The sequence below is a fragment of the Duganella rivi genome (assembly GCF_009857435.1).
In the GTDB taxonomy this organism is placed as follows: domain Bacteria; phylum Pseudomonadota; class Gammaproteobacteria; order Burkholderiales; family Burkholderiaceae_D; genus Rugamonas; species Rugamonas rivi.
Genome location: NZ_WWCK01000003.1, coordinates 569,578 through 683,712 on the forward strand (window position 1 = coordinate 569,578; position 114,135 = coordinate 683,712).

The 114,135-nt window shown below is 60.5% G+C and carries 100 protein-coding genes, 6 tRNA genes and 1 pseudogene (1 of these 107 only partly in view); 51 read left to right on the forward strand and 56 right to left on the reverse strand.

Annotated features, from left to right (window positions below; genetic code table 11):
- Positions 1-377 carry the start of a hydantoinase B/oxoprolinase family protein gene (locus GTP45_RS11250; RefSeq protein WP_161013949.1) on the reverse strand. It extends 3,220 nt beyond the left edge of the window, so the window shows 377 of its 3,597 coding nt (coding positions 1-377); its start codon is at positions 375-377; the stop codon falls past the left edge of the window.
- 95 nt (positions 378-472) lie between these two features.
- On the opposite strand from GTP45_RS11250, the gene GTP45_RS11255 reads away from it, so the two are divergent.
- The gene (locus GTP45_RS11255) at positions 473-1,978 is read left to right on the forward strand and encodes an NAD(P)H-hydrate dehydratase (RefSeq protein WP_161013950.1); all 1,506 of its coding nucleotides are present in this window, start codon (positions 473-475) and stop codon (positions 1,976-1,978) included.
- An 81-nt stretch (positions 1,979-2,059) separates the two neighbouring features.
- On the opposite strand, the gene GTP45_RS11260 is transcribed toward GTP45_RS11255, so the two are convergent.
- Positions 2,060-2,776 (reverse strand): ABC transporter ATP-binding protein, encoded by a 717-nt coding sequence (locus GTP45_RS11260; protein ID WP_161014202.1) that lies wholly within the window; start codon positions 2,774-2,776, stop codon positions 2,060-2,062.
- Positions 2,777-2,807: 31 nt separating this feature from the next.
- On the opposite strand from GTP45_RS11260, the gene GTP45_RS11265 reads away from it, so the two are divergent.
- Both GTP45_RS11265 and mnmH read left to right on the forward strand, forming a co-directional pair.
- The gene (locus GTP45_RS11265) at positions 2,808-3,446 is read left to right on the forward strand and encodes an arylesterase (RefSeq protein WP_161013951.1); all 639 of its coding nucleotides are present in this window, start codon (positions 2,808-2,810) and stop codon (positions 3,444-3,446) included.
- Complete coding sequence (mnmH, locus tag GTP45_RS11270) at positions 3,443-4,513, forward strand: tRNA 2-selenouridine(34) synthase MnmH (protein WP_161013952.1); 1,071 nt, start codon at positions 3,443-3,445, stop codon at positions 4,511-4,513. Before GTP45_RS11265 ends, mnmH begins: the two co-directional genes overlap by 4 nt.
- A gap of 89 nt (positions 4,514-4,602) precedes the next feature.
- On the opposite strand, the gene GTP45_RS11275 is transcribed toward mnmH, so the two are convergent.
- From GTP45_RS11275 to GTP45_RS11335, 13 genes are all read right to left on the reverse strand, one after another.
- Positions 4,603-6,516: a SurA N-terminal domain-containing protein gene (locus tag GTP45_RS11275; protein WP_161013953.1), complete on the reverse strand. Its 1,914-nt coding sequence runs from the start codon at positions 6,514-6,516 to the stop codon at positions 4,603-4,605.
- A 137-nt stretch (positions 6,517-6,653) separates the two neighbouring features.
- Complete coding sequence (locus tag GTP45_RS11280) at positions 6,654-7,241, reverse strand: DUF642 domain-containing protein (protein ID WP_161013954.1); 588 nt, start codon at positions 7,239-7,241, stop codon at positions 6,654-6,656.
- Positions 7,242-7,434: 193 nt separating this feature from the next.
- Positions 7,435-7,511: transfer RNA gene (locus tag GTP45_RS11285), tRNA-Asp, on the reverse strand.
- Between the two features lie 32 nt (positions 7,512-7,543).
- Positions 7,544-7,620 (reverse strand) — tRNA-Asp (locus GTP45_RS11290).
- Positions 7,621-7,691: 71 nt separating this feature from the next.
- Positions 7,692-7,767 (reverse strand) — tRNA-Val (locus tag GTP45_RS11295).
- Positions 7,768-7,818: 51 nt separating this feature from the next.
- Positions 7,819-8,091, reverse strand: coding sequence for a non-specific DNA-binding protein Hbs (gene hbs / locus GTP45_RS11300; RefSeq protein ID WP_161013955.1), 273 nt, complete (start codon positions 8,089-8,091; stop codon positions 7,819-7,821).
- A gap of 184 nt (positions 8,092-8,275) precedes the next feature.
- A complete protein-coding gene (lon, locus tag GTP45_RS11305; RefSeq protein WP_161013956.1) occupies positions 8,276-10,687 on the reverse strand; it encodes an endopeptidase La in 2,412 nt (803 codons plus the stop codon).
- Between the two features lie 277 nt (positions 10,688-10,964).
- Positions 10,965-12,233 carry an ATP-dependent Clp protease ATP-binding subunit ClpX gene (clpX, locus tag GTP45_RS11310; RefSeq protein WP_092270631.1) on the reverse strand — a complete coding sequence of 423 codons (1,269 nt, stop codon included), beginning with the start codon at positions 12,231-12,233 and terminating at the stop codon, positions 10,965-10,967.
- A gap of 151 nt (positions 12,234-12,384) precedes the next feature.
- A complete protein-coding gene (clpP, locus tag GTP45_RS11315) occupies positions 12,385-13,002 on the reverse strand; it encodes an ATP-dependent Clp endopeptidase proteolytic subunit ClpP (protein WP_371866049.1) in 618 nt (205 codons plus the stop codon).
- Between the two features lie 76 nt (positions 13,003-13,078).
- The gene (gene tig, locus GTP45_RS11320; protein WP_161013957.1) at positions 13,079-14,419 is read right to left on the reverse strand and encodes a trigger factor; all 1,341 of its coding nucleotides are present in this window, start codon (positions 14,417-14,419) and stop codon (positions 13,079-13,081) included.
- A 32-nt stretch (positions 14,420-14,451) separates the two neighbouring features.
- Positions 14,452-14,538: transfer RNA gene (locus tag GTP45_RS11325), tRNA-Leu, on the reverse strand.
- A gap of 172 nt (positions 14,539-14,710) precedes the next feature.
- The gene (locus tag GTP45_RS11330) at positions 14,711-17,800 is read right to left on the reverse strand and encodes an efflux RND transporter permease subunit (RefSeq protein WP_161013958.1); all 3,090 of its coding nucleotides are present in this window, start codon (positions 17,798-17,800) and stop codon (positions 14,711-14,713) included.
- Entirely contained in the window at positions 17,797-18,885 is a 1,089-nt protein-coding gene (locus tag GTP45_RS11335; RefSeq protein ID WP_371874434.1) for an efflux RND transporter periplasmic adaptor subunit, read from the reverse strand. Before GTP45_RS11335 ends, GTP45_RS11330 begins: the two co-directional genes overlap by 4 nt.
- A gap of 171 nt (positions 18,886-19,056) precedes the next feature.
- On the opposite strand from GTP45_RS11335, the gene hpnC reads away from it, so the two are divergent.
- Complete coding sequence (gene hpnC, locus GTP45_RS11340; protein ID WP_229258413.1) at positions 19,057-19,962, forward strand: squalene synthase HpnC; 906 nt, start codon at positions 19,057-19,059, stop codon at positions 19,960-19,962.
- Here the strand turns inward: hpnC and GTP45_RS11345 are convergent.
- Positions 19,959-20,366 (reverse strand): hypothetical protein, encoded by a 408-nt coding sequence (locus GTP45_RS11345; protein WP_161013959.1) that lies wholly within the window; start codon positions 20,364-20,366, stop codon positions 19,959-19,961. The genes hpnC and GTP45_RS11345 overlap by 4 nt on opposite strands.
- A 120-nt stretch (positions 20,367-20,486) precedes the next feature.
- Between GTP45_RS11345 and hpnD the strand changes: the two genes are divergently transcribed.
- The 4 genes from hpnD to GTP45_RS11365 all read left to right on the forward strand — a co-directional run bounded on the left by hpnD (position 20,487) and on the right by GTP45_RS11365 (position 24,473).
- Positions 20,487-21,320 carry a presqualene diphosphate synthase HpnD gene (gene hpnD / locus GTP45_RS11350; RefSeq protein ID WP_161013960.1) on the forward strand — a complete coding sequence of 278 codons (834 nt, stop codon included), beginning with the start codon at positions 20,487-20,489 and terminating at the stop codon, positions 21,318-21,320.
- Positions 21,313-22,740 (forward strand): hydroxysqualene dehydroxylase HpnE, encoded by a 1,428-nt coding sequence (gene hpnE, locus GTP45_RS11355; RefSeq protein WP_371874435.1) that lies wholly within the window; start codon positions 21,313-21,315, stop codon positions 22,738-22,740. The genes hpnD and hpnE overlap by 8 nt, the downstream gene beginning before the upstream one ends.
- A 121-nt stretch (positions 22,741-22,861) precedes the next feature.
- Positions 22,862-23,656 carry a DUF1700 domain-containing protein gene (locus GTP45_RS11360; protein WP_161013961.1) on the forward strand — a complete coding sequence of 265 codons (795 nt, stop codon included), beginning with the start codon at positions 22,862-22,864 and terminating at the stop codon, positions 23,654-23,656.
- 22 nt (positions 23,657-23,678) lie between these two features.
- A complete protein-coding gene (locus GTP45_RS11365) occupies positions 23,679-24,473 on the forward strand; it encodes a head GIN domain-containing protein (protein ID WP_229258414.1) in 795 nt (264 codons plus the stop codon).
- Here GTP45_RS11365 and GTP45_RS11370 read toward each other — a convergent pair.
- Positions 24,460-25,695 (reverse strand): TIGR03862 family flavoprotein, encoded by a 1,236-nt coding sequence (locus tag GTP45_RS11370; protein WP_161013962.1) that lies wholly within the window; start codon positions 25,693-25,695, stop codon positions 24,460-24,462. The two genes, GTP45_RS11365 and GTP45_RS11370, sit on opposite strands and share 14 nt — an antisense overlap.
- 31 nt (positions 25,696-25,726) lie before the next feature.
- Between GTP45_RS11370 and GTP45_RS11375 the strand changes: the two genes are divergently transcribed.
- Positions 25,727-25,948 carry a hypothetical protein gene (locus GTP45_RS11375; protein WP_161013963.1) on the forward strand — a complete coding sequence of 74 codons (222 nt, stop codon included), beginning with the start codon at positions 25,727-25,729 and terminating at the stop codon, positions 25,946-25,948.
- Here GTP45_RS11375 and moaD read toward each other — a convergent pair whose 3' ends face one another.
- The 3 genes from moaD to thrC are packed head-to-tail and all read right to left on the reverse strand — an operon-like array spanning position 25,949 to position 28,898.
- Positions 25,949-26,203 (reverse strand): molybdopterin converting factor subunit 1, encoded by a 255-nt coding sequence (gene moaD / locus GTP45_RS11380; RefSeq protein ID WP_161013964.1) that lies wholly within the window; start codon positions 26,201-26,203, stop codon positions 25,949-25,951. It abuts the gene before it with no gap.
- On the reverse strand, positions 26,203-27,420 hold the full coding sequence (locus GTP45_RS11385) for a molybdopterin molybdotransferase MoeA (protein WP_161013965.1): 1,218 nt from the start codon (positions 27,418-27,420) through the stop codon (positions 26,203-26,205). The genes moaD and GTP45_RS11385 overlap by 1 nt, the downstream gene beginning before the upstream one ends.
- A complete protein-coding gene (gene thrC / locus GTP45_RS11390) occupies positions 27,420-28,898 on the reverse strand; it encodes a threonine synthase (RefSeq protein ID WP_161013966.1) in 1,479 nt (492 codons plus the stop codon). Before thrC ends, GTP45_RS11385 begins: the two co-directional genes overlap by 1 nt.
- Positions 28,899-29,079: 181 nt before the next feature.
- On the opposite strand from thrC, the gene GTP45_RS11395 reads away from it, so the two are divergent.
- Positions 29,080-31,662 carry a putative bifunctional diguanylate cyclase/phosphodiesterase gene (locus GTP45_RS11395; RefSeq protein WP_161013967.1) on the forward strand — a complete coding sequence of 861 codons (2,583 nt, stop codon included), beginning with the start codon at positions 29,080-29,082 and terminating at the stop codon, positions 31,660-31,662.
- Here the strand turns inward: GTP45_RS11395 and GTP45_RS11400 are convergent.
- The 3 genes from GTP45_RS11400 to kbl are packed head-to-tail and all read right to left on the reverse strand — an operon-like array spanning position 31,643 to position 35,207.
- A complete protein-coding gene (locus GTP45_RS11400; RefSeq protein ID WP_161013968.1) occupies positions 31,643-33,019 on the reverse strand; it encodes an L-serine ammonia-lyase in 1,377 nt (458 codons plus the stop codon). The two genes, GTP45_RS11395 and GTP45_RS11400, sit on opposite strands and share 20 nt — an antisense overlap.
- A complete protein-coding gene (locus GTP45_RS11405; protein ID WP_161013969.1) occupies positions 33,019-33,987 on the reverse strand; it encodes an NAD-dependent epimerase/dehydratase family protein in 969 nt (322 codons plus the stop codon). The genes GTP45_RS11400 and GTP45_RS11405 overlap by 1 nt, the downstream gene beginning before the upstream one ends.
- Before the next feature lie 20 nt (positions 33,988-34,007).
- The gene (gene kbl, locus GTP45_RS11410; protein ID WP_161013970.1) at positions 34,008-35,207 is read right to left on the reverse strand and encodes a glycine C-acetyltransferase; all 1,200 of its coding nucleotides are present in this window, start codon (positions 35,205-35,207) and stop codon (positions 34,008-34,010) included.
- 114 nt (positions 35,208-35,321) lie between these two features.
- Between kbl and GTP45_RS11415 the strand changes: the two genes are divergently transcribed.
- Positions 35,322-35,897, forward strand: a complete 576-nt coding sequence (locus tag GTP45_RS11415; RefSeq protein WP_161013971.1) for a helix-turn-helix domain-containing protein — start codon at positions 35,322-35,324, stop codon at positions 35,895-35,897.
- 3 nt (positions 35,898-35,900) lie between these two features.
- On the opposite strand, the gene GTP45_RS28655 is transcribed toward GTP45_RS11415, so the two are convergent.
- The 6 genes from GTP45_RS28655 to GTP45_RS11445 form a co-directional block, all read right to left on the reverse strand.
- On the reverse strand, positions 35,901-36,632 hold the full coding sequence (locus GTP45_RS28655) for a PEPxxWA-CTERM sorting domain-containing protein (protein WP_229258415.1): 732 nt from the start codon (positions 36,630-36,632) through the stop codon (positions 35,901-35,903).
- Between the two features lie 72 nt (positions 36,633-36,704).
- The gene (locus GTP45_RS11425; RefSeq protein WP_161013972.1) at positions 36,705-37,907 is read right to left on the reverse strand and encodes an ammonium transporter; all 1,203 of its coding nucleotides are present in this window, start codon (positions 37,905-37,907) and stop codon (positions 36,705-36,707) included.
- Positions 37,908-38,064: 157 nt separating this feature from the next.
- On the reverse strand, positions 38,065-40,557 hold the full coding sequence (locus GTP45_RS11430; RefSeq protein WP_229258416.1) for a zinc-dependent metalloprotease: 2,493 nt from the start codon (positions 40,555-40,557) through the stop codon (positions 38,065-38,067).
- Positions 40,554-42,719, reverse strand: a complete 2,166-nt coding sequence (locus GTP45_RS11435) for a prolyl oligopeptidase family serine peptidase (RefSeq protein WP_161013973.1) — start codon at positions 42,717-42,719, stop codon at positions 40,554-40,556. The genes GTP45_RS11430 and GTP45_RS11435 overlap by 4 nt, the downstream gene beginning before the upstream one ends.
- 95 nt (positions 42,720-42,814) lie before the next feature.
- Positions 42,815-45,274, reverse strand: a complete 2,460-nt coding sequence (locus tag GTP45_RS11440; RefSeq protein ID WP_229258417.1) for a putative bifunctional diguanylate cyclase/phosphodiesterase — start codon at positions 45,272-45,274, stop codon at positions 42,815-42,817.
- The gene (locus tag GTP45_RS11445) at positions 45,255-45,893 is read right to left on the reverse strand and encodes a methylamine utilization protein (protein ID WP_161013974.1); all 639 of its coding nucleotides are present in this window, start codon (positions 45,891-45,893) and stop codon (positions 45,255-45,257) included. The genes GTP45_RS11440 and GTP45_RS11445 overlap by 20 nt, the downstream gene beginning before the upstream one ends.
- Positions 45,894-46,072: 179 nt before the next feature.
- On the opposite strand from GTP45_RS11445, the gene GTP45_RS11450 reads away from it, so the two are divergent.
- Positions 46,073-47,827, forward strand: a complete 1,755-nt coding sequence (locus GTP45_RS11450) for a GGDEF domain-containing protein (RefSeq protein ID WP_161014209.1) — start codon at positions 46,073-46,075, stop codon at positions 47,825-47,827.
- Here the strand turns inward: GTP45_RS11450 and GTP45_RS11455 are convergent, their stop codons facing one another.
- The 3 genes from GTP45_RS11455 to GTP45_RS11465 form a co-directional block, all read right to left on the reverse strand.
- Positions 47,828-49,057: a tetratricopeptide repeat protein gene (locus tag GTP45_RS11455; protein ID WP_161013975.1), complete on the reverse strand. Its 1,230-nt coding sequence runs from the start codon at positions 49,055-49,057 to the stop codon at positions 47,828-47,830.
- Positions 49,058-49,161: 104 nt separating this feature from the next.
- Positions 49,162-49,782, reverse strand: coding sequence for a 3'-5' exonuclease (locus GTP45_RS11460; protein WP_161013976.1), 621 nt, complete (start codon positions 49,780-49,782; stop codon positions 49,162-49,164).
- A gap of 3 nt (positions 49,783-49,785) precedes the next feature.
- Positions 49,786-51,036, reverse strand: coding sequence for an Hsp70 family protein (locus GTP45_RS11465; RefSeq protein WP_161013977.1), 1,251 nt, complete (start codon positions 51,034-51,036; stop codon positions 49,786-49,788).
- Between the two features lie 189 nt (positions 51,037-51,225).
- On the opposite strand from GTP45_RS11465, the gene GTP45_RS11470 reads away from it, so the two are divergent.
- The 5 genes from GTP45_RS11470 (at position 51,226) to GTP45_RS11490 (ending at position 57,286) form a co-directional block, all read left to right on the forward strand.
- The gene (locus GTP45_RS11470; RefSeq protein WP_161013978.1) at positions 51,226-52,350 is read left to right on the forward strand and encodes a LacI family DNA-binding transcriptional regulator; all 1,125 of its coding nucleotides are present in this window, start codon (positions 51,226-51,228) and stop codon (positions 52,348-52,350) included.
- 3 nt (positions 52,351-52,353) lie between these two features.
- On the forward strand, positions 52,354-54,519 hold the full coding sequence (locus GTP45_RS11475; RefSeq protein WP_161013979.1) for a 3'-5' exonuclease: 2,166 nt from the start codon (positions 52,354-52,356) through the stop codon (positions 54,517-54,519).
- Between the two features lie 113 nt (positions 54,520-54,632).
- Positions 54,633-55,163: an OmpA family protein gene (locus tag GTP45_RS11480; RefSeq protein ID WP_161013980.1), complete on the forward strand. Its 531-nt coding sequence runs from the start codon at positions 54,633-54,635 to the stop codon at positions 55,161-55,163.
- Positions 55,164-55,321: 158 nt separating this feature from the next.
- Positions 55,322-56,761, forward strand: coding sequence for a catalase (locus GTP45_RS11485; protein ID WP_161013981.1), 1,440 nt, complete (start codon positions 55,322-55,324; stop codon positions 56,759-56,761).
- Positions 56,762-56,833: 72 nt separating this feature from the next.
- Positions 56,834-57,286: a DUF29 domain-containing protein gene (locus tag GTP45_RS11490; RefSeq protein WP_161013982.1), complete on the forward strand. Its 453-nt coding sequence runs from the start codon at positions 56,834-56,836 to the stop codon at positions 57,284-57,286.
- Here the strand turns inward: GTP45_RS11490 and GTP45_RS11495 are convergent.
- Positions 57,276-58,721, reverse strand: a complete 1,446-nt coding sequence (locus GTP45_RS11495) for a SulP family inorganic anion transporter (RefSeq protein ID WP_161013983.1) — start codon at positions 58,719-58,721, stop codon at positions 57,276-57,278. The genes GTP45_RS11490 and GTP45_RS11495 overlap by 11 nt on opposite strands.
- A gap of 168 nt (positions 58,722-58,889) precedes the next feature.
- On the opposite strand from GTP45_RS11495, the gene GTP45_RS11500 reads away from it, so the two are divergent.
- Entirely contained in the window at positions 58,890-59,102 is a 213-nt protein-coding gene (locus GTP45_RS11500) for a hypothetical protein (RefSeq protein WP_161013984.1), read from the forward strand.
- On the opposite strand, the gene GTP45_RS11505 is transcribed toward GTP45_RS11500, so the two are convergent.
- Entirely contained in the window at positions 59,103-59,840 is a 738-nt protein-coding gene (locus GTP45_RS11505) for a Crp/Fnr family transcriptional regulator (protein WP_161013985.1), read from the reverse strand. It abuts the gene before it with no gap.
- Between the two features lie 234 nt (positions 59,841-60,074).
- Here GTP45_RS11505 and GTP45_RS11510 point away from each other — a divergent pair, with 234 nt between their 5' ends.
- Complete coding sequence (locus GTP45_RS11510) at positions 60,075-60,908, forward strand: REP-associated tyrosine transposase (RefSeq protein WP_161013986.1); 834 nt, start codon at positions 60,075-60,077, stop codon at positions 60,906-60,908.
- Between the two features lie 43 nt (positions 60,909-60,951).
- Here GTP45_RS11510 and GTP45_RS11515 read toward each other — a convergent pair whose 3' ends face one another.
- Positions 60,952-63,003, reverse strand: coding sequence for a TonB-dependent receptor family protein (locus GTP45_RS11515; RefSeq protein WP_161013987.1), 2,052 nt, complete (start codon positions 63,001-63,003; stop codon positions 60,952-60,954).
- Positions 63,004-63,094: 91 nt separating this feature from the next.
- On the opposite strand from GTP45_RS11515, the gene GTP45_RS11520 reads away from it, so the two are divergent.
- From GTP45_RS11520 to GTP45_RS11545, 6 genes are all read left to right on the forward strand, one after another.
- Entirely contained in the window at positions 63,095-63,454 is a 360-nt protein-coding gene (locus GTP45_RS11520) for a DUF2946 domain-containing protein (protein ID WP_161013988.1), read from the forward strand.
- Positions 63,455-63,523: 69 nt separating this feature from the next.
- The gene (locus GTP45_RS11525) at positions 63,524-65,776 is read left to right on the forward strand and encodes a TonB-dependent receptor (RefSeq protein WP_161013989.1); all 2,253 of its coding nucleotides are present in this window, start codon (positions 63,524-63,526) and stop codon (positions 65,774-65,776) included.
- Between the two features lie 109 nt (positions 65,777-65,885).
- Positions 65,886-67,067 carry an NO-inducible flavohemoprotein gene (gene hmpA / locus GTP45_RS11530; protein WP_161013990.1) on the forward strand — a complete coding sequence of 394 codons (1,182 nt, stop codon included), beginning with the start codon at positions 65,886-65,888 and terminating at the stop codon, positions 67,065-67,067.
- A gap of 94 nt (positions 67,068-67,161) precedes the next feature.
- On the forward strand, positions 67,162-68,148 hold the full coding sequence (locus GTP45_RS11535) for an aliphatic sulfonate ABC transporter substrate-binding protein (RefSeq protein ID WP_161013991.1): 987 nt from the start codon (positions 67,162-67,164) through the stop codon (positions 68,146-68,148).
- 11 nt (positions 68,149-68,159) lie between these two features.
- Positions 68,160-69,092 carry an ABC transporter permease gene (locus tag GTP45_RS11540; RefSeq protein WP_161013992.1) on the forward strand — a complete coding sequence of 311 codons (933 nt, stop codon included), beginning with the start codon at positions 68,160-68,162 and terminating at the stop codon, positions 69,090-69,092.
- Complete coding sequence (locus GTP45_RS11545; RefSeq protein ID WP_161013993.1) at positions 69,089-69,796, forward strand: ABC transporter ATP-binding protein; 708 nt, start codon at positions 69,089-69,091, stop codon at positions 69,794-69,796. The genes GTP45_RS11540 and GTP45_RS11545 overlap by 4 nt, the downstream gene beginning before the upstream one ends.
- Here the strand turns inward: GTP45_RS11545 and GTP45_RS11550 are convergent.
- Together GTP45_RS11550 and GTP45_RS11555 are read right to left on the reverse strand one after the other, a co-directional pair.
- Positions 69,793-71,739, reverse strand: a complete 1,947-nt coding sequence (locus GTP45_RS11550) for a TonB-dependent receptor (protein ID WP_161013994.1) — start codon at positions 71,737-71,739, stop codon at positions 69,793-69,795. The genes GTP45_RS11545 and GTP45_RS11550 overlap by 4 nt on opposite strands.
- 91 nt (positions 71,740-71,830) lie before the next feature.
- Positions 71,831-72,184: a hypothetical protein gene (locus GTP45_RS11555; RefSeq protein WP_161013995.1), complete on the reverse strand. Its 354-nt coding sequence runs from the start codon at positions 72,182-72,184 to the stop codon at positions 71,831-71,833.
- A 31-nt stretch (positions 72,185-72,215) separates the two neighbouring features.
- Here GTP45_RS11555 and GTP45_RS11560 point away from each other — a divergent pair, with 31 nt between their 5' ends.
- From GTP45_RS11560 to GTP45_RS11570, 3 genes are read left to right on the forward strand one after another with little or no spacing between them, the layout of a single operon-like run.
- Complete coding sequence (locus GTP45_RS11560; RefSeq protein WP_161013996.1) at positions 72,216-72,635, forward strand: Fur family transcriptional regulator; 420 nt, start codon at positions 72,216-72,218, stop codon at positions 72,633-72,635.
- 5 nt (positions 72,636-72,640) lie between these two features.
- On the forward strand, positions 72,641-73,783 hold the full coding sequence (locus GTP45_RS11565) for an esterase-like activity of phytase family protein (RefSeq protein ID WP_161013997.1): 1,143 nt from the start codon (positions 72,641-72,643) through the stop codon (positions 73,781-73,783).
- A gap of 41 nt (positions 73,784-73,824) precedes the next feature.
- Positions 73,825-74,157 carry a PilZ domain-containing protein gene (locus GTP45_RS11570; protein WP_161013998.1) on the forward strand — a complete coding sequence of 111 codons (333 nt, stop codon included), beginning with the start codon at positions 73,825-73,827 and terminating at the stop codon, positions 74,155-74,157.
- 9 nt (positions 74,158-74,166) lie between these two features.
- Here the strand turns inward: GTP45_RS11570 and GTP45_RS11575 are convergent, their stop codons facing one another.
- The 3 genes from GTP45_RS11575 to GTP45_RS11585 form a co-directional block, all read right to left on the reverse strand.
- A complete protein-coding gene (locus GTP45_RS11575) occupies positions 74,167-75,579 on the reverse strand; it encodes a PA domain-containing protein (RefSeq protein WP_161013999.1) in 1,413 nt (470 codons plus the stop codon).
- On the reverse strand, positions 75,576-76,607 hold the full coding sequence (locus GTP45_RS11580; RefSeq protein ID WP_161014000.1) for a choice-of-anchor J domain-containing protein: 1,032 nt from the start codon (positions 76,605-76,607) through the stop codon (positions 75,576-75,578). The genes GTP45_RS11575 and GTP45_RS11580 overlap by 4 nt, the downstream gene beginning before the upstream one ends.
- A gap of 90 nt (positions 76,608-76,697) precedes the next feature.
- Complete coding sequence (locus GTP45_RS11585) at positions 76,698-77,087, reverse strand: OsmC family protein (RefSeq protein WP_161014001.1); 390 nt, start codon at positions 77,085-77,087, stop codon at positions 76,698-76,700.
- A 116-nt stretch (positions 77,088-77,203) separates the two neighbouring features.
- On the opposite strand from GTP45_RS11585, the gene GTP45_RS11590 reads away from it, so the two are divergent.
- Together GTP45_RS11590 and GTP45_RS11595 are read left to right on the forward strand one after the other, a co-directional pair.
- A complete protein-coding gene (locus GTP45_RS11590) occupies positions 77,204-79,462 on the forward strand; it encodes an outer membrane beta-barrel family protein (RefSeq protein ID WP_161014002.1) in 2,259 nt (752 codons plus the stop codon).
- Between the two features lie 18 nt (positions 79,463-79,480).
- The gene (locus GTP45_RS11595; RefSeq protein ID WP_161014003.1) at positions 79,481-80,161 is read left to right on the forward strand and encodes a Fe2+-dependent dioxygenase; all 681 of its coding nucleotides are present in this window, start codon (positions 79,481-79,483) and stop codon (positions 80,159-80,161) included.
- Between the two features lies 1 nt (position 80,162).
- Here GTP45_RS11595 and GTP45_RS11600 read toward each other — a convergent pair whose 3' ends face one another.
- Complete coding sequence (locus GTP45_RS11600; RefSeq protein WP_161014004.1) at positions 80,163-81,326, reverse strand: branched-chain amino acid ABC transporter substrate-binding protein; 1,164 nt, start codon at positions 81,324-81,326, stop codon at positions 80,163-80,165.
- A 109-nt stretch (positions 81,327-81,435) separates the two neighbouring features.
- Here GTP45_RS11600 and GTP45_RS11605 point away from each other — a divergent pair, with 109 nt between their 5' ends.
- From GTP45_RS11605 to GTP45_RS11620, 4 genes are all read left to right on the forward strand, one after another.
- Positions 81,436-83,658 (forward strand): hybrid sensor histidine kinase/response regulator, encoded by a 2,223-nt coding sequence (locus tag GTP45_RS11605; RefSeq protein WP_161014005.1) that lies wholly within the window; start codon positions 81,436-81,438, stop codon positions 83,656-83,658.
- The gene (locus GTP45_RS11610; RefSeq protein WP_161014006.1) at positions 83,655-84,932 is read left to right on the forward strand and encodes a M20/M25/M40 family metallo-hydrolase; all 1,278 of its coding nucleotides are present in this window, start codon (positions 83,655-83,657) and stop codon (positions 84,930-84,932) included. Before GTP45_RS11605 ends, GTP45_RS11610 begins: the two co-directional genes overlap by 4 nt.
- Positions 84,933-85,097: 165 nt before the next feature.
- A complete protein-coding gene (locus tag GTP45_RS11615) occupies positions 85,098-87,143 on the forward strand; it encodes a TonB-dependent receptor (protein WP_371874437.1) in 2,046 nt (681 codons plus the stop codon).
- An 82-nt stretch (positions 87,144-87,225) separates the two neighbouring features.
- The gene (locus tag GTP45_RS11620) at positions 87,226-89,229 is read left to right on the forward strand and encodes a glycoside hydrolase family 43 protein (RefSeq protein WP_161014008.1); all 2,004 of its coding nucleotides are present in this window, start codon (positions 87,226-87,228) and stop codon (positions 89,227-89,229) included.
- Here GTP45_RS11620 and nhaR read toward each other — a convergent pair.
- Entirely contained in the window at positions 89,226-90,134 is a 909-nt protein-coding gene (gene nhaR, locus GTP45_RS11625; RefSeq protein ID WP_161014009.1) for a transcriptional activator NhaR, read from the reverse strand. The genes GTP45_RS11620 and nhaR overlap by 4 nt on opposite strands.
- 112 nt (positions 90,135-90,246) lie before the next feature.
- Between nhaR and GTP45_RS11630 the strand changes: the two genes are divergently transcribed.
- Positions 90,247-91,206: a TerC family protein gene (locus GTP45_RS11630; RefSeq protein WP_161014010.1), complete on the forward strand. Its 960-nt coding sequence runs from the start codon at positions 90,247-90,249 to the stop codon at positions 91,204-91,206.
- Between the two features lie 28 nt (positions 91,207-91,234).
- Complete coding sequence (locus GTP45_RS11635; RefSeq protein WP_161014011.1) at positions 91,235-91,891, forward strand: DUF2459 domain-containing protein; 657 nt, start codon at positions 91,235-91,237, stop codon at positions 91,889-91,891.
- A gap of 8 nt (positions 91,892-91,899) precedes the next feature.
- On the opposite strand, the gene GTP45_RS11640 is transcribed toward GTP45_RS11635, so the two are convergent.
- Entirely contained in the window at positions 91,900-92,412 is a 513-nt protein-coding gene (locus tag GTP45_RS11640) for a DUF4142 domain-containing protein (RefSeq protein WP_161014012.1), read from the reverse strand.
- Positions 92,413-92,596: 184 nt separating this feature from the next.
- On the opposite strand from GTP45_RS11640, the gene GTP45_RS11645 reads away from it, so the two are divergent.
- The 8 genes from GTP45_RS11645 to mqo all read left to right on the forward strand — a co-directional run bounded on the left by GTP45_RS11645 (position 92,597) and on the right by mqo (position 98,699).
- Positions 92,597-93,181 carry a flavodoxin family protein gene (locus GTP45_RS11645; RefSeq protein ID WP_161014013.1) on the forward strand — a complete coding sequence of 195 codons (585 nt, stop codon included), beginning with the start codon at positions 92,597-92,599 and terminating at the stop codon, positions 93,179-93,181.
- 92 nt (positions 93,182-93,273) lie between these two features.
- Entirely contained in the window at positions 93,274-94,287 is a 1,014-nt protein-coding gene (locus GTP45_RS11650) for a catalase family peroxidase (RefSeq protein WP_161014014.1), read from the forward strand.
- Positions 94,288-94,308: 21 nt separating this feature from the next.
- Positions 94,309-95,229 carry a catalase gene (locus GTP45_RS11655; protein ID WP_161014015.1) on the forward strand — a complete coding sequence of 307 codons (921 nt, stop codon included), beginning with the start codon at positions 94,309-94,311 and terminating at the stop codon, positions 95,227-95,229.
- 18 nt (positions 95,230-95,247) lie between these two features.
- The gene (locus GTP45_RS11660; protein ID WP_161014016.1) at positions 95,248-95,670 is read left to right on the forward strand and encodes a hemerythrin domain-containing protein; all 423 of its coding nucleotides are present in this window, start codon (positions 95,248-95,250) and stop codon (positions 95,668-95,670) included.
- A 2-nt stretch (positions 95,671-95,672) separates the two neighbouring features.
- Positions 95,673-96,251 (forward strand): sigma-70 family RNA polymerase sigma factor, encoded by a 579-nt coding sequence (locus GTP45_RS11665; RefSeq protein WP_161014017.1) that lies wholly within the window; start codon positions 95,673-95,675, stop codon positions 96,249-96,251.
- A complete protein-coding gene (locus GTP45_RS11670) occupies positions 96,244-96,447 on the forward strand; it encodes a zf-HC2 domain-containing protein (RefSeq protein WP_161014018.1) in 204 nt (67 codons plus the stop codon). The genes GTP45_RS11665 and GTP45_RS11670 overlap by 8 nt, the downstream gene beginning before the upstream one ends.
- Positions 96,448-96,551: 104 nt before the next feature.
- Entirely contained in the window at positions 96,552-96,887 is a 336-nt protein-coding gene (locus tag GTP45_RS11675) for a putative quinol monooxygenase (RefSeq protein ID WP_161014019.1), read from the forward strand.
- Positions 96,888-96,980: 93 nt separating this feature from the next.
- On the forward strand, positions 96,981-98,699 hold the full coding sequence (mqo, locus tag GTP45_RS11680) for a malate dehydrogenase (quinone) (protein ID WP_161014020.1): 1,719 nt from the start codon (positions 96,981-96,983) through the stop codon (positions 98,697-98,699).
- A 268-nt stretch (positions 98,700-98,967) separates the two neighbouring features.
- Here the strand turns inward: mqo and GTP45_RS11685 are convergent, their stop codons facing one another.
- The gene (locus tag GTP45_RS11685; protein WP_161014021.1) at positions 98,968-99,252 is read right to left on the reverse strand and encodes a hypothetical protein; all 285 of its coding nucleotides are present in this window, start codon (positions 99,250-99,252) and stop codon (positions 98,968-98,970) included.
- Positions 99,253-99,666: 414 nt separating this feature from the next.
- Between GTP45_RS11685 and GTP45_RS28660 the strand changes: the two genes are divergently transcribed.
- Entirely contained in the window at positions 99,667-100,044 is a 378-nt protein-coding gene (locus GTP45_RS28660; RefSeq protein ID WP_229258418.1) for an SOS response-associated peptidase family protein, read from the forward strand.
- A gap of 328 nt (positions 100,045-100,372) precedes the next feature.
- Here GTP45_RS28660 and GTP45_RS11695 read toward each other — a convergent pair whose 3' ends face one another.
- The 3 genes from GTP45_RS11695 to GTP45_RS11705 form a co-directional block, all read right to left on the reverse strand.
- Positions 100,373-101,020 (reverse strand): hypothetical protein, encoded by a 648-nt coding sequence (locus tag GTP45_RS11695; protein ID WP_161014022.1) that lies wholly within the window; start codon positions 101,018-101,020, stop codon positions 100,373-100,375.
- A gap of 636 nt (positions 101,021-101,656) precedes the next feature.
- A complete protein-coding gene (locus GTP45_RS11700; RefSeq protein ID WP_161014023.1) occupies positions 101,657-102,331 on the reverse strand; it encodes a hypothetical protein in 675 nt (224 codons plus the stop codon).
- Positions 102,299-102,372 (reverse strand) — tRNA-Gly (locus GTP45_RS11705). Before GTP45_RS11705 ends, GTP45_RS11700 begins: the two co-directional genes overlap by 33 nt.
- 164 nt (positions 102,373-102,536) lie before the next feature.
- Between GTP45_RS11705 and GTP45_RS11710 the strand changes: the two genes are divergently transcribed.
- Positions 102,537-103,490 carry a hypothetical protein gene (locus tag GTP45_RS11710; protein WP_161014024.1) on the forward strand — a complete coding sequence of 318 codons (954 nt, stop codon included), beginning with the start codon at positions 102,537-102,539 and terminating at the stop codon, positions 103,488-103,490.
- Between the two features lie 302 nt (positions 103,491-103,792).
- Here GTP45_RS11710 and GTP45_RS11715 read toward each other — a convergent pair whose 3' ends face one another.
- Positions 103,793-104,512: a hypothetical protein gene (locus GTP45_RS11715; RefSeq protein ID WP_161014025.1), complete on the reverse strand. Its 720-nt coding sequence runs from the start codon at positions 104,510-104,512 to the stop codon at positions 103,793-103,795.
- A 478-nt stretch (positions 104,513-104,990) separates the two neighbouring features.
- On the opposite strand from GTP45_RS11715, the pseudogene GTP45_RS11720 reads away from it, so the two are divergent.
- Positions 104,991-105,131 (forward strand): annotated as a pseudogene (locus GTP45_RS11720) (DNA translocase FtsK); the annotation flags it as partial.
- Positions 105,132-105,226: 95 nt separating this feature from the next.
- Here the strand turns inward: GTP45_RS11720 and GTP45_RS11725 are convergent.
- A complete protein-coding gene (locus tag GTP45_RS11725) occupies positions 105,227-105,877 on the reverse strand; it encodes a hypothetical protein (protein ID WP_161014026.1) in 651 nt (216 codons plus the stop codon).
- A gap of 14 nt (positions 105,878-105,891) precedes the next feature.
- Between GTP45_RS11725 and GTP45_RS11730 the strand changes: the two genes are divergently transcribed.
- Positions 105,892-106,131, forward strand: a complete 240-nt coding sequence (locus GTP45_RS11730; RefSeq protein WP_161014027.1) for a hypothetical protein — start codon at positions 105,892-105,894, stop codon at positions 106,129-106,131.
- Positions 106,132-106,518: 387 nt separating this feature from the next.
- On the opposite strand, the gene GTP45_RS11735 is transcribed toward GTP45_RS11730, so the two are convergent.
- A complete protein-coding gene (locus tag GTP45_RS11735) occupies positions 106,519-107,205 on the reverse strand; it encodes a hypothetical protein (RefSeq protein WP_161014028.1) in 687 nt (228 codons plus the stop codon).
- A gap of 14 nt (positions 107,206-107,219) precedes the next feature.
- On the opposite strand from GTP45_RS11735, the gene GTP45_RS11740 reads away from it, so the two are divergent.
- A complete protein-coding gene (locus GTP45_RS11740) occupies positions 107,220-107,660 on the forward strand; it encodes a hypothetical protein (protein WP_161014029.1) in 441 nt (146 codons plus the stop codon).
- 359 nt (positions 107,661-108,019) lie between these two features.
- On the opposite strand, the gene GTP45_RS11745 is transcribed toward GTP45_RS11740, so the two are convergent.
- From GTP45_RS11745 to GTP45_RS11760, 4 genes are all read right to left on the reverse strand, one after another.
- Positions 108,020-108,094 (reverse strand) — tRNA-Val (locus tag GTP45_RS11745).
- Positions 108,095-108,143: 49 nt separating this feature from the next.
- A complete protein-coding gene (gene dnaQ, locus GTP45_RS11750; protein ID WP_161014030.1) occupies positions 108,144-108,860 on the reverse strand; it encodes a DNA polymerase III subunit epsilon in 717 nt (238 codons plus the stop codon).
- Positions 108,861-108,893: 33 nt separating this feature from the next.
- Positions 108,894-109,334, reverse strand: coding sequence for a ribonuclease HI (gene rnhA / locus GTP45_RS11755; protein ID WP_161014031.1), 441 nt, complete (start codon positions 109,332-109,334; stop codon positions 108,894-108,896).
- On the reverse strand, positions 109,327-110,103 hold the full coding sequence (locus GTP45_RS11760) for a class I SAM-dependent methyltransferase (protein WP_161014032.1): 777 nt from the start codon (positions 110,101-110,103) through the stop codon (positions 109,327-109,329). Before GTP45_RS11760 ends, rnhA begins: the two co-directional genes overlap by 8 nt.
- 20 nt (positions 110,104-110,123) lie before the next feature.
- Here GTP45_RS11760 and gloB point away from each other — a divergent pair, with 20 nt between their 5' ends.
- Positions 110,124-110,930, forward strand: coding sequence for a hydroxyacylglutathione hydrolase (gloB, locus tag GTP45_RS11765; protein WP_161014033.1), 807 nt, complete (start codon positions 110,124-110,126; stop codon positions 110,928-110,930).
- 12 nt (positions 110,931-110,942) lie between these two features.
- Here the strand turns inward: gloB and aceB are convergent, their stop codons facing one another.
- Entirely contained in the window at positions 110,943-112,541 is a 1,599-nt protein-coding gene (aceB, locus tag GTP45_RS11770; protein WP_161014034.1) for a malate synthase A, read from the reverse strand.
- A 189-nt stretch (positions 112,542-112,730) separates the two neighbouring features.
- On the opposite strand from aceB, the gene GTP45_RS11775 reads away from it, so the two are divergent.
- Complete coding sequence (locus GTP45_RS11775; RefSeq protein WP_161014035.1) at positions 112,731-113,642, forward strand: LysR family transcriptional regulator; 912 nt, start codon at positions 112,731-112,733, stop codon at positions 113,640-113,642.
- A 57-nt stretch (positions 113,643-113,699) separates the two neighbouring features.
- Here GTP45_RS11775 and GTP45_RS11780 read toward each other — a convergent pair whose 3' ends face one another.
- The gene (locus tag GTP45_RS11780) at positions 113,700-113,903 is read right to left on the reverse strand and encodes a cold-shock protein (RefSeq protein ID WP_092270403.1); all 204 of its coding nucleotides are present in this window, start codon (positions 113,901-113,903) and stop codon (positions 113,700-113,702) included.
- Positions 113,904-114,135 lie beyond the last annotated feature (232 nt).

Genomic DNA, 114,135 nt, shown 5'->3' on the forward strand with positions numbered 1-114,135 from the left:
TCGATTTCGATCACATGGCTGTACAGTAGCTCCGGCAGCAGAATGCGGCGGTCAAACAAGCGTGGACGATTCTGGTAAGCGATGCGCAGCGCATCGCGGAAACCGCGCGTGATGGCCAGTGCAGTCGGCTCGCCCTTGCGCTCCAACAGCGCGTTGGTGGCGACCGTGGTGCCCATCTTCACCGCGCCGATTTGCGCGACGGGAATCGGCTTGCCCTTGGCCACGCCCATCAACTGGCGGATGCCGGCGATAGCGGCGTCGGCATAGTGCTCGGGATTCTCGGACAGCAGTTTGAGCGTGCGTAGCCGGCCGTCGGGCGCGCGCGCCACAATGTCGGTAAACGTGCCGCCGCGATCAATCCAGAATTGCCAATCCATGCCTGCCTCGCCAAATTGTGAAGCGTCTATTGTAGTGCGCCGCGCGCGTCGTACACTAGACGCCTTTACCAAAATTTAGATGCTAAAATGGCACCATGAATCCCCTCTACTCCGTTGCCGAGATCCGCGCCATTGAGCGCGCCGCAGCCGCCGCCCTGCCGCCGGGCGCATTGATGCAGCGCGCCGGCCAGGCCAGCGCCAATGCCGCACTCGACCTGCTACCCTTCTCGACCACGCAGGCGCGGGTGCTGGTGCTGGCCGGCCCCGGCGACAACGGCGGCGACGCGCTGGAAGCGGCGGCGCATTTATCGTACACCGGCGCACAAGTCACGCTGATCCATTTTGCGCCAACTGGTACGCCGTCGCCGGAACGCGAGGCGGCGCTGGAGCGCGCCAAGGTCAGCGACGCGCGCTTCCGCGAGTGGGGTGATGCCGATCTGGCCGGCACCGACTGGAGCCTGGTGCTGGACGGCTTGTTCGGCATCGGCCTGAAACGTCCGCTGGACGGGGAGTTCCGCGCGCTGGCGACGGCCATCAATCAACTGCGCTGCACGGTGCTGGCGCTGGACGTCCCGAGCGGTCTGGATGCCGACACCGGCGCGGTGGTTGGGCCGGACGGCATCGCCATACACGCGAGCCACACGATCACCTTCATCGGCAACAAGCCCGGCCTGCACACTTGCGACGGCCGCGATTACGCCGGGCTGGTGGACGTGGCGCGCCTGGAAATCGATCCGGCACACTATGTCCCGGCAACGCTGCATCTGAATGACGTTAAATTCTTCTCGCGCCACCTGCGGGCGCGGCGGCATAACTCGCACAAGGGAAGTTATGGCAATGTGGCCGTGATCGGCGGTGCGCGCGGCATGAGCGGCGCACCTATCCTCGCGGCGCGGGCTGCGTTGAACAGCGGCGCGGGCCGCGTCTACGCCTTGTTTGCGGAGGATGCGCTCAGTAGCGATCCCGGTCAGCCGGAATTGATGTGCCGCCTTGCAGCCGACTTTGACTTCAGCCTCGCTACGCTGGTGATTGGCCCCGGCTTGGGCAACTCGCGCGCAGCGCAGGATTTGCTGGCGCGCGCCATCGGCTGCGGCAGTGCGTTGCTGGCCGACGCCGACGCGCTCAATTTGCTGGCCGCCGATCCGGCGCTGCAAACCGCGCTCGCGCATCGTCCAGCTGCGGTGGTGCTGACGCCACATCCACTAGAGGCGGCTCGTTTGCTGGGCACGAACATCGCGGCGGTGCAGGCCGACCGGTTGGGCGCAGCGCGCACGCTGGCGGCACGCCTGCACGCAGTGGTGGTGTTGAAAGGATCAGGCACCGTAATTGCCGCGCCAACTGGCGATGCTGTCATCAACACGACGGGCAATCCGGCGCTGGCCACGGCCGGCACTGGCGACGTGCTGGCGGGCCTGTGCGGCGCGCTGCTGGCGCAAGGCTGGCCGCAGTGGGAAGCAGCGCTAGCCGCAGTCTGGCTGCACGGCATGGCAGCCGACGTGCTGGTGACTGAAGGCGCAGGCCCGATCGGCCTCACAGCGGGAGAACTAATCCCCGCCATTCGCGTGGCGCTGAACCGCATGGTCCAACACCACGGCCGCTGAAACCGGGGTCACTAAAACCGGGGTCAGTTCTGCCATTGGTACATGAGCCCGTGTGCGATTGGCAGAACTGACCCCGAATTTCTAAACGAGGCGGCCGGCGGCGATGGTGATGGTGCGGGCGCAGCGCGCGGCCATCGCTTGGTCGTGGGTGACCAGTACCAAGGTTGAGCCGTGCTGGCGGTTCAATTCAAACATCAGCTGGATCACGGCTTCGCCGGTGGCGGCATCGAGGCTGCCGGTTGGCTCGTCGGCAAACAGCAAAGGTGGCTCGGTCACGAAAGCGCGCGCCAAGGCCACGCGTTGCTGCTCGCCGCCCGACAGATATTTTGGATAATGCTTCAAGCGACTGCCCAAGCCCACGCGCGACAGCATTTCCTCGGCACGCTCGCGCGCACGCGATGCGCCAGCCAGCTCCATCGGCAGCATGACGTTTTCCAGCGCCGTCAAATGCGCCAGCAGCTGGAACGACTGGAACACAAATCCCAGCTTCTCCTTGCGCAGCGCGGCGCGGCCGTCTTCATCCAATGCGTAAATGTCTACACCGTCCAGCACCACCTTGCCGGCGCTTGGCGTATCCAAACCGGCCAGCAGGCCAAGCAAAGTGGACTTGCCGGAACCCGAAGCGCCAACGATTGCCAGCGTCTCGGCCTTTTGCACGGTAAAATCCACCTCGTGCAAAATGGTCAGTTCGCCGCTGGCGTCGGCCACGCGCTTGGCCAAGCCGCTTACCGCGATGGCCGGTTGCACAGAAACCGCCGCCGTCACTGGCGACGCCGCCAAGGCCGGGCCATCCGGCATGAATTGTGTAGACGCTTGAGGAAAGTCGGGCATGCTGAATATGTTTAATCGTTTATCTAAAAAATGTCTGGCCGCCCTGCTCTTGTTATCGGCAGCGGCGAGCGCCTATTCTGCACCAAAAACCGTGCTTGTGCTCGGAGATAGTTTGTCAGCCGAGTACGGACTCGCGCGCGGCACCGGCTGGGTGGCGCTGGCGGAGCAGAAACTCAAGCAGAATAACATCGATGCGGTGGTCGTCAACGCCAGCGTCAGCGGCGAGACCACCAGCGGCGGCCGTTCGCGCCTGCCGGCCCTGCTGGCGAAGTACAAGCCTGACCTGGTGGTGATTGAACTCGGCGCCAACGACGGCCTGCGCGGCCTGCCGGTGGCCGCCGCACAAACCAATCTGCGCGCCATGAGCGATGCTGCCGCCAAGGCCGACGCCAAGGTGATGCTGATCGGCATGCGCATGCCGCCTAACTATGGCCGCGACTATGCCGATAAATTCTTCGCCATGTACGGCACGCTGAGCAAGGAGATCAAGGCGCCACTGGTACCGTTCATGCTCGATGGCGTGGCTGAGAAGCCGCAGCTATTCCAGCCGGATCGTTTGCATCCGCTGGCGGAAGCGCATCCGATCATCCTCGCCAATATCTGGCCCACATTACAAAAAACCATCAAGGCAAAATGAAGTATCCAGAAGTACTGAGCATCGAGCAGGTGCTGTCCCAACTCGACAGCTTTGACGCCATCATCGACGCCCGCAGCCCCTGCGAGTTTGCGCTCGACCACCTGCCCGGCGCCATCAATGCACCGGTGCTGGATGACGAGCAGCGCATCCGCGTCGGCACCATGTACAAGCAAGTTGGCTCGTTTGAAGCCAAGAAGCTGGGCGCGGCGCTGGTCGCCAGGAATATCGCCAAGCATATTGAGGAACTGTGGATCGATCAGCCGCGCGAATGGCGGCCGCTGATTTACTGCTGGCGCGGCGGCAACCGCAGCGGCTCGATGGCGCACATTCTCGCCAAGATCGGCTGGCCGGTGGTGCAGCTGGACGGCGGCTACAAGGCGTTTCGGCAGGAAGTGAACGCGGCGCTGGAACACGCGCCTGAGTTGAATTTCAAGGTGGTGTGCGGCACCACCGGCAGCGGCAAGAGCCGCTTGCTGGAAGTGCTGGCCGCGCAAGGCGCGCAAGTGCTGGATCTGGAACAGCTGGCCGCGCATCGCGGCTCAGTGCTTGGTCATTTGCCGAGCCAGCAGCAGCCTAGCCAGAAGGCGTTTGAAACGCGTATTTGGGACGTGCTGCGTCGCTACGATCCGGCGCGCCCGGTGTTTGTGGAGGCCGAGAGCAAAAAGGTCGGCAACCTGCGGGTGCCGGCCGCGTTGATGGAGACTATGCGCGCCTCAGACTGCATCGCGCTGACGCTGTCGCGCGAGGATCGCGTGCGCTTGCTGATGGAAGATTACCAACACTTCCTCGATAGCCCGCAAACGCTGAACGCGCAGCTGGAGCATCTAACGCAATTGCACGGCAAGGAAATGATCGCGCATTGGCAAGCGATGTCGCAAGCGGGTGAAATGCCGGCGCTGGTGGATGAATTGCTGGCCCAGCACTACGACCCCGCCTATCTGCGCTCCATTGACCGCAACTTCATTAAGTACGCCCAAGCACGGCCGCTGGAACTTCGGGGTATAGACGACGAAGCCTTTGCCGCCGCCGCGCAATGCTTGCTTTCACCCCAAAACGAAAGGGTCTGACCCCGTACGGGGTCAGACCCTGGCCGCAGCGGTGTGCGGGTTGGGTTGGTGCCGCACGCTACTAGAGCACGTGCAGCGTCAACCCCGCTTTATTTCACTTCGGTGACAGTCGTTGCGGAGGCAATTGGCTTCAGGATTTTCACCTTGGCTTTTTGCTTCAGCAGTTCAACGTACTGAGCCATCTCTTGCTGGGCAATGATGTTGCCGATTTGCTCGGCTTCCGATTTGCGCTGCTCTTCGTTCAGCTGCGCAGGTTGTTGCACTTTGCCGATGCGGTACACGCCATAGCCCATGCCCGGCACGTCCACGCCCACGTAAGCTGGCAGCTTGCTGGTGTCGGCCTTCATGATCGATTGCATGGCCAGGCCGTTGATGCCTTCAGCCTTGGCGCGCGATACCACTTTGGCAGCGCCAAAGCCGGTCGCTTCGCCCGATTTCTTGAACGCAGCCAGTTTCTCTTCGCCCGATTTGGCCGCCAGTTTGGCCGCTTCTTCCATGGTCACGCGTTGACGGATCGCGGCGTCGACTTCGGCCAGCGGACGCTTGCTCGCAGGCTTGAATTCAACGATGCGGCCAGCCACCAGCGTGCTTGGCGCGGTTTCAACAGCTTCGGTGTTGCGCTTGCTGCTGATCGAATCGTTCGAGAACAGCGCAGCCAGGAACTTGGCGTTGTTGTACGGCGCAGGGCCGGCCATCGGCGACAGCGTGCGCGAGACATTGGCAGCGCTTTCGATCTTCAGACCCAACTTGTCAGCCACTGGCTTCAGGCTGTCCGATTGCTCGTAGACGGTGTTGGTGAAGGCTTCAGCCATTTCCGAGTATTTCTTGGCGGCTTTCTGCTTTTTCAGCAGATCGGCGACATCGGTCTTGACTGCGTCCAGCGGCTTGACCACGGCAGCTTTCAGCTCGGTCACGGTCAGCACGTGGAAGCCGAATTCCGACTGCACCACGTCGCTGATCTCACCTTGCTTCAGCTTGTTGATCGCGTTCTCTACCGGGGCCACCAACAGGCCTTTTTCGATCACGCCCAGGTCGCCGCCCTGCTCGGCCGAGCCCGGATCTTCCGACTTGGCTTTAGCAATCTTGGCGAAATCGGCTGGCGTCTTGCGCAGTTCGGCCAGGATGGCGTCGGCTTTAGCCTTGGCAGCTGCGGTATCAGCAGCGCTGGCGCCTTTTTTCACGGCGATCAGGATGTGGCTGGCGCGGCGGGTTTCCGGCGTGGTGAACTGGGCCGAGTTCTTGGTGTAGTAGTCCGACACTTCGGTATCGGTCACGCTAACTTGGCTCTGAGCCGCGTCAGCATTGAACACCACGTATTCGATCTTAGCCTGCTCAGGCACTTCGAACTGCTTGGCGTTCTTCTCGTAGAAAGCCTTGACCATCTCGTCGGTCACTTTCACCTGCGGCACGAAATCGGCCACTGGCAGCAGCAGCTCCTGCACTTCGCGTTCTTGCGCGGCGATGTCGGACAGCGACTTGGCCACGGTGCGCGGCGCGAAGCCGGTGCCTTCGACGGCGCTGGCCAGCTGTTGCAGCTGCATATCACGGCGCAAGCGGGCGTCGTAGTCGGTCGGCTTCATGCCTTGCGCGGCCAACATCTGGATGTAAGTTTCCTTGTTGAAGTTGGCGGCGCCACCGAACTGCTCGATGATGGTTTTTTGCAGCTGGGCGTCTGGCACGCTCAGGTTGCTATGGATGACTTCGGCAGCAACGGCGCGTTGCGCAATCAGTTCATCCAGCACGGTCTGTTTGAACTCTGGGGTATCAAACATCTTCTGGTCAAACTGTGCGCCCAGGCGCTGGCGATAGGTGTCCAGCTTGTTGCGCACGGCGTTGTCGAACTCTTGCTGAGTCAGCGGTTTGCCATCGATCTTAGCGATGGTGCCGGCGTCATCGCCAAAGCTCTTGTAGCTGCCGATACCGACAAATGCAAACGATGGCACGATGACAATCGCCAGCAGGATTTGCATCAAGCGTTGATGGGTACGAATAAATTCAAACATGGTCTGCCAATTCGGATTGATGGGGCTTGCACATACAAAAAAGGCGAACTCGCGTTCGCCAATTCCGGTTGCCGGATTTTACAGTGCACACCCCTTCATAGCAAGGGCAATCCTTGGCAAAACAGCCATGTTGCGGATCAGCCTTGACGACGGCGGCGCGCAGCCACGCCCAGCAGGCCCAGACCGCCCAGCAGCATGGCGTAAGTGCCCGGTTCCGGCACCGCGGTGACGGTCACGTTGTCAAGCAAGGCACCGATGTTGTTATTGCCGTCGTTTTTGAAGCTCAGGCTGTAAGGGCCGCTGCTGCCGGCCGTGAAAGTCAGGCTGTAGGGCGTGAAGGCGTCGCCGCCAGCCATGACGTAGCTGCCGTTGGCGCTGCCGAAGTTGACCGTTACCGTGTCGTTCTCGCTGGTGCGGTGATTGCCGGCCAACTCGAAGGTCGCGGTGTACGTCATGCCGGCGGTTAGGCTCAGTGTTTTGCTGAACAGGCCCGGAGCGTTGGTCGAGCCGTCGAGGTCGATGTAGTGGCCGTTGCCGGGAAATACGTCGTAATTGCCGGGGCCGATGGTGTCGACCGTGCCGCCGGACACAGTCCAGCCGCCGAGAAACACCGTGGTATTCAGATCCAGCGTGTCGGTGTCGAAGTTATCCGAGAAGATGGCGACCGCTTGTGCCTGCGATGCGCACAGCAAGGCTGCCGCGATGGCGATTTTTTTTGCAAACATGATTTCCCCTTTTGTTTTTATTTCTACGACGACAACTGAATTGACATCTTAGCAGCAATCATTATCCGTGGTGATTGATTTTTCCTTGGGGAGTACTGAAGTCAATAAATGTTGCCGGAGACGATATTCTTTTAAATATCGAGCGGAAAAGAAAAAACCCGCAGCTTTATTCAAGCTGCGGGTTTTTATATTCTGGCGGAGCGGACGGGGCTCGAACCCGCGACCCCCGGCGTGACAGGCCGGTATTCTAACCAACTGAACTACCGCTCCTTGTTGGGGTACTACTAAACTCAATATCTCGTTGGCGGAGCGGACGGGGCTCGAACCCGCGACCCCCGGCGTGACAGGCCGGTATTCTAACCAACTGAACTACCGCTCCAGCTGGATACTGAGGTGCAACATTTTACTACATGATTTACTGCTTTGCAAACGTGATTGATAAACAATCTTTGGTGGGCGGTGAGAGGCTCGAACTCCCGACCTAAGCCTTGTAAGGGCTCCGCTCTACCAACTGAGCTAACCGCCCGTTTGCTGGCCAGTGAACAGCGTTATTACCTGTGCTGCTCACCGAAGTCCGTTAGTTTACAGCATCTTTCAAAGCTTTACCAGCTTTAAATTTAGGAACTTTCGCTGCGTCGATAACGATCTCTTCTTTGGTGCGCGGATTGCGGCCGGTGCGGGCAGCGCGTTCGCTCACCGAGAAGGTACCAAAGCCAACCAGGGTCACGCTGTCGTTTTTCTGCAGGGTGGTGGTTACGCCGTCGATCACAGCGTCCAGTGCGCGAGCAGCAGCCGCTTTAGAAATATCAGCGGTGGTGGCGATATGGTCGATCAATTCAGTCTTATTCAAAGCAATTCCCCGTCACAAAGGTTATATCGTTGTTTCCGCTTAAAACACGGAAACAGAAAAATTTCAGGCCGTATTAAACAAGCCAGCCTGCCTTGGTGTCAAGGCTGCACAATAGAAAAATAAGTAAAAATAACAAAACAGGCGCTATATAAGCGCCTGTTTTATTCAAACCACCGATAAATACTTAGTGTTTTACTACGTCGCCTTGTCCGTCGGCCTTGGTGGCGGCTGCCGCCACGGCTTCCACCGGAGCGGTTTCCGTCAGCGGTTCAGGCTGGCGTTCGAGGGCGATTTCCAGCACTTTGTCGATCCAACGCACTGGCACGATCTCCAGTTTGTTTTTGACATTGTCGGGAATGTCGGCCAGATCCTTGACGTTCTGCTCAGGGATCAGCACGGTCTTGATGCCACCGCGCTGGGCCGCCAGCAGTTTTTCCTTCAAGCCGCCGATCGGCAGCACTTCGCCGCGCAGCGTGATCTCGCCGGTCATCGCCACATCGGCGCGCACCGGGATGCCGGTGAACACCGACACCATCGCCACGGTCATTGCAGCGCCGGCGGACGGGCCGTCTTTCGGCGTCGCGCCTTCCGGCACGTGGATGTGGATGTCGCTCTTTTCAAACACTTCGTTCTTGATGCCGAGACGATTGGCGCGGCTGCGCACCACCGTGCGGGCTGCTTCGATCGACTCTTTCATCACATCGCCCAGAGTACCGGTGCGGATCACGCCGCCCTTGCCCGGCATCGACACGGCCTCGATGGTCAGCAGGTCGCCGCCCACCTCGGTCCACGCCAGGCCGACCACCTGGCCGATCTGGTTTTCTTTCTCGGCCACACCGAAGTCGTAGCGGCGCACGCCCAGGAACTTGTCCAGGTTTTTCGGCGTGACAGTCACTTTCTTGTCCGACTTCTTCAGCAGCAGCATCTTCACGACCTTGCGGCAGATCTTCGACACTTCGCGTTCCAGCGAACGAACGCCGGCTTCACGGGTGTAATAGCGCACGATGTCGCGCACGGTCGCTTCGCTGACCGAGATCTCGTCTTCCTTCAGGCCGTTGTTCTTGATCTGCTTAGGCAGCAAGTAACGCTGGGCGATGCTGGTTTTCTCGTCCTCGGTGTAACCCGACAGGCGGATCACTTCCATACGATCCAGCAGCGCCGGCGGAATGTTGTACGAGTTCGAGGTCGCCACGAACATCACATCCGACAAGTCGAAATCGACTTCGATGTAGTGATCCGAGAAGGTGTGGTTCTGTTCAGGATCCAGCACCTCCAGCAGCGCCGACGACGGATCGCCGCGGAAGTCCGCACCCATCTTGTCGATCTCGTCCAGCAGGAACAGCGGGTTGCGCACGCCAACTTTCGCCAGCGATTGCAGCACCTTGCCCGGCATCGAGCCAATGTAGGTACGGCGGTGGCCGCGAATCTCGGCCTCGTCGCGCACGCCGCCCAGCGCCATGCGCACGAACTTGCGGTTGGTGGCCCGGGCGATCGACTGGCCCAGCGAGGTTTTACCGACGCCTGGAGGGCCAACGAAGCACAGGATCGGTGCTTTCAGCTTGTCGACGCGCTGTTGTACCGCGAGGTATTCCAGGATGCGTTCTTTAACCTTCTCCAGGCCGTAGTGATCGCCTTCCAGCACTTTTTCAGCGTTGGACAGGTCGTTGTTGACCTTGGATTTTTTCTTCCATGGCAGGCTGACCAGCGTGTCGATGTAGTTGCGCACCACGGTGGCCTCGGCCGACATCGGCGACATCAGCTTGAGTTTTTTCAGCTCGGCGGTAGCCTTGTCCAGTGCCTCTTTCGGCATCTTGGCCATGGCGACCTTTTTCTCCAGCTCGTCCAGATCGGCGCCGTCTTCGCCCTCGCCCAGCTCTTTCTGGATGGCTTTGACTTGCTCGTTCAGGTAGTACTCGCGCTGCGACTTCTCCATCTGGCGCTTGACGCGGCCACGGATGCGCTTCTCGACCTGCAGGATGTCCAGCTCGCCTTCGAGCTGACCCAGCAGGTGTTCCAGGCGCTTGGCGACGCTGAAGATCTCCAGGATGACCTGCTTCTGCTCGAGCTTGAGCGGCAGGTGCGCGGCCACGGTGTCAGCCAGGCGGCCGGCATCGTCGATGCCCGACAGCGACGCCAGGATCTCAGGAGGAATTTTCTTGTTCAGCTTAACGTACTGGTCAAACTGCTGAACGATGGCGCGGCGCATGGCTTCGATTTCCGAATCGTCGCCCAGCTCGGAATCGAGCGGCGTCAGATCGGCGACGAAGTGCGTCGGCGTATCGGTAATTTTGTTGATGCGTGCACGCTGGGCGCCTTCAACCAGCACCTTCACGGTGCCGTCCGGCAGCTTCAGCATTTGCAGAATATTGGCCACGCAGCCGATTTCGTAGATATCGGAAGCAGAAGGTTCGTCCTTGGCAGCGGCTTTTTGCGCGGCAAGCATGATGCTCTTGCCCTGCTCCATAGCGGCTTCCAGCGCCTTGATCGATTTTGGGCGCCCTACGAACAGCGGTATCACCATATGCGGAAATACGACGACGTCCCGCAGCGGCAATAACGGCAGTTGAGTTTGCTCAGTTAATTTGGAAGTTGTCATGGCGTACCTTATGTGAAAGCGTGATTATGATGTGGGCGCTGTTTTGCCAAATCACAAGACCGACCTACAAGAAATAATTCCTCATATAAAAGAATGTTTTCCAAAGAAGCAGTCCACTCTAAAAGAAAAGGCTAAATAAAAAAGCCACGCGCAACCGGGGTCACGAGTGGCTTTCCGAATGAAGCCTGCATTCTTTTATTGGTTTTGATTGTACCGCCTTGCCCCACGGATGCGAAATGAATTTTGCTGCTGAGCGGGGCAAGTGTGCACAAGTTATTTAATTCTCACCAGAGGCTTTGGCCTGCTCCTGATAAATCAGCAAAGGTTTAGCGCCACTGGTGATGGTATTCTCATCAATAACCACTTTAGTAACGTTGGTTTCATTCGGCAGCTCATACATGGTATCGAGCAGCGCATGTTCCAGAATCGACCGCAAACCACGGGCGCCGGTCTTGCGCGCCAGCGCTTTTTTAGCGATGGCATGCAGTGCCGCAGGACGGATTTCCAGTTCCGCGCCTTCCATTTCCAGCAGCTTGGAATACTGCTTGATGAGGGCGTTTTTCGGCTCGACCAGGATCTGGATCAGCGCTTCCTCGGTCAGCTCGGCCAAGGTGGCCACCACCGGCAGACGGCCCACCAATTCAGGGATCAGGCCGAACTTGATCAGGTCTTCCGGTTCCGCTTCCATCAGCACTTCGCTGACGTTGCGCTCGGACTTGCTCTTCACCGAAGCGCCGAAACCAATGCCGGATTTCTCCGAACGGTTCTCGATCACCTTGGCCAGGCCGTCAAACGCGCCGCCGCAAATGAACATGATGTTGGTGGTGTCGATCTGCACGAAGTCCTGGTTCGGGTGCTTGCGGCCGCCTTGTGGCGGCACCGAGGCCATGGTGCCTTCGATCAGTTTCAACAGCGCTTGCTGCACGCCCTCGCCCGATACGTCGCGGGTAATCGATGGGTTGTCCGACTTGCGCGAGATCTTGTCGATCTCGTCGATGTAGACGATGCCGCGCTGTGCCTTGTCGACATCGTAGTTGCAACTTTGCAACAGCTTCTGGATGATGTTCTCAACGTCCTCGCCCACGTAGCCGGCTTCGGTCAGCGTGGTGGCGTCGGCGATCACGAACGGCACGTTCAGCATGCGCGCCAGGGTCTGCGCCAGCAGGGTTTTACCCGAGCCGGTTGGGCCGACCAGCAAGATGTTGGACTTGGCCAGTTCGACGTCGTCTTTCTTGCCCAGGTGCTTGAGGCGCTTGTAGTGGTTGTACACCGCCACCGACAGGATGCGCTTGGCAGTTTGCTGGCCGATCACGTACTGATCCAGCAAGTCCTTGATTTCATGCGGCGTCGGCAGATCCGACTTGGCGCCCGTCACCGACTCGATGGCCGAGGTTTCGTCGCGGATGATGTCATTGCACAGGTCGATGCACTCATCGCAGATGAAGACCGATGGGCCGGCGATGAGTTTCTTCACCTCGTGCTGGCTTTTGCCACAGAACGAGCAGTACAGAAGTTTTTCGCCGCTGGAGGATTTTTTGTCTGACATGGGCAGTTTTCTTTGGTTACAGGAAGCAAGTGATTCAAAGCAATGCGAGCCGGAAACTCCGCCTACATGCACATGCTACCCGAAATAAAAACGAAACGCCCGAACGATTAATCGCCCGAGCGTTTTTTCTAGCAAGGCTGCAAAGGTTGCATCAAGCCCGGTTGGTCAACATTTTGTCGATCAAGCCGTACTCTACCGCTTCTTCAGCCGACATGAAGCGATCACGATCGGTGTCTTTGGCGATCTGCTCAACGGTTTGACCGCTGCGTTCCGCCATGATCGAGTTCAGGCGATGGCGCAAATACAGGATTTCCTTGGCCTGGATTTCGATATCCGACGCCATACCCTGCGAGCCGCCCGAAGGCTGGTGAATCATGATGCGCGAGTTCGGCAGCGAGAAGCGCTTGCCCTTGGCGCCAGCAGCCAGCAGGAACGCGCCCATCGAGGCGGCGATGCCGGTGCACAGCGTCGAGACATCTGGCTTGATAAACTGCATGGTGTCGTAAATCGCCAAACCAGCCGATACCGAGCCACCTGGGGAATTGATGTACAGCGAGATGTCCTTGTCTGGGTTTTCGCTCTCCAGGAACAGCAGCTGAGCGACCACCAGATTGGCCATTTGGTCGTTGACCGGGCCGACCATGAAGATAATACGTTCCTTCAGCAGACGCGAGTAGATGTCGTAAGAGCGCTCGCCGCGACCGCTTTGTTCCACCACCATCGGCACCAGGCCGAGCATTTCGGTGTCCAGCGCCGGATTTCGGTTCATACCAGTCATTCTATTTCCTTGTGAAGCAGCTTTAGAGGCCGGAGTGTAAATAATACATCATCCGGCCCAAACTGAATTACGCCTGAGCGTTGCTTCCCATCAGTTCGTCAAAGGCGATAACCTTGGACGAAGTTTTCGACAGGCCCAGGACGTAGTTGACGACGTTTTCTTCCAATACAAGGGCTTCAACTTCGGCCAGGCGACGACGGTCGCTGTAGTAGTACTTCAGCACTTCGCGTGGATCTTCGTAGCTTTGCGCGAAGTCTTCGATTTGTGCTTTCACTTGCTCTGGCTGCGCTTGCAGGTTGTTTTCGCCGACCAGTTGCGACAGGATCAGGCCCAGGCGTACGCGACGCTCGGCTTTTTCTGCGAACAGCTCTGGTGGGAATGGCACGTCCTTGACGTTCATGCCGCGCTGAGCCATGTCTTGACGGGTCATTTCAGCCAGGCGCTCGGTGTCTTGGGCGATCAGCGATTTTGGCACGTCCAGGGTCGCGGTTTTGACCAGGGTTTCCATCACGGCTTCTTTGTTGCGTGCTTTCACGCGGCCGGCGACTTCACGCTCCAGGTTGACTTTGATGTCTTCGCGCATTTTTGCGACGTCGCCATCAGCCACGCCCAGCGACTTGGCGAATTCTGCGTCCACTTCCGGCAGGTGGGCCCACTCCAGCTTTTGCAGGGTGATGGTGAACGATGCGGTTTTACCGGCAACGTCTTTACCGTGGTAGTCCTCTGGGAACGACAGCGGGAAGGTCTTCGACTCGCCGACTTTCAGGCCGACGGTAGCGGCTTCGAATTCTGGCAGCATGCGGCCTTCGCCCAGTACGAATGGGTAGCCTTCAGCTTTACCGCCTGGGAATTCCACGCCGTCGATCGAGCCGACGAAGTCTACGGTCACGCGGTCGCCGTTGGCAGCAACAGCTTCGCCGCCGTCGCCGTGTTCGCCCGCTTCGCCCTTGGTGTGGAAGTGCACGCGCTGTTTGCGCAGGATGTCGATGGTCTTGTCGATTTCAGCGTCGCTGACTTCGGCTTTGACGGTTTCGATTTCTACGGTGGTCAGGTCGCCGATCACGACTTCTGGGTAGATTTCGAAGGTCGCATCGAAGGTCAGCACGCCAGCTGGCGATTCTTGCTTAGGTTCGATGTTTGGGTAGCCGGCAACGCGCAGTTGCGCTTCGTTTGCGGCATCGTTGAAAGCGCGGCCAACTTTATCATTCAGCACTTCGGTTTCGATCTGATAACCGTATTGTGCCGCGACCATTTTCAGTGGAACTTTGCCCGGACGGAAGCCTGGTGCCTTAGCCGTTTTGGCTTGCACTTTCAGGCGCTTCTCAACTTCAGCGCGGACTTCGGTCAGCGGGAAGGAGATCGTGATACGACGTTCGAGTTTGCCCAAGGTTTCGACTGCAGTTGCCATGTAAAAATCGTCCAAAAAATAAAAAGTACAGTTGGTGCGAGGAGGGGGACTCGAACCCCCACACCATTGCTGGCGTCAGGACCTAAACCTGGTGCGTCTACCAATTTCGCCATCCTCGCGGCTTGTTTGCACAAAAGCAAAGGGCGACCTGTAAGTGAAAAAGGGTCGCCCTCTTCCTGCTTTCGTAGCAGGAGCTTTCAACTTCAACGCGATATTCTAACGGGTTTTTCGCAGAATGGTGGCGATTTTTAGTATGTCGCCAACATTCCGCAGAAAAATTACTATATTTGCCTATTTAATAGGCTTTTTCACTCTAAACCAAGCCGCATACAGCGCTGGCAGGAACAGTAAAGTCAGTGCTGTCGCCAAAATCAGGCCGCCCATGATGGCCACCGCCATCGGGCCCCAGAATACTGAGCGCGACAACGGGATCATGGCCAGGGCTGCCGCAGCGGCCGTCAGGATAATCGGACGGCAGCGGCGCACGGCCGATTCGACAATCGCAGTCCATGGATCATGACCGGCCTTGATGTCCTGCTCGATCTGATCCACCAGGATCACCGAATTACGGATGATCATGCCGAACAGCGCGATGATGCCGAGGTTGGCCACGAAGCCCAGCGGACGCCCCAGCACCAGCAGCGCCATCGCCGCCCCCGCCACGCCCAGCGGGCCGGTCAGGAACACCAGCAGCGAACGCGAGAAGCTATGCAATTGCAGCATCAGCAGCGTGAAGATCAGGAAGATCGCCAGCGGCAGGTTGGCCGCAATCGAGGCTTCCGCCGCGCCGCTATCCGACGCCGCACCTTTGACAGTGATGGCGTAGCCGGCCGGCAGCGCCTCGCGCAGCGCTTTCAGTTGCGGCTCGATCTGGCCGGAGACGGTTGGCCCCTGGATGTTGTCGACCACGTCCGACTGCACGGTAATCGCCCAATCGCGCCCTTCCCGCCACACCACGCCCGGCTCCCAGACGAAATGCGCGCGCGCTAGCTGGCTGATCGGCACCGACTTGCCGCTGGCCGTGGGAATGTTCGTGTCGTTCAGCACCGAGATGGTGTTGCGCTCCTCAATCGGCTGGCGAATCTGAATATCGATCAGCTTGATGCCTTCGCGGAATTGGCCGATGGCAGTGCCGGACAAAATCGTGTTCGCCGCGCGCATCACGGTTTGCGAAGTCACGCCAAGCGCGCGCATCTTGTCCTGGTCGAGATCGAGACGCAGCACCTTGATCGACTCGTTCCAGTTATCGTTGACGCCCAGCGTATTCGGGTTGGCGCGCATGATGTCTTTGACCTGATCGGCAATCGCGCGCACCTTGTCCACTTCCGTGCCGGTGACGCGGAACTGCACCGGGTACGGCACCGGCGGCCCGTTCGGCAGCAGCTTGACGCGGCCGCGCACTTCCGGGAAGTCGTGTTTGAACACATCGACGATCTTGTCGCGCAGCGCGGCGCGGGCCTTCAAATCCTTCGGCAGCACCACAATTTGCGACACGTTCGTCTGCGGGAAAATTTGATCCAGCGGCAGGTAGAAGCGCGGCGAGCCGGTGCCGACGTAGCTGGTCACACTGACCACGCCTTCTTGCTTGCGGATGAAGGCCTCAAACTTCTTCACCTGCGCTTCGTTGGCGGCGAAGGTGGTGCCTTCCGGCGTCCACATCTCGACCATCAGTTCAGGGCGGCTGGAGTCCGGGAAGAACTGCTTCTCGATGAACTTGAAGCCGTACACGCCCAGCGCAAACACCGCCAGCGTGGCACCGATGGTAATCCAGCGATACTCGACGCACCAGTTGACCAGCGCGCGGAACTTGCGGAAGCCCGGCGTATCGAACAAATCATGTTCGCTGCCACCGTCGGCGTGCGGCTTCACCTTAAGCAGCACGTAGCCGAGATAAGGCGTGAAGGTCACCGCCACCACCCACGAAATCACCAGCGCCAAGGCGTTCACCGAGAACAGCGAGAAGGTGTACTCGCCCGCCGCCGATTTCGCCAAGCCGATCGGCAGGAAGCCTGCGACGGTAATCAGCGTGCCGGTCAGCATTGGAATCGCGGTCGATTTGTAGGCGAAGGTGGCGGCGTCAAAGCGCGACATGCCCTCTTCCATTTTGCGCACCATCATTTCGACGGCAATGATGGCGTCGTCCACCAGCAGGCCCAGCGCGATAATCAGCGCGCCCAGCGAAATCTTGTGCAGGTCGATGTCCAGCATGCGCATGAACAGGAAGGTCACCGACAGTACCAGCGGAATACTCAGCGCCACCACCAGGCCCGGACGCACGTCCAGTCGCAGCGTGGGCTTGCTATGCAGACCCAGCGCCACGAAGCTAACCGCCAGCACAATCAGCACCGCCTCGATCAGCGTGTGCACGAACTCGCCCACAGAAGCTTTCACCGCCTCCGGCTGATCCGACACGCGCTCCAGCTCGATACCCACCGGCAGCTTGGCCTTCATCTCGCGCACAGTTTTTTCCATGTGCTTGCCTAACTGGATGATGTTGCCGCCCTTCTCCATCGACACGCCGAGACCGATCACTTCCTTGCCGTTGAAGCGCATCTTGTTGCCCGGCGGGTCTTGGTACTCGCGCTTGATGGTGGCGAAGTCGCCCAAGCGGAAGGTGGTGCCGTTGGCGCGCAGTTCGAGGTCTTCCAGATCCTTGACCGTCTTCAGCGCGCCGGTAACGCGCACTTGCAGGTTATCGGTCGGCGTCACCAGCACGCCGGTCGATTCCACCGAGTTCTGGGTCGCAATCTGGTTGACGATGGCCTCAAATGGAATGCCCAGTTGCGCGAATTTCTTGTGCGAGAACTCGATATTGATCTTCTCGTCCTGCACGCCAAACAGTTCAACCTTGGACACCAGCGGCACGCCCAACAATTGCTGGCGCACGAAATCGGCGTAGTCCTTCATCTCGGCATAGGTAAAGCCGTCGCCGGACAGCGCGAAGATGGAGCCGTAGGTATCGCCAAACTCGTCATTGAAGAACGGCCCCTGCACGCCGGACGGCAGCGTGCCGCGGATATCGCCGATCTTCTTGCGTACTTGATACCAGGATTGCGCCACTTCCTTGGGCGGCGCCGATTCGCGCAGCTTCAGGATGATGGTGGTCTCGCCCGGCTTGGAATAGCTGGAAATCTCGTCGATATCCGGCGTTTCCTGCAGCTTTTTCTCCAGCTTGTCGGTGACCTGCTCCGCCATTTGCAGCGAGGTTGCGCCCGGCCAGTTGGCCCGCACCACCATCGCGCGGAAGGTGAACGGCGGATCTTCATCCTGCCCGAGATTGGAATAGCTGAGCGCGCCGCCGATGAGCAGCACCGCGATCAGGTAGCGGGTCAGCGGGATATGCTCCAGCGCCCAGCGTGAGAGATTGAATCCTTCCTTCATTTGGCTGCCTTCGGCAAGTCGTTACCGAGGATCTTGACCTTCTGGCCCGGCTTCAGCAGATTGACGCCGGCCGTCACCACGGTCTGGCCCGGCTTCACGCCGGTGGCAATCACGATATCGTTACCGGCCACGCCGCCGATGGTGACCGGCACCAGCTTGACGGCGCCGCTTTCCACCACCCACACCGAGGTCGCCGATTTTTCATAGAACAGCGCGGTCAGCGGCACCTTGATTTGCGGCGCCGGCGTCTTGGACGCGAATTGCACCACGGCCGTCATGCCCAGTTTGGCCTCGGCCAGCGAATCAGGGATCGAGACCTTGACGGTGTAAGTGCGGGTCGACGGATCGGCCACCGGCGAAATTTCGCGGATCTTGCCCACCACGGCGTTTTTCGGATCAGCCCACAGACGCACATGCACGTCCGGGATGCGGCGCAGATTATCGACCTTGTCTTCCGGGATGCCGATGACGATTTCTTTCTCGCCCGACTTGGCCACGCGCACCACCGGCGTTCCCGGCGACACCACCTGGCCAACTTCGGCATCGACCGCCGTCACCACGCCATCCACATCGGCCAGCAGCGAAGCGTAGCCGGCTTGATTGGACTGGCCGCGATAACCGGCCTGCGCCGCATCCACATTGGCTTGCGCCGATTTATAAGTCGAATCCTTCGCGTCCAGCACGGCTTGGCTGACGAAGCTCTTGCTGCGCAGTTCCTGATAGCGTTGCAGCTCGGCCTTGGCCAGGTCGCGGTTGGTTTCGGCGGCGCGCAGATTGGCCAGCGCTTGCGCTTGCGACAGCTGCAAGTCTTGCGGGTCGAGCTGCATCAGCACCTGCCCTTTCTTCACCAGCGTGCCGACATCGACCTTGCGGCTGACGATCTTACCGCCGACACGGAAACCAAGGCGCGACTCAACGCGCGCCCTCACCTCGCCGGAAAACTCGGCATTCACATCGATGTCGCTGCTGACCAGCGAAATGGCGCGCACCGGGCGGATATCTTCAGTTTTTTCGGCCGGCTTGGAGCAAGCCCCCAGCAAAGCCAGCGCCGAGGCGGCAACCAGCGTATTCTTGAAAGTAGACACGAGGACTTCCTTTTTAATGACTGACAAGTTATTTATTGATTATAAGCTGAACAACGCCCTTTGCAAATGACTTGAGCGTCATTAATTTATACTTGCTCTTGTTTCAAGATCCCACTACTATTACGCGTTGGAAACTCAACGCAATCCGGCCTCGGCCGCCATGCCCGTTCTATGCCGGTCGATCACTACGAAAACTTCCCTGTTGCCTCCATTTTGTTGCCGAAGCGCCTGCGCCCGGCGGTGGAAGCGATTTACGCCTTCGCCCGCAGCGCCGACGACCTGGCCGACGAAGGCGATGCCACGCCCGAAGAACGCCTCGCCGCGCTGAACGCCTACGAGGCGGCGCTGGCACGCATCGAGCAAGGCGCGACCGATCATCAGCCGATGTTCGAGCGGCTGGCGCAGGTGGTGCGGGAGTATGAGATGCCGCTGAAGCCGCTGTACGAGCTGCTGTCGGCCTTCAAGCAAGATGTGCTGGTGTCGCGCTACGCGACTTACGACTCATTGCTGGACTACTGCGCGCGCTCGGCCAACCCGGTCGGTTTCATGATGCTGCACCTGTACGGCGCGGCGGATGAAGAGAATGTGCGCGATTCGGATGCAATCTGCACCGCGCTGCAACTGATCAATTTCCTGCAAGACGTGGCGATTGATCTGCACAAGGAACGCATCTATATCCCGCTGGAAGATTTGAACCGCTACGCGATTTCGCCGGCGGCGCTGGATCATGCGAGCGCGCGTCCGCGCTGGAGGTCATTGATGCGGTTTGAAGTGGATCGCGCCCGCCAGCTGCTGCTGAGCGGCGCGCCGCTGGCCCTGCGCCTGCCGGGCCGCATCGGCTTTGAACTGCGCATGGTGGTGCAAGGCGGCCTGCGCATTCTGGATGCGATCGAGGCGGTGGAATATGACGTGTTCCTGCACCGTCCGAAACTGAACAGGCGCGACTGGATGGCTATTTTCTGGTCATCCGTCCGCATGAAAAAACGCCTGTCCGGAACAGCAAGCGCAAATGCAGGGGCAACTAGCGCAAGTGCAGCGGCAACAGGCGCAAATGAGCGCCGATCTGGACAAGGTTAAACAGGGGCAAGCGTCTGGGCGGAAATGATTTTTTGCTCGGTGCGCTCTTGCTGCACTGGCACTGAAGAGGATGGCGGCGTGGCCTTGGGCGCGGCAGTTGGCGCCTGCGGCTTCGATTGTTTCAGCACGAATTCCCGCAGCGAGGCCGCCTCCGACACCGACAGCGCCGTCTGGCAATTCACGCCCTCATTGGAAATCTGCCACTCCTGGTAATCGCCCACGCTCAGGGTGCGCTGTTTATGCTCGTCCAACAGCTTGCAGCGGCCCGCCACTTCCTGCGCTTCGGCAAGATGCTGCGTGTAATACGTGGCCGTTTTCATGGGCGCCGTATCTTCCGCAGACGAGCCCTCGCATCCAGCAAGCACTGGAACGATCATCAAGGCTGCGATCATCTGCGACTTCATACGTATGCACTCTCCTGAAAAGGTAACATATTGTATCCCTAAAACGCCTCAAGTTGCAGACCACGCCGTTCTCCCTTCCTATAGAATAGCGGCTTCGAACAGTCCATTGCTTTTTTATCCATGTCTCCCGACGACTACTGCCAGCAAAAGACCGCCCAAAGCGGCTCCAGTTTTTACTACAGCTTCCTGTTCCTGCCGCCGGAGCGTCGCCGCGCCATCACCGCCCTGTACGCGTTTTGCCGCGAAGTGGACGACACCGTCGATGAATGCACCGACGAATCGATCGCCCGCATCAAGCTGGCATGGTGGCGCAAAGAAATCAGCAATATGTACGCCGGCCAGCAGACCCACCCGGTCACGCAAGCGCTGCAACCGCACATCGCGCCGTACCAGCTGAAAGAAGAACACCTGCAAGCCATCATCGACGGCATGGAGATGGATCTCAACCAGACCCGCTACCTCGACTACGCGGCGCTTAGCAAGTATTGCTGGCACGTGGCCAGCGTGGTGGGCATCCTGTCGGCCAGCATTTTCGGCGTGACCAATCCGCAGACCCTGCAATTCGCCGAAAAGCTGGGCCTCGCCTTCCAGCTGACCAATATCATCCGCGACGTGGGCGAAGATGCGCGCAAGGGCCGCATCTATCTGCCGATCAACGAGCTGCAACAGTTCAACGTCACCGCTGCTGACATCATCAACAGCAAGCACAGCGAGAAGTTTGAAAAGCTGATGGCTTTCCAAACCGCCCGCGCCCAGCAGGCCTACGACGAAGCGTTCGCCCTGCTGCCGAAAGAAGACCGCCGCGCCCAGCGCCCGGGCCTGATGATGGCTGCCATCTACCGCACCGTACTGAACGAAATCGAAGCCGACGGCTACCACGTGCTGAACCAGCGCATCTCGCTGACGCCGATTCGTAAGCTGTGGCTGGCGTGGAAGACCTACATCCGTGGCTGACCCTGGCATTGCCGGCACCGCGGCCGACAAGCGCGGCCACGCCGAGCCGACGCTGACGTCGCGCTCGATTGCCGTGATCGGCGCCGGCTGGGCCGGCTGCGCCGCCGCCGTCGAATTGGCGCGCGCCGGCTACAAGGTCACGCTGCTGGAAGCGGCGCGCAGCCTCGGCGGCCGCGCCCGCCGCGTCGAGACCGACCGCAAGCAGCTCGACAACGGCCAGCACATCCTGCTCGGCGCCTACAGCGAAACCCTGCGCCTGATGAAGCTGACCGGTGTCGACAGCAGCCAGGCCGTGCTGACGCTGCCGCTGCAAATGCGCTACCCGCCCGGCACCGGCGGCATGGATTTCGTGGCGCCGTCGCTGCCGCTGCCCGCGCCGCTGCACCTGGCGGCCGCCCTGCTGCGCGCCAAGGGACTCAAGCGCGAAGACAAACTCAGCCTCGCCCGCTTCTCGACCACCGCGCGCTGGATGGGCTGGCGGCTCAACACCGATTGCAGCGTCAGCGAACTGCTGCAGCGCTTCGATCAAACCGAGCGCCTGATCCAGCTGATGTGGCGGCCGCTGTGCCTGGCCGCGCTGAATACACCGCCGGAACGCGCCTCGGCCCAAGTCTTCCTCAACGTGCTGCGCGATAGCCTGGGCGCCAAGCGCCGCGCCTCCGACATGCTGCTGCCGCGCGCCGACCTGAGCGCCTTGTTCCCGGAAGCGGCCGCCCGCTACGTCGAAGCCCATGGCGGCAACGTCCGCAGCGGCGCCAAGGTGCAGGCGCTGCGCTCGATCGAAGGCCGCCTGTGGCAGCTGGACATCAGCGGCGCCGCCGTCGGCGGCACGTGGAGCACCTATTTCAGCGGCGTGGTGCTGGCCACCGGCGCGGCCCAAGCCGCCGCCCTGCTGCATGATATCCCGGAAGCCGACACCACGGCCATCTGCTCGCAGCTGACGGCGTTTGCCCCGGAAGCCATCACCACCGTCTACCTGCAATACGACGCCGCCACCAAGCTTGAGCTGCCGTTCTACGCCCTGCTGGACGACCCGGACAGCCATCAGTATGGCCAGTTCGTGTTTGATCGCGGCCAGCTGGATTCAGCGCAATCGGGCCTGCTGGCCGTCATCATCAGCGCCTCCGGGCCAGCCGCCGCCCAGCCGCAAGAATTGCTGGCCGAGGCCGTAGCGGTGCAACTGGCGGTAGTCTTCCAGCGTCCCGAGCTGGGCCGGCCGGAATGGTTCAAGGTCATCACCGAGAAGCGCGCCACCTACGCCAGCTCGCCGGGGCTGGTTCGCCCAGGCAACGCCACCGGCCTGCCCGGCTTGGCGCTGGCCGGCGATTACACCGCCGGCGACTACCCGGCCACGCTGGAATCGGCCGTCCGCAGCGGGGTTGCCGCCGCCCAGTTACTCAAGGGGAGCGCCGCCCAGTAGCCCTTTTTTGTCGCCTGTTCCGCGTTTTGTGCAGCCTGTCACATGCCCATGGCATCTGGACGGCAGCTTGCGTACAGTTGCACCATCGGCAAAAAGCACGCAACATTGTGGATTTGATATCATGACCAAGCAGCAATACCTCGATGCGCTCAAGCAAGCTATGCAGGGTCTGCCACCGGAAACCGTGGCCAAGACCCTCGCTTACTACGAGCAGCGCTTTATCGACGGTCTCGTGGCCGGCCGGAGCGAGGCCGAGGTCTACAAGGAACTGGACGAACCGCGCAAAATCGCCATGACGCTGCGCGCCAACGCCCACCTGGGCGCTTTCCAGCAGCAGAAAACGCCGTTCAATCTGGCGCGCGTGCTGGTATCTTTCATCGGCCTGGCGATTTTCAACCTGTTCATGGTGATCCCAGCCCTGGTCTACGCCAGCCTGCTCGGCGCGATCTACATCTCGGCGTTCGGCTTCTACATCGGCGGCGTGGCGCTGACCGCCAGCGGCTTGTCGGGCCAGAATGAACTGGCATTGGAAGGCCCGCTGCGCCACATCATGGAATTCACCAACTCCCACTTCGACAGCCGTGAAGAGGAGGAAGACGCCCAAGGCTGGCGCGTCTCCATCAACAGCATGGGCGTGCAAGTCAACAAAGACGACGCCGAGTCGCCGCCAGCCGACGACGAAGGCCTGAGCCGCAGCGGCAAACTGCTGAACCGCGCCGAAGCAGTGGCAGCGGGCGACGTCCACATCACCACTGACTTCGATAGCGGCGCCCGCACCACGCAGTCGCTGATCGGGCTGGGATTAATCTTGGGCGGCATCGGCCTGTGCCTGATCAGCATCGTGCTGACCCGCTACACCGTGATAGGCCTGAAGCGCTACGCGGCGATGAACGTATCGCTGCTGCGCGGACGTTGAGGACGAGATGATGCGCGCATTGATGAAAATTGGAGCCGGCCTGCTGCTACTGGCCTTCGTGCTGATCGGAGTCACCTACAGCATGCTGAAAGCATACGGCAGCAGCAGCCCGACCAGCGTGGCCGGCCGTTCGCTCGGCAGCGAAACCCGCAAGATCGACGCCATGGCGACCGTGGTGGAGCTGAGCGGCCCGATCGACCTGATACTGACGCAAGGCCAAACCGCCTCGCTCAAGGTGCGCGGCGAACAGCGTTCGCTGGCGAATATCGAAACCATTCAAGACGGCCGCGATCTGCACATTGGCACCAAGGGCATGCTGCTGAATCCACGCCATCGCTTGCAGGTGGAGCTGGTGCTGCCGTCGCTGGAGGAGCTGGCGGTGCACAGCAGCGGCGACACCAAGGTGTCCGGCTTTAACGGCGAGCGGCTGGAGTTGCAGCTGCACGGATCAGGCAATGTGAACTTCGTGGGCCGCTACCGCGAGCTGACCGCCGGTGCGCATGGCAGCGGCAACCTGAATCTGAATGCGGGCAGCAGCGAGAATGTGGAGTTGGAGATGGTCGGCTCAGGCCAGATCAGCGCGTCCGGCAGCTGCAAGACGCTGAACGCGGAATTGACCGGCTCCGGCGACTTGAATGCGCGCCACCTGGCTGCAGATAAGGTAACGGTGAATCTGAAAGGCTCCGGCACTACCCACGTCTTCGCCAAGCAATCGGCTGATTTGACGTTGCGCGGCAGCGGCGATATCCGCGTGCTGGGCAACCCGGATCACCGCAACATCAGCCGCACCGGCTCCGGCGAAGTTACTTGGGAGTGAGCCACGCGAGAACGTCGCGGGCCGCCGCCACGCCGCCGGCGAAGCAAGCGGTGAGCAAATAGCCGCCGGTTGGTGCTTCCCAGTCGATCATCTCGCCGGCCACGAATACGCCCGGCGCAGCCTTCAGCATTGTTCCATCCAGCGCCGACCAGCACACGCCGCCGGCGCTGCTGATCGCCTCATCGATAGGACGCGCGCGCTGCAAACGCAGCGGCAGGCGCTTGATGCCTCGGGCTAGCTGCACTTCATCGCCAAACTGCTCCTTGCTCAAGCACTCACGCAGCAAGCCTGCCTTCACGCCTTTAATGCCAAGCCGGCTTTGCAAATGCGACGACATCGAACGCGCACCGCGTGGCCGCAACACCTCGTCCAGTACGCGCTGCTCGCTCCAATCCGGCATGAGATCGAGCCAGATGGTGGTGCTGCCCTCGGCCGCAATCTGATCGCGCAACGGCGCAGACAGCGCATAAATCAAGCTGCCCTCAATACCGCCCTGCGTTACCACGAACTGGCCCTGCTTGCGCATCTCCTTACCCTGCGCGTCGCGCGCGATCAATGCCACCGTCATCAACGGCTCACCGGCATGGCGGCTGCTGAAATGCTCACTCCAATCGACATCGAAGCCGCAGTTGGCCGGAACCAGCGGCGCCACCTCGACGCCGCGCGCCGCCAGCAACGGCAACCACGCGCCATCCGAGCCGAGACGCGCCCAACTCGCGCCGCCCAGCGCGAGAATCACCGCATCGGCGCGCACCAGCCGCTCGCCATCCTCAACGGCGAATCGCAAGACATCGTCCTGCCAGCCAGTCCAGCGATGACGCATATGGAACTGCACCCCGCTCTCGCGTAAGCGATGCACCCACGCGCGCAGCAGCGGCGCAACCTTCATATCGGTCGGGAACACGCGACCGGAGGTGCCGACAAACGTCTCAAGTCCCAGCCCATGCACCCAGTCGCGCACCGCCTGCGGGCCGAACGCATCGAGTTGCGGCCGCAGCGCCTGCGCGCTATCGCCGTAGCGCGTGACGAAATCCTCGTACGCCTCGGCGTGCGTGATATTCATGCCGCTACGCCCCGCCAGCAGGAACTTGCGGCCGACCGAAGCCATGGCATCGTAGACATCCACCTGCGCTCCGCCCTGCGCCAGCGTCTGCGCAGCCATCAAACCGGCGGGGCCGCCGCCGATGACGGCGACGCGAAAAGGTGTCAAACTAGACTGCATGTGAGATCCAAATCAAAACAAGGGAGATACGATGGGTGCGATATTCTGGATTAAACGCTACCTGCTGGCAGTGGTGCCGCTATTCACTATTCTAGCCGCCGTTGAATGGTTCAAGGGCTCGACCACAAAAGAGGATTATCTCAGCGCCGGCGCATGGGCGCTGATCGCGGCCGGCATTTTCAACTACTTTGCGTGGCGCCGCTACCGCAACGCCGTTGCCTGCGCGGCGTGCGAGGACGTCACTAAAAAATAGTCAGCCGCCCGTCACTGGCGGGAAGAAGGCCACTTCAGCGCCGTCGGCCAGCGCCGTGCCGGCGTCGCACATGGCCTGATTGTAGGCCATGCGCAGCGCCGGATGACCAAGCGCCTGCTGCCAATTTTCGCCGCGCGCCGCCAGGTGGTCGCGCAACGCGCCCACGGTAGTCACGCCGTCCGGCAAGTCCAGCGATTCGGACGAGGCGCCGACTGCCTCGCGCACGCTGGCGAAAAATTTTACGGTAATCGCCATCAGTACAGTAACTCGTTAAACGGTATAAATCGAACCAGGTCGCCGACGGCGATGGTTTGGCCGGGCGGATTGTCAATCACGCCATCGCCCCACACAGTCGATGTCAACACGCCGGAACTTTGGTTGCGGAACAGCTCCACGCCGCCATTGTCGTTGACGCGCACGCGCAGGAACTCATTGCGCTTGTCCGCCTTGGGCCAAGCGAAATCGGCGCGCATGCTGTAGGCGCGCGGCACGATCGGGCCTTCCACGCCTTGCAGGCGCAAGATAAACGGTCGCACAAACAGCAGGAAGGTCACAAAGCTCGACACCGGATTGCCCGGCAGGCCGATAAAGAACGCTTGCTGTACCTCGCCAAACGCCAGCGGCTTGCCCGGCTTGACGGCGATCTGCCACATATTCAGCTTACCCTCGGCTTCGACGGCTGGCTTGATATGATCTTCCTCGCCAACCGACACGCCGCCCGAGGTGATAATCAAATCGTGGCCCTGCGCCGATTCGCGCAGTACCGAGCGCGTGGCTTCCAGCGTATCCGGCACGATGCCGAAATCGCTGATCTCGCAGCCGAGATTTTCCAGCAGCGCGCGCAGCGTGAAGCGGTTGGAATTGTAGATGGCGCCCTGCGCCAAGGGCTCGCCCGGCATGGTCAACTCGTCGCCGGTGAAGAACACGGCCACGCGCAGCTTGCGCTTGACCGGCAGCTCGGCCAAGCCAACCGATGCGGCCAAGCCCAATTCCTGACTACGCAAACGAACGCCTGCTGGCAGAATCACACTGCCATTGTTGATGTCTTCGCCGGCGCGGCGGATCCACTCGCCGGATTTAGGAGCATGCTTGACGGTGACCACGTCGCCCGCCAATTCGCACTGCTCCTGCATGACGACAGCGTCCGCGCCTTGCGGGATCATGGCGCCGGTGAAAATGCGCGCCGCCGTCCCAGGCAGCAAGGGCTGGCCAACATGGCCGGCCGGGATGCGCTGCGATACGGTCAGCGAGGCATTCCCGCTAACGCAATCGGCAGCGCGCACCGCGTAGCCATCCATCTGCGTGTTATCTGCGCCCGGCACATTCATGCCCGACACCTGCGCCGTGGCCAGCACGCGGCCGTTGGCTTCCAGCGTCGGGATGGTTTCGGTATCTGCCACCGGACGCACGGCGTCCAGCATGAACGCCAGCGCTTCGCCGACCGACAGCATGGGCTTGCGCGGCGCGTCCATTACAGGCCCGTATTCGAAGCGATGTATGCCTTCATGGCCGCCACATCCGGCTTCATGACGACAAACTTCTGCGGCAGGTCTTCGATGTTCTCGAAGCCTTCTGGACGCTCGGCGTCCTCGCCCAGCGCCTCCAGGATGGTTTCGTTGAACTTGGCCGCCAGCGCGGTTTCCAGCACGATCATGGTCACGCCAGGTTCCAGGTTCTCCTTGGCGACCTTGATGCCGTCGGCGGTGTGGGTGTCGATCACGATGCCGTAATCGTCGGCCACGTCGCGGATGGTGTTGACGCGGTCGTCGTGGGTCGACTTGCCCGACTTGAAGCCGTAGTTGGCCACCAGTTTGAACTCGTCGCCATCGCTGCCCGGCTTGCCCGACAGGTCAAAGCCGCCGTGGGTTTCCACTTTCTGGAACAGCGCGCGGGTACGGTCGCTGTCGCGGCCCACCAGGTCGTAGATAAAGCGCTCGAAGTTGGAGGCCTTGGAGATGTCCATCGACGGGCTGCTGGTGTGGTAGGTCTCGGCCGACTTGCGCACACGGTACACGCCGGTGCGGAAGAATTCATCCAGCACGTCGTTTTCGTTGGTGGCGGCTACCAGCTTGTCGATCGGGAGGCCCATCATGCGGGCGATGTGGCCGGCGCAGATATTACCGAAGTTCCCCGATGGGACGGTGAACGACACCTTCTGGTCATTGGAGGTGGTCGCCGACAGGTAGCCACGGAAGTAGTACACCACCTGCGCCACGACGCGCGCCCAGTTGATCGAATTAACGGTGCCGATCTTGTGCTTGGCCTTGAATTCCAGGTCATTCGACACGGCTTTCACCATATCCTGCGCATCATCGAACACGCCTTCGATGGCGATGTTGAAAATGTTCGGATCCTGCAGCGAGAACATTTGCGCGGTCTGGAACGCGCTCATTTTTTTGTGCGGCGACAGCATGAAGACGCGGATGCCCTTCTTGCCGCGCATGGCGTATTCGGCGGCGCTGCCGGTATCGCCGGAAGTCGCGCCGAAGATGTTCAGTTCCGCGTTCTGCTTAGCCAGCGCGTATTCAAACAGATTACCCAGCAGCTGCATCGCCATGTCCTTGAAGGCCAAGGTGGGGCCGTTGGACAGCGCCTGCAGCACAAGTTTCGTGCCGTTCTCGCCTTCTTCCAGCACGCGCAGCGGCGTGATCTGGGTGGCTTTCTCGCCCTTGCGGACGTTTTTGTACACTTCCTTGGTATAGGTCTTGGCGGTCAGCGCGCGCAGATCGGCTTCCTGGATATCGGTCGCAAACTTCTTCAAAATCTCGAACGCCAGGTCGGCGTACGACAGCTGGCGCCATGCGTCCAGCTCAGCGCCGGTCACCTGCGGGTAGGCGGTCGGCAGGAACAAGCCGCCATCAGCGGCCAGGCCGCCCAGCAGAATGTCGGAAAATTGTTGGGAAGACGAAGCGGCGGCCGGCGACGCGGCGCGGGTAGACACGTATTGCATAAATGAGAAAAAATTCCAGTTGAGCTGCAGAACGGTACAAAGGCGAGCGGCTATTATAGTGCGCCTCGCGGATTCCGGTGAAATTCACGTTGTTTTATGGTCATCGTCCGCCCCAGCGCGGTTGGCTGGCGGCAGCCGCAAGTCCTATACTGTCGGACTCTGCCTCTCGTCGTACAACATCATGAAGTCGCCCGTCCGCCCTCCTCAACCGCAATTTTTCAGCTACCTGTGGGCCAGCACCGGCGCGCTGCTGCTGGTGACGGTGGCTTTCCTGTTCTATGTGTGGACCGAGAAGCGCATCGACCAGGCCAATGAACTGCGCTACGCTTCGCACAATCTGGTTGAAGAATTACGCCAGTCCTCCGATGACCTTAGCCGCATGGCGCGCACTTATGTCGCCACCGGCGACATCCAATACCGCAAGCACCACCAGGAAATCGTCGCCATCCGCGAAGGCCGCATGCCGCGCCCGCGCAATTACGAGAACGTCTACTGGGACCTGGTGCTGGCCGACGACCGGCGCCCGCGCGCCAGCGCAGCAGCAGTGCCGCTGATGCAGCTGATGCGCGAGGCTAAACTGGCGCCGGAAGAATTGGCGCTACTGGCCGCCGCCAAGAACGAATCGGACAAGCTGGTATTGGTCGATATCGCCGCCATGGATGTACGCGATGCCCATGACGCCATGCGCGCCACCACCATGCTGCACGACGCGGCCTACCACCGCGCCAAGGCCGCCATCATGCGTCCGATCGGGGAAGTCAACGACAGCGTTGAACGCCGCACGCGTTTATTGGTCGAGGCAACCTCGCTTGACGCCAACCTCGCCCGCGTGGCCTTCATGTGCAGCGCCTTGCTGCTGGTGGTGCTGGTATGGCGCGGCAAGCGCAAGCTGGATGCGGAACGCATCGCGGCGATGAACCGCACGCAGCGCGTCAGCCGCTTGTATTCGGCGCTAAGCCAATGCAACCAGGCGATTGTTCGCAGCCATAATGAAGCCGAGCTGTTTGAACGCATCTGCCGCGACGTCGTGAGCTACGGCGGCATGCAGATGGCCTGGATAGGCCTGATCGACCGCGAACTGGATCGGATCACGGTGGCCGCTTCGTACGGCGGCGGCGTTGAATATCTCGATGAACTGGAAGTCTCGCTGGACGCCGGCGCGCCGGAGGGCCGCGGCCCTATCGGCCTGTCCTACCGCACCGGACAGCCTTACTGGTGCCAGGACTACCAGCACGCGCCGGAGACGGCCTACTGGCACGCCCGCGGCGCGCGCTATGGCTGGGCATCGTCGGCGGCGATTCCACTGCGGCGCAACGGCGACATCATCGGCTTCTTCGCCCCCTACGCCAACGCCGTCAACGCCTTCGACCAGGAGGTGCAAAATCTGCTGCTCGAGATGACGCTCGATATCGAATTCGCACTCAAGAACTTCGACCGCGAAAAAGTGCGCCAGCAGGCCGACCAGCGCGTGCACTACCTCGCGCACTACGACGTGCTAACGGGTTTGCCAAACCGCTCGCAATTGCACGAGCGTGCGCGCCAGTTGCTGGAGCAAGCCCGCGTCAATCGCACGCCGGCTGCGCTGCTGATGCTGGATCTTGACCACTTCAAGGACATCAACGATACGCTCGGCCACACGGTCGGCGACGCCCTGCTATCCGAACTGGCGCTGCGCCTGACCAGCTGCCTGCGCGACGGCGACATGGTGGCGCGCCTCGGCGGCGATGAATTCATCTTCGTCATGCCCAATATGAACAGCGGCGAAGCAAGTGACGTCGCGCGCAAGCTGCTGGATTTAATCGGCCAATCGCACACCGTCGGCGTGCACGATCTGCGGGTATCGGCCTCCATCGGCATCGCCATGTACCCGGACGATGGCCACGACGTGGAAACGCTGCTGCAACGCGCGGACGCCGCCATGTTCCAGGTCAAGCGCGCCGGCCGCCAGGACTTCCGCTTCTTCACTGCGGCCATGCAGCAGCGCGCGGCGCGCCACCTGCAATTGGTGAACGCCTTGCGCTACGCGCTGGAACGCGAGCAAATGCACGTGGTGTATCAGCCGCAGGTATCGCTGAAGACCGGCCGCATCATCGGCGCTGAGGCGCTGCTGCGTTGGAGTACGCCGGAATTGGGCGTGGTGTCGCCGGGAGAATTCATTCCGGCCGCAGAGGAAAGCGGCTTAATCATCTCCATCGGCGACTGGGTGCTGCGTCAAGCTGTGCGTCAGGCGCGGGCTTGGCTTGACGCCGGATTGCCTTCGCTGGTGATGGCGGTAAATTTGTCGGCAGTGCAGTTCCGCGCCGCAGACTTGCCTGCGCATGTGGCGCAAGTGCTGTATGAAGAAGGCCTGCCGCCCGAATACCTGGAACTGGAATTGACCGAAGGCGTGGCAGTGCAAGACCCACAAGGCGCTATCGCCACCATGAATGCGCTGCACGACCGCGGCATCCGCATGTCGATCGACGATTTCGGTACCGGCTTCTCGTCCCTGAGCCACCTGAAGAAGTTCAAGGTCTACAAGCTGAAAATCGACCAGTCATTCGTGCGCGATATCAGCACCGATGCCGAGGACAAGGCGATCGTTGCCGCCATCATCAACATGGCGCGCAGCCTGGGGCTGACCACCATTGCGGAAGGCGTGGAAACCGTAGAGCAGCTGGAGTTCCTGCGCGAGCAGCATTGCGATGAGATGCAGGGCTACCACATCAGCAAGCCGCTGCCGCCGCAGGAGTTTGAAGCGCTGCTTAGCAAGCAGCGTGATTGACGGTGATGACGTGAATGGCGAGACCGCCCAAGGAAGTCTCCTTGTACTTGGCCTGCATATCGGCGCCGGTTTGGCGCATGGTCTCGATCACTTCATCGAGGCTGACGAAGTGCGTGCCGTCGCCTTTTAAGGCCAGCGATGCGGCGGTAATCGCCTTCACCGCGCCCATGCCGTTACGCTCGATGCACGGAATCTGCACCAAGCCGCCGATAGGATCGCAAGTCATGCCAAGGTGATGCTCGATGCCGATTTCGGCCGCGTTCTCGATCTGGCCATTGCTGCCGCCCAGCGCCGCCACCAAGCCCGCTGCGGCCATGGCGCACGCCACACCCACCTCGCCTTGACAGCCGATTTCCGCGCCGGAGATCGACGCGTTACGCTTGCACAGCATGCCGATGGCCGCTGCGGTCAGCATGAAGTTGCGCACGCCGGTGACAGGATCGCTCGGCTTGCAGTCTTCCGCGTAGTAGCGCAGCACCGCCGGGATGATGCCGGCCGCGCCATTGGTCGGCGCAGTCACCACACGGCCACCAGCGGCGTTTTCTTCGTTGACCGCCATCGCATACAGGCTGACTTGGTGCATCGCGTCGTGCGGCAGGCTGTTTGCCGGCGTGCCTTTGCTGGCCTGCGCCCACAGTCCGGCGGCGCGGCGCTTGACGTTCAAGCCGCCCGGCAGCTGGCCCGGCGTGTCCAGGCCATGCGCGATACAGTCCCGCATGACGTGCCAGATTTTATCCAGGCCCGCATTCAAGGCATCATCGCTGATGCGGGCGCACTCGTTCGCGCGCAGCATTTGCGGGATGGTCAAGCCGCTGCGCACGCCGTGCGCCAGCAGTTCGTCCATGGTGCCGAACGGGTAAGGCACGGCGACGCCGGCCACCGCTGCTGCGGCTTCCTCGCCCTCTTCGCGAATAAAGCCACCACCTACCGAGTAGTAGACTTTGGAGATGCTGCTGCCATCCTTGCGGGTCAGCGTAAAGCGCATGCCATTCGGGTGCTCAGGCAGCGACTCGGCCATGTGAAAAACCAGATGCGTGCCGCGCTTGAACGGCACGGCGTGCGCGCCGAGCAGCTTCAGTTGGCCCGCCGCTTCGGCGTCGGCCAGTTGCTGATCGACGCTGGTTGGCGCCACATCCTGCGGCGTTTCGCCCATCAGGCCAAGCAGCACGGCTTTATCGGTGGCGTGACCGATGCCGGTCAAGGCCAGCGAGCCATACAGCTCAGCCTTGACTTCGGCCACATCGTCCAAGGGAGCGTTATCCAGCAAGAAGCGGCGCGCAGCGACCATCGGGCCCACGGTATGCGAGCTCGAAGGGCCAATGCCGATCTTGAACAGATCGAATACGCTCATGTCCATCAGGCGGCCTTCCCGAGGTTCACATCGATATTGGCCAGCATGTCGGCGACCATTTCTTCCACGCCGATGCGCGCTTTCCAGCCCCAGTCGGCGGTAGCGGCAGCATCGTCCAGGCTTTGCGGCCAGGTGTCGGCGATGGCTTGGCGGCTATCGGGCTTGTAGGCGATCTTAAAGTCAGGCACCTTGCGGGTGATGGCTTCTGCCAGCTGCTCCGGGTTGAACGACACGCCCGCCACGTTGTACGAAGAACGAATCTTCACCAGCTCCGCCGGTGCATCCATCAACTCGATGGTGGCGCGGATGGCGTCCGGCATGTAGATCATCGGCAGCGTGGTTTGCGGGCCGAGGAAGCATTCATAACGCTCGCCGCGCAGCGCCGAGTGGAAGATCGCAATCGCGTAATCGGTAGTGCCGCCGCCCGGTGGCGACTTGAAGCTGATGATGCCAGGGTAGCGGATCGAACGCACATCCACGCCGTACTTCAGGAAGTAGTATTCGCACAGGCGCTCGCCGGCCAGCTTGCTGATGCCGTAGATGGTGGTTGGGTCCATCACGGTCAGCTGCGGCGTGTCGACGGCAGGGGTGTTGGGGCCGAACGCCGCGATCGACGACGGCCAGAACACCTTCAACGGCTTGCCGATGGCGCCGCGTTCGCGCGCCACTTCCAGGATATTCAGCAGGCCGTCCATGTTCAGCGTCCATGCCTTCAGCGGCGCAGCTTCGCCGGTGGCCGACAGCATCGCCGCCAGCTGGTACACCTGCGTGATGCCTTCTTCAGTCACCAGCGCGGACAAGGCTTGCTTATCCAGCACGTTGAGCGTGGTGTAGCGCGCGGCGCCGTACAGGTTAGTCGGGCTGACATCGCTGGCGATGACGTTTTGCGCGCCGTGCTGCGCGGCCAGTGCTTCCACCAGTTCGCTGCCGATCTGGCCATTGGCGCCGATGACGAGGATTTTTTGCTGAGTCATTTGTTATGTCCTGACGATGATTACTTGAGCAGGCCCAGTTCGTGGCCGGCTTGCTCGAATGCTTTCAATACGGTATCCAGCTGCTCGCGGGTATGAGCGGCCGACAATTGAACGCGCACGCGGGCCTGGCCCATCGGCACCACCGGGTAGAAGAAGCCGCTGAGCAGCACGCCCAGTTCATACATGCGCGCGGCGAATTTCTGCGCCACTGGCGCGTCGAACAGCATGACAGGAACAACAGGGTGCGTGCCCGGCTTGATGGTAAAGCCGATACGCTCGATCTCTTTGCGGAAGTAGGCGGTGTTTTCGTGCAGGCGGTCGCGCAACTCGGTCGACGACGACAAGCGCTCCAGCACTGCCAGCGAAGCGCCGGCAATCGACGGCGCCAAGGTGTTCGAGAACAGGTAAGGACGCGATTTCTGGCGCAGCATCTCGATCACCTCTTTGCGGCCGGAGGTGAAGCCGCCCATGGCGCCGCCCAGCGCCTTGCCCAAGGTGCCGGTGATGATGTCGATCTTGCCGACCACGTTGTGGTGTTCGTGCGTGCCGCGGCCGGTCTTGCCCATGAAGCCGGAGGCGTGGCATTCGTCGATCATGATCAGCGCGCCGTACTTGTCGGCCAGTTCAACGATCTTGTCCAACTGGGCGATGGTGCCGTCCATCGAGAACACGCCATCGGTGACGACGATCTTGTGGCGCTTGTCCGCCGCTGCTTGCAGCTGCTTCTCCAGGTCGGCCATGTCGTTGTGGGCGTAGCGGAAGCGCGCGGCCTTGCAAAGGCGGATGCCGTCGATGATGGAGGCGTGGTTCAGCGCATCGGAGATGATGGCATCGTTCTCGTCGAACAGCGGCTCGAACACGCCGCCGTTGGCGTCGAAAGCGGCCGCGTACAGAATCGTGTCCTCGGTGCCGAGGAACTTGGAGATCGCCTGCTCCAGCTGCTTGTGCACGGTTTGGGTGCCGCAGATGAAGCGCACCGACGACAGGCCGTAGCCGAATTTTTCAGTGGCGTCGATCGACGCTTGCGCCACCCATTCCTGGCCAGACAGGCCGAGATAGTTGTTGGCGCACATATTGATCAAGGTGCGACCATCATCGCTCGTCACTTCCGAACCTTGGCGCGAAGCCAGCACGCGCTCCGGCTTGTACAGCCCTTGCTCGCGCAGTTGATCCAGATTTTGCTGGAGGCCGCTGTAGAAGCTGTCTTTTTGATTGCTCATGATGATCCTTGTATGTGTTACGATTTCACTATCTTATGCGAAATTCGTTATCCCGAATTCAAATTCGATATATTGAATTTTAAAGCGATCCAGTGAACTCCGCAACCAAAACGAATGAAAACACCTGCACCAAATAACGCGCCGCCGGAAGTGGGCGCGGCCTTGCAGCGCTTGCGCCTCGCTCGGGGCCTGACCCTGGAAGATTTGTCGCGCATTGCCGGCGTCTCCAAATCCATGTTATCCCAAATCGAAAGAGAGAAAGCCAATCCGACGATTGCCATTACCTGGCGTCTTGCCAACGCGCTGGGTGTGCAGATTGGCGAGTTGCTGGCGACGGCCGAACGGGCAACGGAGACCATCCGCGTGGTGGATGCGCACGAAACGCCTACCCTGCCCGGCCTGCACGCGGGCTACGTGCTGCGGATTCTGGGGCCGCTGGAACTGGCCAGCCGCTACGAGTGGTATGAATTAACGCTGTCGCCGGGCGGCGAACTGGCCTCGCAAGGCCACGATCCCGGCGCGCAGGAGCACCTGACCTTGTTGCACGGCTCAGTGGAAGTGGAAGTCGGGGAAGACAAGAAGAAGGTCAAACTGGGCAGCACCGCGCGCTACCCTGGCGACCAGCAGCACATCATCCGCAACGTAGGTAAAACGGAAGCGAAAGCGCTGCTGGTGGTGATACACCGCTAGTAATTAAGCGGCGTGCTTGCGGCGCCGCGCCGCGAAGCCGACCAGGCCAAGGCCGGCGATCATCATGGCATAGGTTTCCGGCTCAGGCACGGCCGTCACCGTGAAGCCGTAGGTGACGTCGGTCAGGGTGGTCTCCGCATGTCCCTTGCCGAACTGGGAAGCACCGATGTTCATTCCCGTATCCAGCGCCACCGCCGTGAAATAGCTGGCAGGGTTACCAACCGTCGTGCTGATCACCTTGGTCCCGGAGCCCGGCGTTAGGTCTGAATTAACAAGGCCTTCCTGGTAGAACACGGCGTTAAAACCCGGCGAGGTAAATCCGCCCCCGGCGTACACGCCGCTGGAGATTGAGCCAATGATCGAGCTGGAGCTAGTACCGGTGCCAGTACCGGTGAAGGCATACGACGAGGTGGCGCTGGCGCTCAACTGCAGGGCCACCGAATAGCCGCTTTTCGGAACCGCAATCACGCTCCAGTAGCCGTAATCGAAGCGGGTGTTGGTGGCGCCGCCGAAAATGGCGTCGTTCTCGGCGGACACGTGGAAGCGCTCCGACGTATCGAACGAAATCGAATTTCCCGCCACCGAGGCCGAATTGAGGCCCCAGAAATCGGCGTCGTAGTAGAACTTCAGGTTGGCGCCCTCGATTTCAACGTAGTTCACAGCTTGAGCGGAGGACATCGCTCCAGCGGCAAACAGTGCGGCAACCAACAGGCGGCGTGGCAATTGCAGATTCATGTTACCCCCTCGGAAAATTGCATTTAAGATATCGATGCAATTATGCCATCTATTTTTTGCAATTGAAAGCGTTTACCAATTGGATTCGCGCTCCGGGGTCGAGGTGATGCGGTGGATAGAGAGATCGGCGCCCTGGAACTCTTCCTCGGGATCGAGGCGCAGGCCCAGCGTGGCTTTCAGCAAGCCGTACACTGCGTAGCCGCCGGCCAGCGCGATTGCCACGCCCATGACCGTACCGGCCAGTTGCGACAACAGCGACACGCCGCCCACGCCGCCGAGCTCCTTGTGGCCAAAGATCCCAGCCGCAATTCCGCCCCAGGCGCCGCACAGGCCATGCAGCGGCCACACGCCCAGCACATCGTCGATCTTCCACTTGTTTTGCGCCAGCGTGAACATCCACACGAAGATGGCGCCGGCCAAGCCGCCCGTCACCAGCGCGCCCAGCGGGTGCATGATGTCGGAACCGGCGCACACCGCCACCAGTCCGGCCAGCGGGCCGTTATAGGCGAAGCCCGGATCGTTCTTACCCATCATCAGCGCAACCAGCGTGCCGCCGACCATGGCCATCAGCGAATTCACCGCCACCAGGCCGTTCATCTTGTCCAGCGCCTGCGCGCTCATGACGTTGAAGCCGAACCAGCCCACGGTCAAAATCCACGCACCCAGCGCGAGGAAGGGAATCGACGACGGCGGATGCGCGGCAATCGCACCGTTCTTCATGTAGCGGCCGCGGCGAGCGCCCAGCAACAGCACCGCCGGCAGCGCGATCCAGCCCCCTACCGCGTGCACCACTACCGAACCGGCGAAGTCATGGAAGCCGGCGCCAAACGCTTGCGCCAGCCATTCCTGCGCGCCGAAACGGTTGTTCCAGACAAGCCCTTCAAAAAAAGGATAAACCAGGCCGACCAGCAAAGCCGTCGCCACGGTCTGCGGATGGAAGCGCGCCCGTTCGGCAATGCCTCCCGAGATAATCGCAGGAATAGCGGCGGCGAACGTCAGCAGGAAGAAGAATTTGACCAGCTCATAACCGTTTTTGGCGGCCAGCACATCGGCCGAGGAGAAGAAGTTGATGCCGTAAGCAATGCTGTAGCCGACAAAGAAATAAGCAATGGTCGAGACGGCAAAATCGACCAGAATTTTGACCAGCGCATTGACCTGATTTTTCTTGCGTACCGTGCCCAGTTCAAGGAAAGCAAAACCCGCGTGCATCGCCAAAATCATGATGGCGCCGAGCAGGATGAACAAGGCATCTGCGCCGTCTTTGTATCCAGACATCAAAATCACTCCCCAAAATAAAGCACACAAAATAAAGAACTAACATGGAAAGCAATTTCCGTTCCAATTTGGTGCAAAATCTTAAGTAGCTGATTTTAATCTAGTTTCACGTTGGTGCATTGGCGCCTGCAAGCCGCCAATGCACCAAGTCAATGCGCTAAATTGGTGCGCCCGGCGGCACCGGTTGCGGCGTGCGCAGTTTGACGCTGCGCGGATCGGCCAGATAGGCAGTGATCAATTCGGCCGCTTGCTTGCGGCTGTCGGCGATCACGCCCTTGCCCGGGTTCTTTTGCAGCCATTGCGCCAGCTCGCGTACCGACTGCCGCACTTCGGCCGCCACCTGCGAGTGCAGGTAGCCGTTGTTGAGCAGGTTCAGCAGACTCTCAACGACGATCCAGTTGGACGCCAGCTGCACCGCTTCGCCGCCGATGACCGTGGACGGCACCGCATCACGCTTCCACGTTTTTTGCAGCACTTGCGCGATTACTTCCTGCACGCTCAGTTGCCTGGCATCGCGCGCATGCTGCCACGACACGCGATTGATGCGGCCTGCATCCAGCAGGAAGCCGACGGTTTGCGCGGCGCCCGCTTCGGCGATCGAGAAGGCGTCGAACACGGAGTCCATGCGATTGCCGAAATACTCGCGCGTGCGTTCGTAGCCTGCCGCCGGTGGCGTCAGGATGTCAAGCACATTGGCTGGCAGCGCGAGATACTCGGCGCGCAGACTGTCGGTCAGGCGGTTCAGCGCTTGCCGCTGCACCCCGCCCGGCGTGACTTTAACGCCGGCCTTGGCGATGCCTGCCTTGACGTCGCCGGCGCTGGTGTACTCAAACTCGCCGCCGCCGATCAGGCGCGCCACCGCTTCGCCTTGGTAGCGCTGCAGCAGGTAGACCGGCACCAGGCGCGCTTCCAGTTCACCGATCTGGCGCGCGTCCGGCAGCACGTCCACAGAGAACGTTTGCAAGGCGCGCTGACGCACTGCGCCCAGTTGATCCCATGTCTTCAGCGTGTCCGGGCCAAAGTCCCACAGCAGGCCGTCCGGGTGGCTGGCGCCGGGAGCACGGTCGTCCTGGTCGCTGGAGTACAGCATGCCGGCGCTACGCGCATCGGCGCGCAGCTTGGTCAATGCCGCCTGCTCTTGTGTGCCGCTGCCAAAATCGCCGTAGATGTATTTGACGATGTAGTCGTCCCACGGCCCCACGCCCACGCCGTAGGCATTGGCGATATCGACCTCGCCCTTGGCATCCAGCTTGAGGATAGGATGCGGATAATCCATCACCGAGCCATTCCCCATGCGGCTGGCGGCAAAGTTGTGCGCGAAGCCCAGCGTGTGGCCGACTTCGTGCGCCGCCAATTGACGCAAGCGGGCCAGCGCCATTTGTTCGGCCAGTTTTTGTTTTTCAGCGCTGCTGCTTTTGCCGTAAGGAGCGAGCAGCGCTTCGGCGATCAGGATGTCCTGGCGCACGCGCTGCGATCCCAGCGTGACTGCGCCGCGCAGAATTTGACCGGTGCGTGGATCGCTCAATGCATTCCCATACGACCAGCCGCGCGTGGCACGGTGCACCCAGGTGATGACGTTGTAGCGGATGTCCTGTGCGTCCACGCCCTCCGGCAGCAACTCGACGCGGTAGGCGTCTTTGAAGCCCGCCTTCTCGAACGCCGTGGCCCACCAGCGCGCACCTTCAATCAGCGCCGAGCGCACCGGCTCGGGCGCGCCGCGATCAACGTAGTAGACAATCGGTTTCTTCACCGTGCTGACGGCAGCCGATGGATCGGTCTTTTCCAGCTTGTGGCGCACTTGCCAATGCACGTCGATGCTGTTCGATAGCGGCGTGGCGTAGTCGAAGTAGCTGGTATCAAAACCGCCGGAGTACGGGTGGTAAGTGCGCGGATGCCACGCGCTGTTGGCGTCCAACGCGGGCAAGCGCACCATGCTGATACGCTGGCGCATCGAGAGGCTGGCTGCATCCGCGCCGACCTGCTTCACGTATTCTGCTTGTCCCGGGCCGGCAAAGGTCAGTAGCGCTTCCAGTTCCACGTTGTCCGGGAAGGCCTTGGCTTCGGCGGCCAGCACTGCGCTGCGCGAGGCATCGACCGAGTATGCTCCCTGCTTGGCACCGGCCAAACGCGCCGCAATGCCGTGGCGGTCGGCCAGCAGGAAGCTGGAGAAGTCCACCAGATGGCGATCCTTGTCGCTGGCGATGATCTCGCCCGACCACAGCACCGAGTTGGAGAACGACTCGCGCACAGCGGCGCGTTCGTCCTTGTCCGCCGAGTTGGCGACGTAGTTGGTGTTTTCCTGAACGAGGAATAACCTGGCTCCATGCTTTTCAAAATGAACCATGCGCATCTCGCCCGGCTGCGCGCGGTCGAGGCCCACATCATTGGAGCCCAGTGCGTAGGGCAAGGAGCTCACCAGCATGAAGGGCTGTTCCAGCGCACCGACCGACAGCAGCACCCTGCCCTTGTCGATATCGCGCCAGACGTCGATAAAGCCGGGCTGCGATTGCAGGCCGCGCGTAACGTCGGTAATCTGCTTGGCCGCCGGTGCGGCAGTGGCGGGTGCGGCGTCGGCCGCAAAGGCCGGCGACACTGCGACCGGCACCGCGCCGGACATCATCAATGCGAGCAGCAGCGGTGCGCGCATCATTGCTGGCCCGCCGCTTTTGCAGGGGCGCCGCCGTCCATTTGCAGTGCGCGGGTCAGGAAGCCCCAACGATCAGCCACTTCTTCGATCTGCTTGGTGGTCGGCTTGCCTGCGCCGTGGCCTGCCTTGCTGTCGATACGGATCAGGATCGGTGCGCCGCCCACCGCTTGGTCAGCCTGCGCGGTGGCCGCAAACTTGAAGCTGTGGGCAGGCACCACGCGGTCATCGTGATCGGCGGTGGTGATCATGGTGGCTGGATAGCAGGCGCCCTTCTTCAGATTATGCAGCGGCGAGTATTTGACCAGCGCCTTGAATTCATCGGCGTTGTCGGACGAACCGTAGTCCGACGTCCACGCCCAGCCGATGGTGAATTTATGGAAGCGCAGCATGTCCATCACGCCTACTTGCGGAATCGCCGCGGCAAACAAGTCCGGGCGCTGGGTCATGGCCGCACCAACCAGCAAGCCGCCGTTACTGCCGCCGCCAATCGACAACTTGGCTGGCGACGTCACCTTGTGCGACACCAGCCATTCGGCCGCGCCGATGAAGTCGTCGAACACGTTTTGCTTTTGCAGCTTGGTGCCGGCCAGGTGCCACGATTCGCCGTATTCGCCGCCGCCGCGCAGGTTGGCCATCACGTAGACGCCGCCCATTTCCAGCCATGCCAGGTTCGCCACCGAGAACGAAGGCGTCAGCGACACGTTGAAACCACCGTAGCCATACAAATAGGTCGGATTGCTGCCATCCAGCTTCAGGCCTTTTTTCGACACGATGAACATCGGCACCTTGGTGCCGTCGCGCGAGGTAAAGAACTCCTGGCGGGTCTCAAACGCGTTCGGATCGAAGTCCACTTTCGGCTGGCGATACACGCTGCTCTTGTTGGTCTTCAGATCGTGGCGGTAGATGGTGGTTGGGTTGGTGAAGCCGGTGAACGAGTAGAACGTCTCGCTATCCGAGCGCTTGCCGCTAAAGCCGCCTGCGGTACCGAGGCCCGGCAGTTCAATATCGTGCAGCGCCTTGCCTTTCAGATCGTAGACTTTGACCAGGCTATGCGCATCGCTCAGGTAATCGACGATCAGTTGGTTGTTGACCAGCGACGCCGACACCATGGTGTTGCTGCTCTCCGGGACGATCTGCTTCCAATTCAGCACACCCGGCTTGCGGGTATCGATGCTAACGATGCGGCCGCGCGGCGCATTGCGCTCGGTGCGGAACAGGAATACCGGGCCGTCGTTGCCGATGAAATCATAGGCAGCGTCGAAGTCCTCCAGCAAGCCGACCACTTTCGAATCCTTCTTGCTCAAGTCCTTGTAGAACACGCGGTTTTTGTTCTCCGTGCCTTGCGAGGCGTTGATCACCAGGAAGCGGCCATCTTCGGTGACTTCCGCGCTGAAGCCCCAATCCTTGTGGTCGGGACGGTCGTACACCAGCACGTCCGCGCTTTGCGGCGTGCCCAGTTTGTGGAAGTACAGCTTTTGGAAGTAGTTCACGTCGGCCAGCTTGGTGGCTTCTTGCGGCTCGTCGTAGCGGCTGTAGAAGAAACCGGAACCGTCGTGCAGCCAAGCGGTGCGCGAGAATTTCACCCACTTGATATGGTCTTCCACGTCCTTGCCGCTGTCAATGTCGCGGACTTTGATTTCGTTCCAGTCCGAGCCCGAGGCCGCGGTGCTGTAGGCGAGGTACTTGCCGTTCGGGCTAACGGCCAGGCCGGCCAGCGCCACCGTGCCGTCAGCGGCCAGCGTGTTCGGGTCGAGCAGCAGGCGCGGAACATCGGCCAGCGTCTTCATGGTGTACAGCACCGATTGATTTTGCAGGCCGTCGTTACGGCTGTAGAAATAGCGGCCGCCTTCCTTGAACGGCACGCTGAAACGCTCGAAGTTCCACAGCTTGGTCAGGCGTGCCTTGATCGCTTCGCGGCTCGGGATTTGCGACAGATAGCTTTGCGTCAGCTGGTTCTGCGCCACTACCCAGTTCTTGGTGTCCTCGCTGTTGGCGTCTTCCAGCCAGCGATACGGATCGGCGATGACGGTGCCGTGGTAATTGTCCTGCTGATCCACGGTGCGCGTGACCGGGTAGTTCAGCGAGGCGCCATTGGCTGGGCAGGTTTGCGCAAACGCGGAGGCTTGCGCGAGCAGGAGAGATGCGATGAGTGCACGTCGTTGCATATGTGATCCGTATCCATGTAAGGTTCATCAAGAATACAGATCATAACGTGAAGCATGACAAATATGACACGTTAGCTGAAAAACAAAGACGATTTTTATTTGGCGTAGCTGACGTCTGCCACCGCTTCCGCCTCCGCGCCGATGGCGATCGGCGCGCGCCACTTCTCCAGCCACGGGATCAGCTGGTCGCCCGGAATCGGACGGCTCATGAAGTAGCCCTGCCCTTGATCGCAGCCCAGTTCCGCCAGCAAGCGCCAGACCGCCTCGCTCTCGATGCCTTCTGCCACCACGCGCAAGCCCATGTTGTGACCGAGGTCGATGGTCGAGCGCACGATCTTGGTGTCGCCTTCATCCTTCTCCATATTCAGCACGAAGGATTTGTCGATCTTCAGTTCATTCACCGGCAGGCGCTTGAGATAGGCCAGCGAAGAATAGCCGGTGCCGAAATCGTCGATCGACAAATCGAGCCCCATGGAACTCAAACGCTCCAGCGTATTTTGCGCGCGCACCGGATCGTCCATGATGGCGCTCTCGGTGATCTCCAGGCAGAAGGAGCCGGGCGTCAGCTTGTGGCGCGCCAGCAGGTCGGCAAACTTGGCCGGCAGGTCTTGGTCCAGCAAATCGCGGGTAGACAGGTTGACCGACACTTTCAAGTGGTGGCCCTTGCTGGCCAGCTCGCGGCACAACTCGGCCGACTTCTCCATCACCCAGCGCGTCAGCACGCGGATAAAGCCGGTCTGCTCGGCGAACGGAATGAATTCGTCGGGGAACACATTGCCGCGCTCCGGGTGCACCCAGCGCACCAGCGACTCCATGCCCACCACACGGCCGGTTTGCAGCGAAATCTTCGGCTGCACGTGCAGGCGGAACTCATTGCGCTCGATGGCGTTGCGCAGCTCCGTGAGCAGCGACAGGCTCTTGGCGCTGGACTTGTCCATCGCCGCGTCGTAGACCACGGCGCCGTCGTTGCGCTGCTTGGCGGCGTACATCGCCACTTCGGCCATGCTCAATAAGGTCTCGCCGTCGTCGGCGTGTTCTGGATAGGCGGCGATGCCGAGGCCCGCGCCGATGTCCACCATTTGATCTTCCAGCGACAGTGGCGTTTCCAGCGCTTGCAGGATTTCAGCCGCCATCAGCTGCGCCGCATCGATATCGGCGGCCGGCAGCAGCACTGCGAATTCGTCGCCACCCAAGCGTGCCACCTGCGCCGACGATTGACGGCGATTCGCCAGCAGCAGCTGCAAGCGGCCAGCAACCTGGCGCAGCAAGGCGTCGCCGAAGCTGTGGCCCATCACGTCGTTGACGTGCTTGAAGCGATCCAGATCCATCATCAGCACGAACAAGGCTTCTTCGCGGCGGCGGGCGTCGTGCAGCGCGTCGTTCAACAGCAGCACGAATTGTGCGCGATTCGGCAGGTTGGTCAGCGTGTCCCAATACGCCAGGCGGCGGATCTCCTGTTCGCGCTTGGCGATACCTTCGCGCATGGCGTCGAAGGCGTGTGCCAATTGACCGATTTCGTCCTCGCGCCGGCTGTCGATGGCGACCTTGTAATCGCCCTCCTCCAGCCGCTTGGCCGTCACCGCCAACTCACTGATCGGCTGGGCGATACGCTTGGCGGTGAACACGATGGCCAGCGCCGACGCGAAGATGCCGCCCAAGGTCAGGCCGATCAGCCAGCGTTCGAGGCGGCGATAATCGGCAGTCGCTTCGTCGATGGAGCGCGCCAGCAGCACGCTGGCGTTTTGGCCGTTGTCCTCGCCGATGGAAATCAGGCGCGCGCTGTATTGGGCGGTTTCGACCATCATGTCGAACGGGCCGGTAGGCGTCGCTGGCAAGGCTTGCAATTGATCGACCACCACTTGCGCAGACGGCCCGACAAAGGTGGAGCCGACCGGCAGCCACTTGCCCTGCGCGTCGCGCGTCAAGACCGAGGTATGCAGCGAAGTCACCTCGCGCATCTCGTTCGCCAGCTGGCGGTCGATGGGGAAAGTCATCACGATCCAGCCGATGGTGATCGGCGCCTTGATCGGCATGGCGACGATCTGGAACGGCCGGTGGTCGACAATCGCAATGCCGATCGCGCCGTCGGCCGCTTCGGCGGCATCCAGCATCGACAGCGCCATTTTTTCCAGGCCTTTCGATTGCGCCTGATTGGTCGTCGCGCTGATGGTGCGATCATCACCGATCAGCATCGACAAAGAAGCCTTGATGCGGCGGCCGCTATTGGCCAGCGCCGATTCAATGGTAGAGCGATCGCTTTCATCGTTGTTGCCGATGGCCGCGACAAAGGCGGTATCGCGCGCCAGCAGGCGCGCACCGAAGCGCAGGCTTTGCGCGTTTTGTTCCAGCAGGCGGCGGAATACCTTGGCGCCGTTATTCAGCTCGGAGCCGATGGAGGCGCGCGCATTGTTGTCGATACCCTGCTGGATCACCAGCAGGCCGACCACCTGCACCGCCACGATCAGCACCAGGAATAGCGTCACGATGCGGCTTTCGAGGCTGCGAAAACGCAGCCGCAAGCGCAAGCTATCCCATTTAAAGGCTGGAAGAGGCATCGTCTAGCACCACTGGCTTCATCGGCAGTTTAAAAATGGCGGAACTCAATTCGCTGCCCGCCTTTACGGTCAGCGTTTGTTCGGGCGTGGCGCCGCCCATCGTATTGTAGTGCCACGCTTTGACCACGTACTTGCCGGCAGCCGGCAGCTCGATGCGCGCGGCACCGGAACCGTCGGTCTTGGCGAAATACGGCGTATCGACCACTTTGACGTAAGCGATCATTTTGTCATGAATATTGCAACCGAGTACAACCGTCCCAGCTTTATCGAAGACTTGCGGCGAGGCCGCCTGCCCGGAATACAGTTTCTGGTCAAACTTGTGGGCCGGCGAGAACGAATAAATGTGGTGCCTGACCTTGTCATTATTCGGGAAATTGATGGTGGCGCCAACTTGCACCACGGTCACCAGCGGCAGAAATTTTAAACCCTTCTGCTCGATCTGGGCGCCGGGCGGCGACTTGGACGCGGGCACGCCGCCTTCCGGCTCAACATAAACGACGGTGTCTGGCAGCACCTTGCCGGTTGCGTCTTGCACTTGCACCACGATGCCGGTGGCGCCGGCGCCGGCGGCGCTCAGCAGGCTACCGCAAACAAGGGCGCGGCGAATCAAACAAAGCATAAGGTTCCTGTCCTGAACAAAACATTTCCATAATTCATCATGTCGTCACAAATGTCCACTATGATCGTACAGTTAAACCGATATTTGGCAAACGATTCACCGTGAAATCCGCACTACAGCCGGCCGTTGGCGCCACAGTCACTTACCTGAAACCTCGTGAAGACGATGAGGAGGCCGTGTTGCGCGCGCATTTGAACGATATTTTGGCGCGCCGCCAGCTCAGCGCGCTGTTTCAACCGATTGTACACATGCAGACCGGCGAAATCATCGCCTACGAAGGGTTGATACGCGGCCCGTCCGACAGCCCGCTGCATTCGCCGATGAATTTATTCAAGGCGGCGCGCGCCAACAACCTCACGGTGCAAGTCGAGCACCTGTGCCGCAAGGTGGTGCTGGAGCGCTTTGCCGAGCTCGACCTGCCTGGCAAGCTCTTCCTCAATGTCAGCCCGGAAAGCCTGTTGCAGCGCGATGCGCGCCACGGCGAAACGCTGGAAGTGATCCACCAGATCGGCATCAACCCGGAGCGCGTGATCATCGAGCTGACCGAAAACCAGCCGACCTACGACTACGACCTGATGCGCGACGCGGTGCTGCATTATCGCAAGATGGGCTTTCAAATCGCGATCGACGACCTCGGCGAAGGCTTTTCCAGCCTGCGCCTGTGGTCGGAATTGCGGCCGGAATATGTCAAGATCGATATGCACTTCATCCAAGGCATCAATCACGACCCGGTGAAACTGCAATTCGTGCGCTCGATCCAGGAGATCGCCGAAAAATCCAACACCCGCGTGATTGCCGAAGGCATCGAGACGCAGGCCGAGCTGCTGGTGCTGCGCGATGTCGGCGTCGCCTACGGCCAGGGCTACCACCTCGGCCGCCCGCATCCAAGCCCGGCGCGCACGGTGCCGGCGGAAGTGGCCAAGGCGCTGTCGCGCAACGGCGTGGCGGTCTACCCGCAGCGCGCCGCCGACAAGCAAGGCACTATCTGCAAGCTGCTGCACGAGGTGCAGGCCGTGCCGTCGAGCATGAATAACAACGAGGTGTACGAGATTTTCCAGCGTTCGCCGGAGTTGCTGATTATCCCGGTGGTGGATGACGGCGTGCCGCTGGGCTTGATCAGCCGCTTCGTCATGATCGAGCATTTCGCCCGCCCGTATGAACGCGAACTGTACGGTAAAAAATCGTGCCGCCAGTTCATGGACCACAATCCGCTGATCGCCGATAAGTCCAGCAGCCTGCAAGAACTGAGCTGCCGCATGGCGCAGGCCGACGCACACCACCTGTTCAACGGTTTCTTCATCACCGATCAAGGCCGCTACCTTGGCATGGGCACCGGCCACGACTTGATGCGCGAAATCACCCAGATGCAGATCCACGCGGCGCGCTACGCCAATCCGCTGACCCAGCTGCCGGGCAATGTGCCGATCACCGAGCACATCGACCGTTTGCTGGAAAGCGGCAGCCGCTTCTGGGTGTGCTATTTCGACCTTGACCACTTCAAGCCGTTTAACGACGTGTACGGTTACCGCCGCGGCGATGATGTGATCCAGCTGACCGGCAATCTGCTGAGCAGCTATTGCGACCCCGACCGCGATTTCGTCGGCCACATCGGCGGCGATGATTTTATGGTTTTGTTCCAGAGCGAGGACTGGGAACAGCGCTGCCAGTCGGTACTCGATGAGTTTGGCCGCACCGTGCTGGATTTCTACAGCACCGACGACCGCGAGCGCGGCGGCTACATCAGCGAAGACCGGCAGGGCAAGAAAGTGTTTTACTCGGTGATGAGCTTGTCGATCGGCGCGATCCGCGTGGAGCCGCGCCAATACTACACCCACCACCAGATCGCCACGGCAGCGGCGGAATCGAAGAAGCAAGCCAAGAAAATCCACGGCAACAGCCTGTTCCTCGACCGCCGCCAGCAGACGCAAAACTGATCACTGCGCCGGTTCAGCGCGCTGCAAGCCGCGTCCGCTGCTGACCATGCCGCCAAGGTTGAACTGGGCCAGCGCGTGGCCTTGCCCTGCGGCCTTGGCGTACCAGTCCCGCGCCTGCAGCTCGTCTTGCTCGACACCGATGCCCTTGGCGTACATCGCGCCAAGATTGTTTTGCGCGCCCGCGTCGCCTTGCTCGGCCGCGCAGCGATACCAGGCGGCCGCCAGCACATCACTTTGCTCCACGCCGCAGCCGCTGGCATACATGACGGCCACATTGAACTGCGCGCTGGGCGCGCCCTGCTCGGCGGCGCGCCGATACCATGCCAAGGCTAGCCTGTCGTCGCGTTCGACGCCGTGGCCGCGCGCGTACATGCTGCCCAGGTTGTACTGCGCCATCATGTGGCCCGATGCGGCAGCACGCTCATACCAGGTCAGCGCCAAATCGAGGTCGCGCTGTCCCTCGCCGCCGTGCGATAGCATGACCGCCAGGTTGAACTGGGCATCCACGTCATCCTGTTCGGACGCCCGCAACAGCCACGACATCGCCCGCTGCGGATCGCGCGGCACGCCCTGCCCCTCGGCGTAGGCCACGCCGACCAAGCGCTGCGCGATGGGGATATCGCGCACGGCCGCTTGGCGGAACCACGCCACCGCCTGCACCTCGCTACGCGCCACACCGCAGCCGTGCTTGTACATCAGGCCGAGGCGCAGTTGGGCGTGGGGGTCATTTTGCAGCGCGGCCTTGCGATACCAGGCCAGGGCCAGCGGATAGTTGCGGGGAATGCCGCGGCCGTCCGCGTAGGTTTCACCGAGCAGGGTTTGGGCGCTGGCCAGTCCTTGCTCGGCGGCGCGGTAAATCCAGCTGAAGGCGATTTCATCGCTGCGCACCAGGCCGCGCCCCTTGCGGTACATCTGGCCGAGGTTTTGCTGCGCCGACGCTTCGCCCTGCTTGGCGGCGATGCGGAACCAGTAGACGGCGAGATCGTCGTTCGGCTCAACGCCGCGGCCGTAGTAGTACATGGCGCCAAGCTGGTTCTGGGCGTAGGCGATGCCTTGCCGCGCCGCTTTGCTCATCCAGTAAAACGCTTGCGCCTCGTCGCGCGCGACGCCGTCGCCGGCCTTGTACATGCGGCCCAGGTTGAACTGGGCGTAGGCGTTGCCGCGCTTGGCCGCCTCTAGAAACCACTGGTGACTATCAAAGGCCTCTTGGGCCGAGCACTGTTTTTTCACGATACACCTCTGATCAATCCTTTAACAATCTTGATCAAAGTGTAAAACGCGATTGATGTCAGAGTTTGCGCGCGCTCAAACGCGCCTTGATGAAAAATTATCGTTTATTGCTCTGAGCGCTTCTTGAGGAACTGCGGCACCTTGGCGGCCGCCAGTTTGTTGACCGAGACCAGCAGCTCGGTATCGACCTGGGCAAAACCGTAGGTCTTGCGCAGATGCTGGCCGATGTGGATCAGCACTTGCGCCGTCACCTCGGCATCGGCCTCGGCGCGGTGAGCAGCGCTGCGGAAGCGGATGCCGAGCGAACGCGACAGGTCTCCCAGCTTGTAGCTGCTTAGTTCAGGGAACACGCGGCGCGACAGTTTCAACGAACATACCAGCGAAGCGTGACGCGGCGTCAAGTCCAGTTGCCCGGCCTCGGCGCGCAGGAACTTTTCATCGAAGCTGGCGTTGTGGGCCGACAGCGCATCCGTGCCAATGAAGTCCAGCAGTTGCGGCACCACTTCGTCCACTGGCGGCGCGTTGTCCACCATGGCTTGGGTGATGCCGGTCAGGCCGGTGATGAAGGATGGAATGCGGACGCCGCAGTTCACCAGCGACACGTAGCGATCGACGATCTCGCCGCCAACAATGCGCAGCGCAGCCACTTCGGTAATGCGGTCACCCTGCTGCGGCGACAGCCCGGTGGTCTCAAAGTCCAGCATGACGATGGGTTGATCGAGCATGGCTTATCCGAACTTGCGCACCGCATCCAGCGCCAGGCCGGCGCCGATGCTGCCAAACAAATCACCTTCGACCTTGCGGGCCGACGGCACCAGCGCGCCGATGCGTTCGCGCAGCTTGAGCACGCCGCTGGAGCCGCCGGTGAAGAACACGGTATCAACGTCTTCGGCTTTCACGCCGGCGTCACGCAACAAGTTGTTGACGGTGGTTTCCACCGAGCCGACCAGGTGGTCGATGGCGCCGTTGAATTGGTCGCGGTCGAGATCGAGCGTGACCGGCGGCGCCAGGCGGTCCAGTTCCAGTTGCACGCGGGCGTCGGCAGACAGCGCGATCTTGCCCTCTTCCGCCTTCATCGCCAGCCAGTGGCCGGCGCGCTCGTCGATCAGGCGCTGCAAGCGGCCCAGCTTTTCCTGTTCGGCCGAATCGCGCAGCAGGTCGGACAACTGCGTCCACATTTTCTTGGTGTAGACCTGGTTGATGGTGTGCCAGGTTGCCAGGTTGAAGAAGTAGCTGGACGGTACTTCGCTGTTGTTGCGCAGGCGGCTGCCGTAACCGAGCAGCGGCATGATGGACGACAGGCTCAGATATTTATCGAAGTCGGTGCCGCCGATGTGGACGCCGCCGTTGGCGAGGATGTCGTCGCGGCGCTCGGCCTTTTTGGCGCGCTCGGGCGACAGGCGCACCAGCGAGAAGTCGGACGTACCGCCGCCGATGTCGGCGATCAGCACCAATTCTTCGCGGTCGATTTGCGACTCGTAGTCGAACGCCGCGGCAATCGGCTCGAACTGGAAAGCGATGTCTTTAAAACCGACCGAGCGGGCGATCTCGCCCAGCGTGTCTTGCGCCAGCTGGTCGTTTTCCTGACTGTCGTCAATGAAGTGCACTGGACGGCCGAACACCGCCGAGGTGAATTCGCGGCCGGCAGCACGCTCGGCGCGCAGCTTCAACTCGCCGATGAACTGCGCCAGCAGCATGCGGAATGGCAGCGCGCGGCCGCCCACCTCGGTCTGGCCGTCGATCAGGCTGGTGCCGAGCAGACTCTTCATGGAGCGCATCAGGCGCCCTTCGTAGCCGGCCAGGTATTCGCCCAGCGCGGCACGGCCGTAGGTGACTTCGTCGTCATCCGCGTTAAAGAACACGACCGAGGGCAAGGTCGCCTTGCCGTCCTCCAGTCCCAGCATCACCGGGTGGCCGGGACGCACCCAGCCAACGGTGGAATTGGACGTTCCGAAATCAACGCCGCAAGCAATGGCCATCTTGCCTCTTCCTCTAAATTAAGGGGCGATATGCTATCAGAAAAAGCGCTCTCGCAGGGAAAATTGCATCATAGCCACATGGGATGGGATATTTCTTTACAGAAATGCGATATTTATTGCCATTAAGTAAGATTTTAATTATCCTAGATTACCTCATAAAAATGCGAGCCGACCGCTGCGCCCGAGACGATGACCAAAGCCAAGCTGCCCGTGGAACACTGCGCGACCGAGATGAAGGCCCAGATCGCCGGCGAACACCGCCGCGTGACTTCATATGATGTTGCACTGGTGGCCGGGGTGTCGCAATCGGCGGTCTCGCGCTGTTTCAAGCCGGGTGCCAGCGTTTCCAAGGACACCTACGCGCGGGTCATGCATGCCGCCACCCTGCTCGACTACATTCCCAACGCCGCCGCCCGCAGCCTGATCACGCGCCGCTCGAACATGGTGGCGCTGCTGATTACCAATCAGGCCAATCTGTACTACCCGGAACTGCTGGCCGAACTGAGCCAGCACATCAACGCGCGCGGCAAGCGCGTGCTGCTGTTCACCTTGCAGCGCGAGGCCGATGTCGACCGCGTGCTGGCCGATGTCTGGCAGTACCAGGTTGACGGCGTGATTGCTGCGGCCCGCTTGTCGGCCGAGCATATCGCCGAATTCGAGCGCCGCCGCATGCCGCTGGTGGTGTTTAACCGCGTACTGCGCGATCATTCCGTCAACACCGTCGCTTGCGACCACCTGGAGGCCGGCCGCATGCTGGCGTCCAGGCTGGCGGCGGCCGGGCACCGCCAGTTCGGCATCATCGGCGGCGACATGGATTCCAGCGTGGCCAGCGAGCGCCGCCGTGGCGCCTGCGAGCGCATCGCCGAACTGGGACTGCCGGCGCCGGTGGTGGTGCCGGGCCAGTACGATTACCGTAGCGGCGCCTTGGGCCTGAAGGCCATCATCGCGCAACTGGGCGGCGTGCCGGACGCCATTATCTGCGGCAGCGACGTGATGGCGATCGGCTGCCTCGACTGCGCGCGCCACGAACTTGGCCTTGACGTGCCGGGCCAGCTGTCGGTAGCCGGCTTTGATGCGGTGGAGCCGTCCAACTGGATCAGCTACAACCTCACCACGCTGCGCCAGCCGATGCCGAAAATGGCCGCTGCCGCCGCCGAACTGCTGTGCGCCCGCATCGACCGCCACGAAGACGAGACCGAGAAGCGCGTCTTCAGCGCCCAGTTCATCGAAGGCGCCACCGCGCGCCTGGCGCCGCTGGCGGCCACCCCGCCGCGCGCTGCTACCGGCTTGCCGCTGCCGGTCGCTATAATGTAGCGGATGAACGCACCCAACACCGTACGCTTTACTCCGCAAGGCCTGATCCCGACCGCTGAACAGACCGCCATTCAACTGGCGCAGAACAAGGTCGTCCTGATCGACGCCAACGCCGGCGCCGCCAAGACCACCACCTTGGCCCTGCGCATCGGCGAAGCGCTGGCGCGCGGCCTCGCGCCGGAGCAAATCCTTGCCCTTACCTTCACGCCGGAAGCGCGCGAAGTGCTGCGCCGCCGCTTGCTGGAAGTGGGCGTGGCGCGCGCCATGGTCGAGCGCATCGCGGTGCTGAGCTTTGACGATTTTTCGGCGTGGATGATGGACTTGGTCGACGGCGACGATGTGCGCCAGTGCCACGACACGCGCACGCTGAAGAACTATGCGCTGCAAGCGATGGACGCGGCCGGCGAGCGCTACGCCGGCCGGGTCGATGGGCTGGAACTGCATACGCACAGCCTCGCGCTGAGCCAGTTCCTTGACGTGCAGCTGAATCTGAAGGCCACCATGGCGCTCGACAGCGATGTCGAGTTCATGGGCCCGGAGGAAGCGGCCGAAGTGCTGGGCGTGCCGGTGTCCGATTATGTGGCCACGCTGGAATACGAGCGCCTGCGGCTGGACGGGGGCGCCGGTGCGGTGTTCCGCGGCCCATTCGACGCCACCTACGACTTGGCCTGCAATCTGCATGAAGGCGGACGACTGGCAGAACAATTCCCCGATTACCGGCTGGTGCTGTGCGACGAGCTGCACGACTTGAACGAGGCCGCCTTCCGCATTCTTGAGGCGCTGATCGACCGCCCACAGTGCTTTTTCGTCGGCGCAGGCGACAAAGACCAGGTGATTCACGCCAAGCTGGGCGCGAGCGCCGAGTATCTGAACCGCCGCTTTGGCGAGCGCTATCCCAAGCTGCAACGCTACCCGCTGACGCAAACCTACCGCCATGGCCCGCATCTGGCCTACGCCATGGCCGAGTTCAAGCAAAAGCAGATCGAATCGCAGCTGCCGCTGCGTACCGAGATCGAACAAGCCCATTACGGCAGCGCCGCAGCGTGCGCGCAGCTTGCCGTGGCCGCCGTGCGCCAATGGAAGGCCGACGGCTACGATATCGACGGCTGCGCCATCCTGATCCGCGACCGCCACCAATCGATGGCGATTGAAAACGCGCTGATCGACGCCGATATCGATTACCGCACACCGCCCATGGCCGGCTATTTGCAGCGCGACGAAATCCTGTTCCTGCGCGGCTTGCTGGCGATTGCGCTGAAAGACTTCGGCGCGGTCAAGTCCGAGCAGGTGCGCACCGCCATCGTGGATGCACTGGTGGCGTTCAGCGAGATGAAGTTCTCGCCGCGCAGCATGGACAACTTCAAGCAGCAGATCCTGAAAAGCCCGGACTTGCTGGGCGAGCTGTTCCTGATCGAAGACGAGCGCCGCGACGGCGTGGTGGCCAGCTACCGCGACGTTGCCAGCGAAGCCACCAAGCGCGCCGTGATCGGCGCGCTGGCATGGCTGTCCACCGTCGACCCGGCCACGCCGGCGGCCACGGTGCTGACCGAGCTGTGCGAACGCGTGCAACTGACGGCCACGGCGCGCCGCATCTTCGTGCGCGCTTACGACGCCGGCGTCATCAACAAATCCATCGCCAGCCTGCTGGAAGCGGCCGCCGCCTCCGGGCAAAGCCTGGCCGAATTCTGGCGCGCCGTGAACGCGCGCGAAGCCTTTATCCGCCGCAAGCGCGACCGCAAGTCGGTGCTGATCGAATGCGCGGCCAACGCCAAGGGCAAGGAATTCGATCACGTGATTTTGCCGTTTCTGCAAGATGGCGAGTTTCCTCATCCTTTGCAGCCCAAGCGCGAGGAGGAAAACCTGTTTTACGTGGCCGCCACCCGCGCCCGCGTGCGCCTGACCTTGCTGTCGCCAAGCGAGTCGGCGCAGCGCAGCAGCTTCATCGCGCAGATGCGCTTGCCTAAATCTTCAGCAGCCGCCGAGGCGGCGCTCGGCCGCAACGAACGCGCGCCGGTGGCAGCGCCGGCCAGCCGCCACTACCTCACTGCCGGCTTCCACGACAAGGATCAAGTGAAGGCGCTGGGCGCCAAATTCGACATCGCCCGCCGCGCCTGGTATGTCGAAAGTGATACGAATTTGGAAGCATTTGCCGCTTGGCTAAAAAAATAATGCACGCGGCCAATATTTCCAAGGGAAACCCTTATATAATACCGGTCGCGGCTGGAGGTACAGCCTCACACCCTTGTGTGTCCCACAAACAAAACCAATTCGGGAGTATTACGATGAAAGCTAAAACCAATATTCTGCTGGCAGCCTGCACCATCGCTCTGCTGAGCGCCTGCTCGACCCCAGCTCCAGCCCCTGCACCAGCACCGGCGCCAGCCCCAGTTGCACCAGCACCTGCACCAGCACCAGTAGCTGCTCCAGTGGCCGCTCCAGTAGCTGCTCCACTGCCAGCCTACCTGGATCCAAACAGCTCGATCTACAAAAACCGTAGCGTCTACTTCGACTTCGACAAGTACACCGTCAAGCCAGAATTCGACACCCTGGTTGCTGACCACGCCAAGTTCCTGGCTGCTAACCCGAACGTAGCGATCAAAGTCGAAGGCAACACCGACGACCGCGGCGGCGCAGAATACAATCTGGCCCTGGGTCAGAAACGTGCTCAAGCCCTGATCACCGCCCTGAAAGTACAAGGCGTAAAAGAAGGCCAAATGGAAGCCGTGTCGTACGGTAAAGAAAAATCGACCGGCACCGACAACGCTGCCCGCGCTCACGACCGTCGCGACGATATCGTTTACCCAAGCAAATAATTTCGCTTAGTAAAGTGTTATTATGAAACGCCCGGCCTGTGCCGGGCGTTTTTCGTTGTGGTAGTAGTTTTGTCTCTGCCTTAAGAGAGCGGTAAAAAGTTGCTGTAGTAGTTAAGCTGGAAGTTTCCATTCATCCCCAATCAGGCGAAGGAAGTTTCATGAAGAATCTCACTACCGCGGCCGGCGCGCCGGTCGTTGACAACCAAAACACCCAGACCGCCGGCCCGCGCGGCCCAGTCCTCCTGCAAGATGTATGGCATCTTGAAAAGCTGGCCCATTTCGCGCGCGAAGTGATACCGGAGCGCCGCATGCACGCCAAGGGCTCGGGCGCCTACGGCACGTTCACCGTTACCCACGACATCACCAAGTACACGCGCGCGGCGCTGTTCTCGGAGATCGGCAAGAAAACCGATGTGTTCCTGCGCTTCTCCACCGTGGCAGGCGAGCGCGGCGCGGCCGATGCCGAGCGCGATATTCGCGGCTTTGCCGTCAAGTTCTACACCGAGCAAGGCAACTGGGACATCGTCGGCAATAACACTCCGGTGTTCTTCTTCCGCGATCCGCTGAAATTCCCGGACCTGAACCACGTGGTCAAGCGCGACCCGAAAACCAACCTGCGCAGCGCTGAAAATAACTGGGACTTCTGGACGCTGCTGCCGGAAGCCCTGCACCAGGTCACCATCGTCATGAGCGACCGTGGGATTCCGAAGGGCTACCGCCACATGCACGGTTTCGGCAGCCATACCTACAGCTTTATCAGCCCGGCCAATGAGCGCTTCTGGGTGAAGTTCCACTTCGTTTGCCAGCAAGGTATTGAGAACTTGAGCGATGCCGAATCCGCCGCGCTGATCGGCGTCGACCGCGAAAGCTCGCAACGAGATTTGTTTGATGCCATCGAACGCAAAGAGTTCCCGCGCTGGAAGCTGGCGGTGCAGATCATGCCGGAAGCCGATGCCTCCAAGGTGCCTTACCATCCATTCGACCTGACCAAGATCTGGCCGCACAAGGATTACCCGCTGATCGATGTCGGCATTCTGGAACTGAACCGCAATCCTGAGAACTACCACGCCGAGGTAGAGCAATCGGCGTTCTCGCCGGCCAATGTGGTACCGGGCGTGGGCTTCTCGCCGGACAAGATGCTGCAATCGCGCCTGTTCTCGTATGGCGATGCGGCGCGTTATCGCCTGGGCGTGAATCACCACCAAATCCCGGTGAATGCGCCGAAGTGCCCATTCCACAGCTACCACCGCGACGGCGCCATGCGCGTCTTGCCGAACGAAGGCGGCAGCACGCCGTACGAGCCGAACAGCCGTGGCGAGTGGGCCGAGTCGCCGCAGTTCAAAGAACCGCCACTGTCGCTGGAAGGCGCGGCCGACCACTGGAACCACCGCGTCGACACCGACTACTACTCGCAGCCGGGCAACCTGTTCCGCCTGCTGACCGCCGAGAAGAAGCAACTGCTGTTTGAAAACACCGCACGCGCGATTCATGGCGTATCGAAACCGGTGCAGCAGCGCCACATCGACAACTGCACCCAAGCCGATCCAGCCTACGGCGCCGGCGTAGCAGCTGCGATCGCGGCACTCGAAGGTAAATAAGGCTTCACTACTGAGTTGTATCAAACCTCAGAAAGAGCATAGGATTACCCTATGCCTCTCTGGAGGTGCGCCATGCAAACGCTAGTTCAATCCCGCAGCAGCCCAAGCTACGACGACGATCTGGTGCAATGGATAGATGCGCAAATCCATCTGCTACTGGAAAACAGATTTTCGGAACTCGATATCGAAAATCTGGTCGAGGAGCTGGACGGCATGAGAACCAAAGAACTGCACGCCCTGAAAAACAGGCTAAGAGTGCTCATCATGCACTTGCTGAAGTGCGAATTTCAAAAAAACCATCCACAAAACAAATGGCACGCCACGCTGATCGAACAACGCGTGCGCATTCATGATTTGCTTGCTGACAGTCCCAGCCTACGCCGCAAGCTAGAGGAGTTCGCCCGCGTCAACTATCCATACGCGCGCAAGGTGGCGGCCCTGGAGACGCACCTGCCGCTGAATAGCTTTCCTGCTGAAAATTCCTACTCTGTTGAGCAAATACTCGACGACGAGTTTATACCGTAACCATCACGCCAGAGCGCTGTAGCAGCGATGCGCAGCGCTGGGAGAGGTGCTGCACTTGCAGCGTTTTGTCGGCCTTGGCATAGCGCTCGCGCAGCGCGGCCAACGCCACCAAGGCGGAATGATCGGCCAGCCGCAGGTGGCGGCAATCGAGCACCACCTGCTGCGGATCATCCTTCGGCTCGAACAAGGCATTGAAATGCTCAACCGACGCAAAGAATAGCGTACCGTGCGGCGAGTAGGTTTTGACGCCTTCTGCCAGCGTCGCATCCATCTTCACTTCTCGCGCATGGCGCCAGGCGAAGCTGAGCGCCGCAATCACGATCCCGCACAGCACCGCCGTGGCCAGATCGGTAGCGACGGTAATCGCGGTCACAACAACGATCAGCAAGGCATCATGACGCGGCACCTTGCCCAACACCTGCAAGGAACTCCACGCGAAAGTCTGCTGCGCCACCACAAACATCACACCGACGAGTGCCGCTAGCGGAATGCGCTCGATCCACGGCGACAAAAACAGTATAAACAGTAATATCATTACACCAGCAACAGCGCCGGAAACGCGGGTGCGGCCGCCGGAGCCGAGATTAATCATGGTCTGTCCGATCATCGCGCAGCCGCCCATGCCGCCAAACAGGCCGGATGCCACGTTGGCCGCACCGAGCGCTACACACTCGCGGTCAGGCAAACCGCGCGTCTCGGTAATTTCATCGGTAAGATTAAAGGTCAGCAGCGTTTCCAGCAGCCCGACCATCGCCATCAGCGCCGCGTAGGGCAGCACGATGCGCAAGGTCTCCATGCTGAACGGCACCGCCGGCAGCGCAAATACCGGCAAGCCGCCAGCGATGTGCGCCATATCGCCCAAGGTATGCACCGGCAAATGCAGCACCTGCACCAGCAGGCCAACGCTGATAATCGCCACCAGCGCCGGCGGCACCGCCTTGGTCAAACGCGGCAACAGGTAGACGATGGCCATGGTCAGCAGCACCAGCCCGCCCATCCACGCCAGCGAAGCACCTTGCAGCCACGCACCATCCGCCTTGAAATGTTGCAGCTGCGACCACGCAATCACAATCGCCAAGCCGTTGACGAAGCCCAGCATCACCGGATGCGGCACCATGCTGACCAGTTTGCCTAGCCGCAGCACGCCAAATAGCAGCATGATGAGACCGCTAATCACGACCGTCGCGAGGAAATACTGCAAGCCATGCTGGGCCACCAAGGCCACAATCACCACCGCCATCGAACCGGCGGCGCCGGAAATCATGCCGGGACGACCACCAAACAAGGCCGTAATCGTGCAAATAAAGAAAGCCCCGTACAGTCCGGCAAGCGGATTCAGATGCGCCACCAGCGCAAACGCGATGCATTCGGGAACCAGCGCAAACGACGTGGTCAAGCCAGCGAGCGCGTTTTTAGAGAATTGGGAGGACCACATGGAGGACAATTCGACAGGAAACGATGCGAAAAAGCGACAGCCCGTGCATTCTACACGTGCTGTCGCGATTTCTCATCGTCATGGGTGAACTGGCGCACATTCAGGACGGGGCTGGCACAGGCACAATGGCGGCGTACGATCGATCAACCTAGCCAGTCAAACTACGCCATGACTACCTTGCACACCGCCAGCTACGCCCTGCAACGACAAAAACTTGCTGTGGAAAGAACGCTATATGCGCGTTCGACCGAAGAATCCCTGCTGGCGGCCCGCTGGGCTAGCGCCTGGCACAAGCTGGTGCAGCGTAAGCTGGACCAAGACTTGGCAGCGCGGATGCCACAAGGTTTCCTGCTGCGCCCAACGTCCCGCGTTCTGCACTAATTACGCTGCGTAGCGTTGCGATGCCGAGGCTGCGGTACTGCGGCCTTGGTAGCAATTGCCTGCACGGCGTTCCATGCCATCCCGATCCAGTACCGTCACGCAGCCGCGGCGGTAAGTAATCAGTCCTTCCTGCGCCAGCTTGCCGGCCGCGCCGGTGATGCTCTCGCGGCGCACGCCCAGCATATTGGCGATCATTTCCTGCGTTACTTTCAGCTCGTTGCTCAGCGAACGATCCAGACGTTCCAGCAGCCAGCGGCACAGCTTCTGTTCGATGCTGGTGTGGCGGCTGCCGGCAACGCTTTGCGCCAACTGGGCGAACATGGTGCTGGTGTAGCGCATCAATTGCTGGGCCAGCGCGCCGCCGCTGTAGAACAGCTCGCGCAGCTGTGCCGTTTTCAGGCGATAGCCATAGCCGGCGGTCTGCACCACGGCGCCAAAGCTGGCGCGCTCGGAAGGATGCAAGGCCACGCCCACCACGCCTTCGCGGCCGACCACGGCAATCTCGGTGGTGGCGCCGTCCTCCATCACGTACTGGAGCGAGACGATAGCATTGGTTGGGAAATAGGTGTATTCGACGGAATCGCCGTAATCGAACAGGTGCTTCCCTTCCGGCAAAGTCACCAGTTCCAGATCGGCAAACAAAGCCAGCAAATCCTCGCGTGACAAAGCACGCAATAAATCATTCTGCTGAGCGCCAATCAGGCTGATGGACTGCGAGGAAGTTTGGATTGCGGTCATGATATGCCCCTGTTCGTGTCTGTCTTGTTGATGTAGACACTATATCCAGCGGCCTAAGCCGCCGGTATAGGAGCACCTTGTAGTCCTATGTAGGCTATGAACATTGCAAAATGTCATCTTAGTCCTACGCCAACTCCGGGGTCAGGTCCCCCATTTCTACACAATCTCATCCATACGCGCTCATTTATTGATCTGTGCCAGGTTTTAGATCAGGAAGGCATTTACCCTTTCTTCATGACTAGACCTCTTAGACTTGAATATCCCGGCGCGCTTTATCATGTCACCAGTCGAGGTGACCGCAAGGCCTTGATTTTCCACGACGATACAGACCGCGCCATGTGGCTGCAAACGCTGGGCGAGGTTTGTGTCCAATTCCAGCTCTCGATTCACGCCTTCTGCCAAATGGGGAATCATTACCATCTCTTAATCGAAACCTCGGACGGCAAGCTTGCCCCCGCGATGCGCCAACTGAACGGCATCTACTCGCAGTATTTCAATCGACGACACAAACTAGTTGGGCATGTATTCCAAGGGCGGTACAAGTCGATTCTTATCGAGAAAGAAAACTATTTACTTGAGGTTGCGCGATATATCGTCTTGAATCCTGTACGGGCTGGCTTAGTCAAACATCCGCAAGATTGGCCGTGGAGCAGCTACAACATGGTCTACGCCACCACTGCACCGCCCAGTTGGCTGAATACAGCATGGCTATTGTCCAAATTCAGTGACTCGTTAGAGCAGGCGAAGCACGCTTATTGCAGCTTCGTCCTCGCGGGAGTTGGCGGCGCAAATCCATTAGAAAGCACGTATCGCCAATTGATACTGGGAAGTGAGCAGTTCATCCAACAACTGCAATCGCCGCTGCCCTTAAATAGCATCAGCGGCATATCCAAGCTGCAACGCAGTTCTGTAGCCCCACCGCTATCGGCATATCAGCAAGAATTTCCCGACCGCGATCTCGCAATGGCAAAAGCCTACCGCTCGCATGCTTACACCATCACCGAGATCGCCCATCACTTCGGCGTATCGCACACAACGGCCAGCCGTGCCGTTAAGAAGCATGGCTGATACCGTTGAGGCCGTGTAGAAATGGGGGACCTGACCCCGGAGTTTAATAGGCGACGCGCAGTTGCAGGTAGGCGGTGCGTGGGGCTGCGGCCATGCGGCCGGCGTTGCCGTCGACGTTGCGGGTGTAGTAGCGCTTGTCCGACAGGTTGTTGACGCCCGCCGCCACTTCGTACGCTTTCTGCTTCCACGACAGCTGCGCATTCCAGGTGCGGAAGCCGGGGATCAAGCCGACGACGCCGTTCGCTGCTTCCGCCACGGTGTTGGCGGTGTCGGAATACTGCTTGGCCTGGTGGGTGCTCGACAAGTTGGCCGTCCATGCGCCGACGCGGTAGCGCGCGCCCACGGTGTCGGTATTGCGCGAGTAGAACGGCACGTCCAGCCCAGCCGTCGCACCCGATTCCTGGATCGCCTTGGTGTAGGTGTAGTTGGCGTAGACGTTCAAGCCGGCCAGCGCGCCAGAATCGGCGAAGCTGTAGTCGACCGCGGTTTCAAGGCCGTCATGCTTGGTCGCGCCGATGTTCTGGAACGTCGCTGGCGTGATGCCCGGCACTTGCGCGATCTGGTTGTCGAACTTGAGTTTGAAGGCGGTGACTTCCGCGCTCAAGCCAGCGCTTTTCCAGCGCGCGCCTGCTTCGGCCGTTTTCGCCAGTTCAGGCTTCAGCGGATTCGCCGGTGTTTGCGAATTCAGCTGGGTGTTCTGCACCGCGCCGAACGAGGTGGTGTAGTTGACGAACACGGTCAGCGCCGGGCTCACCAGATAGGCCACGTTCAGCGACGGCAGCGCCTTGTTGTTGTCGGTCTCGAACGAGGACTTGGCCGCCACGTCGTCACGCGTCGAGGAGATTTTCTCGTAGCGCACGCCCGGCGTAATGCGCCACGCGCCCAGCGCGATGCGATCGTCGATATAGGCCGCATGCGCATCGGTGCTATTGATGAAGCGGGTGGCCGCGCCATTCGCGCCGGTCGCCACGATCTGGATGAAACTGTTGTCGTCGCCGCGCTCGCGCAGATAGCGGTAGCCCACGGTCACGTCGTGCGTCATGCCGCCGGCGTTGAAGCGCTGGGTGTAGCGCGGCTCGACGCCGGTCACCTGGTAGTTACGCGGCTGCCACGTGATCTGGGTCTTGGCCGCATTGATCAGCGCACTCTGGCGAAAACTCTCGTTGTAGTAGGCCTTGATCTCGAATTCCTGCGTGGCGGAGATGGTGTTCAGGTAGCCCACGTCCACGCCCTTGCGGTCGCCGTTCCAGAAGTCGGTCGGACGCGTGTTTTGATATGGGTCGGCGTTGTACTGCGCCACGGTCAAGCCGCCCGGCGTGCGCGACAGCACGTCGTAGTAGGAGACTTTGCCGTACACCTCGCTGTGTTCATTCAGCTTGTAGTTGAATTTCAGCGCCACATCGTTGACGCGCTCATCGCTGCCCGCGCGCCACTCGGTGCCTTCCATGCCCGAGTACATCAGCGCCACGCCGAGGCCGTTGCTGGCGGTGCCGCCGACAAACGCGCTGTACTGGCGGTTGCTGCCGCCCTGGCCGAAGTCGTTGTAGCGCACGGTAGCATCGCCGCTCAGGCCTTCGCCAGTCGGGATGGTGCGGCTGCGGAAGTTGATGATGCCGCCGACATTCTGCGGGCCGTAGCGCACCGCGCCGCCGCCACGCACCACGTCGATCGATTCAATATTGTTCAAGCTGACCGGTGCGAACGACAGCTGCGGCTGGCCGTAAGGCGCCACCGCCAGCGGGATGCCGTCCAGCAGCACGGTCGAGCGCGGCGAGTAGCGTCCGGTCAAACCGCGCACGCCGATATTCAGCGAAATGGCGCTGCCCGCCGTGCCCGAGTTGTCGGTCGACTGCACGCCCGGAATGCGGCGCAGCACGTCGCCGATGTTGGCCGCGCCGCTCTCGGCGATGTCTTCTTTGTCGACCACGGTACGCGCGCCGGCAAAATTCTTCACGCTGTTTTGCAAGCCCGAGCCTAGCCAGCTACCCGACACCTGGATCGACTCCATCGGCGCATCTCCGGTTTGTTGGGCGTGGGCGCTGGTTGCGAGCAGGGCCACGGCGGCGGCCAGTGCGGTCAGTTTGAATTCAGGCATGTGAAGAAAGCTTGTTATAAAGAACGGCGTAAATGATAACACTTCTCATTCGCAATTTCTAGCATTCTGTAGGATGGACTATAATTATCGAATGCTCAATCGTCTCAAACGCCAAACGCTGCATTTGTGGATCGCCATGCTGGCCGTCCTGTTTGCCGCGCTCGCGCCGACGGTTTCGCACGCCATCGCAGCGTCCACCACCGGCATGCTGGCGGAAATGTGCTCGGTCGACGGCCCGACCAAGAAGGCGCCGACCAACACCATGCACGGCATGGAACATTGCCCGTACTGCGCCACGCATGGCGGCGCACCTGCGCTGCCGCCGCCTGCCTTGACCGGCTTTGCCGTCATCGGCGGCCATGACGCTTATCCTCCACTGTTCTACACCGCGCCGCAGCCGCTGCATGGCTGGCGCACCGCCAATCCGCGCGGCCCTCCCGCTCTTTCCTGATCGTTAGCTTTTAACGCCCACAATCCGTGCATGGATTGCGGCTACCTTTACGCATCATCAGGAATCATCATGAAGAACACCATGTCGCCACTGGCATTGGCGCTGCTGGCCGCCTTTGCGCACGCCGAGGACGCGCCTCAACATCAACTGGGCACCGTGACCATCACCGGCAACCGCCCTACTTCGCTGCCGACGCAGATACCAACCACCATCGAAGGCATCACCAAAGCCGACATCGAGCGCGATATCAACGCCACCGATGCGGAAGACGCGCTGAAATATCTGCCCAGCCTCTTGGTGCGCAAGCGCTACATCGGCGATTACAACCACGCCGTGCTATCGACCCGCGCTTCCGGCACCGGCAATAGCGCGCGCTCGATGGTGTATGCGGACGGCATCCTGCTGTCCAATTACCTTGGGAACGGCGCGACGTTTGCGCCGCGCTGGGGCATGGTCAGCCCGGAGGAAATCGAACGTGTCGATGTGCTGTACGGCCCCTTCTCCGCGGCTTACGGCGGCAATTCGGTTGGTGCGGTGGTCGATTACGTCACGCGCATGCCAACCAAGTTTGAAGCGCACGCCAAGCTGACGCTCACGCATCAGCCTTTTAAACTGTATGGCACCAACGATAAGTACGACGGCAAGCAAGGCAGCTTCGCGCTCGGTGACCGCAATGGCGCGTGGTCGTGGTTCCTGGACTTGAGCCGTACCGACAGCGAAGGCCAGCCACTGACGTTCCTCACGCGCCCACAGACCGGTGCTGCTAGCACGGCCGGCACGCCGGTAACCGGCGCTGTGAGTGGCGTCGATCGCACCAACAATCCTTGGTACTTGCTGGGCGCGGCCACGCAGTACCACACGGTGCAGGATCAGGTGAAAGCCAAGCTGGCCTACGATTTTTCGCCGACCATGCGCGCAACGTACACCTTCGGCTTGTGGCGCAATGACTCCGAGGGCCGCCCTACTTCATACCTGCGCGATGCGGCGGGCCAGCCGGTGTACAGCGGCACGGTCAATATCAATGGCCGCAGCTACACGCTGGGGCCGACCGATCTCAATCTCTCCAACGAAGACCTTCAGCACGTGATGCACGGCCTGACGGTGAAGACTAACACCAAGGGCGTGTTCGATTGGGAGGTCGCAGCCAGCTTGTATGACTACGATAAGGATCAACTACGCGCCGCCTTGGTGCCAATGCCGGGCGCGCTCGGCGGCGGCAAGGGGCGCCTCGTCAATCAAGGCGGCACTGGTTGGAACACCTTCGCGGCCAAGGGTGTATGGCGTCCTGACGCCGCGCACGTAGCGGAATTCGGCTATCAGCGCGAAGCCTACAAATTAAGCAGCGCTGAACGGCCGACCAACGATTGGATCAGCGGCGATCCAGTGGGCGATCCTACTTCGCGCTTCGCCGGCAAGACCGAAACCAACAGCCTGCATGCGCAGGATACGTGGAAGTTCGCCCCGCAGTGGAAGACGGTGCTGGGCGCGCGCTTTGAACGCTGGCACGCGCACGATGGCTATACCGTGACTGCCAGTAAAGGCGCGCCGCACGGCGAACGTACCGAGAACTACATCTCGCCTAAAGCCGCTCTGGCCTATCAAGCTAGCGAAGACTGGGTGTTGAAAGCCTCGCTGGGACGCGCGGTGCGCATGCCGACGGTGTCCGAGCTATACCAAGGCGGCGTCAATGCTTCCGGCCAGTTGACCAACAACGATCCGAATCTGAAGCCGGAAAAGTCCTGGACGACAGAGCTGACCGGCGAACGCAAACTGGCCGACGGCTATCTACGCTTGACGGCATTTGGCGAGCGCACCACTGATGCGCTTTACTCGCAGACGAATGTGCTGATCACGCCGATGGTCACGAATATTCAAAACGTTGATCTGATTCGCACCAAGGGCCTGGAAGCGTCGTACGAAGCCAAGGTGCTCGGCTTCGACTTAAGCTCCAGCGTGACGTGGACTGATTCCAAAGTCATCCGCAACGCCAAGGCGCCTGGTAGCGTTGGCAAGTGGCAGCCTCGTATCCCGGAGTGGCGCGCCACCGGTGTCGCCAGCTACGCCGTCAACGACAAGCTGTCGATGACGCTGGCCGCGCGCTACAGCGGCAAACAGTACTCAACGCTGGATAATTCCGACATCAACGGCTTTGCCTATCAAGGCTCGAGCAAGTACTTCACGGCCGATGCGCGCCTGCGCTATCGCTTCAATCAGCAATGGAGCATGGCGCTAGGCGTGGATAACCTAAATAACTACCAATATTGGAATTTCCACCCTTACCCGCAACGCACCTACGTCGCTGAACTGAAGTTCGACCTGTAACGCCGCCTCCCGCGCCGCCAAGATTTTTTTTGGCGGCGCTTCGTGCACGCTTAAACATTCATATGATATACTTCTTTATGTCGAAACTTCCCAGAGACCGAGAACCATCATGCTGAGCACCGAACATAAAGCCATCATCACCGCCACCGTGCCTATCCTTGAGCAAGGCGGCGAAGCCCTGACCCGCCACTTCTACAAGTCCCTGTTCCGCGATCACCCGGAAGTGACGCCACTGTTCAATCAAGCGAATCAAACCGAAGGCACGCAGCAACGCGCGCTGGCTAACGCGGTTCTGATGTACGCGAAGAATATCGAAAAGCTGGAAAACCTTGGCCCGCTGGTCAACACCATCGTCAACAAGCACGTATCGCTGCAAATCCAGCCGGAGCACTATCCTATCGTCGGCGGCGCGCTGCTGAAGGCGATCCGCGAAGTGCTGGGCGCAGACGTCGCCACCGACGCCGTTATCGAAGCATGGGGCGCGGCCTACGGCCAACTGGCGCAGATCCTGATCGGCGCTGAAGAAAACGCCTACCAGGAAAATGAGCAGGCCGAAGGCGGCTGGCGCGGCGGCCGTCAATTCGAGGTCACCATCAAGACCGAGGAAAGCGATGAAATCACGACCTTCGTGCTGGAGCCAGTCGATGGCGGCAAGGTCGTGGCGCACAAGCCGGGCCAGTACATCGGCGTGAACGTCAATGTGAACGGCAACCTGCAACGCCGCCAGTACTCGCTGTCGGCCGTTGCCAATGGCGTCAGCTATCGCATCAGCGTCAAGCGCGAAGCCGGTGGCCTGGTATCCAACTTCCTGCACGACCATGTGCACGTAGGCGATACCATTGAGCTGTTCCCGCCATCGGGTGAATTTGTGCTGGCCGATAGCGACAAGCCACTGGTATTGATTAGCGGCGGCGTGGGCATCACCCCTACGCTGGCGATGCTGACGGCAGCCCTGACCAGCAACCGTCCGGTGCACTTCATCCACGCAGCGCGCCACGCCGGCGTGCACGCCTTCCGCGATCATATCGATGCGCTGGCGGCCAAGCACCCGCAACTGCAACGCTTCTACTGCTACGAGACCGCCGACGAAGCATCGCCACAGCCTCACGCCACCGGCTATCTGAATCCGCAGCAACTGTCGAAATGGCTGCCGGTCACGCGCGATGTGGAGGCCTACTTCCTCGGCCCTACGCCGTTCATGAAGGCGATCAAGTCGCACTTGCTGGAATTGGGCGTACCGCAGTCGCAGACTTACTACGAGTTCTTTGGCCCGGCCGAAGCTCTCGCTTGATGCGGTTTTCAACTATGTAAAGCTGGATTTCTTCGTGTACTAGGGTGGGCAGCGATGCAATACTTTATGCATCAAAGCCTCACTCCAGGAAAACATGAAGCGCAGAACTCTGTTGAAATTGACGGCCGGTAGTGCCGCCGTTGCCGGCTTTTCGCCCGTCTCGCTGGTCGTCGCCGCACCGCTCAAGGAGCTGCGGCTCGACTATGCTTACTACTCGCCTGCCAGCTTGGTGCTCAAGCGCTTCGGCTGGCTGGAAGATGAATTCAAACCAGACGGCGTGCAGATACGCTGGGTACTGAGCGCCGGCAGCAATCGCGCGCTTGAGTATCTGAATGCGAACAGCATTGATATCGGTTCGTCCGCAGGCTTGGCGGCGTTGCTGGCCAAGGCGAACGGCAATCCGATTAAGACTCCGTATATTTTCTCGCGTCCTGAATGGACTGCGCTGGTGGTGCGCAAGGATTCGCCGATTCGTACGCTGGCGGATTTGAAGGGCAAAAAGATCGCGGCCACCAAAGGCACCGATCCTTATCTGTTCTTGCTGCGCTCTTTGCAGACTGCGGGCTTAAAGCGCAGCGATATTGAGCATGTAAGCTTGCAGCATGCCGACGGCCGCGCCGCGCTGGAGCAAGGCAAGGTGGATGCGTGGGCTGGACTCGATCCGCACATGGCGGCGAGTGAACTGGAAAGCGGCTCACGTCTTATCTATCGCAATGTGGCGTTCAATACCTACGGTTTCCTGAATGTGCGCGAGGATTTTCTCGCTACGCGGCCTGCCGAAGTGGCGCGCGTGATCAAGGCTTACGAAAAGGCGCGTGCATGGATACGCGCGAATCCGAGCGAAGCGGCGAAGATCTTGTCTGAAGAGGCCAAGGTGTCGCTGCCGGTAGCGCTGCTGCAAGTGAAGCTGCGCACGGACTTCAGTAATCCGCAGCCGGGCAGCGAGCATGTGAAAGCCTTGCAGGTCGCTGCGCCGATTCTGAAAGATGAATCGCTGGTCAAAGCCGACGTAGACCTGGGCCGCGCCATCTCGGAGCTGGTCGATACGCGCTTCGCCCAGCCGCTCATCGCGCGTAGCTAAGGACGGCCAGCATGAGCAGCCAATTGGCCGTGCCATCGAGCGCCGCGCCGCCGGAGCGCAGACGCGATGGCGTCGCGCGGCGCGCGGCACAAGTCGATGCGCCGTCGATCGCCGACGCGGCAGAGTTAGCGCGTGCGGCCGGCGCTGCGCGTGCCTCGGTCGCGGCGGCGGTGCGCGGCGCTGGAGGACAGCGCTTGCGGCGCTTCCTTCTTGCCCTGCTGCTGCCGGTGACCGCGCTGCTGGCAATTGAGTTCTCGGTGCGCGGCGGACTGATTCCTGCAAATCTGCTGCCCGCACCTTCGCAAATCGTTGACACGCTGCGCGACCTTGGAACGGAAGGGCTGCTCGGCCACATCGCCGCCAGCACGGTGCGCGTGGCCGCTGGTTTTGCTGGGGGCGCGCTGCTGGCGGTGCTGCTTGGCGCAACCGTCGGCTTGAGCCGCCACGCCGAAGCCATTCTAGATCCTACGTTCCAGGCCCTGCGCGCGATTCCGTCGCTAGCGTGGGTGCCTTTGCTGCTGCTCTGGCTCGGTATCGATGAAGCGCCTAAGATCGTGCTGATTGCGATCGGCGCCTTCTTCCCCATCTACATGGGCGTGGCCTCCGGCATCCGCGGCGTCGACCGCAAACTGATTGAAGTAGCGCGGCTCTATCGCTTATCCAGCTTCGCATTGACGAAGCGCGTGCTGCTGCCCGCCGCCCTGCCAGCCATTCTCACCGGCTTGCGCAACGGCCTTAGTCTCGCCTGGATGTTCATGGTGGCCGCAGAACTCATCGCCGCCAGCAAAGGCCTGGGCTACCTGTTGTCCGACGGCCGCGAAACCAGCCGCGCCGACATCGTCCTCGCGGCCATCGCCCTACTGGCCATCCTCGGCAAAATCAGCGACACGCTGATGGCCGTCATAGAAAAGCGCGCCCTCGCCTGGCGCGACAGCTACGCATGAGCATTGCACTCGATATTCACGTTGAAGAAAAACGCTACGGCGCGCGCACCGTGCTGCGTGACGTCAGCCTGCAATTGCAGGAAGGTGAGATAGTCAGCTTGATTGGCGCCAGTGGCTGCGGCAAAAGCAGCCTGCTGTCCATCGCTTCAGGACTAGACCGCGATTTCAGCGGCGAGATTAAATTAGGCGGCACGCCGCTGCATGGCGTGAGCCGCGACATCGGCTTTATCTTCCAGGAGCCGCGCCTTTTCCCATGGTTGACGGTGGCGGAGAACGTCGCCTTCGACAGCAACAACGCCCTCGCCTCGCAGCGCCTGGTCACACGCTTGCTGGCCGAAGTCGGCCTGCAAGATCATGCCGGCGCGCTGCCCAAGCAACTATCCGGCGGACAGGCGCAACGCGCGGCCATCGCGCGCGGCCTGTTCACGCAACCGCGCGTGCTACTGCTCGACGAGCCCTTCTCCGCTGTTGACGCTTTCACGCGCATGAAGCTACAGGACTTGCTGTTGAAGGTGGCCTGCCAGCACAAGCTTACCGTGCTACTGGTCACTCACGACATCGACGAAGCACTGTACCTGAGCGATCGCATCGTGCTGCTGGACGGCGGCCTGACCGAGTTTCATCCCGGCCCGGCGCCACGCAAGCGCGGCGACGTAACGGCGGCCCAGCTCAAGGCCGCCATCCTGGACAGCCTGCACGTTTAGAACTTTGCGCGCACGCCAAACACCACGTTACGGCCCGGCAGCGGCGCGATGTCTTTCAACACCGAGGTCGAAGTGCGAATCTCGTCGTTGGTCAGATTCTTCGCCAGCAGGAACCAGGTTAAGTCGTACTCGCCGACCTTCTGCGTGTACGAGATGTTGGCGTTCAGCTGATTGTAGCTAGGCGTATCGGTGGTTTCGAAAGACGCCAGACGATCTTGCGATTGCGCGTGCACCAGCGACAAGCCAGCGCGCCATGCGCCCATCTTGTAAGCGGTGCTGATGCCCACGCGGGTCGCCGGTTGCAGCGGCAGGCTGCCGCCGCGTTCCAGCTTACCGTGCGAGGTGTCGGCAAACAGACGGCCAGACCAGCCCGCGCCGGTTGGGTTGTATTCCAATTCCGCTTCCGCACCCTGGATAGTGGCGTCGGCCTGTTCGAAGATGCGCTCGCGCAGTTCCTCGCCCGGATTGCCGTCTTCATCCAGCAGATTGCCGGTGATGTGGCCGTAGATGAAATCACTGACCTTGTTGCGGAAGACGTTGGCCTTCCAGCGCACCAGGCCCGTGGTCTTCTGCACGTTCAATTCGATATTGCGCGAGGTCTCCTTCTTGAAATCGGCGTTACCGATATCGAAGGTGACGGTGGCGTCGTGCGGGCCGCTCGAATACAGTTCTTCGGTCGACGGCGCGCGCTGCGCGTACGACAAGGTCGCACCGACGGCATAGCCGTGCACGAACGGCCACAGTGCGCCGACCGAACCGGATTGCAGATTGAACGAGCGATTCACGCCGGTGACCGGCTCGCGCTTCACGCGCTCAACGCGCGCACCGGCGTTGAACTTGACCGGGCCGAAGTCGGTTTCCTCGACCAGGAACGCGGCGTTGGAGGTCGAATGCGTGACCGGTACGGTATCCGGGCCGCCTTCCGCGCTCAAAGCGGAGAAGTTGGTGTTCTCGGTCTGCACGCCGAAGGTGCCGTGCCAGCCTGCGACCGGCTTGTGCGTCAGTTCAAAGCGCGTTTCCAGAGAGCGGTTCTTGAACAGCACTTCCGGTGCGCCGTCTTCGCCGATTTCGGCGTGCTTGTAGTCGGTGTAGCCGGCTTTGAATTTGAAGGTCTCGAAACCTGCCAGCGGCGCTGTCACCAAGCTGTCGATGTCGTAGCGGTTTTGCTTCTGGTCGATCCTCGAGCCTTCTTCGCTCGGAATGCCGTAGACGTTGGACAGGCGCGAAGCAGATACGCCGATGAAGCCCCAGTTGTCGATGTAGGAACCACCAAGGCCGCCAGTACGCGAACGCGTGTCCGAGTGCGCCAGGCGGCCGACCGGCGTGTTGTAGTCGTCGGCGTTGCGCAGGTTGCCGTCGATGTGCCATGCCAGTTTATCGACCGCGCCATCGAGCGTGCCGGAGACATTGCGGCCGCTATCGACGGTGCTGGCGCGCGCCTCCAGTTGGCCGGTCAGTTTCGGCTCCAGCGCAGTCGGAATGCGTTCATTGACCACGTTGACCAAGCCGCCAATCGCGCCCGAGCCATACAGCAGCGCCGCCGGGCCGCGCAGAATCTCGATCTGCTGCGCTACCGCGCCTTCCGCCGCCACCGCGTGGTCGTTCGACAGGCCGGAGACGTCGGAAACGGCCATGCCGTTTTCCAGCATCTTGACGCGCGCACCTTCCAGGCCGCGAATAATCGGACGCGACGCGCCGGCGCCAAACGCCGATGCCGATACGCCGAGTTCCTGCGACAGCGTCTCGCCGAGCGAGCTGCCGGCCTTGTCGCGCAGCTCATCGCCGGACAGCACCTTGGCCGGCGTGAGGATCTGGTCGTTGGCGGTATTGCCAAATGGGTTAGCCGTAACGACAACTTGTTGAACCGGGGCCGCTTGGCCGAGGGCCAGCGAGGAATAGGCGGACAGGATCGCGCCAGCCAGCAGCGTGCGTTGAATCTTCATGTAAAACCTCTAACAAAATGGATGACAACCCGCGCGGCGCAGCCTTGCGGCGCGCCACGTCGAAGCGAAAAATCAGGACGGATTCAGGGTGTCAGGCCAGCGGAGGGGCGCGCGACTGGAAGACGCAGGTGGTACGCTCGCAAGCGGCCAGCGTAGCCGGGATGGCGACAGGCGCGGAGCCGAGGGTGGAAATGGCCAGCGTCAGCGGCGAACTGGTGATGGCAGCCGCCATCTGCGCCACCGACACGCATTCGGCGCAGACCTTGTGGACGGCGACGCGTTTGCGGTGTTCGGCTTGGTCTTCGTCGGAGAGTTGACCAATCAGCTGGACATTTTGCTGCTCGGCGCCGATCCAGTGCGTGTAGACGTGGGTTACCCCTATCTGCTGCGTCAAGAGCAGCAGAAGCGCGAGCAACACGTGAACGATAGGGAGGCGTCGATACATGGCCAGTATTCTAGCGTGTTAAGATAGCGGGATGCAAACCTCCATTGCCGAAACACAGATCCGCGCCACCGGCGCCCGCGTCACCCGCCAGCGCGTGCTGGTACTCGATTTCCTGCTGGCGCAGTCCAAGTCCCTGACCCATCACGAGATTCAGGCCCACTTGGCGCACGCCGAGCTGGACTCCGTCACGCTGTACCGCGTGCTGGAGTGGCTGACCGAAAATGAACTGATTCACCGCATCGCCGGCGCCGACCAGGTATGGCGCTTCAGCGGCGGCGCCGGCCATCGCGCGCACGAACACGCGCACTTCCAATGCACCAACTGCGAACAGCTGACCTGCTTTACCGACGTGTCGCTGCCGCGCAAGATCAAGCTGCCGGACGGCTTTACCGCGCAGGAAATCGACTTCCTGATCAAAGGCCTGTGCCCCAACTGCTCGCCCAAGAACTAAGCTGCATGAAAAAGACGTTACTCATCCTTGCCTGCGCGCTTGCTCTGAGCGCCTGCGCGCCGTTCGCGCCGCGTACTCCAGCCGCCCCGGAAACCACCATCTCCAGCCTGCGCTTCATCGGTGAACAGCGTTTGCCGTGGCGCCAGCAATATCATGGCACCATGGTTGGCGGCCTGTCCGGCATCGATTACGACGCCGCGCGCGATGAATGGGTGATGATTAGCGACGACCGTTCGCAATTCAATCCGGCGCGCTACTATCGCGCCAAGCTGTCGTACGATGCGCAAGCTTTCCATTCGGTGCAGCTGACCGGCGTGGCCGCGCTGCTGCAAGCGGACGGCAGCCCTTACCCATCCAAGGAAGAATACAAGCGCAGCAACGGCGTGGTGCCAGATCTGGAAACGATACGCGTCGATCCACAGGATGGCAGCATCTGGTACGGCAGCGAAGGCGATGTCGGGCTAGGGCTCGATCCCTTCATTCGCCGCGCCGCGCCGGATGGCCATCACCAGTCCGAGTTGCCGCTGCCGCCGCTGTTCACGGTATCGAAGGAACATAAATTTGGGCCGCGCAATAATCAGGCTTTTGAAGGCCTGGCCTTTGCGCCGGATGGGCGCAGCCTGTGGGTATCGCTGGAAGGCCCGATGTATCAGGACGGCCCGGAGCCAACCCCGTCGCAAGGCGCGGTCAACCGCATCACCCACTTCGCGCGCGACGGCAAGGTGCTGGGCCAGTACGCCTATCCGCTGGAGGCGATTCCGGCTGCGCCGGGCAAAGGCAAGTATGCCGACAACGGCATCTCGGAGATCCTGGCGCTGGGGGCCTCGCGCGTGCTGGTGATGGAGCGCGCCGGCGTGCAAGCCGACGACGGTTCGTACAAGGACTACGTGCGCCTGTACGAAATCGACACCAATGGCGCCAGCGATATCCAGCACCTGCCCAGCTTGAAAGACGCCAGCTACACGCTGGTGAAAAAGCGCCTGGTGCTCGACCTCGGCACGCTGCACCTGCCCATCATCGACAACCTCGAAGGCATGGCGCTGGGGCCGGCATTGGCCAACGGCCACCGCAGCCTGGTGTTGATTTCCGATGACAATTTTAGCAAGACGCAAGTGACGCAGCTGCTGCTATTCGAATTGCTCCCGTGAATCTGTCATACTATTGCTTTTAGCGGTTATCCCAAACAACGATGGACGCGCGACGCGAGCATGTAAGGCGGCTGCTACAGGTAGACGCTTACATCACCGACATTCACGAACAAAACCCACTGCCCGCACAGATCATCGATATCTCGCGGATGGGTGTCGCGTTTGTCAGCAATCAGCCCTTGCCCGCCAACGAGCAGTTCATCCTCAATTTCAGCTTCCCCGGCAGCCCGCTGCGCAACGAGATCACGCTGACCGTGCTGCACAGCGCGGCCATCGGCACCCAGGGCCGCTACCGCAACGGCGCCCGCTTCATCACCATCTCCGAAGAGTGCGCGGAGCGCATCTTCGACTACGTCACCACAGCGCCGGCCTGAGCCGGTTGCTTACCATCCGATATCCTGCAATAGCGGCAAGGTCAGGTCGAATGGCGGCTGCACCTCATGCCGCAAGTCGGCATTGATGGCCGGCTCCATCAACTGGTTAGGCGTGGCGCTGGTGTCGTAGTGCGACACCGACGAACCCGGCTGATTCGGGCGCGGCGCATACATCAGCACCCTGCCCAGCGGATCGGTGCCGGCCCGCACGCCAAGATTGACGCCGAGATTGGCAAACAAGCCCGAGTGCGTGCGCGTGCGGCCGGCAATGGCTTGCTTAAGCGCCAGGCCATCCTCCAGCGTGATGCGCACGGCCGGGATAACGATGCGCGGATCGCTGCCACCCAGCCCCGGCGGCGGCGCACCGGCAACGTTGTCCACGACAATGGCACCAATCGCGCCCGCGTCTTGCACATTGCGCACCTTGACCACAAAGGTGCACACGCCGCGATCGAGCAAGGCGATCTTGCCTTTGACCGCCAGCGCATTGACCGCCGACAGCGGCGTGCAGGCCAGGCCGAGATCTGGCGGCGTATCGACCACCGGCATCACTTCGCCAGTCAGTCCGGGCGTGCTCAGCGGCGGGCCGAACGCTGCCGTGCCGACCTGGATCACGCCCGCCAGTCCCGGCGGCGACAAGATAGTCAGGATCGGCGTGCCGGCGTTTAAAACAATCTGCGCGGCATTGGTGACCTGCACGCCGCTCCACACCAGCTTGCCAGATTTCACGGCCGAGGCCGCCCGCTCCGCGTTGTTCATATCCTTCCATGTCTTGCCGGTGCTGGTGTCGAGCAGGAAGTAATCCCAGATGCTGGGGATGCCAGCCAGCAGCTCGCCGCTTTGGTCGTCGGTGTAGGTTTGGAAGCCGAGGCCGTGCGCGAACTCGTGCAGCAGCACCGTGACCAGATCGGTATTGGGCCCATGCTGGTTATCAAGCCCGAGATAGAAAGGCGAACCGGTGAAGCAGCCGGGCTGGCCAAGATTGACGTTAAAGCGCGCCCGGATATCAGGTGTATCCGGGTCGGCATCGAAGCCGATGAGCTTGTTGGTTTCGGCCTTGCCGAACCACGCGTGGCGCTGCGGCGCGCCGGGGAAATCGGCAAACACCTCCAACGCGCCGGCACTGCCGAGCACGGCGGCGGTGTCGGTACACGGCAAGGCGTCCCACGTAGCGAGCACGCGGATCGGCACGCTGCTGTTCAGCGTCGCGCCCCACTTGCTGGCGGCCGCCTGGAAGGCATTGAGGCGCTGGATGCCGAGCGTAGTGCCGGTATTGCCGCCAACCGGCGCCACCGGCGAGGCGTCATTAAAGCCAACGCCAGGCGGGTCGCCATTGACGATGGTAATGGTGGCAGCCGCCCATGCGAGGGCGTGAGCACAGCAAAGCAGCAAGGCGGCCAGTGCGCGCAATAGCGGGTTCATTTGCGTTCTCCCGCTGCCGGTTCGCAGCTTTCCGTGATGCTGCCGTCGCTGGCCTTGCGCGCCACAGCGTAGCGCACTTGCCGCTCATCGAGCATCAGGCTAATGCCGCCGTGCGACGGGCGTGGCGCCGGCGGCGCTTGCTTGAACAACGGCGCCGGCGCGCGCGCAGCGGCAGCCAGCAGCAACGCCGCCTGTTCAGGATTCGGCCCCGTCAACTGTCCCGTAACGGGATCCTTGTAAGCCATGAAGCCGCCCTGCCCCGCTGCCGACGGCGCGACCGGCTGGGCCTGCACCTGCACGTGAGGAAAGCTCATCAGGCCGTCGGTGCCGGCCTGCGCCGCCAGCGCAGCCGTCGCCATGCCGGCCGCCGCCAGCCATTGCCTGCGTGGACGGCGCGCGCCAAGCAGCGCGACCGCGCCAAGGCAAATCAGCGCTACCGTGCCCGGCGCAGGAATGGCGTTGATGCTGACCGAATCTATCCCGATGTAATTGCCGTTAATGCTAGTGTCGTCAACGACATAGCGGAACGCATACCGCCCGTCAGCCGGCTCAGAGAGCCCGCTGACCAGCAGCGCATAGTCCCGCCAGCCGGTATCGACATGGGACTCAAACGCCGCCAGCAATGAGAAGTCCGCAAGATTGGTACTCGCGCCGCTATCGCTGACATACACCTCCACGCGATCCAGCAAGCCCTCGCCAAGCAAGCGCAGCGAGAACTGCAAGGACTCGCCATTTGCCACCAGCACCTGCGGCGTCAACAGCCAATTGCTGACGGTTCCACCGAACGCCGCGTTGTTAAAATTGGCCGCAATATAGGACGAAGGCGGCCCGGATGGGGCCGCAAAAAAGGCCGGATTCCCTTGAAACCAGCCAGTACTGCCGGGCGGCGTAGACGCATTAATCAACGCCCAGCCACTCGCCGGCAACGCCGCCACATCCTCAAACCCTTCCACCAACAACGGCGCCCCCACGGCACCGCAACTGAAAGCGAGCGCAACCAGCCCCGCCAGATATCGCATCGGCTTCATAACATCCCCCAAGGTAAGTTCACACGGCTCAACTTGCTGTAGTTAGACACCACAGCAAAGCACCGGGTTCCCCGAGGGCGATAAAAAGATCTACATCACGTCAGTGTCGATTTGTAGTCCGGCTTTGAGGGTAAGCGTGACCGGGGTTTTCTCGGCGATTTCGGCCATGCGGGCTTTTTGGGCGGCGTCGACTGCGCCACTGATGGTGAGCGTGCGGCGGATCAGCATGGCGCCGTCGTCGGCATGGGTGAGGTGCATAGCCACGTCCACCGCCGTCACCGGCCACTGCTTGCGGTCGGCGTACATGCGCAGCGTGATGGCGGTGCAGGCGCCCAGCCCGGCCAGCAAATATTCGTACGGCGCCGGGCCGGCATTTTGACCGCCGTTGCGGGCCGGTTCATCGCCGGTCAGCGCGTGCCCGCCGACCTCGATCTGGGTGGTGTAACTGTCCGCACCGATGTGCGCTGTGCCGCGTGCCATGCCGTGTTCCTCTCTATGTAAAGCTAAGGTAAAGAAGCGTAAATGCCGTTATTTGCCTTATAACCCGCTGGTATAATGGCAACTCTACCGTACAGTGACGGTGTGCCGTCGAAATCATGCAAAAGATTCTGCTTACCTGCTGCCTTACCGGCAGCGCTATTCTGCCAGCTTACGCCCAAACCACCACTCCCGAAAAGCCAGCCATCAAGCCCGCTACGACCGCCAAACCCAAGGAGGCTGTCGTCCCGGAGGTAACTGTGTCCGCCGAGCGCCCCACCAACCGCATCGACCGCCAAGTGTACGATGTGAAATCCGATGTTTCCAGCACCAACGGCACCGCTGCCGATGCGCTCAACAACGTGCCATCGGTCAACGTCGATCCCGACGGCAGCATCACACTGCGCGGCAGCTCGAACGTACAGATCATGGTGGACGGCAAGCCGTCGGCCATGCTGCAAGGCGAAAACCGCGGCCCGGCCTTGCAAGCCATGGCTGCCGACGATATCGAGTCGATCGAGGTCATCAACAATCCCGGCGCCCAGTTCGGCAATGAAGCCGGCGGCGGCCCGATCCTGAATCTGGTGATGCGCCGCAACCGCAAGCCGGGCGGCTTTGCCACCGTCAACGGCAACACCGGCACCGCCGGCCGCTACAACAGCGCCGTCAACGCCACTTACAACGAAGGCCCGTGGGGCTTCCAGGGCAGCGCCAACGTGCGCCACGACGGCCGCAATTCGGTTGCCGAGGTCACCCGTGACCGCCTCGATCCAGCCACCGGCAACTTCGTGCACAGCAGCCAGGAGTCGGTTGGCCGCGGCCTGAACGATATGGCCGCCCTGAACGGTCAAGTCAGCTACAACCTGAACCAGACCGACACCCTGACCGGCAGCGTCAACTACAACAGCCGCACCAACGACCAGCGCGGCAGCGATCACTACATCAACGGCGCCACCAGCCTGATTCCGGCCAACGACTATGTGCGCAGCACCGTCCGCAACGGCGACAGCAAGAACTTCGCATGGGGCAGCCGCTACGACCACAAAGGCGAACTGCCGGGCGAAACGCTGAAAATCGACCTGCGCGTATCGGCCTCGGAAAACGACAACGTCAGCGCCTACAGCAATGACTACGCCACGCCGGGCATGCTTGACACCCGCGCCAGCCAGCACAACGAGTTCAGCACCCACATTGCCGACTTCACCGGCGACTACGAGCGTCCGCTGTGGGGCGGCACCGCCAAGGCCGGCTACAAGGTGGCGACCAATAACAGCAGCTTCAACACGCTGTACACCGACATCGACCCGGTCACCGGCATCGCCAAGGTCAATACCGGCCGCACCAACGCTTACGAACTCGATGAAACCGTGTACGCGCTGTACGCCAGCTACCAAATGCGCCTGAACGAGCGCTGGGGCGCACTGGCCGGCCTGCGCACCGAGTACACCGACATGGACATCGACCAGATCACCGGCGGCGTCAAGGCAAAGAATAATTATATAAACTATATACCTAGTTTCTTCGCCACGTACAAGGCGACCGACACGGCCAACATCCGCTTCGCCTATGCGCGCCGGATTCGCCGCCCGAACGCCAACGACCTGAATCCGTACGTGACCTACCGCGACGAATTCAACGTCTCGTCGGGTAACCCGAACCTGAAACCGACCAAGACCGATTCGTTTGAAGTCGGCTACGAAACCAAATTCGGCGGACTGGAAACCAATCTGCGCGGCTACTACCGCCGCGACACCGACGCCATCGTCGACTACCGCTACTTCGTGGCGCCGAACGTGCTGTTGACCACCAAGGCCAACGGCGAAGGCAGCCACTCCAGCGGTCTGGAATTCACGGTGAGCGGCAAACTGACGCCAACCCTGACGCTGAACACCAGCGGCAACCTGGCCCGTTCGCAGCAAAGCTTCTACGACGACACCGGCTTGCTGGTGACCCGCACCGCCAACTCGCTGAGCGGCCGCGCGCGGCTGAACTACCAGTACGATGCCGCCAACCAGATCCAGATGGCACTGCAAATGATGGGCAAGACCCTGTCCGGCCAAGGCTATCGTTCGCCTAACCACACCTTTAATATGAGCTGGCGCCACACCGTCACGCCGCAACTGACGCTGGTGGCCAACGTGACGGATCTGTTCAACACCAACAAGATGGAAACTGTCATCAATAGCGCGGCCCTGCGCGAGACCAGTACCCGCCGCTTCGATGGCCGTGTATTCTATGTCGGCCTGTCCTACCGTTTTGGCGGCGCCGCCTCGTCGGCCGAGAAGGAAGAAGGCGGCGGCTGGGGCCCGCGTCCGGGCGGCCCAGGCGGGCCAGGCGGCCCTGGCCCCGGCGCAGGCGGCCCGCCACCGGGCGTTTAATCACGGAGTCTTTGCAAGATGATGCTGCACATCCCGAACGTCCTGACGCTAGACCAGGTTCGCGCCATCCGCCAGCGCCTCGATGAGGCCAACTGGGTGGATGGCCGCGCCACGGTCGGCACGCAGGGCGCGCAGGTAAAACAGAATCGCCAGCTGCCGGAAAATTCGCCGCTGGCGCGTGAACTGGGGCAGATCGTGCTGGACGCGCTGGCCAACAGCCCCTTGTTCTTCTCGGCGGCACTGCCGCTGCGCACTTGCCCGCCGATGTTCAACAGCTATGCGGGCGGTGAGCACTACGGCAATCACATCGACGGCTCGATGCGCCGCATTTCCGGCGCCGCGCCGTGGATGCGTACCGACGTCTCCTCTACCCTGTTCCTGTGCGAACCGGAGGAATACGACGGCGGTGAATTAATCGTTGAAGATGCCTATGGCGTGCACGAAGTCAAACTGCCGGCCGGCGATTTGATCCTGTATCCATCGACCAGCGTGCACCGCGTGGAGCCAGTCACGCGCGGCGCGCGCGTTTGCTCGTTCTTCTGGACCCAGAGCATGGTGCGCGACGATGCGCGCCGTTCCATGCTGCTGGACCTCGACCGCAACATCCAGGCCCTGCGCGCAAAGCTAGGTGATTGCGAAGAGATGGTCGGCCTCACAGGCCACTACCACAACCTGCTGCGGCAGTGGAGCGAGGTATAAATCACTTCATCACGGTGAGCTTTTGGCGCTTGCCGTCTTTGAAGGTGAAGATGGTCAGTACACCGTCTTGCACGTCGCCGCGAGCGTCGAAGGCGATGGTGCCGGTCACGCCTTTGTGCTTGATCTTGGCCAGCACCGGCAGGTACTTGACCGGATCAGGCGAACCCGCTTTCTGCATCGCATCCACCATGGTCATCAGCGCATCGTAGGTGTACGGCGCGTAGGTCTGCACTTCGATGCCGTACTTTTTCTTGTAGGCGGCGCGGAAATCGGCCATGCCTTTTTCCTGCGACGGCTCCACGCCGCCCGCTTCCGCGCAGATCACCTGGCCGTCGCTCATGCCCTCGCCGGCCAAACGCGGCACCGAGTCCGAACACATGCCGTCGCCACCCATGAACTTGATCGGGAAGCCCAGTTGCTTCATCTGGCGCAGCATCGGCGCGGCTACCGCGTCCATGCCGCCGAAGAAAATCATATCCGGCTTGGTGGCTTTGATGGCGGTCAGGATCGCCGTCAGGTCGGTGGCCTTGTCGTTGGTGTATTGGGTCGAAACGATGCTCGAACCGGTCGCCGCGCCGGTGCGCTTGACGGTTTTGCTGAATTCATCGGCCAGGCCTTTTCCGTAGGCGGTGCGGTCGTCCACCACGGCGATGCGTTTGGCCTGCATGTTCTGCATGGCGTAACGCGCCAGCGCAGGGCCGAGCTGCTCGTCGTTGGCGATGTTGCGGAAGGTGGTGTTGTAGCGCTGGCGCGTGTAGGCCGGCGAACTGGCCGACGGCGTAATCTGCGGAATGCCCGCGTCGTAGTACATGCGCGAGGCTGGGATGGTGGTGCCCGAAGTCTCGTGGCCGATCACGCCTTGCACCTTGGCGTCCACCAGTTTCTGCGCCACGGTGGTGGCTTGCTTTGGATCGCCGGCGTCGTCTTCAGCCAGCAAGACCACTTTGTATTTCTTGCCGCCGATGACCACGCCCTTGGCGTTCAACTCTTCGACCGCCATGCGGGCGCCGTTCTCATTGTCTTTGCCAAGGTGGGCGATCGGGCCGGAGGTGGCGGCCACGTGGCCAATCTTGATGATGTCTTCCGCTTGCACGGAGGCGGCGCCCGCAGCGCCGATAAAGGCCAGCGCCAGCGCGCGGCAAACTGTTTTTGTTGTGAACTGCATAAAATCCTCGTTAGTTAACACCAATAGGATACCAGACGCTTAAAGCAGATGCTTGCGCGGTGGGCGGATTGAAGTAGAATTAATCTTTACCAAAATGAATCGCAGACGCATGGCTTTCTTGCTTTTCCAGCTCAACAGCTTGCGCAGCCGCCTGGTCTTGCTAGTGCTGTTGGCGATCGCGCCGATTACGGTGATGACCTTCATTAACGGCCAGCGCGAACGCGATCATGCGGTGGCGGTGGCGGAAGAGAATCTTCAGCGCCTGACCAATCTGGCGGCGGCTAACGAAGCGCAATCGATCGCCGGTGCGCGCCAAATTCTGCGCGATATGGCCAGCATTCCCAACCTGGCCGACGATGAAGCGCATTGCAATCAACTAGCCGCCAACATCCTGCGCGAGAACCCCGACTACTCCAACCTCGGGCTGATACGCTTGAACGGCGACGTTGCCTGCAGCGGCGTACCGTTTAATACCAAGGTCAATCTGGCCGACCGCTCGCACTTCCGCCGCGCCGTGCACTTGCGCCGCTTCGTCGCCGGCGGCTACGTCTTCGGCCGCGTGATCCTGAAGCACACCGTCAACCTCACCTACCCGGTGCTGGACGAACAGCAGCGCGTCACGGCGGTGGTGTTTGCGTCGCTCGACCTCACGCGGCTAGACCGCTTCGTGGCCGACATCCAGCTGCCACCGGGATCGCTGCTGCTGACCACCGACTCCGAGGGCAAGATCATCTCGCGCAAGCCCAACCCGGATGACTGGTACGGCAAGCAGGTGTCGCCGGAGATGCGCAACGCCATGGCGGCCGAACCGGGCAAGCCGGTCACGCTGGTGGGGCCGGACGGCGTATCGCGCCTGCACCGCTTCGCCCGCGTCGGCAATAACGGCTTGACCGATTACACCGTCACCATCGGCATTCCAGCCGACGCGATCACCGCCAATGCGCGCCATGACCAGATGCTGGATTTGGCGGCGCTTGGCGCAACCATCATTCTTGCCTTGCTGGCTGCCTGGTTCGTCGGCGATGTCCTGGTGCTGCGCCGCGTGAAGCAGCTGGCCGATACCGCCAACCGCATCGCCTCCGGCACGTTGGAGGCGCGCAGCGGCATCGCTTACGGCAAGGAAGAAATCAGCGACCTCGCGCGCGCGCTGGACGCCATGGCCGCCGCCTTGCAGGAAAAAGAAAAGCAGCACCTGCGGGCGGAAAGCCAGCTGCGCGAAGCGGATCGCCGCAAGGATGAATTCCTCGCCATGCTGGCGCATGAGCTGCGCAATCCCCTGGCGCCGATCAGCGCCGGCGCGCAGCTGCTGCAAAGCGGCCATGCCAGCGAGGGCGCCGTGCGGCGCACCGCCGGCATCATCGTGCGGCAGGTGCACCACATGACGCGGCTGGTGGACGATTTGCTGGACGTGTCGCGCGTGACGCGCGGGCTGGTAACGCTGACGCGCGCACCGCTGGACGTGGCGCAAATCGTCGCCGATGCGGTAGAACAGGCCGAGCCCCTGATGCAAGCGCGCCAGCATCGCTTTGAGGTCAAGCTGCCGCCGTCGCCATTGCTGGTCAACGGTGATCACAAGCGGCTGGTGCAGGTGCTGGTCAATGTGCTGAACAATGCGGCCAAGTACACGCCCACCGGCGGCGAGATCCAACTGGCCGCCTACGCGGACGGCGCCAACGTCAAGCTGGTGGTCAGCGATAACGGCATCGGCATGTCGGCGGACTTGCGCAGCCATGTATTCGATTTGTTCGCGCAGGCCGACCGCAATTCGGATCGCTCGCAAGGCGGATTGGGTCTCGGCCTGGCGCTGGTGAAGTCGCTGGTGGAGCTGCACGGCGGCGCCGTGGCGGTCGAAAGCGCCGGCGAGCAGCAAGGCAGCACCTTCATCATCACGCTGCCCGGCACGCCGCAACAGCCGGCCGCCGCGCCAGCCAGCCAAGCGAGCGCCCCGTCGCAGCAACTGCGCGTGCTGGTGGTGGACGACAACGTCGACGCCGCGCAAACCCTGCAACTGCTGCTGGAAACGGCCGGCCACAAGGTAAGCGTTGCGCACAGCGCGATGGAGGCGCTGGAAGTGGCGCAAGCGCGCGCTCCGCAATTGTGCCTGCTCGATATCGGCCTGCCCGGCATCAGCGGCTACGAATTGGCGCGCGGCCTGCGCGCCCTGCCGGCTACCGCGCACGCCGCGCTGGTGGCGATCACCGGCTACGGCCGGCACGAAGACCGCGAACAGGCACGCATCGCGGGCTTCGATCATTACTATGTCAAACCGGTGGACGTGGACGCGCTGCTGGCGCTGATCGCCACGCTGCCGACACCTTCTGGAGTTTCATGAAGCACTTGCTACTCAGCCTTGCGATTGCAGCGACCTTGCCCGCGCACGCGCAAGAAAAAGAACTGGCGCGCATCGCTGCGCAGCCCGCAGTGAAACAAGCGCTGGCCTACATTGAAAACAATGAGGCCACGACCACCGCCAATACCTTTGCCATCAACGCCATTCCGGCGCCGACTTTTGCCGAGGAAGCGCGCGCCCGCAATATCGCCGAGCGTTTGAAGACGGCCGGCTTGCAGGACGTGCAGATCGACGGTGCAGGCAATGTGCTGGGCACTTATCGCGGCAGCGGCAAGGGGCCGGTGGTAGCGCTGGCGGCTCACCTGGACACCGTCTACCCGGCCGGCACCGACCTGACGGTGCATGAAAAGGATGGCCGCTACTACTCGCCCGGCATTGCCGACAACGGCCGTTCACTGGCCGCCATGGTGACCATCGCGCATGCGCTGCAAGCATCGCGCGTGCCGACCGAGGGCGATGTGCTGTTCGTCGCCAACGTCGGCGAGGAAGGCTTGGGCGATTTGAAAGGCGTGAAGTATTTGTTCAGTCAGCGCAAGGACATCAAGGCCTTCGTTGGACTGGAGCCGGCACTGGGCGTCAACGGCGATCCGGTGACGTATCAGGGCACCGGCAGCCGCCGTTTCAAAGTCACGCTGCATGGGCCGGGCGGACATAGTTACGAGGGCTTCGGTTTGCCATCTGCGGTGCATGCGGCGGGCCGCGTGATTGCGCGCATCGACGAAATCCGCGTGCCGGCGCAGCCCAAGGTCACCTTCAACGTCGGCGTAGTGCAAGGCGGGCAGTCGGTGAACAGCATTTCGGCCGAGGCGTCAATGCTGATCGATATCCGTTCGGCGGATGCGGCGCTACTGGCCAAGACCGAGCAGCAAATCAAGGACGCCATCCAGCAAGGCGTGGCCGATACCAATCGCCGCTGGAATAGCGATGCGCTGCGCGCCGAGGTGGTGCTGATTGGTGACCGCCCAGCGGGCCAAATGGGCAAGGACGCCGTCATCGTCAAGACCGCGCTGGCGGCAGCCACCGTGCAAGGCCGCCCTGCACTGCTGGACACCCCGCATTCGACGGACGCCAATCTGCCGATGAGCCTGGGCGTGCCGGCTATCACCATGTCCGGCGGCGGCAGCTCGGGCGGCTATCACTCGGAAAAGCTGGAATGGTGGTCGCCGCAAAACGCCCACACGGCGCCGCAGAACGTGCTGCTGACCATCCTTGGACTGGTTGGCGTGCGTGACGTAGCCGCGCCGCTGGCGCAATAAGGGAAATCTCTTACTTTGGGGAGACCACGGACGGTGCAATATAGATGATAATAGCAATCATTCTCATCTTTAAACTGAAATATGCGCCGTCTTCCCGTTCTTGTTCTGTCTTCGCTCACCTCCCTCCCCTCCTTAGCCCAAACCACTGACGAACCACTGCAATCCGTGGTTGTCAGCGCCAGCGCCGATGCGTCGGCGGCCGGCTTGTCCAAGACCTATGGCGGCGGCCAGGTTGCCAAGGGCGGCCGCGTCGGCCTGCTCGGCACCATGGACGTGATGGACACGCCGTTCAACAGCACCAACTTCACGCAGCAATTCATTCAAGATCAGCAGGCGCACAGCGTGGCCGATGTGCTGCAAAGCGATCCCGGCGTGCGCGTGGCGCGCGGCTTCGGCAATTATCAAGAGCTGTATGTGATTCGCGGCTTCCCGCTTAACTCTGACGATCTGGCCTACAACGGCTTGAACGGCGTGCTGCCGCGCCAGTACATTTCGGCGGAACTGCTGGAGCGCGTGGAAGTTTTCCGTGGCGCGAATACCTTCCTGAACGGCGCGTCGCCTTCGGGCGGCGGTATTGGTGGCGCAATCAATCTGCTGCCAAAACGCGCGCCGAATCGCGATCTGACCGAGGTATCGGCCGGTCTGCAGAGCGGTAAGCAAACCTATCTCGCCACCGATATAGCGCGCCGCTTTGGTGAAGAGAACCGCGCCGGCGTGCGCGTGAACGCGGTGCAGCGCAAAGGCGGCGACGGCATCGCCAACGAAGACCGCGATCTGCAAATGGCCGTCATCGGCGTCGATTATCGCGGCCGTGGTTTCCGCTTGTCGGCCGACTGGGGATGGCAGGATAGCAAGCTGTTTAACGCTCGTCCGGCGGTGAATGTGGCCGCAACCATCCCGCTGCCGGCAGCGCCGGATGCGTCGTCCAACTACGGCCAGCCATGGGACTTTTCCAGCGAGCGCGATGTCTTCGGCACGCTGCGCGGCGAGTGGGATATCAGCAAGGACGTGGTGGCGTGGGCCTCGTTAGGCGGCCGCCGCGGTCACGAGTTGAATCGTCTCGCCAGCACTTTGAACTTGGTGACGATCACCGGCACGGGCCAGATACGCCGCTTCGATAACGCGCGCGAAGATCACATCAAGACCGGCGAGATCGGCCTGCGCGCGGCGCTGCGTACCGGTGACGTGAGCCACAAGCTGGCGTTCACCACTACCGGCTTCGACCTCGATTCGCGCAACGCCTATGCGACGTCGGCTTACCAGAATACTACGCTGTACAATCCTCCGGTGTTGGCGCTACCGGCGCTGACCACCTTCGGCAACAGCCTCGCCGATCCGCGTACCACCAACAAAGTCACGCTGGTAAGCGAGGCCGTGGTGGACAGCATGGGCTTCCTCAACGATACCTTGCTGCTGACGGTGGGCGTGCGTCACCAGAACATCAAGCAGGTCGGCTACGCCTACAACACCAACAAGCAAAACGCGTACTACAGCGAGAGCGCCAACACGCCGATCGCCGCCATCGTCTACAAGGTGACTCCGCAGGTATCGCTGTACGCAAATCGCGTGGAGAGCTTGCAGCAAGGGGCGATTGCGGGATCAACCGCCGTCAACGTCGGCCAGATCTTTGCGCCGTACAAATCGGTGCAAAAGGAAGCCGGCGTGAAATATGACGGTGGACGTTACGGCGCCAGCGCTGCGCTGTTCCGCACCGCGCAGCCACTTGGTGTACTGGATGCGACGACCAAGATCTTCGGCATCAACGGCGCGCAGTTGAATCGCGGTTTTGAGCTGACGGCTTACGGCGAACCGCTGCGCGGCCTGCGTGTGCTCGGCGGCGCTACGCTGCTGGATGCGACGCAAAGCACCAGCGGCAAGGATGTCATCGGCGTGCCGGATGCGCAAGCGAATATCGGCGTCGATTGGGACGTGCCGGGTGTGCGCGGCTTGAGCATATCGGCGCGCGCGCTGCATACGGCGTCGCAAGCGGTGAATGCGGCCAATACGCAGGAGCTGCCGTCGTGGAATCGTCTGGATGCGAGTGCGCGCTACGCGTTCACGGTCAATAACTACAACCTCACGCTGCGCGCCCGCGTCGATAACCTGACCAATAAAAACTACTGGGCCTCGGCCGGGGGGGCGCAAGGTGCGGGCTATCTTGTGCTGGGCGCACCGCGCACTTTGGGGCTGACCGCAGGCGTCGAGTTCTAAGTTCAGGTGCTGCCACGCTGGATCAATTCTGACTGACAATCGATTGTGATTGCGCTAACATTGGCACAAAAAAGGAGAGACAATGAACCCAGCCGCCTTGCTGATACTGGCCGCAGCGCTACTCATCCAACCGGCCCGCGCGCAATCCACGCTTACATGGACGCCGGATAACGGCAATGGCACCTTCACCAATCCCCTGTTCTACGACGAGTTCTCCGACCCAGACATCATTCGCGTGAACGAGTGGTTCTACCTCACCGGCACCACCATGCACGCGATGCCCGGCCTGCCGGTGATGCGCTCGAAGGACTTGGTCAATTGGGAGTTCCTCAGCTACGCCGCCGAGCGGCTGGACTTCGGCCCCGCGTACCGGCTCGAAGACGGCAAGAATATTTACGGCCAAGGCATCTGGGCGCCCAGCCTGCGCTACCGGAACGGCGTGTTCTACATCTTCACCAATGTGAATGGACGCGCCACGCAAATTTACTCCGCCATCAATCCGCGCGGGCCGTGGGTGCACTGGGAGATGAAGCGCAGCCTGCATGATGTGTCGGTGCTGTTTGATGATGACGGCAAGGCCTACGCGGTATGGGGCCATCAGGATATGCACATCGCGCAGCTGACCGACGATTTGCTGGACATTGTGCCCAGCACCGAGAAGGTGTTGTTTGCCAAGACCGACGGCATGGGCGAAGGTGCGCACTTCTACAAAATCGGCGGCAAGTACTACATTTTGAGCGCGAACTATGCGGGCGGCTTCCGCATGCCGGCGGCGCGCGCCGATTCCGTCTACGGGCCGTACGAAGTCAATCAGGCGATCAGCAAGGACGAAGGCTTCGGCCTGGTGCGCGGCTATCGCCTGAACAACAAGCAGTATCCGTTCGAGGTGTCCCCGCCCAATCCCGCCTCGCGCGATGCCACCGCCATGCACCAAGGCGGCATCGTGCTGACCGCGGCCGGTGAATGGTGGGGCTTCTCGATGATGGACTATAACTCGGTCGGCCGCCTGCTTAGCCTTGCGCCGATTACGTGGAAGGACGGCTGGCCGTATTTTGGCCTGCCCGGTAATTTGGGACGCAATCCGCGCACATGGGTCAAGCCGCGCACCGCAGAGCGCCAGCCGGTGCAAGTGCCGTTCACCCGCAATGACGACTTCTCCGAGCCTACACTCAAGCCGCTGTGGCAGTGGAACCATGTGCCGGTTGAAGAGCGCTGGTCATTGAGCGAGCGCCCCGGCTTCTTGCGCCTGCGCTCCATGCCGGCCGCCTCATTCTGGGACGCGCGCAATTCGCTGACGCAGCGCGCCATCGGCCCGATGTCGACGCCGACCGTGGCGCTGGATGTGGCGGGACTGCTGAACAACGACGTCGCCGGCCTCGCCCTCCTCAACCTACCTTACGCCGCACTGGGCGTGGAACGCAAGGAGAGCAGGCTGTCGTTGGCTTTGTTCGACCAGGCACGCAATCAAACCACGCGGATTCCGCTCACCGCCACGCGCATTTGGCTGCGCGCCGAGTGCGATTTCTTGACCGAGAAGGCGCGCTTCAGCTATTCGCTCGATGGCGAGCAGTTCCAGCCCATCGGCGAGGAGTTCACCATGATCTTCCAGCTGACCACCTTCCAGGGTGTGCGCTACGCCCTGTTCAACTACAACACCGGCCAGCAAAACGGCGGTGCGGCGGACTTCGACAGCATCACCATCGACCAGCCGCACCCGCGCGGTTTGATGCGCCCTATCCCTTACGACAAGCAGGTGCAGTTGCGCGCCGCCGTCGGCCGCGCCGCGACCCAGCCGCTGAATTTCACCGTGCGCGATCTGGGCTTGGGCCGCGTCGCCTTGCAAGCCGGCGAGAACTACCTCAGCATCGGCCCGGATGGTAGCGCTTCGCAGCAGGCCGCCAGACCGGGCATAGCGCAGAGCTTCCAGTGGATGGAGACGCCGACCGGCGAACTGCTGCTGATGTCGCTGCAAACCAATTTCTACCTGCGTATCCATCCGCAAACCGGCGCGCTGATTGCCGATAGTCCCGGCCCCATCCCGGACGGCAGCGATGGCGTGCGCTTCACCTGGACAGCGGCAAATTAAGCAGGCGCCGACATCAGTGCTTCGCGCGCAGCCTGGCGGATGGCTTGCGTGGCCGGATGGCTGATGCGGCGCTCGGTGGTGATCGCATAGACCTGCTCGCGCAACGACGGAATGGTGCTCAGCATCATCACGCCGTACTGCGCGCAAATGGTCGCCGCAATAGCCGCTGGCGCGAAGAACAGCCCTGCGCCGGATTGGCCGAAAGCCTTGATCATGGCGCTGTCATCAAACTCCCCCACCACATGCAGGCGCGGCACATGCGCGTGCAGCCACTGCATCAGCTTGGCGTGCACGGCGAAATCCTCACCCGGCAGCAGCAGCGGTGCGCGGTTCAGGCATTCGGGAAACGGCCCCTGCAGCGTGGCAGCCAGCGCTGCCGTGGCAAACACGCCCAGCTCGCTCTCGCCGAGCAAATGGCTGTAGGCGCGCACGCTCAGATGGCTGGGCATGGCGCGGTCGGTGATGATGAGGTCGAGCCGGTGCACAGCCATGTCGGCCAGCAGCGCGGCCAGGCGCCCTTCGCGGCACACCAGCCGCGTTGGCTCCTCCAGCGACAAGGCCGGCGCCACCAGCTGGCACGCCACCGCCTTCGATACCGAATCGGACACGCCGATGCGGAAGGTGGTCACCTGCGTCATGGACTGGTCGCGCACCACGTCAAGCAAGGCGTCGCCGGCGCTGAAGATGTCCTCGGCGTGGCGCAGGATGCGGTTGCCGGTGTCGGTCAGTTCCAGCCGCCGGCCCACGCGCCGGAATAGTTCCACACCCAGCGTGTCGGCAAACTCGGTCAATTGGCCGGAGATCGACTGCGGCGTCAGGTGCAGCTGCTCGGCCGCCTTGGCAATGCTGCCGCTGCGCGCCACCATCCAGAAGTAGCGCAGGTGCTTATAATTTAGAGTAGACATTTCAATACATCGAATTTATGGATTATTAAAGCAAGTATATTCGAATTGTGCGATGTATTGAGCATCCCTATCATGCCTCCTTATCACTTCAACCCTGAGCCGGAGAACCGCAATGAACGGAATAGAAAGCATAGCCTCAGGCCCGATGTGGGCGGGCTTTATCGCATTTGTGCTGGTGATGCTGGCGCTCGACCTGTGGGTCTTCGGCGGCAACAAGGCACACAAGGTCTCGGCGCGCGAGGCGGGCCTGTGGTCGCTGGGCTGGTTCTCGCTGGCGCTGCTGTTTAACGCCGGCCTGTGGTGGCATCTCCAAGGCACGGTCGGCCCGGAACTTGCCGAGCAAAAGTCGCTTGAATTTCTGTCCGGCTACCTGATTGAAAAAGCGCTGTCGGTCGATAACGTCTTCATCTTCCTGCTGATTTTCTCGGCCTTCCAGGTCAAGCCCGAGTACCAGCGCCGCGTGCTGATCTACGGCGTGCTCGGTGCGATTGTGATGCGCGCCATCATGATCCTGGCAGGCGCCTGGGTGGTGAGCGAGTTTAGCTGGATCTTGTACGTGTTTGGCGCCTTCTTGCTGTACACCGGCCTGCGCATGCTGAAAGCGGTGGACGAAGAACCGGACGTGAAGAACAACGCCGTGCTGAAGCTGGCGCGCCGCATGCTGCCGGTATCGGAAGCCGATCACGGCGAGAAGTTCATCGTGTGGAAGGATGGCAAACGCTACGTGACGCCGCTGCTGCTGGTGCTGATTCTGATCGAGGCAACCGACGTGATCTTCGCGGTGGATTCGATCCCGGCGATCTTTGCGATCACCAACGATCCGTTCATCGTGTTCACCTCGAACCTGTTCGCGATTCTTGGCTTGCGCGCACTGTACTTCCTGCTGGCTGACGTGGCGAGCCGCTTCCACCTGCTCAAGTACGGCCTGGCGATGGTGCTGTGCTTCATCGGCGCGAAGATGCTGCTCTTGCCTTGGTTCCACGTGCCGGTGCATATCTCGCTGACCGTGGTGGTGACGCTGATTACCGGCAGCGTGGTCGCTAGCCTGTATTCGACCCGCAGGCCCAAGTAAGCCAAATCGGCTGTTGTAAAATTGGCGGATGAGATCGATCATCCGCCAATTTTTTATTCCGACCTTCCTGATTCTTCTAGCCGGCTGCGCCAGTGTTCCAAGCCGAGCCGACCTACCCAGCGAGCGCACGCCGCACACGGTCTACGTGGTGCAATACGGCTGGCACACGGCGCTGCTGTTTGACGGCGCGGACATCCTCGCCCGCAGCGCCAAGCTGCGCGCCGATTTTAGCGGGCACAAATACATGATCGTCGGCTGGGGCGATGGCGAATATTTCGTGATGGAGCATCCGCCGTGGTCGAAGGCGGTCAAGGCGCTGGTTGCGTCCGACTATCCGGCCTTGCAGGTGGGCGGCCGCGATACCAATCCGCCCTTGGGCGCCCAAGCACGCGATACGGTGAAGCTGGCGATCACCGAGCGCGGTTATCAAAAGCTGGTCGAATACATCGACCGCAGCATCGCCACCGCGCCGGACGGCAAGCCGATCTACCTGGGCAAGCAGGAACATAATCCCGACCGATTCTACCAAGCGACCGGCAGCTACAGCGTGTTCAACAACTGCAACTCGTGGGTAGTGGGAGCATTGCAGGCGGCCGAGATGCCGATCTCCAGCTTCAACCTGACTGCGCGCAGCGTGTTCGAACAAGCCGAGCGCATCTCGAAGGTGCAAGCCCCTCCTCCTTAAACCGGCGCTTACTTGGTGGCCGCGTTAAGTTTCTTTGCCATCTCACCGTGGTGGGCGACTATGGGCTCGAGCTTGGTGACGAGCGCTTTTACATCCGCGTCCTTGGCGTTGGCGATATCGTTTTTCAGCGCTGCGTGCACCTTGGCATGATCGTCCACGCCGGCCTTGCTGACGTAAGCCTTATCAAACGCGGCGCCGGACAACTGCTTCAACTCGGCTGCCATTTTCTGATGTGCCGCATCGGGTTCAGTGGGCAGCGTGACGCTTTTGGCGGCGGCCACTTTCTGCGTCTCAGCCAATCCTTTGCTGTGATCGTCGATCATCGTTTGGGCAAACTGCTTGATACCGGCATTGCTGCTTTTCTCAACCGCCATTTTGCCGGCCGCGACTTCAGCGATGTTGGCTTGCGCGATGGCGACCAAGCGGTCGGCATCGGCCTTGCTGATCGTTGATTGGGCAGAAGCCAGCGGCGCGCCAATGGCGCACGCAATTGAGATGATGGTCAATGGGAATATCTTCATTTTGCTATCTCCGGTGTGGTGGGTGTCCAAGTACTCTAGTCCCGCTACTGCGCCGTCACCGTGTGCCAGCGTACCCTCGCCCCCTTCCTTTAGCAGAGCAACTACCTGCCTGAATTAGGGTGACGAACCGGCAATGCCGCAGCCTATGCTAGAGCACCATTCATCACGATAGGAGCACTGCACCATGAGCAAAGCAATCGTAGCGGTCGTTTATCATTCCGGTTATGGCCACACGGCCAAGCAGGCGGAGGCGGTTTTCAAGGGCGCGGGCAAGGTCGACGGCATCACTGCCAAGATTTACTCGGTCGATGACGACCTGCCATGGGAAGAACTGGAACAGGCGGACGCCATCATCTTCGGCGCGCCAACCTACATGGGCGGGCCGTCGGCGCAGTTCAAGGCGTTCCAGGACGCGACCTCGAAAACCGTGTTTGCGGCCGGCGGCAAGTGGAAAAACAAGCTGGCGGCGGGCTTCACCAACTCGGCCTCGCGTTCCGGTGATAAATTGGCAAGCTTGCAGCAGATCGCCATTTTCGCCGCCCAGCACGGTATGCACTGGGTCAGCCTCGGCCTCCCGCCGGGCAATAACTCCAGCACCGGCTCCGAGGAAGACCTGAACCGCCTCGGTTTCTTCCTTGGCGCGGCGGCGCAATCGAATGCGGACCAAGGCGCCGATGTCGCGCCGTCGCAGTCGGACCTGCGCACGGCCGAGCATTTAGGCGCCCGCGTTGCGGAAACCGCCTTGCAGTTCGCTCGCGGCCGGGGCTGACCAGCCTGGCGAGGAGCCTCATTTTCAAAAATAGCTGTAACAGATGAGCTGGTGCGACGACTAATCATCATCGAACACATCTCATGGAGAAAATGATGGCCCCTCGCCACTCCCCTCGCGCCACTAGCGCTATCACCAAGGCCTTCCTGGCCGTATCGATTTCCTTCCTGGGCCTGCAACTGCCGGCCGGCGCCCAAGTTGACGCTTCCAGCCCGGTGGCGCAAATCGATGCGTTGAACGGCACTTTTGGCAAGCACGACGGCAAGCGCGCTTCGCATGCCAAGGGCTTCTGTGCCCAAGGCGACTTCACGCCCGCTGCCAAGCTGGATACATTCGTCAAAAGCCCGCTGTTTTCGCAAAAGAAGATGGACGCCACGGTGCGCTTCTCCATCGGCGGCGGCAATCCCGGCGCGTCCGATAAGAGCCGCTCTGTACGCGGCCTTGGCGCGCGCATCAGCGGCGGCGGCGAAACTTACGATCTGGTGCTGATTTCCGAACCGGTGTTCTTTGCTTCGACGCCCGAATCGTTCGTGAGCTTCCTGCAAGCCCGCGTACCGGACCCGGCCACCAAGAAACCAGATCCGGCAAAAGTGGCGGCGCACAACGCCAAGTACCCGGAAGCCAAAAATCAGCCGGCCCTGCTGGCTTCGCACCCGGCCCCCTACTCGTACGCGACCACGCCCTACTATTCGACCAACGCTTTTATCTTCAAGGCTGCCAATAAGACCGAGCAGCACGCGCGCATCGTGGTCGAGCCGGCGGCGGGCACCCGCTACCTGACTGAGCAAGAAGAGCAATCTCTGCCCGACCTGTTCCTCGAAAACGAGTTGAACTCCCGCCTGGCCGCCGCTACGGCCGAGTTCACCATTTACGCGCAACTGCCTGCGCCTGGCGATTCCTTGACCGATTCTTCGCAGCCTTGGCAAGGAAGCCAGCGGGTCGCGCTGGGCAAACTGCGCGTGCTGAACGTGGCGCCGCAATCCACCTGCGATGGGCTGGTGTTTATGCCGGTGACGCTGCCATCGGGCATCACGCCGTCCGACGACAGCATCTTGAAGGCGCGTGCGCCTGCGTATGCAGTGTCGCTCGGCCGCCGCTCGAACTAAGCCAACTTCAGGAGCCATAAAATGGAACACAACATCAATAACGCACCGAGCCCATCCGACCTGATTGATGCGCTGAATAACACCTTCGGCAAACACGCCGGCAAGCGCGCCTCGCACGCAAAAGGCTTTTGCGCGACCGGTGAATTCGTCCCTGCCGAGCAGGCAGCAGACTTTATCAACGGCCCGATCTTTCGGAGCGGCCCGCTTCCCGCAACCGTGCGTTTCTCGGTAGGCGGCGGCAATCCCGGCGTATCCGACAAGAGCCGCTCGGTGCGCGGCCTTGGCGTTCGGATTGCCAATGGCGATGAGCATTGGGATTTGGTCTTGCTGTCCGAGCCAGTCTTCTTTGCCGCGACGCCGCAATCGTTCGTGAGCTTCCTGGCGGCCCGCGTGCCAGATCCAGAGACGAAGAAGCCGGATCCGGCGAAAATCGCTGCGCACAACGCCGCATTCCCTGACGGCACACGCCAACCAGCCCTGTTGGCGGCCCATGCAGCACCGGCATCGTATGCAACCACGCCCTACTTCTCCAACAACGCCTTCGTGTTTCACTCGGCCAGCGGCGAGGCGGTCACGGCGCGCATCGTGGTGACGCCTGCCGCTGGCACCCAGTATCTGACCGAAGCCGAGGAGCAATCTTTCCCCGATCACTTCCTGGAAGACGAACTCGCGCATCGCCTGGCCCGTGGCCCGGCCGACTTTGAAATTACGGCGCAATTGCCGGCGACTGGCGACTCCTTGACCGATCCCAGCCTGCCATGGCAAGGCGCCGGCCATGTTTCACTGGGTCGCCTGCGCATCACTGCGCTTGCTGAGCAAGCGACGTGCAACGATCTCACCTTCGTGCCGGTAAATCTACCTGCCGGTGTGACGCCATCCGACGATCCGATTTTGTTGTCGCGCGCGGCGGCGTATGCCGTTTCGCGGGCACGCAGGACTTAACGCTAACAGGAAACCATCATGAACATCGACAAATTCAAACACCAGCACCTGGACATCTTGGGCGCCATTGCAGCGCTGCGCACGCTGGTGCAATCCGGTATCGCCGAGCACGCGGCCGACATCTCGCAGCGCATCATCGGCATGAGCGGCATGGTGAAACTGCATCTGGCGGTCGAGGACCGTTTGCTTTACCCTGTCTTGGAAGCCAGCGGCAATCAAAGCCTCGCAGGCATGAGCAAGCGCTACCGCGACGAAATGAGCGGCATCTCGGGCACCTACCTGGCGTTCGCGGCGAAATGGAATAGCGCGCGCCTGCTGCAAGAACAGCCGGAAAGCTTCCGCGATGAAGCTAACCACGTCCTCAAAACACTGTATGAGCGTATGAAAAAAGAAGACCGCGAATTCTACCCGGCAATCGAATCGTCAACCGTTCACGCTTAATAATGACCACACCAACCAGCGCCAGCCCTTGGGATGTGCTTGCCACCGAGCGGCCGTTTCTGCTGCGTCTCGCCCGGCTGCAACTGCCGTCTCAGGCGGACGCGGAGGATGCGGTGCAAGAAGCGCTGCTCGGTGCGGCCAAGGCGTGGCACAGCTTTCAAGGACGATCCGCGCTCCGCACGTGGCTGACGGCGATCCTGCGCAATAAAATCCTGGACGCGATCCGGCGCCGCCGCTACGAACAATTCAACTACGACGGCATAGAGCAAGGCAGCGCGGCAGAATTCGACCAGCTGTTCACAGCCGACGATGCGTGGCATCCCGACGTGTTTATCGACACCGTCTGCGGCGAAAAGAAAGCCGCCGACAAGCAACTGCTCGATATCGTGGAATTGTGCATGAACCGGCTCCCCGAGCAGACCGCCCAGCTATTCCTGATGCGCGAATATCTCGGCTTGGAACTGGGCGAGATCGAACAGACTTGCTCGGTCAGCGCCGGTAACCTGCGTGTGATTCTTTACCGAGCCCGCATGCGACTGCGCGAATGCGTGGTCCGTGGATGGGGAGAACTAGATGACTGATGAAATCAAAAAACTGACTTGCCGCGACACCACCTACCTGGTCATCTCGGCGCGCGACACACCGCTGAGCAACCAGCAGATCGCCGAACTGGACGCTCATTTGCAGACCTGTAGCGCTTGCCGCACCGCCAAGCAGCAGTTTGCGCAGGTATTCTCGCAACTTGATACGCTGCTGGCGCGCGGGGAAGAACCATAACTGATACTAATGGTTGAAGCTGAACGCGCAAATTACCATCTACCGGCGCAGTAGTCCAAGATTCATACTGTGCTCATCAACCAACCACTCCCGAGAGGAACGTGATGAGCACCCAAAATCGCCTGACCTTCATTGTGCATCTGCCGGCCAAGCCGGAACGCTATGCCGAACTGGAAGCCGGCGTGCGCCAAGTATTAACCGATATGTCGCACGAACCCGACTTCCTCGACTGCACCCTGCATCGTTCGCAGAACGATCCGAACACGCTGGTGGTGTATGAAAGCTGGAGCTGCGACCGCGAATACTTCCTTCAGCACCACCTGCCGCGCCACTATCGCGCCGAGTTCGAACGCGAACTGCCTGGCCGCCTGGCAGGCAAGCGCCGCATCGAGTTTTTGAACGATGTCTCGCCGCCACTCCAGCTGCGCGCCAAGTCTTGACTTACCAAAACAGCACCAATATACGGAAAACACGTACGGGAAAGACTTCAGCAATGAAATATAATTCGTCATCTAGTTTAACGATTACATTCCATGACTAAAGCAAATAATAACAATACAGCGGCGCCAGCCAACGGCAAGCGCTTTTCCCGACGCAAGTTTATTGGCGCTGTTGCCGGCGCCGCTGCAGTCTGGGGCGGTTACTCGGTCTTCTTCGGTGGCCAATTCCGTGCCGATAAGGCAGATCGCTCGGTGGACGTGCTGCTGATTGGCGGCGGTATCATGAGCGCGACGCTTGGTGTTTATCTGTCCGAGCTGGAGCCGAACTGGACTTTTGAAGTGTTTGAGCGCTTGGACAAGGTGGCGGAAGAAAGCTCCAATGGCTGGAACAACGCCGGCACCGGCCACTCGGCGCTGTGCGAACTCAACTACAGCCCGATGGACGACCAGGGCAATGTGCAGATCGCCAAGGCGATTGAGATCAATGAGAGTTTCCAGATCTCCCGCCAATTCTGGTCGCACCAGGTGCGCAAGGGCGTACTGGGCAATCCGCGCGAATTTATCAACTCGACGCCGCACATGAACCTGGTGTTCGGCGAGGAGAACCGCGAGTTCATCCGCAAACGTGTTGCAGCGCTGAAGGCATCGCCGCTGTTTGCCGGCATGGAAATGACCACTGAACCGTCCAAGATCGCCGAGTGGGTGCCGATCATGATGGAAGGCCGTAAGCCGGACGAGGTGGTAACCGCCACTCGCTCGCCGCTCGGCACCGATGTCAACTTGGGCTCGATCACCCGCCAGTTCTACAAGCACCTGAGCCAAACCGTGGGCAGCAAGATTTCGACCGGCCACGAGGTGCGCTCGATCACCCGCAACGACGATGGCTCCTGGCGCGTGTCAGCTTTCGATATCAAGGATAGTTCCAAGATCCAAACCATCGATGCGCGCCACATCTTCATCGGCGCGGGCGGCGCCGCATTGCCGCTGTTGCAGCTGTCGGGCATCGCGGAAGCCAAGCAGTACGGCGGCTTCCCGGTAGGCGGCGAATTCCTCGTCACCGATAACCCGGCCATTACCGCGCGCCACCTGGCCAAAGTCTACGGCCTGGCGGACACCGGTTCGCCACCAATGTCGGTGCCGCATCTGGACACCCGCGTACTCGACGGTAAAACCGTGCTGCTGTTCGGGCCGTTCGCCACGTGGTCGACCAAATTCCTCAAGAACGGCTCGTATTTCGACATCGCCAAGGCCACCACGCCATCGAACATCATCCCGCAACTGCAAGTCGGCGCGCATGAGTTTGCATTGGTCAAATACCTCGCTCAGCAATTGGAACTGTCGCGCGAAGACAAGATGGACGCGCTGCGCCGCTACATGCCGGAAGCCAAGGATGAAGACTGGCGCCTGTGGCAAGCCGGCCAGCGCGTGCAGATCATCAAGAATATGCCCGACAAGGGCGGCGTGCTGAAGCTGGGCACTGAGGTTGTGGTGTCGGCGGATCGTTCGGTGTCTGCATTGCTGGGCGCGTCGCCAGGCGGCTCCACCTCGCCGGCCATTATGCTGTCGCTGCTGGAGAAAGTGTTCCCGGATCGGATGAAAACTGCCGCTTGGCAGGCAAAGATTCACGAGATCGTGCCGTCATACGGCAAAAAGCTCAACGAACACCCAGAGTTACTGGCGGCCACTTGGGCCACCACTGCCGAAACGCTGCAACTGACGATCGCGTCGCCAAGCCTGGACGGCTTCGTGCCAAACAGCGTGCCCGCCAGCACCACCGGCGTGGTGAAAAAAGTGCCGGATATCGCACTGTAATTCATCTGCTCTGCGGTGAGTTGGGCGCCTGTGAAGGCGCCCAACTTCGTTTACCGAGGAGGACCCTGATCTGCCTCAACAACGACTTCGCTTCCGTTTGACGATGCCAATAACAAGGCATAGCATGATCCAATGGAAGCCCGAATCGCAAAACTTGAGGAATTTGCCGCCGTCGCAGTGAAAGACTGGCGCGCATAGAAGCACGCCTTGATCAAATGGCGACCAAGGCGGATTTGGCGGAAAAGGTCGGGGAGCTCAAGGCTGAGATTCAACGCAACGCCAACGAAACCATACGCTGGGTAGTTGGTACCGCCATCGTCATCAGCGTCGCGGCAATAACCGTGATGACCTTCGTGCTAAACAACGCTACGCCGAAAACTCCAGCAATGCCACCAATTCCGATCATCATCAACACCCAGCCACCACCGGCGCCGAAATGAAAAAAGCCCGCACACAGTGCAGCCTTTTTTGGAATTCTGGTGGGAAGTGCAAGTTTCGAACTTGCGCCCCCTGCAGTGTGAATGCCGTTGCCAAGGCCTTGCAATGCCATCATTGGGGAATTTTTCTCAAGGACACCTGAGAAAGTCAGAAAATTGCACCATTTCACACCCGCGATTGCACTCACTAAAAAATTGAACATCAAAACGAGGTGTAAAAGGCGAAGGTTATTGCTCTACTTTTATTAGCGTAGATTCCGGGCCTCGGCCTTCGATAATTCCCGCTCCGCGACGTAGACCTCGAACACCACCCGGCGCGCTTCATCTGCTCCGGCCGGTCTCCATGCGCTGGCTTGATGTGAGGCCGCCTAGCTCGAAGATGGATTCAGACATCCAGACCAAGCTGTAATTGATCAGGCGCTTCTGCGGGAAGGTTGAAATCTGGTGCCCGTGCAGCTCAGCGCATGTTGGAAATCCTAACGTTAGGAGTGAACCGCCATGTGTGTGAACTTTCTCCCACCAGACCATAGATGCTGGATGAAATCATGGGCGTGATCATCGACCTGCATGACTCGGGATTCTGGAAAACGGAAACGTGGAAAGACTACGGCGCGCCAATCGTGCGCCGCAGTGCCGACGGCCAGCGCGAAGGCTTGCTCGCTAGCTACGGCATCGTGCCGCGCAAGCGGATCCCCGCCGGCGTCAAGCCGCTTGATACGATGAACACGCGCGCAGAGAAAGTCGGCCAGCTCCGCTCGTTTTCAGGGGCGTGGAAAAAATCACAGCTGTGCTTGGTGCCGATGCCCACCTTCTACGAACCGAACTACGAGAGTGATAAGCCGGTGCGCTGGGGCTTCGGCATGGCCGACGAGTCGATGTTGGCCGTGGCCGGCCTTTGGCGCGAATGAGACGGTGAGCACGGCCGGAGCACAGCTTCACGCAGTTAATAATCAATGCCGGCGAGCGCCCACTCATGCGCCGCTTCCATAAGCCGGACGACGAGAAGTGCGCACTGGTGATCGTTCCGCAGGCGGAGCGGGATGATTGGCTAGGCTGCACGAACCCGGAGTTCGCGTGCAGCTTTCTACGCCACTACCCCACCGAGCAAATGCGAGCATGGGAATTCCCGGTGCCGTCAAGATCGAAGAAAGTTGAGCTGGCACCACCAGGATCAGATTCGCAGATTGGATTGATATGAGCAAAGATTTTTCCAGCGATCCAACATAACTGCGCCTTTCAAGCGACATCTAAGCGAGCAATTTTCAACAGCTTCGAGAACGCTACCGTTCCGGTAATGGGATCCAAAGCATTCAGAAAAATCTGACTACGCGTGATTATGTCGGCAGGCGCAAATAGCCAATCGTCGTCGTCGATGCGTTTAATAATGTTGGAATGAAGTTGTTTGAAGTTTGGATCATCCCTATCTAATTCGACCAACATGTTAGAGCCAGCGGCTGACTTCGCCACAAGGGCTTGAGCTTTGAAAGCAAATGCATCCTCGCGCGTGCGTGCGAGCCCAGCCCAGTTGTGGAAAAACTGATCAACTAATTTGAACTCATCTGGATTTAATTCACCGACAAAAAGATGCTTATATTTCGCCCAGGTATTGTCAGGCCAGATAACCTTAAACCATGATTGCGGGGTGTCATGCGTTTTCACGCCATCAACTGCTGATTCCGCATTCCTGATATCCAATACAATTATCTTCGCAGCATTCTCCAACTCGTTTGATCTGCCGAGTGCATAGACTAGTAATGCAATATACCCAACCGCCGCAGTGACTACACCTGCAACTCGGTCGCCCGGCACGTTGCAAAACTCCAATAGCGTGAAGAGCACGCCAAACAAAGCAAGATAATACGCCGTCAGTCTCAATATTTTCATGATCTTTTGATCTAACTAAGGTTGCCTATGTTAGCACGGTGCAACACCTAATTCCGACACCGAGCTATGATTGCCTCTAGCGCCGACTCATACTTTCGCCCCTGCGGCCAATCGCTGGAGTGTCTATCCCGGCGCGCAGCTCGGCGGTCATGCGGCGCTCGGCCGACCGTTCTGTACGGGCTTGGTCACGGCCGCTGGCTGCCGCCCCCCATAGCGCCCCACCAGTTGCGCCTCCGATCAGCAATACACAAGCGAGAGCAAATGTGGTGATCTTCCACAACTGCCCCACCAGAGCGCCGCCGGCACCGGCGGCAACCTCGGAAAGAGGGTTCACAGCGAGCCCCCGACCGCGACGTATTTTGCCGGCCGCACCAGAAACACATTGTTCACGTGCTCGCGGTTGATGTCGCACGCCGAGCGGCCGCCGTACAGCGGCTGGCGTGACTTCAGACAGTGATGCTCCACGTGCCCTAACCACTGCGCTGGATCGCAAGCCTTGGCCAGCGGGCAGGCGCGGCGCTCGCGCTACACGCCACCCGGGCCGCCGTTGTAGCCAGCATCACCGAACTCCAACGCCGCCGGCGTCTGGCGGAACTGGCGCGCCGAGTCGCGAGACATCAGCACCGGAGCACGAAATTACAGATCAGGCCGCTGGTACACGTTCGTCCAATTCAATGCGCCTAGCTCGGTGCCGTACCGCACACGCAGATCGGACAGCGCGTCAAAGCGCGTACTTCCATAGACACGATAGGCGCGCGTGATCTGGCAGACGCCAGCGCCCTCTTCCCACTCGGTCTTCAACTTGGCGTCCGGATTCCAGCAACCTCGCGATCGCAAGCTAATGCACGACTTCTGCTCGACCAGACTGGCCAGTAGAACCGGGGGGCGCGGCCACAAGCGCTGCTGCTCGGCCTTTAGCAGTGGCATGTACTTCACGGCGCCGGCTGGCAGTTGGTCGACCACGTACGCACGCGGCGAGAACACCAGCAGCAGACCGACCAGTACGATGGCGATCGCGATCTCGATCAGCGCCAAGCCGGCGCCGCGATGAATGCCAGCATCAAGATCGCGACCAAAGTCCAGAAGACACCATACGCCAAGTCTAGCGCTTTGATGTGTTCCAAGAGCAGCCAGAAAAGCAGCGACGTGGCTATCAGCGAGCGCGTAGGCAACGACGAGCACTTGATCTTCGTTTGCTTTTTCATGCTCACCTCGGATAAAAGAACCACCAGCGCGCGGCCGGCGGCAAAGGTTCAGCAGGCACTGAACGGGAGAAGCTGGAGCGGCTGCGGGGAATCGAACCTCGGTCATAGGCTTGGAAGGCCTATGCCCTATCATTGAGCTACAAACACATTTACTACTATGCCTCCCTACGGTCTCGTCCTCTGCCGTAGCTTCGGGACTAACGCAGGTGCAGTGAATCAATAATTATCTGATGTAATGACATCCCCCCTCTCTGAGGAGGGTGCAAAAACTGAGAATCCATGGTAGATTGATAATTTCCAAGGGGAAAATCATGCCGGAGTGGAATATATACGCTGTGCAACGAGAAGGAGGCTTCTACCCCTCGACTGATCGTGGCTTGACCGAATTTGATGTGGTAGGCCACACTTCCCATGTTGATTCCGCCATCAATATTATCCTAGAAGGCGGCATTAAACCTGCATTGGTCTTTGATAAATCTCAGTTGAATGAAAGCCGCATTCAGGTGGGTTGGTTAAGTCCGAATCACTGGGTGCGCGGATATCGATACGGAAATATCCAATTTGAATTCAAGTTTGACGATCTCATTTATGGCAAAAATTTCTATTGGGTGGAGGCCATTGATGATTATACTCCGTCCGCTTGCCGCATACTTATAACAGACCAAGATAGATCAGCGCAGCTGGTCGAATACGATCCGACATTACGCGATGGACCGTGGTGGCATGATAAAGATAACAACACCCATTTTTACAATGGAAAATTTTGCCTCGAATTTATGTTTGAGGAAAAAATCCCGTTGACGTTACTCTCTGGGTTCAGATTTGTGGATCACCACGCCCAGTTTTGCTCTGTCCATCGCTACAGCCAACACAGATGCGACCAACTGGGTGATAATGCTGCAATTGGCGGCGCTAAATTTCTTCTCAAAGCGTCTGCCAGAGCGGTCGATCTATCTGATGTATCGGGTTATTTTTTCTACCAACCAGATAAATTCGACTCAGATTTTCAACTTGCAGTTTCAAAAATTCCAAGACTAATAACAGTACACGACAACTATGGCGGACCAATCACAATTCGTAGCCGAAATCGGATGGGTTTAGCGCGCGCCACCTTGAATGCCATCGTTTGTGACCGTCTACAGGAAGCTTCAGAAATTCTCAATCTTTTTGATGAAGAAGAGACATTTGTGACATCTCTAGCAGAAGTGATATTGGACACCGTCGGGTCAGGCCCGATAGCGCCAATTATAAATGCCTTGTCATGATTTCATGAGAGGCTATTCGCAGATTGCTTAGTATCGTTGCTGCCCGCGACCTGTTTGCTTGATGCTGAACCTCAGGCTCGCAGCCCCTGTCGCGTACTTTATCTAGTTCGACGCCACCGGCACCGTCTCACCTTTGCCGGTGCCTTTATTTAATTGATGAGACTCGAAGCCTGCATTACGAGTGCAGAGAGTGTATAGAACTGAACGTTAATAAACTCGAATAATGAAGTCAACACTTACGCATCCGACCGAGATACAGTCCCCACCTAGGTCATGCGTATCAGCCATTTAGGTTCATTAGACTATTTCGATTTATCATCATGAAGTGTATTTGAAAACGCAGTGTCTAATTCCATCGCCCGATTAACCATTTCCGTAATCGCAACATCCGTACCATCGTCCTTAGAAAGAAAGTAAAGTGGAACATTTGGAAATGTCGCTACTAACTGACTATTATCGAAACTGTTAAAAATCCTTAAATTATAAAACTCAGTTGCCTTTAACATTAAGTCCTTGTTCAAATATTTTTCGTAACTCTGCAAATCTTTCCAAAATTTTTCTCGCCCTGCTAGGCTTGCTTTATTCATTGTTAGCGCAATGGACAAAAAAGGATTTGTGCTTTCCACATACGCCGGATCTCGGGCTGGCTTATTCAAATTCAAGCCTGATAGGCATTTAAAAAAAATATCGTCTTTGAGAGACTCTATTCGCATGAAATCTGATCCTGTGGAGCATTGGCGGTATAAGACATTTATACCGCCGAGAGATTTTCGTAGACTAGCTGATAGTGCTTGGCCTGCAATAGATTCAGCGACGCGCGCCGAAACCGCATCGGCTTCGGCCTTCGACGCCGTTTGGTGCGTTTTATACAGCGTGATTCCAACCATCGAGGCCGAAATTAGTAATGCGAACCACCCTATCGGGGTCAATGCTCGAAGACCAGACTTTGCCGGATCTTTTGTTTTCCCCAAGGTTGCAACAAGGGTCGCGACGAAGCCCAATACTATGAATATGTAGTCCATCGTCATCCTCAAGAAAATCTACAAGAAGAAACTATGAGGATACATTGGCCACATTTCATTGACAATAAAACATTAACTACTGTTGCTCGGTCGCCTCGGCAGTCCTGCGGCACGTGCATTTTGAGCGTTAAATACACCTTCTAATTCGCTGACCATGTCCTTTACCTTGTCCAGCTCGAAGCCGCCGGCACCCGCAATCTCGCCTTTCCCGGTGCCTTTGCATGCCACGCAGATTCGGCGATCTTTAGTGTTGCCGCTGCAAGCATCGCACTTCCGATCAAGCCAATAAGCCAGCGAACGCTCCGCCACGCGGCGGTAGAACGCTTGGCAGCTTGCACGTCCCACGCCGCCCCCTCCTTCACCCACTTGCGCTCGCGGCCCTTCTCCATCACCCGCGCAGTCCAGATGCGCAGCAGTTGCGCCAACCAGTTGCTGGCATTCACAAGGCATCGGCGCAACCGGTGACAGCCCGCCGCCTGGCGACGCCAGCGCCAGCGATCTCCTGTACGAGCAGGCCGTGCCCGTGGTGCGCACAAACTAGCGCTCATCGGTATCGCTGCTCCAGCGACACCTCCGCATCGGCTATAACCATGAGGCGCGCCTGTTGAAAACCATGGAGGGCTAGGTCGCCGGACCAATGCAATCTAACGGTAATCACCAAGTGCACGCGAAAGGCGGCGCTGCGTGAGCACTTCTAGATCGAGTACCAATTCGTTAATAGCGGAAGGGGCTAGTCACAGCAGAGGTCTGGATTTGCATCTCGTTGACCGCCATGTCGTATTGGCGTGCAGCCTCGGTCAAGGCGAGACTAATGTGACTGGCTTCCTGCATGCGCACATCGCGATTCGACGTAAAGTCGGGATTACGCTCGCCAACCGATCGAATCAAGCGAATGGCTATTCGCACCCGGTCCTGAGCTGCAGCGATTTTGAAAGCACAGTTCTTCGGAAGTGGTGCAAGGCGAATCAACTCCTCTTGATTCAGCGGAATCGATTCCGCCAGTACATCGCCGAACGCAAGGAAGATTCGAATCTCCAAATCCTCTTTTGAGCAGCGCTCAAACCATGCCGCAGCTTCCTTTACATCCGCACGAGTTCCTGCCAGTTGAAGCAAGTTGCTCGACGCGCATATTTTGGCAGCGATCATCGCATCGCGGTGGCGCCATCGTTCTTGTGCGCCAGCGATGTAGATCGCGCCAATAATCGCGCCAATCGTGCCTACGGCACCAAACCAAGTCCCCCAGTCCGCTGCCGTGAGCGTGGACCAACTGATCAAGTTGTAGGCAGCCAGAAAAATGGCGCCGGCGGAGATCATCCCGCAAAGTCGCACGATTGGCGAATCGAAGAATTTAATTAACGTTTTCATAAGGAAATTGTAGCATGCCGCTCCCCTACGAAAACTCGACCGGCGGTGCCGGCGCTCTGGAAGAGATCGGCAAGATCCTGACGCGCTTCGGCTGCGCGCGATTCGGCCACATGACCGACAACGAAACTGGCCACCTGCTGGTGCAGTTCACCCATCGCGGCAATGACGTGTCGGTGAAGGCGAGCTATCTCGGCTACGCGGTGGCGTGGCTAAAGGAGCCCCTCCTACTCCAGCCGCACGAAGGCCACACCTAAGCAGCACGAACAAAAGGCACTGGAGCAAGCCAAGATCAGTGTGTGCTCGATGAGCACCGCCTTCTACAAATCCAGCGACAGCCCCCTGATGGCAGCTTGGTCGACTTACGAGGCAGAGGAGACAGAGATCTTCGCCGCAGGCGAAGGATGATCCGCTGTGGACGAAGTCTGATGCCCAGCGGGTTGGCATCCAGTATTCGCGCGCATCGCTGCGCAAGGACACGAAGAAACAACGCCAGGCGCTCGCCGCACTACAGGCCGACTTGGAGGATCGCTTCCAGAAGGAGAAAGCTGATCTGGGGTCGGTGCTGGCCGCCATGGGGACGGACTGGGGTAACCTTTTTTCAATAGAATCTACTTGGCGAGTTGTACCTTATCGAGGTCGGATCACCCAACATCTTGAATGATTTCCTGGCAAACCCTGTCAAGCTCACTTTGAAGTTGTTGAATTTGTTGCGTCAGCAAAGGTGCCATCCGCTGCATCGCTATCTTGGACTGGTCGGTCTCGCTCGTACCATCGTGAAGACGCGAAGCATGAAAACTGTTGAGATTCAACGTCGCAAAAGTCGTACCCAATTCTGCATAGAGTCTAACAATATCAGTCCGAAGCTGATCTCGTTGGATAAGTCCAAGTTTCGACGTGCAGCCGGAATACACCCAGAACTTTGGCGTCATGTCGGGATACACCATGGCGAACATCCCGTGGGACTTGAGTGCCTCATTTTCGTCCATCCGTTTCCGAATTCGGTCAACGGAGGTCTTGAACGCGGACAACTCCGAATGCAGAGCCTTGAGGAGGTTATTAACCTCAAATCTCAAAGCGCTGATCTGTCGATCTGTCTCAGCTTGAGCTGCCACGGAAGCACGTTGGGCATTGTCATTAATTTGCCACGCGATGCCCAAGGCCGCACCCACGATAGCTGCCACCGTACCGATTGCCTGCATCCAGCCGGCAGCTTCACTGGACTCAAGGCCTTTGTTAATAAGCGCGCTAAAAAAGCCACCCAACAGCGTCGCCAGAATCAATGCGGCCGCGACCCAATTGATCCAATTTTTTCTTGTAATTTTAGTCATGGAGCAATATTAGCATGAGCCAACTTAAAGCCTACGATGTGCGCGAGCCGGTCGAAGGCCACTGCGTTATCCGCTTCGCCTCCAACAGTGCGACAGCGCGCAGAAAAGGTGCCAACGAGTTGGGGATTGAGTGGGAAAGCGTAGAGCATTGTCGGCGCATTCCGATTCTGGACGAGTTCGTGCCAGGCCCGGCTCGACCAAGCGCGCTGATTGACCTCGGCCGGTGGCTCGAGTGCTGGCACTGCGGCAATCGGGTTGATGATTATGACAAACCAGACATCATCTACGAAGGCGCGGCCGTCTACTGCAGCATGTGGTGCCGCCAGATGGAGTTCACACGGAAGCGCCGCCGGGGAGCTGCGCATGTTGTGCTGATCGAGCTGTTCGAATCTCAATTCTCCGACTATACGATCAAGCACATCCCATGTCTTCGACGACAAACTGCTGCCACCTGAACGCGGCGGTGCTATGGCCAGCTTTGCATTCATGTTCCCCGGCGCTAAATACCGCGCGACGTTTGCATATGGCGATGATCACCTACGAGTCGCGCAGGACGACCTGCCGGCCTACTACGCTTGGCGCGGAATCGCCCCACCAGCGGAGGCGCCATGACCCACGACGACATCAACACCGACAAGGGCCGCAACACCCGCGCGTCGGCATGGCGCGAAATCTTCATGATCTAAGGCGTGCTGATCCGCGCCCTGCTTAAGCCGTCCAACCTAGTGTGACGAGGTAAATTACACCCAACAAAAAAGCCGATCTGTTTAAAGATCGGCTTTTTCTGTAAGTGATTGAAATCACTCTGAATTCTTGGTGGGAAGTGCAAGTTTCGAACTTGCGACCCCTGCAGTGTGAATGCAGTGCTCTACCCCTGAGCTAACCTCCCGTTGAGTGCGAGCATTATAGAGCTTGCACCCGAGATGTGCAAGTCCTGCCTATCCAGCTGCCGGTGGATTCAGCGAGGCGGTCCAGATGCATTGGCCTTTCACCGCCTTATCCAGCCCCGCCAGCGTGTCGGCGTGCGCAGCCAGTTCTTCTTCCGTTGCCGGTACGAAGATGATCTCGCCCATGGCCACCGGCTCCAGCATTTCACCGATATTCACCACTTCCTCTTCCACGTCCATGCCGAGGCTGTTCTGGCCGCGGGTCATGGCGAGGTAGACGTCCGCCAGCAGTTCCGCGTCCAGCAGCGCGCCGTGCAGCTTGCGGTGCGAGTTGGAGATGCCGTAACGGTCGCACAGCGCGTCCAGCGAGTTGCGCTTGCCCGGATGCAGTTCCTTGGCCTGCACCAGCGTATCGATCACGCCGCCGATGTGCTCGGTGAAGTCCGGCAGGTTCAGCAGCTTGAATTCGTGATTCAGGAAGCCCAGGTCAAACGGCGCGTTGTGGATGATGACTTCGGCGCCCTGGATGTACTCGCGCAGCTGATCGACAATCTCGTGGAACTTCGGCTTGTCGCTCAAGAACTCGGTGGTCAGGCCGTGGACATTGAGCGCACCCTCTTCCGAGTCGCGTTCCGGGTTGATGTAGAAGTGGAGATTATTCCCCGTCAGCATGCGATTGTTCAGCTCGACGCAGCCGATTTCCAGGATGCGGTTGCCCAGCTTGGGGTTGATACCGGTAGTTTCAGTATCGAGTACGATTTGGCGCATAGTGTTCCGTAATTAATTGCAGAGCGCAGTATATCAGCGGCCGCGCGCCGCTTCCACGCCGCGGTTGGCCAGCATATCGGCCCGTTCGTTGCCCGGATGGCCATTGTGGCCGCGCACCCAGCGCCATTCGACGGTGTGCATCTGCTGAGCTGCATCCAGCGCCTTCCACAAGTCTTCGTTCTTGACCGGTTCCTTGGTCGAGGTTTTCCAGCCGCGCGCCTTCCAGCCGTGGATCCACTCGCTGATGCCTTTTTGCACATACTGGCTATCGGTGTGCAGCACTACCGTGCACGGCCGTTTCAGCACCGTCAGCGCTTCGATCACGGCCTGCAGCTCCATCCGGTTATTGGTGGTATCGCGCGCGCCGCCGAAGATTTCCTTCTGGGCCTCGCCCGCCACCAGCAATGCGCCCCAGCCGCCAAGGCCCGGATTGCCCTTGCATGCGCCATCGGTAAAAATTTCAACCTTATCCATCCTGCTGCTCTCTTCTTTTGTTCGTTACTGGCACGCCCACCGGGGGCGCCACCGCTTTTCTAGTCCATGCCGGGCCGATCAGGCGCATGCCTTTCACGCGCTTGACCGCTTGAATGATGTAGACGCCGCCGAAGTACGGCCACCAGCGCGAGCCGGCATTATCCATGAAGGTGTAGCGCTGCAGCCATTTTTCTGTGCGGCAGGCCGGCGCGTAGCAACCGAAGTGGCTCTGGCTCGCGCTCATATTCAATAATTTTAACCAGTCTTTCATGCGCGGCATAGAGATCAGCTCCTCCGTGCGCGGCAGGAAGGAGGTGCCGCCGACGCGCCGCAGCACGTGGCGCGCGCCCCACAGGCTGGCCGGGTTGAAACCGCAAATCACCACCTGCCCTTCGGGGATCAGCACGCGCTCGACCTCGCGCAGCACCTGGTGCGGATCGGTGGAAAATTCCAGCACGTGCGGCAGCACGATCAAGTCCACGCTTTGCGAAGCGAACGGTAGCTCGGTGTAGTCGAGCGTGAGGTCAACGCTGCGCTGCTGCTCCGTGGCAGTGCGCGTCTTGCGGTCAGCCAGCAGTTTGTACGGCATGCGGCTGGCGGCCAATGCATCAATTTCGGGCATGCCGATCTGCACCGCGTTGAAGCCAAAGATATCGGCTGTTAAATTATCGAGACAGCTTTGTTCCCACGCACGCATGTACACACCTGCGGGCGTTTGCAGCCAGCCTTCCAGCGCTATAATGGATTTCTCCGACCCCGCCTTATCCATGCTTAGCCTTTAGCGATCCAATGACCATATCTTCTACTCAAGCTCTCAGTGTTTTAACGGTACCGGCGTTCCGCGACAATTATCTCTGGTTGATACATGATGGCACACATGCTGCGGTGGTCGACCCCGGCGACGCCAAGCCGATCCTGGCGGCGTTGAAGGAAAACGGCCTCAAGCTCACCGCCATTCTACTCACCCATCACCACGCTGACCACATCGGCGGCGTTCCTGAATTATTACAGCATTATCAGGTTCCTGTTTTCGGCCCGCGCAACGAGACCATTGCTGCGGTCACTTTGCCGGTAGGCGAAGGCAAGACGGTCGACGTGCCGGGGCTGGCGCTGAAACTGAATGTACTTGATGTTCCGGGCCATACCATGGGCCACATCGCTTACGTGCGCGACCCGGTGGACGATCAGCCGACGTGGCTGTTCTGCGGCGATACTTTATTTGCCGGTGGTTGTGGCCGCCTGTTTGAAGGCACGCCGGCGCAGATGATCAGCTCGCTCGGCAAGCTGGCCGCGCTGCCGGACGACACGCTGGTGTTTTGCGCCCACGAGTACACGCTGTCCAACCTGCGCTTCGCGCGCGTGGTAGACCCGGACAACGTGGCGCTGCAGGGACGCGTGAAGGTGGAGACGGACAAACGCGAACACGATGTGCCGACCGTGCCGTCGACCATCGCGGTGGAGAAAGCCACCAATCCGTTCCTGCGTTACCGCGAGCCGGCAATTGCGGAGCAGCTGGTGAAGGCCGGGCGTCTCGATCGGATCGACACGCCCTTGGCCACCTTCACCGCACTGCGTTTGTGGAAGAATGATTTCTAATCGTTAGAACAATTAGATTTCTTCGTACAGCGGCAGCGTCAGGAATTCTTCAAACGCTTCCGAGGTCGACATCTGCTCGAAGATTTGCGCTGCGCGTGGATAGGCCGGGGTATTGCCATCCGGCGCAGTGCTCTGCACCTTGGCCAGCTCTTCCGGGATCATCGCGCGCACCATGTCGGCCGTGACCTTGCGGCCGTCTTCCAGCACGCCCTTGGTGGAACGAATCCACTGCCACACTTGCGAACGGCTGATCTCGGCGGTAGCCGCATCTTCCATCAGATTGTGGATCGGCACGCAGCCATTGCCATTCAGCCAGCTACCGAGGTAGTGAATGCCGACGTTGATGTTGTAGCGCAGGCCGGCCTCGGTGATCGGGGTCTCAGGCTTGAAGTCCAGCAGCTGCTCGGCGTGCACTTCCACGTCGAGGCGTTGCTTGTCGATCTGGTTCGGTTTATCGCCCAGCACTTTCTTGAACTCGGCCATGGCCAAATCCACCAGGCCCGGGTGCGCCACCCAGCCGCCGTCGTAGCCGTCGGTGGCATCGCGCGCCTTGTCGTTGCGCACGCCGCCCATGGCGATTTCGTTCTTCTCTGGATCGTTCTTGATCGGGATCAGCGCGGCCATGCCGCCGATGGCCGGCGCATTGCGCTTGTGGCAGGTTTTGAGCAGCAGCAGCGCGTAAGCACGCATGAACGGCGCAGTCATGGTGACCTTGGCGCGGTCGGCCAGGCAGAAATCCTTGTCCAGCTTGAACTTCTTGATGCACGAGAAGATGTAATCCCAGCGGCCAGCATTCAGGCCCGAGCTGTGTTCGCGCAGTTCGTACAGGATTTCGTCCATTTCAAACGCGGCCAGGATGGTTTCGATCAGCACGGTGGCCTTGATGGTGCCTTGCGGCAGGCCCAGCTCGTTCTGGGTCATGACGAAGATGTCATTCCACAGGCGCGCTTCGAGGTGCGATTCCATTTTCGGCAGGTAGAAGAACGGGCCGGCGCCGCGCGCGATCTGCTCCTTGGCGTTGTGGAACATGAACAGCGCGAAGTCGAAGATGCCGCCCGAAATGCGCTTGCCATCCACCAGCACGTGCTTTTCGTCGAGGTGCCAGCCGCGCGGACGCACCACCAGGGTGGCGGTCTTGTCGTTCAGCTTGTAGGACTTGCCGTTTTGCTCCAGCGAGATGGTACCGCGCACGGCGTCCTTCATGTTGATCTGGCCGGTGATCTGGTTGTCCCAGTTCGGCGAATTCGAATCTTCAAAGTCGGTCATGTAGCTGTCGGCGCCCGAGTTCAGCGCGTTGATGACCATTTTGCGCTCGACCGGGCCGGTGATTTCCACGCGGCGGCATTCCAGCGCCTTCGGGATCGGCGCGATTTTCCAGTCGCCGTTACGGATGTGGGCAGTCTCGGCCAGGAAATCCGGGCGCTCGCCGGCGTCCAGGCGCTTGGCGCGCTCCACGCGCACGGCCAGCATTTGTTGACGGCGCGATTCAAATTCGCGGCTCAGCTTGGCGACCAGCGCCAGCGCTTCCGGCACCAGAATGGTTTCGTAGCCAGGCTTGATCTCGCCGGTGATTTGCATGCCTGCTGGCAAAGTGATGGTGGACTGCGTCATTTGTGGTCTCCGTAAAAAAATGTCAACGAATCAGCTCATTATATGCCTGTTGCACTGCGGTGTTTTTAGTGTGTCGGCTCAGTTACGCAGTGAATTGTTTTACAGTATATTCACTCGTTAGTTATGCAAACAAGACTAAAAATCACTTCATCTATGCGTTTTTGTAAAAAGTGACGGAGACAGGTATTCATGGGGCAGTTCAGGCAGATTTCCACTTTTGTTGAGGTTGTTGCGCGGGGCAGTCTCTCTGCGGCGGCGCGCGCCGAGGGCATCGCGCCGGCGATGATAGGCCGGCGCCTGGACGCACTGGAGACGCGCCTGGGCGTTAAGCTGCTGCAACGCACCACGCGCAAGCTGGCGCTGACCGATGAGGGCGCCGCCTTCCTCGAAGACTGCCAGCGCATCCTCGCAGAACTGGAAGAAGCAGAATCGGCCGTATCGGAGCGTAGCGCGCATGCCACAGGTCATTTGATGATCTCGGCGCCGGCCGGTTTTGGCCGCCAGCACGTGGCGCCGCTGCTGCCCTCCTTCCTTGCCGAGCACCGCGACGTCACCGTCACGCTGAATATGAGCGACCGTGTGGTTGATATCGTCGGCGAAGGCATCGACGTGGCGATCCGCATCGCCAGCCTGTCGGATTCCAGCCTGGTCAGCGTCAAGCTGGCCGATAACGAGCGCGTGGTGGTCGGTTCGCCCGCCTATCTCAAACGCCACGGCAAGCCGGAAACGCTGGCCGATCTGACCAGACATAACTGCCTCGCCATCAGCAGCGAGGGCAGCCAGCGTGGCTGGACTTTCCGCGAGGACGGCAAGAACGTGGTGCTGAAGGTGAACGGCAACATGGCCTGCAACGACGGCCAGGTGCTGCACGAGTGGGCGCTGGCCGGCAAGGGGCTGGCGTGGCGTTCGATGTGGGAAGTGGGCAGCGCGATTGAGGCAGGCAAGCTGCAAACCGTGCTGGACGGCTATGCTGCGCCGGGCAACGACATTTACGCCGTGTTTGCGCAGCGCCGCCACCTGCCGCTGCGGATCCGCGCCTTCGTCGACTTCCTGCGCCACAGCTACTCGCAGCCCGATTACTGGCGCAAACCGATAAAGTGAACAGGCAAAAAAAAATCCTCGGATACCGAGGATTTCTTGATCGTTAGATCCAGCGTATTAGATAGGCTGAATGTTCGAAGCTTGCTTGCCTTTAGGGCCGGCGGTTACTTCGAAAGAAACACGTTGGTTCTCTTGCAGGGATTTGAAGCCTGCGGTTTGAATCGCCGAGAAGTGAGCGAACAGATCTTCGCCGCCTTCGTCAGGGGTGATGAAGCCAAAACCCTTCGAATCATTGAACCATTTTACGATACCAGTTGCCATTACAATTCCTATTTCAGTTAATTTGGGCTTGCGCCCGTGATATCGTTTTTGAGGCAAGAAAGAACAAACTGCACTACTCTTGAATCTAAACGATCCCGCATTATACCCATTTACGAGAGAAAAGCACGTTTCCACGAAAATAAATGCAACCTGTCGCATTTTTTGGTAGAAAGCTCTCGAAACGGCATGTAGGTGTCATTATAGACAACAAATCCGCGCAAGGTTTGACCTA

Excerpts from the sequence above, each read along its gene's own strand:
- kbl (WP_161013970.1), bottom strand. The coding sequence starts at position 35,207 with ATGAGCAATCAAAAAGACAGCTTCTACAGCGGCCTCCAGCAAAATCTG.
- aceB (WP_161014034.1), bottom strand. The coding sequence starts at position 112,541 with ATGACGCAGTCCACCATCACTTTGCCAGCAGGCATGCAAATCACCGGC.
- GTP45_RS11645 (WP_161014013.1), top strand. The coding sequence starts at position 92,597 with ATGAGCAAAGCAATCGTAGCGGTCGTTTATCATTCCGGTTATGGCCAC.
- GTP45_RS11470 (WP_161013978.1), top strand. The coding sequence starts at position 51,226 with ATGACCAAAGCCAAGCTGCCCGTGGAACACTGCGCGACCGAGATGAAG.
- GTP45_RS11395 (WP_161013967.1), top strand. The coding sequence starts at position 29,080 with ATGAAGTCGCCCGTCCGCCCTCCTCAACCGCAATTTTTCAGCTACCTG.
- GTP45_RS11550 (WP_161013994.1), bottom strand. The coding sequence starts at position 71,739 with ATGAAGATTCAACGCACGCTGCTGGCTGGCGCGATCCTGTCCGCCTAT.
- GTP45_RS11575 (WP_161013999.1), bottom strand. The coding sequence starts at position 75,579 with ATGAACCCGCTATTGCGCGCACTGGCCGCCTTGCTGCTTTGCTGTGCT.
- clpP (WP_371866049.1), bottom strand. The coding sequence starts at position 13,002 with ATGAACCGAAATCCGGCGCTGGACACCGAAATGCTCGGCCTGGTGCCG.
- GTP45_RS11675 (WP_161014019.1), top strand. The coding sequence starts at position 96,552 with ATGAGCACCCAAAATCGCCTGACCTTCATTGTGCATCTGCCGGCCAAG.
- GTP45_RS11630 (WP_161014010.1), top strand. The coding sequence starts at position 90,247 with ATGAACGGAATAGAAAGCATAGCCTCAGGCCCGATGTGGGCGGGCTTT.
- GTP45_RS11650 (WP_161014014.1), top strand. The coding sequence starts at position 93,274 with ATGATGGCCCCTCGCCACTCCCCTCGCGCCACTAGCGCTATCACCAAG.
- lon (WP_161013956.1), bottom strand. The coding sequence starts at position 10,687 with ATGACAACTTCCAAATTAACTGAGCAAACTCAACTGCCGTTATTGCCG.
- GTP45_RS11525 (WP_161013989.1), top strand. The coding sequence starts at position 63,524 with ATGAAGAACACCATGTCGCCACTGGCATTGGCGCTGCTGGCCGCCTTT.
- GTP45_RS11260 (WP_161014202.1), bottom strand. The coding sequence starts at position 2,776 with ATGCCGGATGGCCCGGCCTTGGCGGCGTCGCCAGTGACGGCGGCGGTT.
- GTP45_RS11640 (WP_161014012.1), bottom strand. The coding sequence starts at position 92,412 with ATGAAGATATTCCCATTGACCATCATCTCAATTGCGTGCGCCATTGGC.
- GTP45_RS11495 (WP_161013983.1), bottom strand. The coding sequence starts at position 58,721 with ATGTGGTCCTCCCAATTCTCTAAAAACGCGCTCGCTGGCTTGACCACG.
- tig (WP_161013957.1), bottom strand. The coding sequence starts at position 14,419 with ATGGCAACTGCAGTCGAAACCTTGGGCAAACTCGAACGTCGTATCACG.
- GTP45_RS11715 (WP_161014025.1), bottom strand. The coding sequence starts at position 104,512 with ATGGACTACATATTCATAGTATTGGGCTTCGTCGCGACCCTTGTTGCA.
- GTP45_RS11560 (WP_161013996.1), top strand. The coding sequence starts at position 72,216 with ATGCAAACCTCCATTGCCGAAACACAGATCCGCGCCACCGGCGCCCGC.
- GTP45_RS11665 (WP_161014017.1), top strand. The coding sequence starts at position 95,673 with ATGACCACACCAACCAGCGCCAGCCCTTGGGATGTGCTTGCCACCGAG.
- GTP45_RS11465 (WP_161013977.1), bottom strand. The coding sequence starts at position 51,036 with ATGGCCATTGCTTGCGGCGTTGATTTCGGAACGTCCAATTCCACCGTT.
- GTP45_RS11460 (WP_161013976.1), bottom strand. The coding sequence starts at position 49,782 with ATGCTCGATCAACCCATCGTCATGCTGGACTTTGAGACCACCGGGCTG.
- hpnD (WP_161013960.1), top strand. The coding sequence starts at position 20,487 with ATGTCTCCCGACGACTACTGCCAGCAAAAGACCGCCCAAAGCGGCTCC.
- rnhA (WP_161014031.1), bottom strand. The coding sequence starts at position 109,334 with ATGGATAAGGTTGAAATTTTTACCGATGGCGCATGCAAGGGCAATCCG.
- GTP45_RS11490 (WP_161013982.1), top strand. The coding sequence starts at position 56,834 with ATGCAAACGCTAGTTCAATCCCGCAGCAGCCCAAGCTACGACGACGAT.
- GTP45_RS11635 (WP_161014011.1), top strand. The coding sequence starts at position 91,235 with ATGAGATCGATCATCCGCCAATTTTTTATTCCGACCTTCCTGATTCTT.
- GTP45_RS11535 (WP_161013991.1), top strand. The coding sequence starts at position 67,162 with ATGAAGCGCAGAACTCTGTTGAAATTGACGGCCGGTAGTGCCGCCGTT.
- GTP45_RS11775 (WP_161014035.1), top strand. The coding sequence starts at position 112,731 with ATGGGGCAGTTCAGGCAGATTTCCACTTTTGTTGAGGTTGTTGCGCGG.
- GTP45_RS11570 (WP_161013998.1), top strand. The coding sequence starts at position 73,825 with ATGGACGCGCGACGCGAGCATGTAAGGCGGCTGCTACAGGTAGACGCT.
- GTP45_RS11580 (WP_161014000.1), bottom strand. The coding sequence starts at position 76,607 with ATGAAGCCGATGCGATATCTGGCGGGGCTGGTTGCGCTCGCTTTCAGT.
- GTP45_RS11385 (WP_161013965.1), bottom strand. The coding sequence starts at position 27,420 with ATGGACGCGCCGCGCAAGCCCATGCTGTCGGTCGGCGAAGCGCTGGCG.
- GTP45_RS28655 (WP_229258415.1), bottom strand. The coding sequence starts at position 36,632 with ATGAATCTGCAATTGCCACGCCGCCTGTTGGTTGCCGCACTGTTTGCC.
- mqo (WP_161014020.1), top strand. The coding sequence starts at position 96,981 with ATGACTAAAGCAAATAATAACAATACAGCGGCGCCAGCCAACGGCAAG.
- GTP45_RS11430 (WP_229258416.1), bottom strand. The coding sequence starts at position 40,557 with ATGATGCGCGCACCGCTGCTGCTCGCATTGATGATGTCCGGCGCGGTG.
- GTP45_RS11555 (WP_161013995.1), bottom strand. The coding sequence starts at position 72,184 with ATGTATCGACGCCTCCCTATCGTTCACGTGTTGCTCGCGCTTCTGCTG.
- GTP45_RS11375 (WP_161013963.1), top strand. The coding sequence starts at position 25,727 with ATGGGTGCGATATTCTGGATTAAACGCTACCTGCTGGCAGTGGTGCCG.
- GTP45_RS11445 (WP_161013974.1), bottom strand. The coding sequence starts at position 45,893 with ATGCTTTGTTTGATTCGCCGCGCCCTTGTTTGCGGTAGCCTGCTGAGC.
- GTP45_RS11415 (WP_161013971.1), top strand. The coding sequence starts at position 35,322 with ATGAAAACACCTGCACCAAATAACGCGCCGCCGGAAGTGGGCGCGGCC.
- GTP45_RS11540 (WP_161013992.1), top strand. The coding sequence starts at position 68,160 with ATGAGCAGCCAATTGGCCGTGCCATCGAGCGCCGCGCCGCCGGAGCGC.
- GTP45_RS11480 (WP_161013980.1), top strand. The coding sequence starts at position 54,633 with ATGAAAGCTAAAACCAATATTCTGCTGGCAGCCTGCACCATCGCTCTG.
- GTP45_RS11730 (WP_161014027.1), top strand. The coding sequence starts at position 105,892 with ATGCCGCTCCCCTACGAAAACTCGACCGGCGGTGCCGGCGCTCTGGAA.
- hpnC (WP_229258413.1), top strand. The coding sequence starts at position 19,057 with ATGCCGGTCGATCACTACGAAAACTTCCCTGTTGCCTCCATTTTGTTG.
- GTP45_RS11400 (WP_161013968.1), bottom strand. The coding sequence starts at position 33,019 with ATGGACATGAGCGTATTCGATCTGTTCAAGATCGGCATTGGCCCTTCG.
- GTP45_RS11515 (WP_161013987.1), bottom strand. The coding sequence starts at position 63,003 with ATGCCTGAATTCAAACTGACCGCACTGGCCGCCGCCGTGGCCCTGCTC.
- GTP45_RS11330 (WP_161013958.1), bottom strand. The coding sequence starts at position 17,800 with ATGAAGGAAGGATTCAATCTCTCACGCTGGGCGCTGGAGCATATCCCG.
- clpX (WP_092270631.1), bottom strand. The coding sequence starts at position 12,233 with ATGTCAGACAAAAAATCCTCCAGCGGCGAAAAACTTCTGTACTGCTCG.
- GTP45_RS11610 (WP_161014006.1), top strand. The coding sequence starts at position 83,655 with ATGAAGCACTTGCTACTCAGCCTTGCGATTGCAGCGACCTTGCCCGCG.
- GTP45_RS28660 (WP_229258418.1), top strand. The coding sequence starts at position 99,667 with ATGCTGGATGAAATCATGGGCGTGATCATCGACCTGCATGACTCGGGA.
- GTP45_RS11620 (WP_161014008.1), top strand. The coding sequence starts at position 87,226 with ATGAACCCAGCCGCCTTGCTGATACTGGCCGCAGCGCTACTCATCCAA.
- GTP45_RS11660 (WP_161014016.1), top strand. The coding sequence starts at position 95,248 with ATGAACATCGACAAATTCAAACACCAGCACCTGGACATCTTGGGCGCC.
- GTP45_RS11485 (WP_161013981.1), top strand. The coding sequence starts at position 55,322 with ATGAAGAATCTCACTACCGCGGCCGGCGCGCCGGTCGTTGACAACCAA.
- GTP45_RS11475 (WP_161013979.1), top strand. The coding sequence starts at position 52,354 with ATGAACGCACCCAACACCGTACGCTTTACTCCGCAAGGCCTGATCCCG.
- GTP45_RS11280 (WP_161013954.1), bottom strand. The coding sequence starts at position 7,241 with ATGTTTGCAAAAAAAATCGCCATCGCGGCAGCCTTGCTGTGCGCATCG.
- nhaR (WP_161014009.1), bottom strand. The coding sequence starts at position 90,134 with ATGTCTACTCTAAATTATAAGCACCTGCGCTACTTCTGGATGGTGGCG.
- dnaQ (WP_161014030.1), bottom strand. The coding sequence starts at position 108,860 with ATGCGCCAAATCGTACTCGATACTGAAACTACCGGTATCAACCCCAAG.
- GTP45_RS11510 (WP_161013986.1), top strand. The coding sequence starts at position 60,075 with ATGACTAGACCTCTTAGACTTGAATATCCCGGCGCGCTTTATCATGTC.
- GTP45_RS11670 (WP_161014018.1), top strand. The coding sequence starts at position 96,244 with ATGACTGATGAAATCAAAAAACTGACTTGCCGCGACACCACCTACCTG.
- GTP45_RS11710 (WP_161014024.1), top strand. The coding sequence starts at position 102,537 with ATGCCGGAGTGGAATATATACGCTGTGCAACGAGAAGGAGGCTTCTAC.
- GTP45_RS11590 (WP_161014002.1), top strand. The coding sequence starts at position 77,204 with ATGCAAAAGATTCTGCTTACCTGCTGCCTTACCGGCAGCGCTATTCTG.
- GTP45_RS11255 (WP_161013950.1), top strand. The coding sequence starts at position 473 with ATGAATCCCCTCTACTCCGTTGCCGAGATCCGCGCCATTGAGCGCGCC.
- GTP45_RS11545 (WP_161013993.1), top strand. The coding sequence starts at position 69,089 with ATGAGCATTGCACTCGATATTCACGTTGAAGAAAAACGCTACGGCGCG.
- GTP45_RS11440 (WP_229258417.1), bottom strand. The coding sequence starts at position 45,274 with ATGCCTCTTCCAGCCTTTAAATGGGATAGCTTGCGCTTGCGGCTGCGT.
- GTP45_RS11595 (WP_161014003.1), top strand. The coding sequence starts at position 79,481 with ATGATGCTGCACATCCCGAACGTCCTGACGCTAGACCAGGTTCGCGCC.
- GTP45_RS11405 (WP_161013969.1), bottom strand. The coding sequence starts at position 33,987 with ATGACTCAGCAAAAAATCCTCGTCATCGGCGCCAATGGCCAGATCGGC.
- GTP45_RS11735 (WP_161014028.1), bottom strand. The coding sequence starts at position 107,205 with ATGACTAAAATTACAAGAAAAAATTGGATCAATTGGGTCGCGGCCGCA.
- GTP45_RS11360 (WP_161013961.1), top strand. The coding sequence starts at position 22,862 with ATGACCAAGCAGCAATACCTCGATGCGCTCAAGCAAGCTATGCAGGGT.
- GTP45_RS11275 (WP_161013953.1), bottom strand. The coding sequence starts at position 6,516 with ATGTTTGAATTTATTCGTACCCATCAACGCTTGATGCAAATCCTGCTG.
- GTP45_RS11600 (WP_161014004.1), bottom strand. The coding sequence starts at position 81,326 with ATGCAGTTCACAACAAAAACAGTTTGCCGCGCGCTGGCGCTGGCCTTT.
- thrC (WP_161013966.1), bottom strand. The coding sequence starts at position 28,898 with ATGCAATACGTGTCTACCCGCGCCGCGTCGCCGGCCGCCGCTTCGTCT.
- hmpA (WP_161013990.1), top strand. The coding sequence starts at position 65,886 with ATGCTGAGCACCGAACATAAAGCCATCATCACCGCCACCGTGCCTATC.
- gloB (WP_161014033.1), top strand. The coding sequence starts at position 110,124 with ATGACCATATCTTCTACTCAAGCTCTCAGTGTTTTAACGGTACCGGCG.
- GTP45_RS11435 (WP_161013973.1), bottom strand. The coding sequence starts at position 42,719 with ATGCAACGACGTGCACTCATCGCATCTCTCCTGCTCGCGCAAGCCTCC.
- GTP45_RS11425 (WP_161013972.1), bottom strand. The coding sequence starts at position 37,907 with ATGTCTGGATACAAAGACGGCGCAGATGCCTTGTTCATCCTGCTCGGC.
- GTP45_RS11760 (WP_161014032.1), bottom strand. The coding sequence starts at position 110,103 with ATGGATAAGGCGGGGTCGGAGAAATCCATTATAGCGCTGGAAGGCTGG.
- GTP45_RS11565 (WP_161013997.1), top strand. The coding sequence starts at position 72,641 with ATGAAAAAGACGTTACTCATCCTTGCCTGCGCGCTTGCTCTGAGCGCC.
- GTP45_RS11725 (WP_161014026.1), bottom strand. The coding sequence starts at position 105,877 with ATGAAAACGTTAATTAAATTCTTCGATTCGCCAATCGTGCGACTTTGC.
- GTP45_RS11740 (WP_161014029.1), top strand. The coding sequence starts at position 107,220 with ATGAGCCAACTTAAAGCCTACGATGTGCGCGAGCCGGTCGAAGGCCAC.
- GTP45_RS11500 (WP_161013984.1), top strand. The coding sequence starts at position 58,890 with ATGACTACCTTGCACACCGCCAGCTACGCCCTGCAACGACAAAAACTT.
- GTP45_RS11345 (WP_161013959.1), bottom strand. The coding sequence starts at position 20,366 with ATGAAGTCGCAGATGATCGCAGCCTTGATGATCGTTCCAGTGCTTGCT.
- GTP45_RS11370 (WP_161013962.1), bottom strand. The coding sequence starts at position 25,695 with ATGCAGTCTAGTTTGACACCTTTTCGCGTCGCCGTCATCGGCGGCGGC.
- GTP45_RS11365 (WP_229258414.1), top strand. The coding sequence starts at position 23,679 with ATGAAAATTGGAGCCGGCCTGCTGCTACTGGCCTTCGTGCTGATCGGA.
- GTP45_RS11780 (WP_092270403.1), bottom strand. The coding sequence starts at position 113,903 with ATGGCAACTGGTATCGTAAAATGGTTCAATGATTCGAAGGGTTTTGGC.
- GTP45_RS11700 (WP_161014023.1), bottom strand. The coding sequence starts at position 102,331 with ATGACCGAGGTTCGATTCCCCGCAGCCGCTCCAGCTTCTCCCGTTCAG.
- GTP45_RS11505 (WP_161013985.1), bottom strand. The coding sequence starts at position 59,840 with ATGACCGCAATCCAAACTTCCTCGCAGTCCATCAGCCTGATTGGCGCT.
- GTP45_RS11605 (WP_161014005.1), top strand. The coding sequence starts at position 81,436 with ATGGCTTTCTTGCTTTTCCAGCTCAACAGCTTGCGCAGCCGCCTGGTC.
- GTP45_RS11655 (WP_161014015.1), top strand. The coding sequence starts at position 94,309 with ATGGAACACAACATCAATAACGCACCGAGCCCATCCGACCTGATTGAT.
- GTP45_RS11695 (WP_161014022.1), bottom strand. The coding sequence starts at position 101,020 with ATGAAAATATTGAGACTGACGGCGTATTATCTTGCTTTGTTTGGCGTG.
- GTP45_RS11265 (WP_161013951.1), top strand. The coding sequence starts at position 2,808 with ATGCTGAATATGTTTAATCGTTTATCTAAAAAATGTCTGGCCGCCCTG.
- mnmH (WP_161013952.1), top strand. The coding sequence starts at position 3,443 with ATGAAGTATCCAGAAGTACTGAGCATCGAGCAGGTGCTGTCCCAACTC.
- GTP45_RS11685 (WP_161014021.1), bottom strand. The coding sequence starts at position 99,252 with ATGATGGCATTGCAAGGCCTTGGCAACGGCATTCACACTGCAGGGGGC.
- moaD (WP_161013964.1), bottom strand. The coding sequence starts at position 26,203 with ATGGCGATTACCGTAAAATTTTTCGCCAGCGTGCGCGAGGCAGTCGGC.
- GTP45_RS11520 (WP_161013988.1), top strand. The coding sequence starts at position 63,095 with ATGCTCAATCGTCTCAAACGCCAAACGCTGCATTTGTGGATCGCCATG.
- GTP45_RS11585 (WP_161014001.1), bottom strand. The coding sequence starts at position 77,087 with ATGGCACGCGGCACAGCGCACATCGGTGCGGACAGTTACACCACCCAG.